The sequence below is a fragment of the Paracoccus ravus genome (assembly GCF_004522175.1).
In the GTDB taxonomy this organism is placed as follows: Bacteria; Pseudomonadota; Alphaproteobacteria; order Rhodobacterales; family Rhodobacteraceae; genus Paracoccus; species Paracoccus ravus.
In genome coordinates, this window is sequence record NZ_SDEB01000001.1 from 110328 (window position 1) to 219755 (window position 109428).

Sequence of the window (109428 nt, forward strand, 5' to 3'; positions counted from 1 at the left end):
AGTGCGCCAGCGGGTTGATGCGCAGCCGGGCCGGAGGCTCGGCCTCGAAGAATTGCAACTGCTGACGCTCGCCGCCTTGGAACCGTTTGCGACCGGTGATCCAGGCGTCGAACTTGGCCAGCTCGCGCTCGAGCGGCACGGTCTTGCGCAAGTCGCAGCAGGCATCGGTGCTGAACTGGTGCAGCGTGCCGTCGGGATCGTTCAGCGCGATCTCGCGCTCGAGCGCACGCACCACCTGCACATTGGTCAGCTTCAGCTTTTCCGAGACCTCGAGCTGGTAGTCCAGCGTCTCGGGGAAAAGCATCTGCGTGTCGATGAACAGGACCGGCGTGCCGGGTGCCACGACCGAAACCATGTGCAGCAGCACAACCGATTCCGAGCCAAAGGACGACACCAGCGTCACCCGGCCCAGATCGGGATCGTTCAGCGCACGCCGCAGCACTTCGGTCGCGGCATGGTGCCTGTAGCGGTCGTTCAGCAGGCTCGCGCGGTTATCTAGGCTGCCATCAAGCATTGACCGGATACAGCGCCGCCTTGAACGGTGCTGCCCCCACGCGACGGTAGGCGTCGATGAAGCGTTCCTCGGCCGAGTCGCGCAGGTCCAGATAGGTATTGATGATGCGGTCGATGGCGGGCACGACCTCTTCGGCCGGGAAGCCCGCGCCGGGGCGCTGGCCAATGGCCGGAATGTCATAGCCGTCGCCGCCCAAAGTGATCTGGTAGTTCTCGACGCCCGCCCGGTCGAGACCGAGGATGCCGATATGGCCCAGATGGTGATGGCCGCAGGCGTTGATGCAGCCCGAGATGCGGATGTCGATCTTGCCGATCTCATCCTCGATGTCGCGGGCGCGGAAATGGTCGGCGATCTCCTGCGCGATCGGGATCGAGCGGGCGGTGGCCAAGGCGCAGTAATCCATGCCGGGGCAGGCGACGATGTCGCTAATCAGCCCCGCATTGGCGGTGGCGAGGCCCGCCGCCTTCAGCTCGCTGTAAAGCGCGAAGAGGTCCGACTTGTGGACATGCGGCAGGACCACGTTCTGGTCATGGCTGATGCGCAGGTCGGCATGGCCGTAACGCTCGGCCAGATCCGCCAGCAGGCGCATCTGGTCGGCCGAGGCGTCGCCCGGCGTCTGGCCCGGCGCCTTGAAGGTCACCATGACGCTGGCATAGCCCGGCGCCTTGTGGGTCGACAGGTTGGTGTCGGTCCAGCTGCGGAAGCCGACGCTCGCGGCGCGGCGCGCCTCGTAATCGCCGTCTGCCTCGTTGCGGAAGGCCGGGGCGGCATAGACCTCGCGGAATTCGGCGACCAGGTCCTGATCGACGCCCGAGAAGACGGCGCGGCGGTTCAGGAACTCGGCCTCGATCTCGTCGCGCATGACGTCGAGGCCGCGCTCGGCGACGGTGATCTTGATCCGGGCCTTGTACTTGTTGTCGCGGCGACCGGCGAGGTTATAGGCCGAGATGATCGCCTCGACAAAAGGCAGCAGGTCGGCTTCGGGCAGGAATTCGCGAACGACCTGACCAAGGATCGGGGTGCGGCCCAGACCGCCACCGATCCAGACCTGGAAGCCCAGCTCGCCCTGCTCGTTGCGGCGCAGGCGCAGGCCGATGTCATGGGCGGCGATGACGGCGCGGTCCTTCTCGCCGCCGGAAATGGCGATCTTGAACTTGCGCGGCAGGAACTGGAACTCGGCATGGTCGGTCGACCAGGCGCGCAGAAGCTCTGCATAGGGGCGCGGATCCACTACCTCGTCGGCAGCGGCGCCGGCATAGGCGTCGGTCGTCACGTTGCGGATGGTGTTGCCCGAGGTCTGGATCGCGTGCAGGCCGACATCGGCCAGCGCGTCCAGCATGTCCGGGATGTCCACCAGCTTCGGCCAGTTATACTGGATGTTCTGGCGCGTGGTCCAATGGCCGTAACCCTTGTCCCATTTCTCGGCCAAGAGCGCGAGGGTGCGCATCTGGTCGGGGCTGATCGTGCCGTAAGGGATCGCCACCCGCAGCATATAGGCGTGAAGCTGCAGGTAGACGCCGTTCATCAGGCGCAGCGGGCGGAACTCTTCCTCGGTCAGGCTGCCATCCAGCCGACGCTCGACTTGGCTGCGGAACTGCTGCGCGCGGTAGCGCAGGTATTCGTTATGCTGGGGGCGGGCGTCAAACATTGCTGGCCTCGAGTTCGGCTTGAATGCCATGGAAATAGTTGGACGGGCCGCGACGGCGGAAAGCCTCGCGGAAATGGGTAGGCTCGGGGCGGCCATCCGCGCCGCGCTTGGCCTCGGCCAGATAGGGGCCGACGACGATATTTGCCTGACCGATGGCTTCGAGCATGGCGAGATCGGCAATCGCCTCGTCTTCGAAAAGCTGCGCCTCGCGCGGGTCGGCGGTCCAGTCCCCGTCACGCATCCAGACGCAATGGCCCATGCGCAGATCATTGGCGGTAATGACGGCGGGGGTTGCGATCGAGGGGGTGAAGGTCTTGGACATGGCCTTTTGCCTTTCGGAATGGGTCTATCTTATATAGAAAATTCTTCCCCTTATTGACGAGTGGGCCGAAGAAATAAGAAACAGGTTCCACATGAATGGCAGGCAGACAGGACCAAATTTCTCAATGAGCCAAGACACCCAAACGCCGGCCCGACTGGATGACGTGGATCGCAAAATCCTGTCCCTTCTGCAGCGTGACGCCACGCTGTCTTTGGACGACATCGCGGCGCAGGTCGGGGCCTCCAAGACCCCGGTCTGGAACCGAATCCGCAAGCTGCGCGAGGCGGGCGTCATTCGCGGACAGGTCGCCCTGCTCGATCCCGATTCACTAGGCTTGGATGCCTGCTTTTTCGTCTTGATCCGCACCAGCGAGCATGACCCGGATTGGGCGGCGAAATTCCTCAGTGCCGTGCGCGCGCGCCCCGAGGTGATCGAGGCGCACCGCTTGGCCGGGGATATCGACTATATCCTCAAGGTCCGGGTGCGGAATGCCCGCGCCTATGACCGCTTCTATCAGGCGCTGATCTCGGAGGTGAAAATCCACAACGTCACCGCGCTTCTGTCGATGGAAGAGTTGAAGGCGACGACCGCCCTGCCCTTGGAATAAGCCTTAGCCGCGCGCCGCGCTCAGTGCGCGCGGCAGGGCGTCGGCCAGAACGTCAAGCTCGGCATCCGGTGCGCAAGAGATCCGGATGCAGCGATCCATCGGGGCGGTGCCGGGCATTCGCGCGAAAATCCCCTCGCCCGCCAAAGCCGCCAGCACTCGACGCGCGAAATCACCGTCTTGGCCGCAGTCGACAGTGACGAAATTCGTGGCCGAGGGCAGCGCAGACAGCCCGTTCGCCGCAGCAATCTCGCCGATGCGGGCGCGGGCTGCAAAGACCTTGCGGCGGGTTTCCTCCAACCATGCAGCGTCTTGCAGCGCGGCCAAAGCGCCGATCTGCGAGGTCCTGCTGATGCCGAAATGGTTGCGGATACGGTCAAAGCCCGCGATCAGCGCGGCGGGACCAATCGCATAGCCCACACGCGCGCCCGCCATGCCATAGGCTTTCGAGAAGGTGCGGAATCGGATCACCCGGTCATCCTCGGGGTCGATCCGGGGAATGGCATCTGCGGGCGCGAATTCGGCATAGGCCTCGTCAAGCACCATGAGCGTGCCTTCCGGCATGTGCTCCAAGGCTGCCTCGATCCGGCTGCCCTTGTGCCAGCTTCCCATCGGATTATCGGGATTGGCGAAATAGACCAGCCGCGCGCCGGTCTCGGCAGCGGCGGCGATCAGCGCCTCGGGGTCCTCGGCATCGTCGCGGTAAGGGACTTTGTGCAGCACGCCACCAAAGCCCGCGACGTGATAGTTGAAGGTCGGATAGGCCCCTTCCGAGGTCACCACCACTTCGCCCGGCGCCAAGGCCAGCCGCACCAACAGGCCCAAGAGCCCGTCGATCCCTTCGCCCAGCATGATGTTCTCGGGCGCGATGCCGTGATGCGCGGCCAGGGCGTGACGCAGATCGTGATTGTCGGGATCGCCGTATTTCCAGATCTCGGCGCTGGCCTCGGCCATGGCCGCGATGGCCTTGGGCGACGGGCCGAAGCCGTTCTCATTCGCCCCAAGCCGCGCGCGGAAGGGCGCGCCCTGACGGCGCTCCAGCGTCTCGGGTCCGGTGAAGGGGACCGTGGCGGGCAGCGAGGCAGGAAGCGGGGCGAAGCGAAGACGTGTCATGGGAAGTCTTGAATTGGGCCGATCAGAACGCCTTGAAGGTCATCGTGGTCAGGGTGCGCTGGATATGGGGGATGTCGAACAATTGCTCGGCAAGGAAACGGCCGACATCCTGATCCTCGGGGATATAGATCTTGGCGATCAGGTCGTATTCGCCCGAGGTCGAGTAAAGTTCACTCGCGATCTCGCGGTCATAGATCGCGTCGGCGACCTCATAGGTCTTGCCGGGCGTGCAACGGAACTGAACGAATACCGGGCGCATGGCGAACCTCCTGAGCGTTTCGGCGTCAACCTAGACCGCGGCGGGCGCGGGGGTCCAGTCCCCGCGCGCATGGCCGCGCCAGAAGCGGCGCATCAGCAGGACCGAGGCGACCGTCAGCCCCGCGACAAGTCCCAGCCACAGCCCCTTGGGGCCAAGACCCAGCGCAAAGGCCAGACCATAGGCGACCGGGATGCCGACCAGCCAATAGCTGATCGCGGCGATGACCATCGGCACGCGGGTATCCTGCACGCCGCGCAAAAGCCCCAGCGCGATCACCTGCAGGGCATCGGTCAACTGGAACAGCGCGGCATAGAACATCAGCCCAGCGCCGATGGCGATCAGCGCAGGGGTCTCGGGATCGCCGGCATCCAGATAAAGCCCGACCAGCGTGCGTGGCAGGGCCAGAAACAGGATCACCGCCAGCACCGCCGCGCCCACCGAAACCGCCGTGACCGTCACCGCCGCGTCGCGCATCCATTGCGCGTCGCCCCAGCCCCGCGCCTGCCCGATCCGCACCGTCGCAGCGTTCGACATGCCCAGATGCAGCATGAAGGTGATCGAGGCCAGTTGCAGCGCGATGCCATGCGCGGCGAGGGCCTGCGTGCCGATCCAGCCCATCATGACGTTCGAGCCGACGAACAGCCCGCCCTCGGCCACCATGGTCAGGCCGATCGGCAGGCCCAGCAGAAAGACCTTGCGCAGATCCGCCCAGTCCGGGCGCCAAAATCGCCGGAACAGACGGTATTTCCGCGCAGCGGGCAGCCATGCCGCATAGCCGACCAGCAGCACCAGTTGCAGCACCTGCACCGAGACCGAGGCGATCGCCGCGCCGCGCACGCCCAACTCCGGCGCACCAAAATTGCCAAAGATCAGGACCCAGTTCAGCAGCACATTGACCGGCAGCCCGGCCAGCGTGATCCAAAGGACCACCTGCGGCCGCTCCATCGCGGCGAGATAGCTGTTCAGTGTCAGCCCGCACAGCACGGGCAGCAGACCGAAACCCGCGATCCGCAAATAATCCTGGGCCAGAGCCGCCACCACCGGCTCTTGCCCGATGGCGAGAAGGATCGGCTCAGAAAACCACATCAGCGGCAGGACCAGGACCGGATGGATGATCGAGAGCCAAAGCGCCATGCGGGTGGCGCGCCGCACTTCCGTTTCGTCGCCGCGTGCGATGGCCTCGGCGATGACGCCCATCACGCCGATGCCGAAGCCCATGCCCAGGAAGAACAGGATATGGAAAAACGAGGTCGCGATGACCAGCGCGGCCAGTTCCTCGACGCCATACCAGCCGACCATGACCGTGTCGGCCACGCCGATGGCCATGCGCGCGAGATGGCTGCCAACCAGCGGCAGGCCAAGCGCGAGCGTCGCGCGCAGATGCGGGGCGTAACGGTCCAAAGTCATCACGATGCCTTGTTGTTGGGCAGCGCCTGTGGCTGCCTGATCGAATTGCGGGCTAGGGGCGAATCTCGACTTCCGTCCCGATGGCCGCATGGGCGAAGATTTCCTCGACCTCGGCATTCGTCAAGGCGATGCAGCCCGCGGTCCAGTCGCCCTTGACCTTGTAGCCCTTTGCGACCTGATTGGGCTGGCCATGAATCATGATATCGCCGCCCGGATCGTAGCCGCCCTTGCGCGCCGCATCTCGGTGGCGCTTTTGCGGATAATCAAGGCCGAGAGACAGGTGATAGGCGCTTTGCCGGTTCAGCCTGTCGATGCGGAAGACCCCCTCGGGGGTGCGCCCGTCGCCTTGGCGGGACTTGTCACCCTCGGGCGAGAAGCCCAATGCGATCGCGAAATGTCTCGGCGCGCCGTTGCGCTGCCAGACGGTCATTTTGCGCGCGGCCTTCTCGATGAGGATGCGTTCGACCGGCGAGGTAATCGGCCTGGCAGGCGGTTCCGGCACGCGCAGATCTGGCCATTCAAAATCCGGCAGGTTGAGTTCCGGCAGGCGCGGCAGCGGAAAGCGCGGCAGGCCGGGAATATGCCAGCCCGTGCCGGGACGCGGGGGCGCGATCGGCTCTGCCTGACGCGGTGCCCAGAGCAGCCAAGCCGCCCAGAGCAATGCGACAAGGCAAAGCGCCGTGAAAAGCGCCCCCAGCCGTTTCATTGCAGATCGCCAAAGGCGCTTTGCAGCCGCTCGACCGCCTCGACCACGCGGGCGCGCGGCGTCGCCAGGTTGAAGCGCAGGTAATTCTCGCCGCCCAGACCGAAGCTTCCGCCATGGTTCGCGGCGATCCGCGCATCCTTCTGGACACGGGCGATATAGTCCTCGGCCAGCATGCCGGTCCCCGAGAAATCGACCCAGGCCAGATAGGTCGCCTCGAGCGGCATCGAGCGAAGGCCGGGGATCGCGTTCACCCCCTGGTCAAAGATGCGGCGGTTGCCGTCGAGATAAGCGTTCAGCGCATCGACCCATGCCGCACCCTCGGGCGAATAGGCCGCTGCGACCATACCGAGGCCGAAGAGCCCCGGCGAGATCCCCAGCGCCATCATCCGCGCCTTGATCCGCTCGCGCAGCGCCTCGTCCGACACGATCATGTTGCCGATATGTGCGCCCGCGATGTTGAAGGTCTTGGTCGCGGCGGTCAGCGTGACGAGGCGCGGCGCTATCTCGGGCGCGGCCAGCGCGGTGACGCGGTGGCGCGGCGCGCCGGGCATCACCAGGTCGGCATGGATCTCGTCCGAAATCAGAATCAGGTCATGCGCCTCACAGAACGCGGCGATCTCGCGCAGCTCGGCCCCGGTCCAGACCCGGCCACCGGGATTGTGGGGCGAGCACAGGATCAGCATCTTCTCGCGGCCGGTCATGCGTCCGGCCCAGCCCTGCCAGTCCAGACGGTATTGGCCGTCCTGAACCGCCAGCGGGAATTCCACGACCTCGCGCCCGGCGGCACGCGTGACTCGGGCAAAGGCATGATAGACCGGGGTCATCAGGATCACCCCGTCGCCAGCTTGGGTCAGCGCGTCGATGCAGATGCCCGTCGCATTCACCAACCCATGCGCGGTCAGCACCCAATCCGGCTGGACCTGCCAGCCGTGGCGGGTGTCCATCCACCAGCGGATCGATTCAAGATAGGCCGAATTCGCGCCGGGATAGCCATAGACGCCATGCGCCGCGATGCGCTCGACCGCGCGCTGGACCGAAGCGGGGGGCCGGAAATCCATATCCGCGACCCACATGGCGATACCGTCTTCGGGGGCCACCCCAAAGGCCGCCTGCATGTCGTCCCATTTGTTGCACGCAGTGCCCACACGGTCGATGATCTCGTCGAAATCGGGTGTCGTCATGGTTTTCCCTCGGATTCAGCCGCGGCCAAACATAGCGGCTTGTTGCGCAAGGCCAAGGCTTGCCCTAGATCACAGGCATGACATTGCGCAGCATCCTCCTCCACCCCGATCCGCGGCTGAAAAAGCCCTGCGAGCCCATTGCCCGCATCACGCCCGAGATCGAGACCCTTGCCGCCGACATGCTGGCGACCATGTATGATGCGCCGGGCGTCGGCCTTGCCGCGCCGCAGATCGGCGTGCTGTCGCGCCTCTTCGTCATGGATTGCGTCAAGGACCCAGAGGCCGAGCCGCAGCCCCTCGTGATGGTGAACCCCGAGATCACCTGGGGCTCGGAAGGGCTGAGCACCTATGAGGAAGGCTGCCTCTCGATCCCCGACCAATATGCCGATGTGACCCGACCCGCCGAGGTCCGCGTCAAATGGCTGGGCCTTGACGGCAAGACCCATGAGCGCGAGTTCGACGGGCTCTGGGCCACCTGCGCCCAGCACGAGATCGACCATCTCGATGGGCGGCTGTTCATCGACTATCTGAGCCCGATGAAGCGCCAGATGATCACGCGCAAGATGGTCAAGCTCAAGCGCGACCGCGCCCGCGCCTGACCCCCTGTTAACGATTACCTGAAGGCGTCGCCCATGACCGTCCGCCCGTTCATTCCCTATTCCGACCGCCGCCTGCATATCGCCGCCGAGCCGGTGCCCGCGATCACCGAGACCGTGCGGATGATCTGGGACGACATGATCGACACGATGGATGCGATGCCGGGCGTGGGCCTTGCCGCGCCGCAGATCGGGATCATGCAGCGTCTGGCCGTGGTCGATGCCTCGGACAAGCGCGGTCAGGCGGTGCGGATGGCCAATCCCGAGGTCCTGCACGCCTCGGTGCAACTGCGCGGCCATGATGAGGCCAGCCCGAACCTGCCTGGCGTCTTCGCCAAGATCGAGCGTCCCCGCGCCGTCACCGTGCGCTTCCTGAACGATCAGGGCGAGATTGAGGAACGCGATTTCGTCGGCCTCTGGGCGACCTCGGTGCAACACCAGATCGACCATCTGAACGGTAAGGTCTATGTCGATCACCTGACGCCCTTGCGCCGCAAGATGCTGGTCGCGAAATCGGCAAAGCTCAGCCGCCGCTGATCGCGGGCTTTTCTTTCGCCCGGGTCGCGTCTAACCTCGGCCGTGATCCGCCCTTTCCCGTGCCGACCCAATCCGCTCGAAGAGTTTGCCGGCCTGCATGTTCTCGATCCTACCTCTGCTCGCCGGCCTGTTGATGGCTGCGGCCTCGCTCACCCCCTCATTGATCCCGCGCGACTGGATCATGCAGGGCGTACTGGCCGGACTGTCGATGGCAGTCGGCTATCTGGTCACGGTCTTTCTGCTGGCCCTGTGGCGTGCGCTCCAGATCCCCCTGATGCCGCGGCGGATCGCCACCGTGGTCCACGCCGTTCTGGCCATCCCGGTTCTGGCCACGCTGGTGCGCTGCGTGGCGCTGAGCGACGATTGGCAGAACAGCATCCGCGAGCGCATGGAAATGCCCCTGCTCGAGGCGACCAGCACCACCAAGACGATCCTGCTTGCGGCGGTGGTCTTTCTGGGCCTCTTCGTCCTGGGACGCGGCATGCAGGGCCTTTTCAACCTGCTCAGGAACCGGCTCGCGCGCTATATCCCGGCCGCCAGCGCCAATGTTCTTGGCCTGCTTCTGGCCGCGCTGATCGTCGTCACCGTGACCCGCGACGGCGTGGTGAACTGGGCCTTGCGCGTGGCGGATCGATCCTATGCCGCCGCCCAGCATCTGACTGATCCGAATACGCCTCCACCGGACGAGCCATGGCGTGCGGGCAGCACGGCCTCGCTGATCGACTGGGATTTGATGGGCAAGCCCGGGCGCGACTTCGTCCGCAACGGACCCAGCGCCGCGGCGATTTCGGCCTTTACCGGCGCGCCGGCGAAAGAGCCGCTGCGCATCTATGTCGGCCTTGCGCAGGACAAGCGCCCCGAAATCCGGGCCCAGATCGCACTGGACGAGATGATCCGGGTGGGTGCCTTCGATCGCAAGGTGCTGGTCGTGGCCAGCCCGACCGGAACCGGCTGGATGGACGAGGCGAGCTATGACGCGTTGGAATACATGCATGGCGGCGACGTCGCGACGGTCGGGGTGCAATATTCCTATCTGCAAAGCCCGCTTGCCCTGATCTTTGAAACCGATGCCGGGCTGGTCCAGTCGAATGCCACGATGCAGGCGATCTATGACCATTGGCGGAAACTGCCCGAGACGCAGCGTCCGCGGCTCTATCTGCACGGGATCTCGCTGGGAGCCTGGTCCTCGATGTATGCGATGAACCCGTTCCAGATGATGAACCAGCCGGTTTCGGGCGCCTTCTGGGTCGGGCCGCCCTTCCCCTCCGAGCTTTGGCGTCAGGCCAATGGCGCGCGCCAGCCCAGCAGCCCGTATATCCTGCCCGAGGTCGATGAGGGCGAAGTGATCCGCTATGCCAGCCAATTCGCCGCACCCGATCGTTCCGGCGCGGCCTGGGGACGTCTGCGCATCCTGTTCCTGCAACATGCCAGCGACCCGATCGTGTTCTACAATCCGGCCTCGCTCTGGCGCGCGCCGGTCTGGATGCATGAGCCTCCTGCCCCCGATGTCTCGCCCCGGCTCAGCTTCACACCCATCGTGACCCAGCTGCAATTGGCGGTGGACATGCTGGTCTCGACCTCGACGCCGTCGGGCTATGGGCATATCTATGACGCCGAGGAATATATCGACGGCTGGATCGCCGTGAGCGCGCCCGAGGGCTGGAGCCCCGAGCATACCGCGCGGCTCAAGGCGAAATGCGGCAAGGATGGGCGTGTTGGATGCGACAACAGGGGCGGATGATGGGCGCAGGCATCGGGGCGGCGATCATTCTGGCCATTCTGGGGCTGAACACCGCACGCAATGCGGCGGGCTGGCAGCCGATCACGCATAGCCCCGCGGAACGTCAGGCAATACTCGCGCCTGCTTGGCGCATGATCACTCCGGAAACGCCCGGCCCGCATAAAGCCGCGATCCTGCTTTCGGGCTGCGACGGGATTCGGGACAATATGGATCATTGGGCCCAGGTCATGCTGAAGCAGGACCGCGCGGTCATGATCCTTGACAGCCACAGCCCGCGCAAACTGGACGTGGCGCAATCATGGCGGGCGGTCTGCGCCGGACAGATCCTGCCCGGAGCCGAGCGTGCGGGCGATCTTGCCGTCGCCCTGACGGCGCTGGCCCGGATGCCGGGGATCGACCCGACCGGGACGGCAATCCTCGGGGCGTCGCATGGCGGCTGGACCGCGATGGAATTGCTGACCGAATTGAATGACAGCGAGCCACCGCCCGGGCTTTCCGCCTGGCCCGCCAAGCCTCACCTGCTTTCCGCCATGATCGGCCCTGTCGTGCTGCTTTACCCCTATTGCGGGCTGATCAGCCGCGGCGATCAGGGACGCTGGCCCGAAAGAGCCGAAGGGCTGATGATTCTGGCCCAGAATGACAGCATCACCGATCCCGAAGCCTGTCACGACATGGCGGACCGCATCGCAGGCAAGGGGGCGGATCTGAACGTCGTCACGTTCCGGGACATGGATCACGGCTTTGACCAGCGCGATCGCTCGTCCCTCTCGCCGCTTGAGTTCAACCGCGCCGCAAGGGACAAGGCCACCGCCCTCGTCACCGATTTCCTCGAGGGTTCCGGATCCGGCCCGCCGGGGCTATGAGTGGCCGGAACTTTGGAAAGGGCCAGTCCATGCGCGTCATCTTCATGGGAACTCCGGATTTCTCGGTGCCGGCTCTGCGGGCGATCGCCGCACGGCACGAGGTCGTCGCGGTCTATTCCCAGCCGCCACGCGCCGCCGGGCGCGGCCAGAAGCCCCGCCTATCGCCCGTCCATCGTGCCGCAGAAGAGCTTGGCCTTCCGGTCCGCACCCCCGCCCGCCTGAAATCCGCCGAGGAACAGGCCGATTTCGCCGCGCTCGAGGCCGATGTCGCGGTGGTCGTGGCCTATGGGCTGATCCTGCCGCAACCCGTGCTGGACGCGCCACGACTGGGCTGCCTCAATATCCATGCCTCGCTTTTGCCGCGCTGGCGTGGCGCGGCACCGATCCATCGCGCCATCATGTCGGGCGATGCCGAAACCGGCGTCGCCATCATGCAGATGGAAGCGGGCCTCGACACCGGCCCCGTTCTGGCGGAAATCGCCACGCCGATCGGCCCCGAGGACACCACTGCGGACCTGCATGACCGCCTTTCCGACATGGGTGCGGCGCTGATCGTCGAGACGCTCGACCGCCTGCCCCTGCCCGCCACGCCCCAGCCGGCCGAGGGCGTGACCTATGCCGCCAAGATCGACAAGGCCGAGGCGAGGATCGACTGGACCCGGCCCGCCGCCGAGATCGACCGCCAAATCCGCGCCTTGTCGCCCTTTCCCGGCGCGTGGTGCATGGTCGGGGATGAACGGGTCAAGCTTCTCCGCTCGCGTCTGTCCGAGGCGGGCGGTGCGGCGGGTCAGGTGCTTGCGGGTTTTACCATCGCCTGCGGCACGGGCGCGATCGAGGTGATCGAAGCGCAGCGCGAGGGAAAACGCCCGATGCCCGCCACCGAAATTCTGCGCGGGCTGACCCTGCCCGAGCATCTGGGCTGAACCCCCACCGGACAGAAAAAAGCTGAAAAGCGCGCCGCCGTGCTATCCTTTGGCAAGAATAGCGGGGGCGAGGCGCAGAATGGACGAGCTGATCCGTGTCATGGCGGCGAATTGGTGGCTGCTCCTGCTGCGCGGCATCGCGGCAATCGTTTTCGGCATCGTCGCGCTAATCTGGCCGGGGCTGACGGTCTATGCCTTGCTGATGGTCTTTGGGGCCTTTGCGATCTTTGACGGCGTCATTGCCCTGATGACGGCCTTTCAGCGCCGTCCGCGCGACGATCGCTGGTGGGCATGGGCGGTTGAAGGGATTCTGTCCATGATGATCGGCCTCCTGGCCCTGTTCTGGACCGAGGAAACCGCCTTGGCCTTTATCATCTGGATGGCAATCTGGGGCGTCATCGCCGGCGTGTTCCGCATTCTCGCCGCGATCCGCCTGCGCGACGAGATCGCGGGCGAATGGGCGCTTGGCTTCAGCGGCCTGCTTCTGCTGATCTGGGGCATCCTGATGGCGATGTTGCCGACAGCCGGGCTGCTCAGCCTAGCCTGGCTGATCGGCATCTTCGCCGCTCTGACCGGCACCGCGCTGGTCATCCTGTCCCTGCGCCTGCGCAGGGCGGTACGATAAGACCGTTTTGCATCAGGCCAGTTGCCTATCCCCGCCCCGCCAGCTAGGCATATGCGGGTTCGGGCGTCTCGTCACCCTCATCCAAAGCCGTCAATATGTTTCGATAAGTGTTTTTATATTGCTTTTTCATTGGCGGCAGAAGCGCGACCCATTCGCTGCCTGTCATTTTGATCCGCGGAGTTGACCCAGCTTGATTTCCCACCATCACAAGACGATCTTCGTGCATATCCCAAAATGCGGCGGCCAGAGCATCGAAACACTCTTCCTGGAAGACCTGGGTCTGGATTGGAATTCGCGCGCGCCCCTCTTGCTCAGGAGCAACAAGAACCCCAAGCTTGGACCGCCGCGGCTCGCGCATCTTCTCGCCGAGGAATATCTGCGATTCAGATATGTCTCGGAAGATCAGTTCGCCGATTATTTCAAGTTTTCCTACATTCGCGACCCTTACGCGCGCGTCATCTCGCTCTTCAATTACCTCAAGTTGAAGATGAGCCTGCAGCGCTTTGTCATGGAATGGCTTCCGCAACAGTTCGCCTTGGCCGGGGAATACGGCACATATCCGCATGAGTTTTCGGGCCGCTATCATTTCGTGCGCCCGCAATCGGATTACATCTTCGACGCCAATGGCAAGCTTGTGATCGACAAGTATTACAAGCTTGAAGAAATCAAGACCAACCACAAGGATATTCTCGCCCTGCTGCGAAGCGAGGCCCAGTTGAAGCACGTGAACTCATCGGCCGATAAGACGGCCAGCGTCACGGATCTTGACGAAGAGATGCGCGGCCTCATTGCCGAACTTTACGACATCGACTTCAAGCGGCTTCCCTACGACAAGCATGGCGCAGCCAAGGCCCAAAAGCGGAGCGATCTCGTCACAGCCGAATCCGATACCCCTCGAATCGATATGGTAGAGGAACTGGCCCTCGAAACCGCCTAGACTCAGGGCGCGTCAAAGCCGTGTCGACCCTCGGCCCATTGAAATGCTTGACGAGTGAGCAGCGGCCAATCACCTTGAGCCGATCGGCCCCGATGCGATTTCGAACGGTTGCCCTAGCGGCATGTTTCAGAGGAACTGGTGATGCGGCCCAAGGTCTTTGTAATCGGCTTCAACAAATGCGGCACGTCCAGCCTTGGCTACATGTTCCGCAAGTCCGGGATGCGGGTCGCGGACAATACCTACAAGATCGGCAGCGCCAGCCGGAACATCGCCAAGAAGATGCAGGGAAATGTCGAGAACGGCAGGCCGGTGCTGGATGGCATTGATATGTTCGACGCCTATTCGGACATGGAACTCAGCCGCTTTCATATCCATATCGAAGGCATCTATTTCTTCCAGAAGTTCGACGCCGAATATCCCGGATCGAAATTCATTCTGAATGTGCGCGACAAGGACAATTGGATACGCTCGCGGTCCAATCACGGAAACGGTCGCTATATGCAGAAATATGTGGCCAGTCGCGGACTGGACTCGGCCGAGGCGGCGCAGGCCGAATGGTCGAGCGCATGGGACAGCCATATCGAAAACGTCCAGACGCATTTCGCCAGCGCACCATCCAAGCTTCTGGTCTTTGACATTGAAACGGACGCTCCGGACCGGGTGGCGGAGTTTCTGCCCGAATACGCCATCGACGTGAAGTTCTGGGAAAAGCGGAACGCCAATTATGGCTGGAGCGAAGAGGCGAAGCGGGCCGCCTCGGGACAGATACAAGGCATGGCGTGAGCCTGCGGCCTGGGCGAAGTCAACTGCCCCTGGGCTTTGCCCGCATCGTGGGATCGGCCTCCAGGGGATTTTCGGGCCAGGGATGACGCGGATAGCGTCCACGCATGTCCTTTCGCACATCGGCGTAGCCCCCACGCCAGAATCCCGGCAGGTCGGTCGTCACGGCAATGGGCTTGCCGCCCGGCGACAGCATCGAGATGCGCAGCGCCCGTCCGCCGACGGCGGGATGTTTTGCGAGGCCGAACAGTTCCTGTAGTTTCAACTCGATCGAGGGGGTCTCATGGTCATAGTCGATCGGAACCTTGCGGCCCAAAGGCGTGACGAAATGCGCAGGTGCCTCGCGGTCGAGCCGCTGCTGCCCGTCCCATCCGATCTTCGCCCTCAGCGGCTCGGTCAGATCCAGTCCCTTCAGGTCCGAGCTTGTCCGGGCCTTTCGCAACCAAGGAAGCAGCCATTCGGGATCGGCCAGTAGGCTCTGGTCATCGACCGCGCCCAGCCCCGGGACCAGCGCGATACGGGCGCGCAGCCGCGCGGCCGAGGCCGTCCAGTTCAGGCCCATGGCGCGCAGCCCCTCGAACGCGGCGCGGGCCATCATATCCGGGTCGGGATCGTCCAGGGCACGGTCGGCCAGAACCAGACGGCCCAGCCGCTCTTGCCGGCGCGCCAGAATCCGGCCCTCACGCCGCGACCATTCGACGATCTGGGTCGTCTCGATCCGGTCCGCAAACAGGGCGCGGATCTCATCCTCGGCCACGGGGACGGCCATGCGGATGCGTGCTTCCCGCATATCGCCATCGAGATCCGTCGCGACGATGAGACGGGCATTCGCCAGAGGGTCCCCCTCGGACAGGAACGCGCCCTTTCCCCCCGAAAGGACAAAGCGGGGCTCGACACCCTTGCGGCGCAGCCCGATCCGGTCCGGATAGGCCAGAGCCGCCATTGCACCCGGGCTTCCACCCTGGCCTGCCGGGGCCATGCGGCGCAGGCGCTTCACCTCGTCCCGGATACGGTGCAGGCTCGCGGCATTGACCGGCCAGGGATGGCGCGCCTCATAGGCTTTGAGGTCGCGGATCGCCGTCAGGCGCGGGCTCATATCGGCAGGCGCGCCACTCAACGGATCACGCTCGCCCATCAGGGCGGCAAGTTCGGCAGCATCGCGACCCGCGACAACCAGCATATGCGCAAGGCGCGGATGCAGCGGAAGCGCGACCAGGGCGCGGCCATGGGCGGTGATGCCGCGCCCGCCATCATCCAGCGCGCCCAGATCGCGTAGCAATGCGCGCGCCTCGGCCAGAGCCCCCTCGGGCGGCGGGGTCAGAAAGGCCAGATCGGCCCCGTCCGATCCCCAGTTCGCCAGTTCCAGTGCCAGCCCGGCCAGGTCCGCGACGGCGATTTCGGGCGGGGCAAATCCGGGCAAGGCCCCCTCTTCTGCCCGCGCCCACATGCGATAGCAGATGCCCGGCGCGACGCGGCCCGCGCGGCCACGGCGCTGTTCGGCCTCGGCGCGGCTGACCTTTTCCGTGACAAGGCGCGACATGCCGCTGCCCGGATCAAAGCGCGCCCGGCGCGCGCGCCCTGCATCCACAACCACCGTGACGCCGGGGATGGTCAGCGAAGTCTCGGCGATCGAGGTGGCCAGCACGATGCGCCGCCGCGCGCCCGGCGGCTGCATCGCGGCGCGCTGCGCCTTGAAATCCATCGCGCCGAAAAGCGGCATGATCTCGGCACTGCAGGACAGGGCCGCGGCGACGCGGCGGATCTCGCTTTCGCCGGGAAGAAAGGCGAGGATCGTGCCGCCGGTTTCACGCGTCGCGGCTTCGGCCTCGGTGATGAGGCGCGCAGCCTCGGGAACCAGCCTTGCACCCACGAGAAGCGGGCGCTCCAGCCAACGCGTCTCGACCGGGAAGGCACGGCCCTCCGAGCAGATGATGGGCGCATTTTCAAGCAAGGCCGCGACCGGCGCGGCATCGAGCGTCGCGGACATGACGAGAATCGCAAGATCGGGCCGCAGCGCCTGTCGCGCCTCCCATGTCAGCGCAAGGCCCAGATCGGCATTCAGGCTGCGTTCGTGAAATTCGTCGAAAATGACGCAGCCCACGCCCGAAAGCTCGGGGTCGGACTGGATCATGCGGGTCAGGATGCCTTCGGTCACGACCTCGATGCGGCGGCCCGCGACGGCCTCGCCCCGGATGCGATAGCCGACGGTCTGGCCGAGCGGCTCGCCCAGCGTCTCGGCCATGCGCTCGGCGGCGGCGCGGGCAGCGAGGCGGCGGGGTTCGAGCATGACGATCTTGCCGGTGATCGCAGACAGCAGAGCCAGCGGCACGCGCGTCGTCTTTCCCGCCCCCGGCGGTGCCATCAGCACGGCGCGGCCCTCACGGGTGATCGCGGCGACAAGTTCGGGCAGGACGGCATCGATGGGCAGGGTCATGGCCCGCTTATGGCAAAATCGCCACGAGGCCGGAAGAGCATGGCAGGCGCGTTGACATTTCCGTGAGGCGCTGCGCCGATGGCCGCATCTGCCAAAAATCTCGAAGCTCGGGGTCACTGATGGACAACATGCTACTTCTCCTGCTCGTGCCACTGGGCATTCTTGCCCTCTCGCAGGCCTTTGACAGCGACGACAGCCACGACGATGACGAAGAACTCGCCGATCCAGACCCCGAAACGGATACCGGCGAGGAGCCGGAGGAGCCGGAGGAGCCGGAGGAGCCGGATGAGCCGGACACCGTCACGCTCACGGGGACCGATGCCAATGACCGCCTGTCGAACGACTACTTCGATCCGACCACCGCCTATGACATTCGCGGCGGGGCGGGCGATGACACGATCCGGGGCAACGACGCCATCGGCGATTGGGCCTCGACCGCGCAGGACGGCTATAGATGGCATGTCGGTGAAACCAATGACACGCTGGACGGCGGCGAGGGCGACGACCTGATCGAATTCGACCTCGCCGACACTGTCACCGGAGGCGCGGGTGCCGATCACTTCGAGGGCTTCGCCGATCAGGGTCAGGTCTCGGTCGTGACCGATTTCACCCAAGGCGAGGACTGGCTGCGCGTCAATGTCCCGCCGAGCGAAGCCGACGAGACCGCAGGCGACTTCGCGAAGGTTTCCACCGCCGAGCTCAATGGGGACACCATCATCCGTCTGGACGGGCAGGAGGTACTGCGCATCAAAGGTGCGACTGGGCTGAAGATCGGCTTCCAGACCGACCGCTGGCTTGAGTCCAATGATCCAGACTTGGAGGTCCAGCATAAGGACGGCGATGGAGAGCCTCCCCTTGAATTCACGATCTTCACCGACCTCGCCGGGAACGCCGTCTCGGCCGATGCGCTGGACGTGGTCATCAACAACTATCTGAGCCTGAACACCTGAGACCTACACATCCGCCCTCCCGCTGCCTATCTTGAGCCTCACGAAACCGGACCGGGGACAGGATGGGCATTGCGGACGATCTGATGCAGGGGCTGGGCATCTCGGACCCCGTCATCCGGCTGGGCGTGACCGGCCTGTCGCGGGCGGGCAAGACCGTCTTTATCACCTCGCTGGTGGCGAACCTGCTGGACCGGGGCCGGATGGCGGCCCTGCGGGCGGCAGCCGACGGATCGCTGAAATCGGCATGGTTGCAGCCGCAGCCCGACGATACCGTGCCGCGCTTTGACTACGAGCGTCATCTGGCGGCGATGACCGGCCCCGACCCGCATTGGCCCGAAGGCACGCGCCATGTCAGCCAGCTGCGCCTGTCGCTCAGGACCCAGCCGCGCGGGCTGCTCGCGGGCTGGCGCGGCGAGCAGGTCGTGCATCTGGACATCGTCGATTATCCTGGCGAGTGGCTTCTGGACCTGCGGCTGATGGACAAGGATTTCGAGACCTGGTCCGGAGAGGTCTTCGAGCGCATGCAGGGCCGCCCGGGCGAGTCGGATTTCCGCGCCGCCCTCGCCGCCGTCGACCCGACCCGCTTCGATGAGACCGCCGCGCAGGGGCTTGCCGCCGCCTATACCGCGCATCTGCACGAGGCCCGCGAGGCCGGCTGGTCGGATTGCACGCCGGGCCGCTTCCTGATGCCCGGCGAACTCGAGGGTTCTCCGGCGTTGACCTTCACCCCGCTGCCGCCGGAATTTCGCGACACGGCCCTGTGGCGGGAATTCTCGCGCCGCTTCGGCGCGTATAAATCGCGGGTGGTGAAGCCGTTCTTCCGCGACCATTTCGCCCGGATCGACCGGCAGGTGGTGCTGATGGACGTGCTGGGCGCAATCCATGCCGGGCCGCAGGCGGTCGAGGACATGCGCCGCGCCATGGCCGATATCCTGACCGCCTTCCGTCCCGGCCGGGCGGGATGGCTCGCGCAGCTTCTGGGCACGCGGCGGGTCGGGCGCATCCTCTTTGCCGCGACCAAGGCCGATCACCTGCACCATATCCAGCATCCCCGTCTGACCGCGGTCACCGGCGCCATGCTGCGCGAGGCGCGCGACCGGGCCGATTTCTCGGGCGCGCGGACCGAGGCCATGTCCATCGCCAGCCTGCGCAGCACGACCGAGGAAACCATTCGCCAGGATGGCGAAGATCTGCCCGCGGTGCGCGGAACCTTGATGGATGGTCGCCGGGCGGCCTTTTATCCCGGCGATCTTCCCGCCAACCCGGCCGAGCTTCTGGCCCATGCCCGTCAGGGGGGCGAGCACTGGCTCGACGGCGATTACGCGATCATGGATTTCGCCCCCGCGCCCAACACGATGCGTCCGGGCGAGGGACCGCCGCATATCCGGCTGGACCGGGCGGCGGAATTCCTGTTCGGCGACCAGATCTGAGGAGTGACGATGGCAGAGCCTCCGAAACGCCGCGGGCCCGTCCTGATCCAGATGGACGAAGTCTCTTCCCCGAACCCGCCACCGCCCGCAGGCCAGCCCAGCGGCCCCGAGCCGGTCACCCGGATCGAAGCGCCTGCCGGTGCCGATCAGCGCTCGCGCCGCCCCCCTCGCACCGCCCCGCGCGAGGGCGAGGCGCAGCCCTCGCCGGCCGATGCGCCGATGATCGATGACGGGCTGGGCTCGGCGCTGCCGCAGCCGCGCACGATGCAGCTTGTCACGCGCCTTGTCGGTTCCGGGCCGTCTCGGCTGACGCGTTTCTTCATCAATACCGGCGTCGCGCTTTTCACCTTTCTGCTGTCGGTCGCCGCCTTGCGCTACCTGTCGGACCTGCTCCATGCCTATCCGATGCTCGGCTGGATCGGCGTTGGCCTGATGACCCTGTTCTGCATCGCGGCGCTGGGGATGGCCTGGCGGGAATATCGCGCCTGGTCGCGTTTTGCGGCGATCGACGGCATCAACCGCGAGGCCGGGCGGGCCATGGCCTCGGGCGACGTGCAGGCGGCCCAGCATGTCGTGGGACGGCTGGAGCAGCTTTACCGCAGCCGCGACGAGTTGGACTGGGGCCGCAAGCGGCTGGCCGAGCACCGCGCCGAGGCCTATGACGCAACCAGCCTGATCGCCACGGCCGAGACCGAACTGCTTGCGCCGCTGGACCAGCAGGCCCGCCGCGAGATCGAGGCCGCGGCCCGCACCGTGGCTGCCGCGACCGCGCTGATCCCGCTGGCACTGGCCGATGTGATCGCGGCGCTGGCGGCCAATCTGCGGATGATCAGGCGCATGGCCGAGATTTATGGCGGCCGCGCCGGCGCTGTGGGTGGCTGGCGGCTGGCCCGGACGGTGATGACCCATCTGGTCGCGACCGGAGCGGTGGCGGCGGGGGACGACCTGATCCATACCGTCGCGGGCGGCGGAATCCTGGCCCGGGTCTCGAAGCGCTTTGGCGAAGGCGTGGTGAATGGCGCGCTGACCGCGCGGGTGGGCATCGCCGCGATGGAGGTCTGCCGTCCCCTGCCCTTCATCCAGCAACCCCGGCCCAAGGTCGGAAACCTGATCGCGCGCGGGCTGAAGGGGCTTTTCGGCGAGGATGAGAAAAGCTGAACGCGCGGCGCAATGCGTCCTCCTTGACCCGGCGCGCGGTCGCTTGGTCCGTGAAGCGCATGGCCATATGGTCGCAGGCACGGATTTGACGCGACGATGGGAGCGCGTGCTCTTTTCATCGCGGCGGATTGCGACATATTCCCTGCATGTTGCACATCGACGATGATTTGACGATTCAGGAATGGGAACTGTCCGAACAGTTCACCCGCTCACAGGGGCCGGGCGGTCAGAACGTGAACAAGGTCGAAACTGCGGTCGAGCTTCGTTTTGAGGCAGAACGTTCGCCCAATCTTTCGGCGGCGGTGAAATCGAGGCTGCGGCGTCTTGCAGGGCGGCGCTGGACGCAGGATGGTGCTATCCTGATCCGGGCCGAGGAAACCCGAAGTCAGGCCCGTAACCGCGAAATCGCGCGAGAACGACTGGTCGAACTGATCCGGCAGGCGCTGATCGTTCCGCGCAGGCGTATCGCGACAAGGCCGACTCTGGGCAGTCAGAAAAGGAGGCTCGCGGGCAAAACACAAAGAGGGACGGTCAAGTCCCTGCGCGGCAAGGTCCGCGACAATGAGGGAAACGAATGACGAGCAGTCTGCGCGAGAGACTGGGACGGATTTTTCGGAACACGCCGCCGGACATGCAGGTCGCGGCGCTGTGCCGGAATGCCCGCGATGGCAAGATCCTTCTGGTGACCAGCCGGGGCACCGGACGCTGGATCGTGCCCAAGGGCTGGCCGATGCCGGGCAAGTCGCTGGCCGATGCCGCCGCGCAGGAAGCATGGGAAGAGGCCGGAGTCCGTGGTCGTGTCGCCCAGACCCCGATCGGCACCTATAGCTACGAAAAGCAGCAGGATCGGGGTTTCGCCATCCCGGTCGATGTCCGCCTGTTCCTGCTGGAGGTCGACGAGCTTTCCGATGACTTCCCCGAGGCCGAGCAGCGCAAGAGGCGATGGTACACGCCCGAGCGCGCCGCCGAAATGGTCGCCGAAAAGGGGCTGAGGAAATTCCTGCGCTCGATGCCCTCCGGTCCGGGGCCGCAGGTCTGACATGGCGCAAAATCCCCGCGACTACCGCACCCTCGACAAGGATCTGCGGCGCATCACGACGGCCGAGCATGCCTCGCTGGCATCGGCGCGACCGATGGTGCGCGTGGGCTTCGCTCTGGTCTTCATCGCGGCGGTTGCCGAATTTGCGGCGGCGGCGATGGCGGGACAGCCCGCGCTGGGGATCATGGCGGCCTCGGTCGCGATCGCGATCTATCTTGCGGTGTCGATCGGCTCGAACGACGTCGCCAACGCGCTTGGTCCGGCAGTGGGCGCGGGCGCGATCAGCCTGACGCTGGGCCTGTTTCTGGTCGCGATCATGGATGTGCTGGGGGCGGTGCTTGCCGGCGAAGCGGTGACGCGCACCATGACCGAGGGGCTGGTCGCCCAGACCTTGGGACACGGCCATCCGACCGCCCTGATGATGCTGGCCGCATTGGCGGCCGCCGCAACCTGCATCAGCCTGGCCACCGCCCTGAACGCCACCGTCAGCACCACCCATTCGGTGGTCGGCGCGATCGCGGGGGCCGGCATTGCGAGTTTCGGCTGGGCATCGGTCAACTGGACCAGCTTTGGCTCCATCGCGCTTGGATGGGTCATTTCGCCGATCCTGTCGGGCCTGCTTTCCGCGGCGCTTCTTGCCAGCATGCATCGTCACGTCCTGGACAAGGAGGATCCGATCCCTTCGGGCCGGTTATGGCTGACCATTCTCGTGGCCGTCGTGGTCGCTCTGGCGGTCTGCATGGGGGCCGCCGCCTTCAGGGGGGTGAGCGGTCCGATGATCGCGGCACTGGGACTGACGGGGGCGTTGCTCGGCGGGCTTTACGCGCATGTGACACTGGCGCGCCAGATCGGCTCGGGCGAAAAGGTCGCGCTGAAGCGGTTGCTCGGCCTGCCACTGATCGTGGCCGCGATGGTCATGGGATTCGGCCATGGCGCGAATGACACCTCGAATATCGCCGCGCCGCTGACGATCATCCTGATGAATATCGACGAAACTCGCGAGCAGATCCTCAACCCCACCCTCGTCCTGCTTTTGTCGGGATTGGGCATCGCGGTCGGCACATTGCTTTTCGGCGGCAAGCTGGTGAACATGGTCGGCAGCAAGATCACCCGCCTGAACCCGCCCCGCTCGCTTTGCATCGCCATCGCGACTGCCGTGACGGTGCTGGGGTTTTCTCTGGCGGGCCTGCCGGTTTCCACCACCCATGTCTCGGTCGGCGGCGTGTTCGGCGTCGGGTTCTACCGCGAATGGCGCGACCGCAACCGCCATCGCGAGAGCGCATCGATGCCGGACGAAGAACTCTATCGCCGCCACCTGGTCCGCCGATCGCATGTCCGGACCATTCTTGGGGCCTGGCTCATCACGGTTCCGGTCAATGCCGGCGTGGCGGCAGTGCTGGTGATGCTGCTGCGGCTCTAGAGCCCTTTTCAACCGACTTGCTCGGGTTGCGCAGGGCGCATGCCAGAGTGGTGAGCGGAAAACCATCAACCATCGCCAGCAGGTCACGTCCGAGCCGAACCTCATTTTCAAGGTCAGCCTGCGCCAAGGAATGGCGCCTCGCAGGACAAGCATGATCCCGGACGGGACGGCACGGTCCGAGATCCGAGGCCGCCCAACTTTCCCGGATCGGCGGATCTTGAAGCGCGCTCTCAATCCCGGCGCAGCAGCGCCTCGCCCGCCGCACGGGTCTCGGCCAGCGTCGCGCCGGTCGTCAGCGCCTGCGGATCAAGACGCAATTCGATCACCGCAAGCGTCCCCGCCGCCTGCGCGCGCACGAAGGCGGGTCCGAAATCGTCCTGCCGGGTCACCAATTCGCCATGTCCGCCATAAGCGCGGGCCAGAGCCGGGAAGTCCGGGCTTGCCAGATCGGTCCCCGAGACGCGGCCCGGATAGGTCTTTTCCTGATGCATCCTGATCGTGCCATAGCGCCCGTTATTGGCGATGATCGCAATGACCGCCGCACCATGTTGCGCCGCCGTCGAAAGCTCGTTCAGGGTCATCTGGATGCAGCCATCACCGGCCAGGCAGACCACCACCCGTTCGGGACAGGCAAGCTTGGCCGCGATGGCGGCGGGCAGGCCGTAGCCCATCGAACCCGAGGTCGGGGCCACCTGACTGCCCCAGCGGCGAAAACGGTAATAGCGATGCAGGAACGCCGCGTAATTGCCTGCCCCATTGGTCAGAACCGCATCCTCGGGCAGATTTTCCGAGAGCCAGCGGATGACCTCTTCCATGCGGACCTCGCCCGGCGTGGGCTTGGGGATTTGCCATGCCTCGTATTGCCCGCGCAGCCCCGCGGTCCAATCGTCCCAGCGGCGCGCTGCTGGCAGATCGGCCAGCCCCGCCACGACTTCGCGCGGATCGGCGACCAGCCCCGGATCGGGATGCCAGAGATGGCCCAGCTCATCGGGCGAGGGATGGACATGGATCACCCGCGCGTGCGGACGCGTGGGGTCCATCAATTCATAGCCGCGCGTCAGCGTGTCGCCCAGCCGCGAGCCCAGCGACAGGATGCAATCGGCGCCTTGCAGCGCCTGTCCCAGCGCCGGGTTCATGCCCACGCCTAGATCACCGACGTAACTCGGATGGGCATTGTCCATATGCCCCTGACGGCGGAAGGGCACGGCGACCGGCAGGCCCCAGTTTTCGGCAAACCGCGCCAGATCATCCGCCGCCTGCTGCGACCAGAGCGTGCCTCCGGGCACGATCAAAGGGCGCTCGGCCCCCGCCAAGGCCTCGGCAATCGCCGCGATGGACAAGGGCGCGACCTGCGCCAGAGGCGCGGTAAAAGGCGGCAGGTCCACAACTTCGGCATGGGCGGAAAGCACATCCTCGGGCAGCGCCAGCACGACCGGGCCGGGGCGGCCCGACATGGCGAGGCGATAGGCGCGGGCAAGATATTCCGGAATCCGCTCGATCTGGTCGATCTCGGCCACCCATTTCGCGAGCGGGCCGAACATGGCGCGGTAATCGACCTCCTGAAACGCCTCGCGGTCGCGGTCGGCGCGGGCGATCTGGCCGACGAAAAGAATCATCGGCGTTGAATCCTGCTTTGCGACATGGACGCCCGCGCTCGCATTGGTCGCCCCCGGTCCGCGGGTGACAAAGGCGATGCCGGGGCGGCCGGTGATCTTGCCATGCGCTTCGGCCATCATCGCGGCCCCACCCTCATGGCGGCAGACGATATTCTGGATCCCCGAGGCATAAAGCCCGTCCAAGGCGGCAAGAAAACTCTCGCCCGGCACGGAAAACACGCGATCTACCCCATTGGCCGCCAGCCCATCGATCAGAATCTGTCCGCCATGCCGCATTTTCGCGCCTCGCTATTTGCCTAATTGCCACTCTGGGTTAGCGTGGCCCTGCCCCCGATGGCAACGACTACAGCGCGGAGAATCGTGATGCGTCCCCCTTCGGTCCTATTCGTCTGTCTGGGCAATATCTGCCGCTCTCCCCTTGCCGAGGGCGCTTTGCGCGCCGCCGCCGACGAGGCTGGGCTTGAGTTGAGAATCGATTCAGCCGGTACCAGCGACTGGCATGTCGGGTCCGAGCCGGACCGCCGGGCGCAGGCCGTCGCCGCCGCGCATGGGATCAATATCTCGCGCCAAAGGGCCCGGCAGGTCCGGCCCGAGGACTTTCACCGCTTCGACCGGATCGTCGCCATGGACGGCACGAATCTGGAACATCTGCAAGCGATGGCGCCGCCGGATGGCACGGCGCGGCTTTCGCTGCTGCTTGACCATGTTGCGGGACGCCAGGGCCAGTCCGTGGCGGACCCCTATTTCGGAGAAAGCGACGGCTTCACCTCGACCTGGGCCGATGTGACGGCAGGTGTGTCGGCCCTGATCGCGCAAATGTCGCAAAGGGTCTGAGGCGCGAAATCTTTACTTTGGACGGTGGCGCGCCTATCTCTGCCGGATCATGGCAGCCAAATCCGATCCCAATTACAAAGTCATCGCCGAGAACCGTCGGGCGCGTTTCGATTACTTTATCGAGACCGATCTCGAGGTCGGCATCGTCCTGACCGGCTCCGAGGTGAAAAGCCTGCGCACCGGCCAGTCCAATATCGCCGAGAGCTATGCCTCGGTCGAAAACGGCGAGCTGTGGCTGATCAATGGCTATATCGCCGCCTATAAGCAGGCTGGCGTCTTTGGCCATGAGGAACGCCGTCATCGCAAGCTGCTGGTCTCGCGCAAGGAACTGTCCCGCCTCTGGCAGGCGATCGGGCGCGAGGGCATGACGCTGATCCCGCTGGTCATGTATTTCAACGATCGCGGCAAGGTGAAGCTGAAGATCGGCGTCGCCAAGGGCAAGAAGAACCATGACAAGCGCGAGACCGACGCGAAACGCGACTGGAACCGCCAAAAACAGCGCCTTCTGAAGCAGGGCTAGCGCCACCAGTCATTGCGAAGCGCCGCCCCTGCGGTTACAGGAAGGACGCTTTCGCGGCCGCTCGGGGGAAGGACCATGCCGACCGATTTCGACGATCCCAGGACGCTTGTCTCGACCGACTGGCTGGCCGCGCATCTGCATGATCCCGACCTGCGCATCATCGACGCGACGTGGTTTCTAGAACCGGGCCGCGATGCCCGCGCCGAATACGAGGCCGCCCATATCCCGGGCGCGCGCTTCTTCGACCTCGACGCCATCGTGGACAAGCGCTCGAGCCTGCCACATATGGCCCCCCTGCCCGAGATGTTCATCAGCCGGATGCGCGGCATGGGCATTGGCGACGGCCATCAGGTGGTGATCTACGACAATTCCCCGGTGCGCTCGGCCGCCCGCGTCTGGTGGACCTTCCGCCTGATGGGCAAAACCGATGTCGCCGTGCTCGATGGCGGCTTCGGCAAGTGGCGCGCCGAAGGCCGCGCCGTAGAGGACATGCTTCCGATCCTGCGCGACCGCCACATGACCGTGCAGCGCCAGGCCGCGCTGGTGCGCGACGTGACCCAGGTCGCCGCCGCCAGCAAGCTCGCCAGCCACGAGATCATCGACGCCCGCGCCGAGGCCCGCTTTCGCGGCGAGGCCGCCGAGCCGCGCCCCGGCCTGCGCTCGGGCCATATTCCCGGCTCGAAGAACCTGCCCTTCGGGCGGCTCTTCAACGGCGACGGCACGATGAAATCCAGGGACGAGATCCGCGCCGCTTTTGAAGCCGCGGGCGTCGATCTGACCAAACCCGCCATCACCACCTGCGGCTCGGGTGTGACGGCGGCGGTGCTGTTTCTTGCGCTGACGCGCATCGGACATGCCGACCATTCCCTTTACGACGGAAGCTGGGCCGAATGGGGCAGCTTCCCGGACCTGAAAATAGCAACCGGAGACGCGTGATGCTGGGCAATCTGAAACCGCAGGCCCCCGACAAGATCCTGGCCCTGATGGGCGAGTTCAAGGCCGATCCCCGTCAGGGCAAGATCGATCTTGGCGTGGGTGTCTACAAGGACGCGACCGGCCATACCCCGATCATGCGCGCCGTGCTGGAAGCCGAGAAGCGCATGCTCGAGACCGAGACCACCAAGACCTATGCCGGTCTGGCTGGTGAGCCCGATTTCCAGAAGGCCATGGGCGAGATGATCCTGGCCGAGGGCTACAAGCCCGAGACCACTGCGGCGCTTGCCACCGTCGGCGGCACCGGCGCGATCCGTCAGGCGCTGGAACTGGCGCGCATGGCCAATCCCGACCTGCGCGTCTTCGTCTCGGACCCGACCTGGCCGAACCATATCTCGATCATGAATTTCATGGGTCTGCCGGTCGTCAGCTACCGCTATTTCGACAATGCGACCCGCTCGGTCAATTTCGAGGCGATGAAAGAGGACATCTCGGCCGCCAAGAAAGGCGACGTGGTCCTGCTGCATGGCTGCTGCCACAACCCGACCGGCGCCAACCTGACCATCGAGCAATGGGCCGAGGTCGCGACGATCCTCGAGACCACCGGCGCGACGCCGCTGATCGACCTTGCCTATCAGGGCTTCGGTGACGGTCTGGAAGAGGACGCCGCGGGCACCCGCCTGATCGCCTCGCGCATCCCCGAAGTGCTGATCGCCGCCTCGTGCAGCAAGAACTTCGGCATCTATCGCGAGCGCACCGGATGCCTGCTGGCGCTGTGCACCGACAAGGCGACGAAAGACCTCGCGCAGGGCGCGATGGCCTTCCTGAACCGTCAGACCTATTCCTTCCCGCCCTTCCACGGCGCGAAGATCGTCGCGACCATCCTGAACGACGCCGCTTTGCGCGCCGACTGGATGGCGGAACTGGAGGAAGTTCGCGGCGGCATGCTGCGCCTGCGCACCCAGCTGGCGAGCGAGCTGCGCGAGCTGTCGGGTTCGGACCGCTTCGACTTCGTCGCCGAGCATCGCGGCATGTTCTCGCGCATCGGCGCCTCGCCCGAGCAGGTCGCGAAGATGAAAGAAGAGTTCGGCATCTACATGGTTGGCGATTCGCGTCTGAACATCGCCGGTCTGAACGACGCGACGATCCCGGTTCTGGCCCGCGCGATCATCGAAGCCGGCGTCTGATCGCCCCGGCTTAGCCAAAGGAAAGGCCCGGTCGCGCGACCGGGCCTTTTTCCGTTTCAGTGCCGACCCAGCTTGCGGTCGATATATTCGCGCAATTCCTCGATCTCGCGGCGGCTCTCGCGCAATTGCGCCTTGGTATTGTCACGCTCAATCCGCAGACGGCCCATTTCCGTGCGCAGCTCGTCTTCGCGCAGTTCCAGGGCAAGGATCGCCTCTTCCCGCGCCTTTTCGGATTTGTGCAATTGCTGGGCCATGTCCTCGAGTTCGCCAAGCTCGGCGCGCGTCACCCGGCTCAGCCGCCCGATCAACCAGCTTGTCAGCCAGCCCAGCAGGAAGACGGCAAAGAGGATAACCGCGGTTGCAACAACAAATTCATTGCGATTCATGAAGGGCTTTCGGGAATTTCAGATCTTGGACAGGAAAAGGGTCAGGGCGGGGTTACTCGGCGGGCTTTTCGGCAATGGCCGCTTCGACATCCGGGGGGCCAAGCAGAATCAGTTCCGGCAGATCTTCCGGCGGGATCGCCCCGCGATCAAGTGCCTCAAGCTTCTCGGGCAGCACCACTGCCAAAGCCGGTCGGGTCAGGGCCGCGATCAGCGCAATTGTCTCCGGCGCGGCGGGACCAGCCTGCGCGCCATCCGCGGGCTTCTCCGCGGCCTCTGCAGTCGCGGCGGTGACGGCTTGGGTCATGCCCGTGACCTTCTCGGCGGGGGCGGGCCGTTCCGAGATCACCGGTGCTTCTGAAAGCAAAGTGAATTCGATGCGGCGGTTCGCCTCGCGACCTTCTTCGGTGTCATTCTCGGCGACGGGCCGGGTCTCGCCGTAGCCATGCGCGGTCATGTTGGTGACATTCACCCCATGCGCGCGGATCGCCGCCCAGACTGCCTGCGCCCGCGTGCGGGACAATTCGGCATTCAACTCGTCCGAGCCCTGCGAGTCCGTGTGACCGCCAAGTTCGATGCGGTATTCGTGACATTCACCCATGATCTCGGAGATGCGGTTCAGCGCGGGTTCCGGATCGCCGGCGATGACGGATTTCGACGGCTCGAAGCCAATTTCGGATTCATGCATCACCGCATTCAAGCGATCCACGCATTCCACTCCCGAGGGCAAGGCAAGCTGCGGGTCCAGACTGCGATCATATTGGATCGACAATTCGTAATGCGCCCCCGCCCCCAGCCGACGCGACAATTGCGTCGCGGCCATGTCCGAGGCCGCCTGATTGCCCGAAATGCCGGTCAGTCGGATCATATCCGGGGTGACGGTCACATTGCCGCTTTCAAGTCCCTCAAGCGCCTCAAGCGCGGCAATGGCGCGGGTCGTCCAGCCGGGCGGCAGGGTTTCGTCCACCCGCAGGGCATTGTCCACGGGACCGAGACGCGCCTCTGCCATGGTTTCGACGACGGCGCGCATCTGCTCTCCGCCGATACGGCCACGCAGATGCACGCCCGCCGCGTCCTGAATCGCCAAGAACTCAACCGGTCCCGAGGGGGTTTCGGGCTGTTTCTCATGATCCGCCGTCAGCACAAAGGCCTCGGGCAGTTCTCCCTCCAAGTGGCCCACCGCCGCGTCAAAGACCGAGCCCGCCACGCTGGACGGGGCGAAAAGCGCGATCTCGGTATCCGAGATGGTGACCGAGCCCGCACCCAGTTCCGCGACCGCCCGGATCGAGGCAGTTGCCGCATCGACCCATTCGACCGAGGGCGAACCAAGGCCCAGTCGGCAAAGCCCCGGCCCGCTCACGCCCGCCACGGCCCCTTCCCTGAGGATTTGGTCGCGGCTCGCCTCGGTCTCGGCCGAGCAGGCATCGAAACGCGCGCCCTTCTCGTCCTTGACGAAGCGCAGGGTAAAGGGGGTGATGACCGGACGCGGCGCGCTGATCTCGGCGGCAAGCTTGACCGTGGCGGGACGGGCGCGTTCCAGCGCGGCTTCCAGTTCGGCCTTTTGTGCGGCGCTTTCGGTGATGGCGCGCAGCGTCACCAGCCCCGGCTCGATCGAGACCTTGGCGCGATCCACCATTTCGGTCGCCTTGATGCCAAAGGCAAATGCTTCGTCCCAGCCCTCGGGCGAGGGGTAATCCGCGGTTTCGACCAGATCAGAGACTTCGCCTTCGGTCAGGTCCCGGCGCAGGGCAGCGACCATCTCGGCCCGGCCCAGCGATGCCGGAACGAGCCCGACGATCGAGATGCCCTGTTCATTGCGCAGAAGTTCGATGCTGAATTCTGGAACGCCCAGGGCTTCGCGGGCCTGGACCTGCATCCGGTCGATGACCCGATCGCGATCCACGACCGTCTCGGCCAGGGATTTGGCGCGGAAGCGCTGCACCTCGTCCGGGGCCGTGCCCTCAAGATGGACGCGCAGCCCTTCGGCCTGGACCGTGACCCAGTCATGCCCTGCATCATGCATGGCTTGCGAGACGTCCGCCTCGCTTCGATGCTCGACCAGATCGGCGGCCGCTTCGGCACCAAGAAAGGCGAGCCCGCCAGCGGCGGACAGGGCAAGAAGACTGGCGACGACCGCGAGACCGCGACGTTTCCGGGGATTGGCCATCGGGAGGACCTTCGGGCTGTTTCCAACCGGGGGCATGTACTCCCCATGGCGGGGAATCGCAATCAGACCAGCCCGGCAAAGGCAAGAAACAGCGCAACGATCAGCCCCGCATCGCGGTTCGCGCGAAAGAGCCGCAGGCATCCCGCGCTGTCAGCGGGGTCGAACCGCCTGAGTTGCCACGCAAGATGCGCTGCGAATCCAAGCACCGCAAAAACGCCCGGAACCAGCGCAAGCGTCGAGGGACCAGCCGCCAGAACGGCCAGAAGCAAGATCACCGTCGCGGCCAGGCCAAAGCGGGTGATCCAGCGTTTCGAATCGCTGCCGAACAGGCGGGCGGTGGATTTCACCCCGATCAGCGCGTCGTCCTCGGCATCCTGATGGGCATAGATCGTGTCGTAAAAAATCGTCCAGGCGATGCCCGCCAGATAGGCCAAGACCGGGGCAAGCCCCAGCCCGCCCATATGCGCGGCATAGGCCAAGAGCACGCCCCAGTTGAAGGCAAGGCCCAGAAAGACCTGGGGCCACCAGGTGAAGCGTTTGGCAAAGGGATAGATCGCCACCAGCGCCAGCGAAGCCACACCCAGCCAGATCGCGGCGGGTCCCAGCGTGATCAGGATCACGAAGCCCGCAAGGCATTGCGCGACGAGCCAGAGATAAGCTCCCCGCACCGTCACCTGCCCTGAAGGAATCGGCCGCGAGCGGGTGCGGCTGACCCTGGCGTCGAAATCGCGGTCGGTGATGTCATTCCATGTGCAACCCGCGCCGCGCATCAGGATCGCCCCCAGCGCGCAGGCGATCGCGATCCACAGATCGAACCAGACGGGTCGGTCCACGATCATGGCAAGCCCGACGCCCCACCAGCAGGGAAGCAGCAAGAGCCACGTCCCGATCGGGCGGTCGGCGCGCGACAGGCGCAGCCAGGGGCGCCATGCGGGCGGCGCGTAGCGGTCCACCCAATTATCGGCTGGCGCATCCGCGACGCTGCGGTGGGCCTCTGGCGTCTGGCGGTCGGTCTGCATTATCCTGCGCCCCATCATGGCGAAAATCAGGCTGTTCATAGATCACCCGCTGGCACTGGGACAAGGCATCGCGCTGTCCTCGGATCAGGCTCACTATCTTTCCTCGGTCATGCGGCAGGGACCCGGGGACGAAATCCTGCTCTTCAACGGGCGCGACGGCGAATGGCTGGCCCGCATCGAACGGCTGGCCAAGCGCAATGGCGAGGTCGCCCCGGTCGCGCAAACCGCGCCGCAGATGAACCCGCCGGATCTGTGGCTGCTCTTCGCACCGATCAAGAAGGCGCGGACCGATTTCATCGTCGAAAAAGCGGCCGAGATGGGCGCGGCCCGCATCCTGCCGGTGCAGACCGAATTCACCAATTCCGAGCGCATCCGGCAGGACCGCTTGCAGGCCCATGCCATCGAGGCCGCCGAGCAATGCGGCGGCACCTATGTTCCCGAGGTCACCGACCTGACGCCGCTTTCGCGTCTGCTCGACCGCTGGGACGCCGGTCGCCGCATTCTTTGGGCGGATGAATCCAGGGTCGGGCCTGCCCGGACGCTGGCGGGGCTCTCCCAAGGCCCTTGGGCCGTTCTGATCGGTCCCGAAGGCGGATTTTCCGACTCGGAACGCCGGCGGCTTTCGGGGATGGATTGTGTCACGCCGATTTCCCTTGGACCGCGCATCCTGCGGGCCGATACGGCCGCCGTTGCGTCGCTTGCGCTTTGGCAATCCGAACTGGGCGATTGGCAGCGGGATTGACGCAATGTTCTGGCGCTTCTCGGTCAAGTTGCGCCAGTTTATTGCACAAAACCCGCAAAATTAGCCTCTTGTCACAAAAATTCAATGAAACCGGCTGCTTATGCATCGGCTGCATAGGTGGAATGCCGCCGCATTCGTAGAAATTCAACTCTGCCTGTCTTATATGCCTGTCATCAGATTGAACGCCCGAGTTTAGGGCACTTCCAACAACAGGTGACATCATGTCGGCGATTGACACGAACCGCGTCCATGCCGGGACGCGCTCTTTTGGCTTTGGCTCGAAACTGCTGGCGGCATTCGCTGCCTGGAACGATGCGCGCGTGACGCGCAATGAACTGAGCCGTCTGACGGACCGCGAACTGGACGATATCGGCCTGACCCGCGGCGAAATCGAACGCGTTGCGCGCGGTCTCTGATCCAGCGACCACGCCCAGAGAACGGCCCCCGGGGGATCTCCCGCAGGGGCCTTTTTCTTGCCTGAACATTCGGCATCAAACTCGCCCCAGTGACGCGTGCGCGACGGCGAAAGACCGCACTCGCCATGCGATGACAAGAACCGCCTGATTTCCGCGCGTTTATTGTTCTGTTCTCAGGAATGAAGCCAAAACTCGCCCGCGATATGCGTGGCTTTCGCATGAGGGCCTGGCTCTGCCCGACGAGACGTGCCTTAGGCGCGCGAGCGGGCGTCCATGCATGAACTCGGCATACGCGGTCACGCCGCCGTTGCCCATCAAACTGGCATACAATTCGGCTGCCTTTGGATTGGGCCGACTTCGCCCCGGTGATTGCAAGACCATGCTTCGAAAAAAAAAGACCGCCGGAATGTGCAACCAGCGGCCTTTCCTCTTCTGTCGTGCTTGCGCAGGTCTTTCCTTCAGACCTCCCATCGTCGGGAATGCCCGCCCGACGCTCGGGCCTCTTCATGTTCAGCGGGCGACGACCAGAGTGGACCATTCTCCGTAATCGTCGCGCCGTTCAAGCGCCAGCCCGCCCGCCGCATAGGCCGCGATCACCTCATCGGCCTGCGTGGTCAGAATGCCCGACAGGATCGCCTTGCCCCCCGGCGCGACATGTTTCGCCATATCCGGCACGAGATCGATGAGCGGCTGCTTCAGGATATTGGCAAAGACCAGATCGAAGGGGGCCGCGTCCTCGATCAGCGGATGATCAAAGCCGACCGCCTCGACGCATTCGACGCGACCGTCGAGCCCGTTCGCGATCACATTGGCCTTGGCCACATCCACCGCCAGCGGGTCGATATCGCCCGCCAGAACGGTCACCGGGAAGGATCGCGCCGCCGCCATGGCCAGCACCGCCGTGCCGCAGCCGACATCGACGATGCGTTCCGGTTGCGCACCCGCCGCGATCATCCGGTCCAGCGCCAGCAGGCAGCCGCGCGTGGTGGCGTGATGGCCGGTGCCGAAGGCCATCGCGGCCTCGATCAGCAGGGCCTCGGCACCTTCGGGGATCTTGTCGGCATCATGGCTGCCATGGACGAAGAACCGACCGGCCTCGACCGGCGAAAGCGTGCGCTTGACATGCGCGACCCAGTCCACCTCCGGCAGTTCCGAGACCACGAAGGGCTCGGCTCCGAAGGCCGCAGCCATCAGGGTCAAGGAAATCTCGTCCGGCGCCTCAGTGAAATAAAGACCCACCTCCCAGCGATCCGAACCGTCCTCGATCTCGAAGACGCCGCTGCCGACGGGCTCGGGGGTCAGGTCTTCGCCCATTTCGGCAAGGGCCTCGGCGGCTTCGCGTCCGGCGGTATGGGTCAGCGCGGTCCAGGTGGGCATCAGATTTCCTCGGGAATATCGGTCAGGGGGGCGCATACGCCCGTCCCGCGCAGCCCGCAATAGCCATGCGGATAGCGGTCCAGATATTGCTGATGATCCTCATGCGCCGGATAGAACGGAGCGGCCGGCAGGATCTGCGTCGTGATGCCGGGGTAGCCCTCGACCGCCAGGCGGTTGTTGTAATCGGCCTTGCTCAGCTCGGCGGCCGCCCGCTGGCTGTCGTTGAAAAACATGATCACCGAGCGATATTGCGAACCGATGTCATTGCCTTGCCGGTCACCTTGCGTCGGGTCGTGATTTTCCCAGAAGATCTGCAGCAGGCGCTCATAGCTGATGCGCGAACTGTCATAGATCACCCGGACGACCTCGGCGTGGCCGGTATCGCCGGCGCAGACCTGCTTGTAGCTCGGGTTCTCGACCGAGCCGCCGGCAAAGCCGACCTCGGTCAGCAAGACGCCCTCCTGCTTCCAAAACAGGCGCTCGACGCCCCAATAGCAGCCCATGCCGAATATGGCCTGGTCGAAACCCTTGGGAACGGCTGCGTCCAGAGGACGGTCGAAGATACGGTGGATGGGAGCGGTCATGGCGCATCCTTTCAAAAGACTTGCCGTGGATTTAAGCGCGGCAATACCTTCCTGCAACGTCAGAACGCCCCGACGGTTTCGCGGCGGGGCTGCAAAGCAAAGGTCAACCATGCGCCAAGGGACCCGAAACCTGATCACCGATGTCACCGGCCTGCGGGTCGGCAATGCCCGCGATGACGCGCTGCGCTCGGGCGTGACGGTGCTGACGGGGGAAGCACCGATGGCCTGCGGCGTGCATGTCATGGGCGGCGCGCCCGGCACGCGCGAGACCGATCTGCTCGCCCCCGACAAGCTGGTCCCGGCGGTCGATGCGCTGGTCCTCTCGGGCGGCTCGGCCTTTGGCCTCGCGGCTTGCGACGGGGTGGCCGAAGCGTTGCGCGGACAGGGCCGAGGGTTCCAGATCGGCCCGGTCCGTGTGCCGATCGTGCCGGGGGCGATCCTCTTTGACCTGCTCAATGGCGGCGACAAGGGTTGGGCGCAGAACCCCTATCCGGCGCTTGGCCGCGCGGCGCTGCTGGCGGCGGCATCGGATTTCGCCCTGGGGAGCGAGGGGGCAGGCACCGGCGCCATGACCCATTTCTGGAAAGGGGGGCTCGGCTCGGCCTCGACCGTACTGGAATGCGGATTGACGATCGGGGCACTGGTCGCGGTCAATGCGCTGGGGTCGGTGACCGTCGGAAAATCGCGCCAGTTCTGGGCCGCCCCCTGGGAGCTTGGGGCCGAGTTCGGCGGCCTCGGCCTGAGCGGCCCCTTTGACGCCACGCATGAACCCCCGCTCGTCAAACGCCTGGGCGAGGCCACGACCATCGCCATTGTCGCCACGGACGCCACGCTGGACAAGGCGGCACTGACGCGGCTGGCGACTGCGGCCCATGACGGGATGGCCCGCGCGATCCTGCCCAGCCACACGCCCTATGACGGGGATTTGGTCTTTGCGGTCTCGACCGGGGCAAAGTCGGTTTCCGATCCCATGAGCACGCCTTTCCTGCTGGGACATGCCGCGGCCCTGACACTCGCCCGGGCTATCGCGCGGGCGGTCCATGCCGCAAGCCCGCGGCCCGGAGACCTTCAGCCATGCTGGAACCAGACATAAAAAGGGGACGACAGGAGAGAGATCCGCCGCCCCCAGTCGAGAGACGCCAAGAGGGAAAAACCTGGCGCTATCCCGAAAACGCAGATGAAGCCCTTGAGTTCAAAACTTTTTCGTGAAGCGCGTGATTTTTCGGCCCCGTCTTGCCTTCAGCAACCAAAAGCGCAAGCCTTGCCCAACTTCATCAAGGAACCCTGCCATGAACAAGCATGCGACCGATCTGAAGATGCTGCTCAAGGATCCCTCGCTTCTTGAAACCCGCGCCTATGTCGCGGGCGAATGGATCGAGGCCGATGACGGGGCGCAGTTCGACGTCATCAACCCCGCTCGCGGCGATGTCATCGCCCGCGTCGCCGATCTGGGCCGGGCCGAGGTCTCCCGCGCCATCGCCGCCGCCGAGGCGGCGATGAAGCTCTGGTCCGCGCGTACGGCCAAGGACCGCGCGCAGGTCATGCGCAGATGGTTCGACCTGATGATGGAAAGCCAGGACGACCTAGGCAAGATCCTGACCGCCGAGATGGGCAAGCCGCTGGCCGAGGCCAAGGGCGAGATCGCCTATGGCGCAAGCTTCATCGAATGGTTCGGCGAAGAGGCCAAACGCATCTATGGCGAGATCATCCCCGGCCATATGCCCGACAAGCGCCTGTCGGTGATCCGTCAGCCGATCGGGGTGGTGGGCTCGATCACACCGTGGAACTTCCCCAATGCCATGATCGCGCGCAAATGCGCCCCGGCCATCGCGGCGGGCTGCGGTTTTGTCGGACGCCCGGCCTCGGAAACTCCGCTATCCGCGCTCGCCATGGCCGTGCTCGCGGAACGCGCAGGGCTGCCCAAGGGGCTCTTCAGCATCGTGCCCTCAAGCAAGTCTTCGGAGATCGGCAGGGAATTCTGCGAGAACCCGGCGATCCGCAAGCTGACCTTTACCGGCTCGACCAATACCGGGCGCATCCTCTTGCGCCAGGCAGCGGACCAGGTGTTGAAATGCTCGATGGAGCTGGGCGGCAATGCGCCCTTCATCGTCTTCGACGATGCCGATCTCGATGCCGCGGTCGAGGGGGCAATGGCCTCGAAATTCCGCAATAACGGCCAGACCTGCGTCTGCGCGAACAGGATCTATGTGCAAGCCGGGGTCTATGACACCTTTGCCGACAAGCTGGCGGCGGCGGTCGAAAAGCTTAATGTCGGCGACGGGCTGGCCGAGGGCGTGACCACCGGGCCGCTCATCAATGAAAAGGCCGTGGAAAAGGTACAGGACCATATTCAGGACGCGCTGGATGGCGGCGCGAAGGTCCTGACCGGCGGCAAGCCGATGGAGGGCCTGTTTTTCGAACCGACAGTCGTCACCGGCATCACGCAGAAAATGAAAGTGGCGACCGAGGAAACCTTCGGCCCCCTCGCCCCCCTCTTCCGCTTCGACACCGAAGCCGAGGCTATTGCCTATGCCAATGACACGATCTTCGGCCTCGCGGCCTATTTCTACGCCCGCGACATCGGCCGCGTGACCCGCGTGCAAGAGGCGCTGGAATATGGCATCGTCGGCGTCAATACCGGCATCATCTCGACCGAGGTCGCCCCCTTTGGCGGCGTCAAGCAATCCGGCCTTGGCCGCGAGGGCTCGCGTCACGGCATCGAGGATTATCTCGAGATGAAGTATATCTGCCTGTCGGTCTGAACGAAAAAACCCCGAAGCAGCGCTTCGGGGTTTTCCGGATCAGTGACCCTCTTCCTCGTCCTTGTCGTCCGAGGCGGGCAGGTTGAAGAAACTGTCCGCGTCGAGATTTTCCTCTCGGGCAGGCTTTTCCTCATCCGGGGTCAGGCTGAAATTCTCCAGCCCGGCAATCGAGGACGGCATCCGCGGCTCGTCGGTCATCGCAAGCGAGGTTTCCGTCGAAAGCAGCTTGCGGCGCTCGTCATCGGTCATCGCGCCGCCTTCGGCGGCCTTGCGCTTGGCGGCTTTCTGCACGGCAGCGTCCAGTTCCGACTGGCGGCACAGACCCAGGGCGACCGGATCGATCGGCTGGATGTTCTGGATGTTCCAATGCGTGCGCTCGCGGATCGAGGCGATGGTCGGCTTCGTGGTGCCCACCAGTTTCGCGATCTGGGCATCGGCCAGTTCCGGGTGGAACTTGACCAGCCACAGGATCGAGGCCGGGCGGTCCTGACGCTTCGACAGCGGCGTGTAGCGCGGACCTCGGCGCTTCTCCTCGCCCTCGGCGGCGGGGTTGTGCTTCAGTTTCAGCTTGTAACGCGGGTCCTTCTGACCCTTTTCGATCTCGATGGAATCAAGCTGGTTCGAGGCCACGGGATCGAAGCCCTTGACGCCGACCGCCACGTCGCCATCGGCGATGCCCTGCACCTCAAGCTCGTGCATGCCACAGAAGTCGCCGATCTGTTTGAAGCTGAGAGTCGTGTTATCGACCAGCCAGACGGCGGTGGCCTTGGCCATCAGCGGCTTGTTCATGACCTTCTCCTTAACAATATCTTCTTCGGCCGGGAAAACGGCTTCTGGCGGGCGCCATTCCATTTTCGGGGGGGGGATTGACCGTTTATATAGGGCTTCGACGGTCCGGAATAAAGCCTGAATTTCGTGGAACCTCCGCACGGGCCGGACTAGGCTCTGCGCATGAAAGCGCTTCTCGCCCTCGCCGCCACCGCCCTGCTCGCCGCGCCGCCTGCCCTGGCCGACCGACCGGGCGCGTTCGACTATTACGTCCTGTCCCTCAGCTGGTCGCCCAGCTGGTGCGACATCAAGGGCCGCCCCGAGGGATCGGAACAATGCGACCCTGGCCGCAGGCTGGGTTTCACTGTCCATGGCCTCTGGCCGCAGCATGAGAAAGGTTGGCCCGAGGATTGCAGGACCAGCGCCCGCGACCCTTCGCGCCGCGACACGCGGGCCATGACCGACCTCATGGGCAGCAGCGGACTGGCTTGGTATCAATGGAAAAAGCACGGCCGCTGCTCGGGACTTTCATCCCAGGACTATTTCGCCCTGATGCGCAAAGCCGCCGAAAGCGTGCGCCTGCCCGAGGTTCTGGACAGGCTCTCGCGCGATGTCACCCTGCCCGCGAAAGTCGTCGAGGACGCCTTCATCGAGACCAATCCCGGCATGCGCCGTGACGGCATCACCGTGACCTGCCGCGCCAAGGCCCTGCAAGAGGTCCGGATCTGCCTGACCAAAGAGCTTCAGCCGCGCGACTGCGCCCCCGACAGCCGCCGCGATTGCCAGGGCAGCTTCCTGATGCCCGCGCCGGAATGACCTGTCCCAAAGCCGCTTAACCGAATCGCAACGAATCGTCGCCAAACTGCCCGCGCGGGACAGGCGGGGACGCCGATGACCGCCAAGAGAGAAGCCACATCCCGACCATCGCCCCGGCGGGGCGGGATGTGCGCGCTTCTTTCTTGCTTAAATATCCCCGCCGGAGGCACCGGGCAGAGGCAAGCCTCCCAGCCCGCTCATTCTTCGCCCGAGACCTGCAACAGGATCTTGCCGATATGCGCGCCGCCCTCCATCCGGACATGGGCCAGGGCGGCATCGGCCAAGGGAAAGACGCTGTCGATCAGGGGCCGGACCGCGCCTGCCTCGACCAGCGGCCAAATCTCCCGCGCCAGTTGCGCCGCGATGGCGGCCTTGGCGGCATCCGATTGCGGCCGCAGCGTCGATCCCGTCACGGTCAGCCGCCGCATCATCACCTGGGCGAAATTGATCTCGGCCTTGGCACCCTCCAGAAAGGCGATCATCACCAGCCGGCCGTCATCCGCCAGGGCCTTGATATTGCGCGCGATATAGCTGCCGCCAACCATGTCGAGGATCAGATTCGCGCCGCCGGATTGCGCCATGACCCTGACGAAATCCGTCTCGCGATAATTGATCGCCGTCGCGCCCAGGCGGGCGCAGGCCGCGCATTTCTCCTCCGAGCCCGCAGTGGCCCAGACCCGTGCCCCAAGCGCATGCGCCATCTGGATCGCCATGGTCCCGATCCCGGACGAGCCGCCATGGACCAGAAAACGCTCACCGGCCTTCAGCCGTCCGCGCGAGAAAATGTTCGACCAGACCGTGAACGCCGTCTCGGGCAGGGCCGCGGCCTCGCGCAGGGTCAGGCCGGTCGGAATGGGCAGCGCGTGATCCGCCGGGCAGGTCGCGAATTCCGCATATCCACCGCCCGGCAACAAGGCGCAGACCCGGTCGCCGATCTTCCAGCGGCTCACCCCCGGACCGGTCTCGACTACGGTGCCGGCGCATTCCAGCCCCGGCAGGTCAGACGCCCCGGCCGGAGGCGCGTAAAGCCCGGCGCGCTGCAGGGCGTCCGGCCGGTTCACCCCCGCCCAAGCGACGCGAATCAGGATCTGTCCGTGCCCGGCAGCCGGAATCGGGCGCGAAACGGGTTTCAGGACTTCGGGATGGCCGGGCTCGGTGATCTCGACGGCCTGCATCAACTCGCAGATCATGCCTTTCCACCGCGCTGCGGCGGAGCCTGACGGAGATGACCCGGCGCATGCGATCCGTGGGGACGGTGAATCCAGCCCGTCGCAATCCCGGCCAGGGTCGAGACGCCCGGCACGCCGGCAAGCTGACCCTTGAATTTCTCGAACCGCATGATGCCCTCGATCCGGCGTTCCAGGAAGGCGCGCGTCTCTTCCCGTTCCGGCGTCTCGTCGCCCAGCCAGTAGAGCACGGTCGCGCCATAGACAGTCGAAAGCGTCGCGCGTTTGGAATACCAGTTCACATCCTCGGATGTGTCGCCCAGGCCCTCCCAGATCGCATCTGCCGTCTTCCAGAGCAGCTTCGCCCCCAGCGCGGCATTCTGCGGCAGGGCAAAGAGCACCGCCCCGGACCGCGCCAGGTCACGATCGCTCAGTGTCAGGCGATGCATCACGGCATCGACGACGCGGTCCCGGAACCGGCCCTGCAAACGGTTCGTCGCCAGCCAGTCGCGCAGCGCGGCATCGCCGCGCCGATGATAGGCGGCGGCCAGATCGACGCCACTGCGCGGCAGATGCACATGGGCCAGCGCGGGTGACATCCCGATATCGCGCGCCCCTGCCATAATGGCCCTATCGCTCATCCCGTCGAAAATGACGTGCTCCAACGCCGCGTCGATGAGCCGGTCCCGCTCATTGGTCATGGTCTCCTCCTGCGGATACCCGCTAATTTCTGGACAAACGCGATTCGCCCTGCTAGAAGGCCGCGTCCTGCAATTCGCTCAACTCTAACTTAGGAAGGTGGTGACAACCACATGCAGGTAAGTGTTCGCGACAATAACGTCGAACAAGCGCTTCGCGCCCTGAAGAAAAAACTTCAGCGCGAGGGGGTGTTCCGTGAAATGAAGCTCAAGCAGCATTTCGAGAAACCCTCGGTCAAGAAGGCCCGTGAAAAGGCCGAGGCCGTCCGCCGCGCCCGCAAGCTGGCGCGCAAAAAAGCGCAACGCGAAGGCGCGCTGTAAGACAAGCGACACGTTTGTTTTTGGTAACCCCCGTGGCCCCGGCCCCGGGGGTTTCCTATGTCACACGGCCCCCTCAGACGGGAAGCGCGGTGGTAAAGGCCACGGTCTTCAGCGAAAACGAGGAATGCATCTGCTGCACGCCAGGCAGCTTCGCGAGCCTCTGGCGGTGGATCCGCGCGAAATCGTCGGTATCCTGCGCCACGACCTTCAGCAGGTAATCCGCCGATCCCGCCATCAGATGGCATTCCAGCACGTCCGGGATCTTGCGGACGGCCTTCTCGAACGCCTCCAGCAACTCATCCGCCTGCCCGGACAGCGTGATCTCGACAAAGACCGTGGTCGGGCGCTCGAGCTTGCGGGCGTCGAGCAGCGCGACATAGCCGCGGATCAGCCCGGCCTCTTCCAGCCGCTGCACGCGGCGATGGCAGGCGCTGGGGGACAGGCTGACCTCGGAGGCCAGATCGGCATTGGTGATGCGCCCGTCGCGTTGCAGCACGGTCAGGATGCGGCGGTCTGTTGCGTCGATCTCGATCATTCCGGTGATCCCTGCGCGATTTCCGCCGAATGGGCGTGCTTTCCGCCAAGCTAAACCGACCGGGCGCAAAAGAAAACGGCGCGCCTTGGGGACGCGCCGTGCGGCATCAGGCGCGGGTGGCCCGCAATTCGTCGCGGATTTCGATCAGCAGCTGTTCTTGCGAGGGTCCGGCAGGAATGGCCTCGGCCTCTTTCTTGGCGACGATGCTGTGCTGCAGCTTGTTCACCGCCTTGACCAGCAGGAACACCGCCCAGGCAATGATCAGGAAGTTGATGATCGCCGAGAGGAACGCGCCATAGGCAAAGACCGAGGCCCCGGCATCGCGCGCCGCCTGCAGGCTCGCGCCATCGGGGACATTGCCCTTGAGGACAAGGTAATGGCCGCTGAAATCGGTGCCGCCCGTCATCAGGCCGATGAGCGGGTTGATCAGGTCCGTGACCAGAGAATTCACGATCGCGGTAAAGGCCGCGCCGATGATGATGCCGACGGCGAGGTCGACGACATTGCCGCGGGCAATGAACTCCTTGAACTCCTTGAGCATGTGCTTACCTTTTCTCAGACCTGTCGCGGCTGCCGGCCCCTCCGTCAGCCCATCCCTCAAAGATTGTTCAGGAACTGCCGAAAATGTCTATTCATTCCGATTTTCCGATCACGCATCGCTGGCCGCCGCTGCGCCCCGACGTGATCCAGCTTTACACGCTGAACACCCCGAACGGCATCAAGGCTTCGGTCATGCTCGAGGAATGTGGGCTGGATTATGACGCCCATCGCATCAGCATCACGGATCCCGAGGACCAGTTCACCCCGGAATTCCTGTCGCTCAACCCCAATAACAAGATCCCGGCGATGATCGACCCGAACGGGCCCGACGGCGCACCCATCGGCCTTTTCGAGACCGGCGCAATGCTGATCTATCTCGCCGACAAGACGGGCAAGTTCCTGCCCCGCGAGGGTGCTGCGCGCTATCACACGCTGCAATGGCTGATGTGGCAAATGGGGGGTGTCGGGCCGATGTTTGGACAGGTCGGTTTCTTCCATCGCTACAAGGGCAAGGAAATCGAGGATCCTCGCCCGCGCACCCGCTATTACAACGAGGCGCGCCGCCTCATGGGGGTGCTCGACCGCCAGTTGCAGGGCAGAGACTGGATCATGGGCGACTATTCCATCGCCGACATGGCCGTCGCCCCCTGGCTGCGCACGGTGCGCGTCAATTACGAGGCCGAGGACGAAACCGGCATGAGCGGCTATGCCAATGTCCTGGCCTATCTCGAACGCTTCCTCGCGCGTCCCGCGGTCCAGCGCGGCATTCTCGTCGGCGCCGCGTAAGCCGTCCGACCGGCGGCCCCGAGGGGCCGCCCTTCCCTGCTTACTACGGCTCCGAGGGGCCGCCCTTCCCTTGTGCAATGCGGCTTGCGCCAGCGCCTGCGGCGCGCGACAGTCGGTGGGATATCACCCGCCTCGCCCGAGGACATGGCCCGTCGCAAACGCATTCTTCGTCCAATCGCCTCGTCGCGCGTTCTTGTCGGGCACCGGCGAAGCGCGGGCAGCGATTTCGTTCTTGCCACCATTCTCGCCTTTGTCGCGGGCGCGGCCAATGCGGGCGGTTTCTTTGCGCTGGGGCAATATACCTCGCATATGACGGGCTATCTGTCGCAGATCCCGGATCACCTCGTCTCGGGGGACATGCCCGTCGCCGCCACGGCGGCTTTGGCGATTGCCGCCTTCATCGCGGGGGCGGGGTTCAGCAGCCTGCTGATCAATTGGGCGCGGATGTGGGTCGGACGTCGCCAATACGCCCTGCCGATCGCGATCCAGGGATTGTTCCTGCTATGCTTTGCCTGGGGCGGGATCTTTACCAGCGCCGCAGGAAGGCTTTTCGCGCTGGCCTGCCTGTGTTTCATCATGGGCATGCAGAATGCGACGATCACCAAGATCTCTTCGGCGCGCGTCCGCACCACCCATGCCACAGGGATGGCGACCGATATCGGTATCGAACTGGGCCGCCTCGCCTGCCGCATCCTCATGCCGCGCGCCGGAATCGGACCTGATCCGGCCAAGATGAAGATCCTGCTGACGCTGATCGGGGCGTTCCTGCTGGGCGGAATCACCGGCGCGCTCGGCTATGCGGCGATCGGGTTTTTCTTTTCACTGCCGCTCGCGCTGCTGCTTCTGGGCATGTCCCTGCCCGCCTTGCCCATCCGTCGCCGCCCCGGAAGGCTCTGAACGAAGACGGCCCGCATCGCGGGGATGCGGGCCGTTCTTACCAGATGTCGCGGACGGATCAGCCGCGTAGCGTGCCGCCGGTGGCCTTGGTGACCTTTTCGACGATCTTGGCACTGACCGCCTCGATCTCGGCATCGGTCAGGGTCTTGTCCTTGGGCTGCAGGCGCGCGGTGATCGCGATAGATTTCTTGCCGCCCTCAAGCCCGGTGAACTGGTCAAAGACCGAGACGCGCTCGATCAGCGCCTTGTCGGCGCCAGTCGCGGCATTGACCAGCGTCAGCGCCTCGACATTGCCATCGACGACAAAGGCGAAGTCGCGTTCCACGGCTTGCAGATCCGCGAGAGCCAGCGCCGGACGCGAGGGCGTCTTGACCTTGGGCAGCGGCACCGCGGCGATGCGGATGGTGAAGGCCACCACCGTGCCCTTGATGCCGAAATGGCGCAGAACCTTGGGATGGATTTCGCCGAAGGTGGCCAAAACATTCGGACCGAGCGCGATATTGCCCGCGCGGCCGGGATGCCACCATGCGTCCAGCTTGCGGTTGATCTGGGCCTTTGCGGGCGCGCCGATGATCTGCAGGATCGCCTCGGCATCGGCCTTGGCGTCATAGATATCGACCTTGCGACGCGAGGCGAAGGGATCGCGCGGCGCGGTCGCACCGACGAGGATGCCCGAGAGATGCAGGTCCTGCTCGCCCGGCTCGCCGCCCGAGAAGACCGGCCCGCATTCGAAGAGCGACAGGTCCATGAAACCGCGCGCCTGATTGCGCGCCGCAGCGGCCAGCAGGCCCGGCAGCAGGTCGGGGCGCATATGCGTCATCTCGCTGCTGATCGGGTTCTCGATGCGCACGGCCTCACGGCCGCCGCCGAACAGTTCCGCCGCAGCCCCATCGATGAAGCTGTAGGTCACGCATTCGTTGTAACCAAGGCTTGCGGCCATGCGGCGCGCCGCCTTCTCGCGGGTCTGCAGCGGCGTCAGCACCGGCTGCGGCACGCCCGCCCGCGGGCGCGGCAGCGGCTGGCCCTGCAGCTTGGTCAGCGAGGCGATGCGGGCGACCTCCTCGACCAGATCGGCGCTGCCCAGCACGTCGGGACGCCAACTCGGAACATGGGCCTGATCGCCTTCCAGACGGAAGCCGAGGGCCTCGAGCGTGCGGCGCTGCTCGGCCTCGGGGATCTCCATGCCGACAAGGCTGATGACGCGGGCCGGTTCCAGCTTGTAGCTGCGGCTGGTATCGGGGACGGCCCCTGCGGTGACCACATTCGAGGCCTCGCCGCCGCAAAGATCAAGGATCAGCTTCGTCGCAAGTTCCAAACCCGGCTGCGTGAAGGCCGGGTCCACGCCACGCTCGAAGCGGTAACGCGCGTCCGAATTGATTTTCAACGCACGGCCCACGGTCGCAATCGCGATCGGGTCCCAATAGGCGCTTTCAAGGAAGACATTCACGGTCTCATCCGAGCAGCCCGAATGTTCGCCGCCCATGATGCCGGCGATGCTTTCGGGGCCGTTCTCGTCGGCGATGATCATGGTGCCGGGGGCAAAGCCATAGGTCTTGCCGTCCAGCGCCAGCAGTTCCTCGCCCTCGACGGATGCGCGCACGGTCAGGTCGCCCTTGACCTTGTCCGCGTCGAAGACATGCAGCGGGCGGTTCAGGTCGAAGGTGAAAAGGTTGGTGATGTCGACCAGCGTGTTGATCGGGCGCAACCCGATCGCGGTCAGGCGTTTTTGAAGCCAGTCCGGCGAGGGGCCGTTTTTCACGCCACGGATCACCCGGCCCGAAAAGAAGGGCGCTTTTTCCGCAACTTCCGGCGCGATCACGACCTTGATCGGCGAGGCGAAGCCGCCCGCGACGGTCACGTCCTTGACCGCTTTCAGCGTGCCGAGGCCGCGCGCCGCGAGATCGCGGGCGACGCCATGGACGCCAAGCGCATCGGGACGGTTCGGGGTGATCTTGATCTCGATGACCGGATCGACCGCTTCGGGGCGGTTCGCTGCCAGCCAATCAACGAACTTGTCGCCGACCTCTCCCGAGGGCAGTTCGATGATGCCGTTATGCTCTTCCGAAAGCTCCAGCTCGCGTTCCGAGGCCATCATGCCATGCGATTCCACGCCGCGGATCTTGCCGACGCTCAGCGTCACATCGAGGCCCGGAACGTAATCGCCGGGCTTGGCGAGGACGACCGTGATGCCCTCGCGGGCGTTCGGCGCACCGCAGACGATCTGCTTCTCGCCCTCGTCGGTCATCACCTTGCAGACGCGCAGGCGGTCGGCATCGGGATGCTGCACGGCCTCGACGACCTTGGCGATGGTGAAGCTCTTCAGCTTGGATGCGGGATCGACGATGCCCTCGACCTCGAGGCCGAGATCGGTCAGCGCCTCGGCGATCTCGTCGATCGAGGCGGTGGTGTCGAGATGCTCCTTGAGCCAGGAGAGGGTGAATTTCATGGCGCGGCTCCGTCGGGTTTGGCGTCCCTTAGCGCATGGCGCGGCGGATTGGTAGGGTGGCGGACCAGAGCGACCCGGCAGGCGGTGCGAATTCCCTTAAATTGCGCGGGATCCACTTGCGCAGGGACGGCGCCATCTTATGTTAATGGCGTAAACATCATGGATGTGAGGCCAATGAACACCCAAAGAGAACTGCTGATCGAACAGAGAGTGGCGAATGATGCCAAGTCGCCGCTGGTGGCCTATCTGCTGGCGATCCTGCTCTGGGGCTTCGGCGCGCATCGCATGTATCTCGGCCGCTGGATGAGCGGCCTGGTCATGCTGGGTCTTTCCGCGATGGGCTGGCTGCTTTCGCCCGTGCTGATCGGCTGGCCGCTGGTCGGGCTGGTCTGGGTCTGGGCGGTGATCGACCTCTTCCTGATCCCCGGCATGATCCGCGAGGACAAGAACGAGATGCGGCGGCAGATGGGGTCAGGCTGGCGTTAGTACTCACTAGTTGCGGGAGCGACCTTGGTTTGCTCCCCAAGGCCTGCGGCTTTTCGAAGCGCTTGGTTCATTTTCGCTTCACCCTTAGGACCTTCGGCAGCCAACTTACCGAGTGCTTCAGCATCTAAACGAATGGAGAACTCTGGCACGTCAGCAACCACCTTTTTGAAGTCCACCCATTTGTACCGAGACTTAGTCTCCTCCAAACCGTGATCGTTCCGTACCCGATCCCTCAGGGCATTCATGAGGGCATCAGTGGACCATTGGCCAGCTTTGAAATCCTCAATAAGCTGATCGACAAGCACACACAGGGGCTCATCACCGAACAGCTTGAGTTGTGTGAAAGCAGCAGACCGCTCTTGAGTGCGTTTGAACCTTTCCTCGGGATCTAAGTCGAGAAAGTCTAGGCGCGCATCTTCCGTTCGATCGAGCGTTTGGTAAGCTTCTAAAAGCTTCGCCCGCCTTATGCTTCGCGCCGCAATCTTTGCTTCATAGTCTAACTGTCGTTGATGCGCCGATACATCCCGTCGCGCGCTCAGGTGATGCGCAAGCACAGCCGCAACGAGGCCCGACACGAGCGGACCGAAGAAGATCCAAAGCTGCTTCAAGCTTTGTCCGAAAAGAAGGGGTTCATCCAGCGAAATCAAATGCGTGCCCCTCCCAGTACATTAACGGCTTAGACCGCCCGCGACGCTGGGCACATCACCCGCCGCAAAGCCGTAATGGCGCAGCCAGCGCAGGTCGCTCTCAAAGAAGGCGCGCAGGTCGGGGATGCCGTATTTCAGCATGGCGATCCGGTCGATGCCCATGCCGAAGGCGAAGCCCTGCCATTCATTCGAGTCGATCCCGGCGGCGGCCAGCACTTTCGGATGAACCATGCCCGAGCCGAGGATCTCGAGCCACGAGTTCCCCTCGCCGATGGTCAGCTTGCCGCCCTCCCACGAGCAGCGGATATCGACCTCGGCCGAAGGCTCGGTGAAGGGGAAATGCGAGGCGCGGAAGCGCAGCTCGACATTGTCGACCTCGAAGAAGGCGCGGCAGAATTCCTCGAGCGTCCATTTCAGGTTCGCCATCGAGATGTCCTTGCCGAGGGCGAGGCCCTCGACTTGGTGGAACATCGGCGAATGGGTCTGGTCCATGTCCATGCGATAGACGCGGCCCGGCGCGATCACGCGGATCGGCGCGCCCGAGGCTTGCATGGCGCGGATCTGCACCGGCGAGGTATGGGTGCGCAGCACATGCGGCGGGCGCGGGTCATCCTCGGCGCGGGCCATGAAGAAGGTGTCATGCTCCTGCCGGGCGGGATGCTCGGGCGGGATGTTCAGCGCGTCGAAATTGAACCAGTCGCTTTCGATCTGCGGGCCTTCGGCGACGCGGAAGCCCATATCGGCGAAGATCGCGGTGACTTCCTCGGTGACCTGGCTGACCGGGTGGATGGTGCCCTGGCCGCGCGGGCGGCCCGGCAGGGTGACGTCCAGCCATTCCTCTTTCAGGCGGGCATCCAGCGCCGCGTCCTCGAGGCCCTGCTTGCGGGCGCGGAGCGCTGCGTCGATCTCGTCCTTGAGGCGGTTCAGGTCGGCACCGCGGGTCTGACGCTCTTCGGGCGTCATGCGGCCCAGTTCCTTCATCATGCCGCTGATCTCGCCCTTCTTGCCAAGCGCGCCAAGGCGCACCTGCTCCAGCGCGTCACCATCGGCAGCGCCGGAGATGCGGTCGAGATAGGACTGGCGAAGGGTGGTCAGATCGGACATGGCGGCTTTCCTTGCGGTTCCCGCGCGCCTTACCACGCGCGGGCGGAATGCGAAAGTCCGGGGGTTCAGAAGGTCTCGGAGACCAGTTCCGCCGGGCGGCAGAGCCGCGTGGCCGAGGGGCCGGCGACGATGGGGCGCTCGACCAGAGCAGGGTTTTGCAGCATGTGATCAAGGATCGTCGCGTCGCATGCGCCGACAAGGCCGCGCTCGGCGGCGTCGGTGCCCTTGACGCGCAGCGCCTGCGCGGGCGTGACATTGGCCGCGGCCAGCAATTCGGTCAGCGCGCCGCGATCCCAGCCCTGTTTGATATAGTCGATGACTTCGGGTTCATGGCCTGCATCGCGGATCATCTGCAGCACCTTGCGCGAGGTGCTGCAGGTTGGTTTGTGGTAGATGGTGATCACGTCTTACTTCCAGATCTCGTGGTTCACGCCCGGAGCGATCTCGGGATGGTCGGCCACATGGAAGGTCGGCACCCCTCCCGCCGCCCTTTGGCGCAGGTAATCGCGGGTGACATAGGCAATGGTCCCCGAAAGCGCAACGATGGCGATCAGATTGATGGTCGCCATAAGCCCCATGGATGCATCGGCAAAGTCAAAGACCGTCTGCACCTTCTGGATCGCGCCCCAGATCACCATGGCGATGACCGCGACGCGCAAGGCCACGACCCCGGTCATGTGGTTATGTCCCAAAAAGACCATGGCGTTCTCGGCATAGGCATAGTTCCCGATGATCGAGGTGAAGGCGAAGAAGAAGATCGCCACCGCCACGAAAGTCTGGCCAAAGCCGCCGAAATGCTCGGTCAGGGCGGCCTGCGTCAGCGCGACGCCGGTCAGTTCCGCGCTGGGGATCGCGCCCGAAAGCAGGATCATCACCGCCGTAGCCGAGCAGACCATCAGCGTGTCGATGAAGACGCCGAGCGCCTGCACGAAGCCCTGGCTCGAGGGATGATGCGGCGCGGGAACGGCGACGGCGGCGATGTTCGGGGCCGAGCCCATGCCGGCCTCGTTCGAAAAGAGCCCGCGCTTGACGCCGTTCAACATCGCGGCCGCAATTCCGCCCGCAGCGCCGCCCGCCGCCTCCTGCCAGCCAAAGGCCGAGGCGATGATATGAACGAAAACGCCAGGCACCTCGGTGAAATTGGTGATCATCACCCATGCGGCGGCCAAAAGATAAGCTCCCGCCATGAAGGGCACGACGAATTCCGCAACCCGCGCGATCTGCGGGATGCCGCCAAAAATGACGATGGCAGACAGGGCGGCCACGGCGATCCCGACCGCCACCTTGTTGATGCCGAAGGCCCCGGCCGCCGCCTCGGCGATCGAGTTCGACTGCACCGCATTGAAGATCAGCCCGAAGGTCACGATCAGCGTCACGGCAAAGATCGCCGCCAGCCAGCCCTGCCCCAGCCCCTTCTGGATGTAATAGGCCGGGCCGCCACGATACATGCCGCCGGGCCCGTGCTCCTTGTAGAGCTGCGCCAGCGTCGATTCCGCATAGGCCGTGGCCATTCCGACCAGCGCGACCATCCACATCCAGAAGATCGCCCCCGGACCGCCCAATGTCAGCGCCACCGCGACCCCGGCGATATTGCCTGTGCCGACGCGGCTTGCCAGGCTGACGGTCAGCGCCTGGAACGGCGAGATCCCGTCCCGGTCCCCCGAGCGCGAGCCGATCACGCAGCGAAACATCTCGCCGAAATGGCGAAATTGTATGAAGCCCAGGCGGATGGTGAAAAAGATCCCCACCGCCAAAAGGCCATAAATCAGCACATATCCCCAGAAGATCGTGTTCAGGAAGTCGATGATCGCTGTCATGGGCTTGCTCCTGTTACATGGGATAAGTCTGATATGACGGCGCGTTTCGCGCAAGAATTAGCGCGGCGAAACCCTCAGCCAGACCCCGCCATGTGGCCGAAGTGTCAGGATCATGCGCGGCGCCGGAAGGCGATCCGTCAGATCGAAGCGCAGCCGCGCAAGCAGCGTCGCCAGGATGATGACCGCTTCTTGCAGCGCGAAACTCGCGCCAATGCAGATGCGCGGCCCGGCGCCAAAGGGCAGGAAGGCAAAGCGGTCGCGCGTCACGCCGGGTCCGAAGCGCTCGGGATCGAAACGGTCGGGATCGTCCCAGAGCAGGTGGTGGCGATGCAGCGCATAGACCGGCAGCATGATCGTGTCGCCGGGCCGGATCTCGCGCCCGCATAGCCGGTCATGGATGCGCGATGTCCGCGACAGGAATGCAGCGGGCGGGTAGAGCCGAAGCGCCTCATCGACGATCTGGCGAGTATAAGTCAGCCCCGGCAGATCCTGCGCGGTGGCGGCGCGTGCGCCCAGGAGCGCGCGGGCCTCGATGGCCGCGCGCTCCTGCACCTGCGGGTCGAAGGCCACGAGATAGAGCGCCCAGGCCAGCGTCAAGGCCGTGGTCTCATGGCCCGCCACGATGAAGGTCAGCAGATTGTCGCGCAACTCCGCCCGTGACATCGCGCGTCCGGTCTCGGGATCGGCTCCCGCGCGCAGAAGGTCGAGCAGATCCGGAATGGGGCGCGGGCCCGACTGCTCGCGCGCGCGGATCGCGTCATCCGCGACAAGCTTCATCCGTTTCAGATCCCGACCCGATCCGAGCCGTCCGGGACGCGGGATCCAGCCCGGCAGGCCCAGGATATCCAGCACCGAAAGCCGCGCCGTTCCGGCGATATATGTGTCGATGGCCTGATGCACCGCATCGCGGTCAAACCCCTCGCCCCCCGAGAAGGTTACGTCCGAGATCACCTCGAAGGTTGCGGCCACCGTCTCGGCAAAGACATCGACCGGACCCGTGGCGGCGGCAAGGCGGCGGCTGCTCGCCTCGGCGGCGGCGGTCATCACCGGGGCCAGAGCCTCGACATGGCGCTGCGCGAAGGCGGGCGCGGCGGCGCGGCGCTGCCAGCGCCAATGCGCACCCTCGGCTACGAAAAGCGACTGGCCGATCGCGGGCTCCAGGATCAGCTTGGTGACCAGGGATTTCGGGTAATCCTCGACCCGGTCCTTCAGCACGACGCGCAAAGCCTCGGGGTCCATGACCATATGCCAGCGCTTGCCGGTCCTGCCCGAGACCATGGGCTGGCGTGTCGCAATCTCGGGGATCAGTTCGAGCACATTGCGCCGCGCCGTCAGCGCAGAGCCGATAACCCCAAGCGGTTTGCGCCCCAAGGGCACGCGCGCGGGATAACCGGGTCTCTGGCTGGACTGGTGGGGTGCGCTATGCCCGTCCATGAACGACAAAACCCGCACCGAAGGCGCGGGTTTCATCGTCTTTCACCTTTTTCAGGCGATCAGATCAGGCAGCAGCCTTGGCTTGCGCGACGACGGCGGCGAAAGCCTCCGGCTCGTGCACGGCCAGGTCGGCCAGAACCTTGCGGTCAACTTCGATGCCGGCTTTCGCCAGAGCAGCGATGAAGCGCGAATAGGTCATCTCGGCATCAATCGCGCGCACAGCGGCGTTGATACGCTGGATCCACAGCGCGCGGAAGTTACGCTTGCGGGCCTTGCGGTCGCGGGTCGCGTATTGGTTGGCCTTGTCGACAGCCTGGGTCGCGGTGCGGAAGTTACGCGAACGGTTGCCGTAATAGCCTTTCGCCGCGTCAAGAACCTTCTTGTGGCGGGCGTGGGTGACTTTACCCGATTTGACTCGTGCCATGTCCGGTTCTCCTTAGCGGTTGTAGGGCATGTATTTCTTGACGATTTTCGCGTCCGCATCGGACAGGATCATGGTCCCGGTCACGTCGCGGATGAATTTCGTCGAGCGCTTGATCATGCCGTGGCGCTTGCCAGCCGGGCCAGCTTTCACTTTGCCCGAGGCCGTCATCGAGAACCGCTTTTTGGCGGCCGATTTGGTCTTCATCTTCGGCATTTTACTCTCCTTGCGGTCAGAGTGAACGCACGCCTCGGCAATGCCATATTGGCCGGACGTGCGGGTGGAAGCGCGCCCTATACGGGTGCGCCGGGAAAAATGCAAGCCCTATTGGCTGGGCTGGCTGGTCGCGGGTGCCTCTGCCGACGCGCTCTCGGACGCGGCTGGGGCGGCTTCCGGGGCGGGGGCGGTCTCTGGAGCGGGCGCTTCGGTCCCGGTCACCCGCGCCCAGTACCGGGCCAGGGTCTCGAGGCTCAGCGGGCGTTCAGCGATCAGGCTTCCGGCGAAAAGCGCCCCCAGACCAAGAACCAATGCGATGGCCGCCCCGCGCGGCGCGCGGGTCTGGACGACCGCGATGATGGCCATGAGGACCGACAGGGCGCAAAGCGCCACGCCGACCAGCAGCAGGATGTCGATCATCGATGGTCCCTCATCGCCGGAATGATTGCGTTCAAAGGCTTATTCCGGATCGGTGCGATAGATCAAGCGTTCGTCGCAGGGCGCGATGCGCAGGATATTCGTCGTTCCCGACTGGTTGAAGGGCACGCCCGCGGTCACCACGATCTGGTTCGTCTCGTCGGCAAAACCGAAATCGCGCGCCGCCTTGGCCGCATTCACCACCGCCTGCTTGAAGCGTTCGAGCGAGGGCGTCAGCACGCAATGCGTGCCCCAGGTCAGGCAAAGTCTGCGCAGCGTCGGGATTTCCGAGGACATGGCGATGATCGGCACGCGCGGACGCTCGCGGGCGATCAGGCTGCCCGTGGTGCCCGATTGGGTAAAGGCGCAGATCGCGGAAATATCGGTCGTCTCGGCAATCTCGCGGGCGGCGGCGACGATGCCATCTGCGACCGTTTGACGCTTGGCCTGGCGCGAGCTTTCGATGATTTCGCGATAGGTCGGGTCCGATTCGACCGAGCGCGCGACCGCATCCATCGTGCTGACCGCCTCGACCGGATAGGCCCCGGCGGCGCTTTCCGCCGACAGCATGATCGCATCCGCGCCCTCATAGATCGCGGTCGCAACGTCTGACACTTCGGCGCGAGTCGGCATCGGGCTTTCGATCATCGATTCCAGCATCTGGGTCGCGACGATCACGGGTTTCGCCGCCGCGCGGCAGGCACGGGTCAGGCGCTTCTGGATCGGCGGGACCGAATGGACGGGCAATTCGACGCCCAGATCGCCCCGCGCCACCATGATCCCGTCCGAGACCTTGAGGATTTCCGAAAACGCACGAACGGCGGCGGGTTTCTCGATCTTCGACAGGATGGCGGCGCGGCCCTTGGCGAGCTTGCGAGCCTCGATGACGTCCTCGGGGCGCTGGACGAAGGACAAAGCCAGCCAGTCTGCGCCCAGTTCGCAGGCGAATTCCAGATCTTCACGGTCCTTGTCGGACAGCGCCGCCAGCGGCAGCACCACATCGGGCACGTTCACGCCCTTGCGGTTCGAGATCGGCCCACCTGCCGTAACCGTGCAATTGGCGAAATCCGCGCCGCAATCCTGCACCTGCAACCGGATCTTGCCGTCATTGACCAGCAGTTCCGAGCCGGCCTGAAGCGCCGCGAAAATCTCGGGATGGGGCAGTTGTACACGTTCGATCGTGCCCGGCGTCTCGTCGAGGTCAAAGCGGAAAGCCTGACCCTCGGTCAGGTCGTGCGGGCCTTCAGCAAAAGTGCCCACGCGCAGTTTCGGGCCTTGCAGGTCGGCCAGAACGGCGATCGGACGGCCCGATTCGGCCTCGACGCGGCGAATGATGTCATAGCGCGCGCGCTGCTCATCATGGGTGCCGTGACTCATATTCAGGCGGAAAACATCCGCACCCGCCTCGAACAGCGCCCGGATCGTGGCGAAATCGCTGGAGGCTGGCCCGAGGGTTGCCACAATCTTGACCTTGCGATGCCGTCTCATCCGGTTCTCCCGTCCGTGTTTGCGCTAGCACGCGCTGTATATCCCCAAGCCCAGCCTCGCGGCAACTGGCGCAGGTCCAAGGGCTTGTCTAAACCTTGCGATCAAGAAGGCCAAGGAACCATGACGGCAGCAGCTTTTACCACCATCGGATGTGACCGGGCGTCGCGCTGGCTCATCACCTGCGATCACGCCTCGAACCGCGTACCGGACTGGATCAATGGCGGCGATCTGGGCATCGCGCCCGAGGACATGGCCCGCCACATCGCCTATGACGTGGGCGCGGCGGGACTGTCGCGCATGCTGGCCGATAGGCTCGACGCCCCGGCGATCCTGTCGAATTTCTCGCGCCTCGTGATCGACCCGAATCGGGGCGAGGATGACCCGACGCTCTTGATGCGGATCTATGACGGCACGGTGATCCCCGCCAATCGCCGCATGGACGCGACCGAACGCGCACGGCGGCTGGAGCTGCTCTATCGTCCCTATCACAGCGCTTATGCCGCATTGGCGGCCGCCCATCCGCGCCGCGCGATCTGCGCCATTCACAGCTTTACACGGCAGTTGCGCGGCCGGGCGCGCCGACCTTGGGAAGTCGGCGTGCTTTATTCCCATCGCGACGAAAGGCTGGGTCCGCCCTTGATCCGCGAATGCCGCGACAAGGGCTGGGTCACCGGCGACAACGAGCCCTATTCCGGCCATCTGGACGGCGATTCGATCGACAGGCATGGTCTTGCCCATGGCCGCCCCAATGTGCTGATCGAAATCTGCAACGACCTGATCGAGGATGCCGCCGGGCAAATGCTCTGGGCCGAGCGGCTGGCGGGGGTGCTTGCGGGTTTTCTGGACCGCCACGGCCATTAGAAAAAGCTCTGCGGGTCTATATCAACGGATAGGCGGAGATTCGGCGGTGCCTTGGGCGCGATAGCCAGCCATTCCGAGATTGCCTGCTGCAAGGGGGCCTGCCGCGGCGCGCGAATCAGCATCCGCACCCGGTAACGCCCCCTGATACGGGCGATGGGCGCGGGCGCGGGGCCCCAAAGCTCGGCTCCGACCGATCGCAGCGGCCCGCCGCGGCGCGCCAGTTCGCGGGCGTAATCCTCGACCACGGGCTGATCGGGATGCGAGAGGATCACCCCCGCCAGCCGGCCGAAGGGCGGCATCCCGGCCTGCTGGCGCTGCATCGCCTCGGCATCCCAGAATTCCTCATCCTCGCCCGAGAGGATCGCGCGGATCACCGGATGCTCGGGCTGGTGGGTCTGCAAAAGCGCGAGGCCCCGCGCCTCGCCGCCTTCGCGACCGGCCCGGCCCGCGACCTGGCGCATCAGTTGGAAGCTGCGCTCGGCCGCGCGCATGTCGGCACCTTGCAGCCCGAGATCGGCGTCGATCACGCCGACCAGCGTCAGGCCGGGGAAATTGTGCCCCTTGGCGACGATCTGGGTGCCGATGATGATGTCGGTCTCACCGGCGCTGATCTCGGCAATGGCCTCTTTCAGCGCGCGGGCGGAATGGAACAGGTCCGAGGACAGCACCGTCGCCCGGGCCTCGGGGAAGCGCTCGGCGACCTCCTCGGCGAGGCGCTCGACGCCGGGGCCGATGGCGGTCATCCTGCCCTCGACGCCGCAGCTCGGGCAGGCGACGGGCACGGGCCGGGTCTCGCCGCATTGGTGGCAGACGAGGCGATTCTGGAACCGGTGCTCGACCATGCGGGCATCGCATTGCTCGCAGCCGACCTGCTGGCCGCAGGCCCGGCAGGCGGTGATCGGGGCATAGCCGCGCCGGTTCAGGAACAGAAGCGACTGCTCGCCCCTTGCCTTGCGCGCGCGGATCTCGGCGGCAAGGCGCGGGCTGATCCAGCGGCCCTTCTCCATCTCCTGCTTGCGCAGGTCGATCGCGCCCATCTCGGGCAGTTCCGCCGTGCCATAGCGCGCGCGCAGATCGATGCGGGCATATTTTCCCGCCCCCGCATTCACCCAACTTTCCAGCGAGGGCGTGGCCGAGGCCAGCACCACCTGCGCACCCGCGACCGAGGCGCGCAGCACCGCCATGTCGCGGGCGCTGTAAAAGACGACATCCTCCTGCTTGTAGGAGCTGTCATGCTCTTCATCGACGACGATCAGGCCAAGATCGGCAAAGGGCAGGAACAGCGCCGAGCGCGCGCCCACGACCATGCCGACATGGTTCGTCGCGGCCATGGTCCACAACCTGCGGCGTTCGGTGCGCGTGATGCCCGAATGCCATTCGCCGGGACGCTCGCCGAAACGCGCCTCGACGCGGTTCAGGAATTCCGAGGACAGCGCGATCTCGGGCAGCAGGACCAGCGCCTGCCGCCCCTGCCGCAGACATTCCGCGACGGCTTCCAGATAGACCTCGGTCTTGCCCGAGCCGGTGACGCCGCGCAAAAGCGTCGTGCCGTAGCGGCGGCCCTGAAGCGCCGTGCGCAATTGCTGCGCCGCCTCGGCCTGATCGGGGGCCAGCGGCTTGCCCGGCAGATCGGGATCGAGCTTGGGATAGGGCGTATCGCGCGGGGCTAAGGTCTCGGTCAGCGTGCCCGCCTTGACCAGACCTTGAACGACGCTGGAGGTGACCCCGGCCAGTTGCGCCAGTTCCGAGGGCGCGAAACCCGCCCCGCCGTGATCCTCGATCACCTGCAGGACGGCTGCGCGGGCATCTGTCATGCGCTCGGGCGGCGGACCGGCGCGATGGATCACCCGCCGGGCCGAGGGCGGCTGATCCAGATCCGGGGCCCGCGTCGCCATCCGCAGCATCGCGGGCAGCGGCGTCAGGGTATATTCCCCCATCCGGGTCAGGAACTCGATCATCTCGGGGGCAAGCGGCGGCGCATCGACCAGCCGCGCGACGGGGCGCAGTTTCGAGGCATCGAAATCCCCCATGCCCGGCCCCCAGACCGCGCCCATGACCCGGCGCGGCCCCAAAGGCACGACGACCAGCTGGCCCAGCCGCACGCCGCCCTCGGGCGCGAGATAGTCGAGGATGCCCACGACCTCTTGCGTCAGCACGGCAATGCGCGTGCCATGGGGGTAGAAAAGCGGCCGCTCCATCGGTCAGAGCATGAATCTGTTGCTTCGGGCGTTCACGCGGGTCTCCGGCAGGGCGTGGCAGGATTGTGGCACGCCGCGTCCTTCGGCCGCAAGCCGCCCGCCCGGACTTCACCCGCGAGCCATTATCGGCTAAACCCACACCAAATCCCGAAAGCAAGGCCATCTGCCATGAAATTCTTCGTCGATACCGCCGACACCGCCGCCATTCGTGAACTGAACGATCTGGGCATGGTCGATGGCGTCACTACCAACCCCTCGCTGATCCTGAAATCGGGCCGCGACATCATCGAAGTGACCAAGGAAATCTGCGACATCGTCGAAGGCCCGGTCAGCGCCGAGGTGGTCGCGAAAGACGCCGCCGAGATGATCCGCGAAGGCAAGCACCTGGCCGAGATCGCCAAGAACATCACCGTCAAGGTCCCGCTGACCTGGGACGGCCTCAAGGCCTGTAAGGCGCTGTCGTCCGAAGGCCACATGGTCAACGTGACGCTGTGCTTCTCGGCAGCGCAGGCGATCCTGGCCGCGAAAGCTGGCGCGACCTTCATCAGCCCCTTCATCGGCCGTCTGGACGACATCAACCTCGACGGGATGCAGCTGATCGAGGACATCCGCACGATCTATGACAATTACGACTTCCGCACCGAGATCCTGGCGGCCTCGATCCGCTCGGTGAACCACATCACCGACGCTGCCCGCGTCGGCGCCGATGTCATCACCGCGCCGCCGGCCGTGATCAAGTCGATGGTCAACCACGTCCTGACCGACAAGGGTCTGGCGCAGTTCGACGCCGACTGGGCCAAGACCGGCCAGAAGATCGGCTGATGAGCAAGGATCAGGCCGTCGATCTTCCCGAGGATCTGCGCGCCCGGCTCTTGGCCCGGCCCGAACTGATCCTTTCCGACCGCGACCTGATGCGCGCGCTGATCGGCGCGCGCGAAGCGGATTTCGGCGACAATGTCGTCGATATCCGCGGCCGGGCGATGGAGGCGCTGGAGACGCGCCTCGATCGTCTGGAGACCGCCCATGAATCGGTGATCTCGACCGCCTATGAAAACCAGTCGGGGATGAACACCATCCACCGCGCGGTGCTGTCGCTGCTGGAGCCGATGGATTTCGACGCCTTTCTGGAAAATCTGGAAAGCGCCGTCGCCCCCATCCTGCGGGTCGAGACCCTGCGGCTGATCATGGAAACCAACGCCCCCGAGACGCGACCGGATCTGTCCGGACCGCTGACCATCGTGGCGAGCGGGACCATCGCAGAGATGATCTCGGGCGGAAGGCGCGCGCCGCGCGGGGATGACATCATCCTGCGCCGCGTCGCCGAGCAGTCCGAGGCGCTTCACGGCAATGCCCGCGCGCCGATCCGCTCCGAGGCGCTTTTGCCCATCGATCTGGGTGTCGGCCGCTTCCCGGCTCTGCTCTTGATGGGATCGAGTGATGGCGCGCGGTTCAGCCCGGCGCATGGCACGGATCTTTTGCGCTTCTTTGGTCAGGCCTTCAGGCTTGTCCTGATCTCGTGGCTGCGGGAATGACCGCAGACCACCCGCCGCTTGCCCTAGCGCCTCTGATGGCGGACCAACTGGCGCGGTGGCTCGACAGCGAGCGGGCGACGCGCGACCGTTCGGACAATACGATTCGCGCCTATCAGGCCGATCTGCTGACTTTTCTGGCCTTTCTCGGCGGCTATCACGGCACGCCTGCCCTGCCCGGCACATTGGGCGAGTTGACCCAATCCGACATGCGCGCCTTTGCCGCCGCCGAGCGCGGTCGGGGGCTGGGCGCGCGCTCGCTGGCACGCAGGCTGTCGGCGGTGCGCAGCTTCATTCGCTGGATGTCGGATCGCCACGGCTTTGACGCCTCGAAGGCCTTGGCCTCGCGCGGGCCGAAATATGCCCGCTCGCTGCCGCGCCCGCTCGCCCCCGAGCAGGCGCAGGACCTGCTGGAGATCGCGGGCGAATCGCATTCAGAGCCTTGGATCGCGGCCCGCGATGCCGCCGTGCTGACGCTGCTTTACGGCTGCGGGCTGCGAATTTCCGAGGCCTTGCAGCTTGATGGCGCGGATTTCCCCCTGCGCGAGTCGCTGACCATTCGTGGCAAGGGGCAGAAAGAACGGCAGGTTCCGGTCCTTCCGGTCGCCCGCGACGCCGTCGAGGAGTATATCCGCCTTTGCCCCTACCCGGTCGAGCCGCGCGCGCCCCTGTTTCGCGGCGCACGCGGCGGCAGGTTAAACGCCTCGGTCCTGGGCAATGCGATGCGGCTGATGCGGCAATCGCTGGGCCTGCCGCAATCCGCGACGCCCCATGCGCTGCGCCATTCCTTTGCCACGCATCTCTTGGCCGCCGGTGGCGATCTGCGCACGATCCAGGAACTTCTGGGCCATGCCAGCCTGTCGACGACGCAGGTCTATACCGGCGTCGATGATGCCCGTTTGCTCGCCGTTTACCTGTCGGCGCATCCGCGCGGCTGAGGCGGCTTTACAAAGCCCGAACGCGGCCCCAAGACAGCCGCCATGTTCGAACTGTCCCTTGACCTCGTCCTGCTCTTGATCGGTGCCGCCTTCGCCGCCGGTTTCGTCGATTCCATCGCCGGAGGCGGAGGGCTGATCACCCTGCCTGTCCTGATGCTGGCCGGCGTGCCCCCCGCGCAGGCTCTCGCCACGAACAAGGTGCAGGGGGTGTTTGGGGCGGCAACTGCGGCCATTTCCTATGCCCGGCGCGGTCTGGTGGACCTGCGCAGCCAAAGGCTGGAAGCGGCCATCGCCCTGATCGCCGGGTTTATCGGGGCGCTTTTCGTGACCTCGATCCCGACCGACGCGCTGCGTTACGGTCTGCCCGTGGTGCTGGTCGCGATCGCGGTGTTTTTCGCATTGAAGCCGGGGATCGACGACAGCGACCGCGCAAGGCGCGTCTCTCCCTTGGTGTTCACCGCCACGGCGGTGCCGCTGATCGCCTTCTATGACGGGCTGATCGGCCCCGGAACCGGCGCGTTTTTCATGCTCAGCTTTGTCATGCTGGCCGGATATGGCGTGCTGAAGGCCACAGCCCATACCAAATTGCTGAATTTTGCCTCGAATCTCGGAAGCCTGATCGCCTTTGCCGCGATCGGCAATCCGCTCTGGGCCGTCGGCGCCGCCATGGCCGTGGCCCAGATCGCCGGGGCGAGCCTGGGCGCACGCTTGGCCATGCGCATCGGTTCCCGGGTCATCAAGCCGTTGCTGGTCGTGACCTCGGGCGCGCTTGCGCTGCGGCTGATCTGGCAGATGCTCTGAACCTCAGACGAAGTCGAACATCGACGCTTCGAGCTGGCCGAGAGGCACGCCCTGCAGCGTCAGCGTATTGCCACCGCCGAACAGGAAGACCACGTCCTTGCCCACCTGATTCGCCGTCGCATAGAGATCGGCGTAATCGTCGATCCCCTCGATATCGATGGTGATGTCTTCGGGCGGCGCACCGGTTTCGCTGCCGTCCTTGCGCAGCCCGGTCTCGAAATCGATGATCTTGTCGGTGCCACCATTATACATGAACTCGTCATGGCCCCAGCCGCCCGACAAGAGGTCATTGCCGCCTCCGCCGCTCAGCGTGTCATCCCCGAAATCGCCGCGCAGCGTATCCTTGCCGGCATTCCCCGCAAGGTAATCATTTCCGTAACCGCCATAGAGAATGTCATTGCCATCCTCTCCGATCAGGCTGTCATTGCCGAAAAAGCCATAAAGGCTGTCATTTCCGACACCGCCATAGATCGTGTCATTGGCCGTGCCGCCATCGATGAAATCATTGCCGTACTGGCCCCAGAAAATATCGTTTCCGGAATTGCCGAACAGGAAATCCTGCCCGTTGCCGCCCCAGAGGCTGTCATCGCCGGTGCCGCCAGTCAGGAAATCGACCCCGTCATAGCCGAACAGGCGATCGTTTCCGGCAAGGCCAAGGATACCGTCATCCTTGTTCGTGCCACGAAGCGTGTCATTGCCCATCGTGCCGCTAAGGACATTGAGGTCACTCAGCCGATCCAGCTGGTCGTCGAGGGTCTCGGCGATATCGGCCAGCATATCGGCATAGATCACGGCATAGTATCTGTAGGAAAGCGTCGCCATGAGGGGACTCCTTGCATGATGCAGACGTGAAGCATCTCATCTTAGCCCAGATGCCGCGACATTGTGGCGACACAGGTAGCGACATCAGACAAATTGGACAAAATCCAAGCCAACGCGCCGGGGTCTGCGCGTAATGCTGCCGGCTGCCGAAAGAAGGTCCTCGGTCTTTGCATATGTTCCGGGCAGAGCGCTCCGAAATGCCGTCGGAAAGCGATTCGCGGGCTTCGCGCACCGCGCGTAAGGAGCCGTCGGTCGCAACCACGCCGCGAGATGGACGAGTTTTCGGACTCGCTCCGGACCGACCGGAGCCTGTCTCATCAAGCCCCGGCAAGGGTGAGAGCCGGTCCCGTGGCCCTGCCCTACCGCCGGGTCGGCACCCGCGACCCTGACATTCCCGCGATTTTCCGGGAACGGGGGTTTTTCCAAGGGGCGATTTCGCATTATCCTGCGCTTAGACAGTTGAAACCACCAAATTCATCGGCAACAAGCCGGGGTAAACCGGACAATGCCAGGAGGCCAGAGCATGTTGTATTCCGTGTCGCGGGTGGCGGGGGCAGCCGCCCTTATCGCTGCCGCCCTTACCACCCCCGTTCTTGCACAGGATTCGATCGGGAATTCCGGCAGTTGGACCGCGTTCTCGGCATCCAGCCCGAAAGAATGCTGGGCGGTCTCGGCCCCGGTGGAAAGCCGGAATACCGATGCGGACGGCAATCCCAAAGAGGTGACGCGTGGCGATATCCGCCTTTACGTCACCTACCGCCCCGGCCAGGCGGGCGAGGTCTCCTTTGCCGGGGGCTACCCCTTCGCCTCCGGCTCGACCGTCGAGCTGAACGTGGGTGGCCAGGTGTTCAAGCTGTTCACCGAGGGCGAAAGCGCCTGGGCCGAATCCCCCGCTGCGGATGGAAAACTGATCTCGGCCCTGCGCGCGGGCTCGTCCGCCACGGTTTCGGGGCAGTCCGGACGCGGAACCGTGACCAAGGACAGCTTCAGCCTGTCGGGCATCACGGCAATGACCAACAAGGCCCAGAGCGCCTGCAAATAATCCACTTACAGGGCTGAATCCGGCGATTCCACGAACAGGGGCCTGCGCCCCTGTTTTCTTTTGGGCGCGATTACCCTATATAACTGCCTTCCCCAGCCGCCCGGACACCCTAGCCATGACCGCCCCGATCACTCAGGACCTGTTGACCATCCCGCGCAAATTGCCGGAATCGGCGCTGACGAATATCGTCGGCCTGACCCGCGACCAGCTGCGCGACGCCCTGATCGAGGCGGGCACGCCCGAGAAGCAAGCCAAGATGCGCGTCGGCCAGATCTGGCAATGGGTCTATCACTGGGGCGTGCGCGATTTCGCGCAGATGACCAATCTGGCCAAGGATTACCGCGCCTTTCTGGCCGAGCGTTTCGAGATCTCGCTGCCCGAGATCGTCACCCGCCAGATCTCGGCGGACGGCACGCGCAAGTACCTTTTGCGCATCGCCGGCGGCCATGAGGTCGAGACTGTCTATATCCCCGAAGAAAACCGCGGCACGCTCTGCATTTCCAGCCAAGTCGGCTGCACGCTGACCTGCTCCTTCTGTCATACCGGCACGCAAAAGCTGGTGCGCAACCTGACGGCCGGGGAAATCGTCGGGCAGGTCATGGTGGCACGTGACGATCTGGGCGAATGGCCGGTGCAGGGCGCGCCCAAGGACGAGACGCGCCTCGTCTCGAATGTCGTGCTGATGGGCATGGGCGAGCCGCTTTACAATTTCGACAATGTCCGCGACGCGATGAAGGTCGTGATGGATGGCGAGGGCATCAGCCTGTCGCGCCGCCGCATCACGCTGTCCACGTCCGGCATCGTCCCCGAGATTGCCAAGACCGCCGAAGAGATCGGCTGCCTGCTGGCCGTCAGCTTCCATGCGACCACCGACGAGACCCGCAACATGCTGGTCCCGGTGAACAAGAAATGGAACATCGAGACGCTGCTGAACGCGCTGCGCGAATATCCGCGCCTGTCGAACAGCGAGCGCATCACCTTCGAATATGTCATGCTGGACGGCGTGAACGACAGCGACGCGGATGCCCGCCGTCTGGTCAAGCTGATCCGTGGCATCCCGGCCAAGATCAACCTGATCCCGTTCAACGAATGGCCCGGCGTCGCCTATAAGCGCTCGAGCTGGGAGCGCATCGAGGCCTTTGCCGATATCGTCCACAAGGCTGGCTATGCCTCGCCGATCCGCACCCCGCGCGGCGAGGACATCATGGCCGCCTGCGGCCAGCTGAAATCGGCGACCGAGCGCGGCCGCAAGTCCCGCGCCGAGATCGCGGCAGAGGCCGCCAGCGCCTGAGATGACGTCGCCGGGCCCTGCAAGGCCCGGCATCTTCCAATCAGACCATCAGGGCCAGCACCCGATTTTCCTCGCGTCCAAAGCCCTGAATCTCGATCCGGTCTGCATGAACGGAAACGATTGCGAAGCAGGACGTATCGGGCGTGTCGACCATGCCGCAGAAATTCACGAAATGCTGGTTCCCGACCGCGCCGTAGTTCCCGGCGTGATTATGGCCGTTGAACCACGCGGCGCAATGCGGATGGCGCTTGACCAGTTCGACGATCCGTTCGCTGTCCCACAGGTTATGCTCGTTCGCAGGATAGACCGGGTAATGGCAGAGCACGATCGCGCGCTCGCCCGCCGCCTGCGCGTCCGTCAGCCTTTCGTCCAGCCAGGCGAATTGCTTGTCCGATAGCGATCCGTTCCAGCTCTGCGCATTCGCCGCGCCGCTTTCCTTCAGCTTGGCCAGACGCTCGGCCGCCAGTTCGCGGCGCGGATCACCCTTGGGCGGGCCAAAGGTCGAGACGTCATTGCCGTCCAGCGCAATGAAGCGCACGCCCTTGAACGAAAAATCATAATAGGGCGCGGGCATGCCGACGGTTCGGGCAACGGAGGGAATCCACTCAGCCGCGTAATCGTAATCGTGGTTGCCCAGCACGAAATGCTTTTTGTGCTGCAGGCGATCATAGACCGGCAGGATATGGTTATAGCTTTCCCAGTGGCGGTCGATGATGTCGCCCAAGGTCACCACGAATTCCAGATCAGCATGCTTGTTCAACTCGGCAATCGCCTCGTTCAGCTTCCACAGCGAATTGGCATAGAAGCGCGTGCCCTGTTCGTTCGGCACGACGGGCGCGAATTGAGGGTCGCTCAGTACCCCGAAGCGAAAGGGAGTGAACGCGGGGGCGGAATTGCCCCCTTGCGCCTTGGCGGCGGTCCCGGCGGCGGCGGTTGCAAGCGCCGCCGCCGGAGCGGCCGCCATGAGATTTCGACGGGTCAACATGGTTCATTCTCCGAAATGGGGATTGGGAATGATGCCGCTCTAATCGGCAAGCCTGACAAGTGCGTGACAGGGCGCGATGGCCTTCCGCATCACGATCATGCCACTTTCCACCCCGAACTTGCCCCGCGCGGCGCAGGGACGTAGAAGCGTCGGGACCGTGAAAGAGGCGCCTATGACCGTTCCCAAGCCCGTCGTCCTTTGCATCCTCGATGGATGGGGCATGTCCAACCGCCCCGAGCAAAGCGCGCCGGATCAGGCCAGCACCCCGAACTTTGATCGGCTGATGCATGACTGCCCGCATGGCAGCCTGATCACCTTTGGCCCCGATGTCGGACTGCCCAAGGGCCAGATGGGCAATTCCGAGGTCGGCCATACCAATATCGGCGCGGGCCGGGTCGTGGCGATGGATCTGGGCCAGATCGACCTCGCGATCGAGGATGGCAGCTTCTACGAAAATACCGGCCTCGATGCCTTCATCGATAGCCTCAAGGCCAGCGGCGGGACCGCGCATCTGATGGGCGTGGTCTCGGATGGTGGCGTGCATGGCCATATCCAGCATGTCCTTGCCGCCGCGCGGGCAGTCGCCGAAAAGGGCGTGCCGGTCGTGTTGCATGCAATCACCGATGGCCGCGACGTGCCGCCGAAATCGGCCATGGGCTTCGTCACCGAACTGACCGGCAACCTGCCCAAGGGCGTGCGGATTGGGACCGTGATCGGGCGCTATTTCGCCATGGACCGCGACAACCGCTGGGAGCGCGTGAGCCGCGCCTATGCCGCGATGGTCCGCGCCGAGGGCCTTGCCGCCCCGGACGCCGCCCATGCCGTCGAGGCGGCGTACCTCAAGGACGAGACCGACGAGTTCATCCAGCCCACGGTGATCGGCGATTATGCCGGCGCCAAGGATGGCGACGGCTTTTTCTGCCTGAATTTCCGCGCCGACCGCGCCCGCGAGATCCTTGCCGCCCTCGGCCAGCCGGATTTCGACGCATTCGAGACTGGCACGCGCCCGCAATGGGCCGCGCTTCTGGGCATGGTCGATTACTCGGCCAAGCATGATGAATACATGACCGCCGCCTATCCCAAGCGTCAGGTGGTCAATACGCTCGGCGCTTGGGTCGCGGCCAAGGGCCTGCGCCAGTTCCGCCTCGCCGAGACCGAGAAATACCCCCATGTCACATTCTTCCTGAACGGCGGCAAGGAGACCCCCGAGCCGGGCGAAGACCGCTTCATGCCGGCAAGCCCCAAGGTCGCGACCTATGACCTCGCGCCCGAAATGGCCGCGCCCGAGGTCAGCGCGAAACTCGTCGAGGCGATCGAGGCGGGCTATGACCTGATCGTGGTGAACTTCGCCAATCCCGACATGGTTGGCCATACCGGCAGCCTGCCCGCCGCGATCCGCGCCTGCGAAGCCGTGGACAAGGGGCTGGGCGTGATGATCGAGGCGCTGGAAAAAGCAGGAGGCGCGGCGGTGGTAATCGCCGATCACGGCAATTGCGAAACCATGATCGACCCCGAGACCGGCGGGCCCCATACCGCCCATACCGTGAACCCGGTCCCCGTCATCGTCTTTGGCGGCCCCGCGAATGCCTCGCTGCGGGCCGGGAGGCTGGCGGATGTCGCGCCGACGGTGCTGGACCTGATGGGGCTGGATCTGCCGCCCGAAATGACCGGCACATCGCTGATCCATCGCGCATGAAGCTGAAACGCGCCCGCCCTGCTTTTCTGGCCGCCCTGCTGGCCGCCAGCCTTGGCTCTGTCGCCCCGGCCCAGACCGCCGGATCGGCCTCGCCGTCTTCGCCTTTGGCCGAGGCCGCAGCCGAGGCGGGCGAAGCGGCCGAGATGCTGCGCGAGGCGACAGGCCAGCTTGACGCCGCGCTGAGCAAGGAAGATCAGGTCGCCTCGCTGACCCAGATGATCCGCGCCTATGAGCAGGGCCTTTCGGCGCTGCGCGACGGGCTGCGCCGGGCCGGTATCCGTGAACAAGAGATCCATTCTCAGTTCGAGGCCCGCCGCGAACGCCTGGGCCGGATCATCGGCGTGATGACCGCGATGCAGCGCTCGCCCGAGACATTGCTTCTGCTGCATCCTGCCGGACCCGAATCCTCGGCGCGTGCAGGCATGATCCTGTCCTCAGTCGCGCCGGGACTTCGGGCCGAGGCCGCCGAGATGCAGCAGCGGCTCGAGGAAATCCGAACCGTCCGAGCAATTCAGCTGAACTCGGCCAATACGCTCGCCCAAGGGCTGGCCCAGGTGCAGGAGGCGCGCCGCCTGCTGGCCTCGGCCGTGACCGACCGCTCGCAGATGCCGGTCCGGTTCGGCGACAACCCGGCGGAATTGACCGCGCTGGTGGAATCGACCGACACACTCGAAGCCTTTGCTTCGGGGATTGTCGGAATCGAACAGGATGTCGGCGCACCCATGGCCGATTTCGAGGGCGCGCAGGGCAACCTGCCCCTGCCCGCGATCGGCAAGGTGCTGCGCGGATACGATCAGGCCGACGAGGCCGGGGTGACGCGACCAGGCATGGTCATCGCAACCGGCCCCGCCGCGCTGGTCACCACGCCCTGGGCCGCCACCATCCGCTATCGCGGTCCGCTCCTTGATTACGGCAATGTGATGATCACCGAGCCCGCGCGGGGGTATCTGATGGTATTTGCCGGACTGGGTCAGGTCTTTGGCGAAGTCGGTGACGTGCTCGCCCCCGGTGAGCCGATTGGTCTGATGGGCGGGACGGAACCTGCGGCCGCCGAGTTCGGCGCTGAATTCGTTGCCAATGCAGCCATGGGAGGCGGCGCTGGACAGACCGAGACACTGTATGTTGAACTGCGCAAAGGCAAGGAAACTCTGGACCCGGCGGAGTGGTTCGTGATGAATCCCATCATGGGCGAGGCCAGTCAGGACACCAACAGCCACAACGAAACCGGGCAGGACGGATCGACAGAATGAAACATTACCTTCTTGCCGGCGCGATCGGCACCATGGCGGGCGCAGTTGTCGCCACGCAATTCGCGGGCCCCCTCATCGCGCAGGAGACCGGCAAGAACGCCTCGATCTATGAGCAGCTCGATCTTTTCGGTAACGTCTTCGAGCGCGTGCGCGCCGATTACGTCGAACAGGTCGACGACAAGACGCTGATCGAGGCCGCGATCAACGGGATGCTGACCTCGCTCGACCCGCATAGCTCGTTCCTTTCGGCCAAGGATTACGAGGATATGCAGACCCAGACCCGGGGCAGCTTCGGCGGGCTCGGGATCGAGGTCGGGCAAGAGGACGGGCTGGTCAAGGTCATCTCGCCCATCGACGACACCCCCGCCGCCGAGGCAGGCGTGAAGGCGGGCGATTTCATCACCCATGTGAACGGCGAATCGCTGATGGGGCTGAACCTCGACGAAGCCGTCGAAAAGATGCGCGGGCCGGTCGGTTCGGAAATCAAGATCACCATCCTGCGTCAGGGCGAACAAGAGCCCTTTGACCTGACCATCGTGCGCGACACGATCAAGCTGACCGTGGTCAAGACCCGCGTCGAAGGTCATTCGGTCGTGCTGCGCGTCTCGACCTTCAATGACGAGACGATGGACACCCTGCGTTCCGAGATGGCCAAGGCGATCAAGAATGCCGGTGGGGTGGACAAGATCACCGGCTTCGTCCTTGATCTGCGCAACAACCCCGGCGGCTTGCTCAATCAGGCGATCGAGGTGTCCGATGCCTTCCTCGACAAGGGTGAGATCGTCTCGACCCGCGGCCGCAAACCCGAGGAAAGCGAGCGCTGGAACGCCCAGACCGGCGATCTGGCCGAGGGCAAGCCGATGGTCGTTCTGATCAATGGCGGTTCGGCATCGGCCTCGGAAATCGTGACCGGCGCATTGCAGGATCATCGCCGCGCGATTGTCGTGGGCACGAAATCCTTCGGCAAGGGCTCGGTCCAGACCGTGATGCCGGTCACATCGGACAGCGCCATCCGGCTGACCACCGCACGCTATTACACGCCCTCGGGCCGCTCCATCCAGTCGCTGGGCATCCAGCCGGACATCATCGTCGAACAGCCGCAGCCCAAACCCGTGGATGAGGCCGAGGCCGGCAAGCCCAAGACCGAGTCGAGCTTCTCGAATTCCGAAGCCGACCTGCGCGGCGCGCTGAACAACGATTCCATCACCGACGAAGAACGCAAGCAGATCGAGGACGAGGCCAAGCAGGTCGAGGCCACCGCCAAGCTGCGCGAAGAGGATTACCAGCTCGCCTATGCGGTGGACATCCTCAAGGGTCTGTCGGCGGTCAGCTTCAGCGCCGGCACCGTTCCCGACAGCGCCAAGCCCGCAGTGACGGGCGAGGATGCCACCGACGAGGGCGCGGCCAATCAATGACCGAGCAGTTGCTTGGCCCGGCTGGCCTGCCCTATCGGCCCTGCGCCGGGGTCGTTCTGATCAACGCGGATGGGCTGGTCTTTGCCGGCCAGCGCATCGACAATCCGGGCCATGCCTGGCAGATGCCGCAAGGCGGGATCGACGCGGGGGAAACCCCGCGCGAGGCCGCCCTGCGGGAACTGGTCGAGGAAACCGGCGTCTCGCCCGATCTGGTCGAGATCCTGGCCGAATCGCCGGATTGGGTGACCTATGACCTGCCGCCCGAACTTCTTGGCAAGGTCTGGAAGGGGCGTTTCGGCGGACAGCAGCAGAAATGGCTGGCGCTGAGGTTTCTGGGGTCCGAGGGCGATATCCGGATCGAGACTGAGCATCCGGAATTCGACCGCTGGCAATGGATGCGTGCCGAAGATCTGGTCGCGAGCATCGTCCCCTTCAAGCGCGCGGTCTATGAGCAGGTGTTTCGGGATTTCGCGGATCTGCTAAGCTGAGCGACGCTTAAAACTGTCTATGGCTGCAACGGCGGACGAAACCCGACCGCCGTCTCTTGTTCTCTGTGATGGCCGCGGTCAATCTCCGACCGCCCCCTGTCGTCTAGGTTCGTTTGGTCAGATAATCAAACAGGCTTTCTGCCACGCCCAGTTTCAAATTGCGGGCAAGGTAGATCGTATCCTTTCCATACCGAAATCCGACGCGATACTGCCGCGCCACATTGCCGTTGGCGGCGATCGCACCTGCTGCCGCCACGCCGCTCGCGATGGCTGCCGTGCCCACTACAGCGGTCGCCGCCATCGCGCCGCCCACTCCGGTCCCACCTCCGACGATTCCTACGCCTCCGGTTACAACGGGTCCCGATTTGCTGTTCGGATTATCAAGAACGATTTCAGCAATATTGTCGAATTTGTACAGCATATCGCGAATTACGAAACCCTCAGGCTTGATCGTGAAACTGGAGTGGCTCGTCGTCGCTTTCCACAGCCCATAAAGCGCCCCTAACGATATAAGGATCCAGAAAAAAGTACCGATTACTGGGTCCCTGACCCCCAGCAGATCGATGAACGCCACAACGATGGAGGGAACAGCGATGCACAGAACTATTCGCGCAAACCAGCCTAATCCGGCACCTTTTGTCGAAATTTCGATCTGCCCATCCCCCTGATCGCGCCGTATGAAACCCTCGTCAATTTTCGCTTCGTTCATAATCCATAAACCTGTTGATGTGCGCCTTGCCACCCGCTCGATCAAACCTCGGAGGAGGCATCGTAAATCTACCTTTGGTTGATTATTAATTCCATAAATATTCTTTAGAGTGCATTGATTTTTGGAAGTTGATACCGCAGTCGGGCGCGTTGCGGGAATCGCACGATTCCTTGCTGCGGCAGTTCCGAACTGCCGTCGCACGTAAACGTACCTCTTGCGAACAGCCCTTCGAAAAACTACCGAATAGAACCGAGGACGACCTCACCCTTATGGCGATCAAGCGGGACGGCCCGATCCACATCAGGAGATCAGGCATGGCTTGGCTTTATCTGTTCATCGCGGGAATCCTCGAAGTCGTCTGGGCCTATTCGATGAAGAAATCGGACGGGTTCACCATTCTTCTTCCCAGTATTGTCACCATCGTCGCCATGATCGCGAGTTTCGGCCTGCTGGCGCTCGCGATGCGGACGCTGCCTCTGGGCACGGCCTATACGATCTGGACCGGCATCGGCGCGGTCGGAGCCTTCATCCTGGGCATTGTCCTGCTGGGTGAAGCCGTGAACGTCGCTCGCGTGGCCGCCGCTCTGCTGATCGTCAGCGGCATCCTCTTGATGAAACTCAGCTCAGCCCACTAAAGCAGCAGTGGCGCCCAGTCCGATTGCGCGCCATCAGGCCGCCGCCCCCAAGCCCGCGAGCCGCGCCTTCAGCGCCTCGCGCGGCACTTCGGCCCTTGTCCCCGCAATCACCGGCCGCCCGCGTTCCAGCATCAGGAAACGGTCGCCAAGGTCATGGGCGAAGTCAAAGAATTGCTCGACCAGCACAATGGCCATATCGCCCTTGTCGCGCAGACCTTTAATGACGCGACCGATCTGCTGGATGATATTGGGCTGAATCCCTTCGGTTGGCTCATCCAGCAGCAGCACCTTGGGCCGCATGATCAGCGCCCGCGCAATGGCCAATTGCTGTTGCTGCCCGCCCGATAGATCTCCGCCGCGACGGTGGCTCATCTCGGCCAGAACTGGGAAATGCTCGAAAATTTCATCGGGAATCCGCCGCTCGCCGCGTGGCAGGATGGCAAGGCCGGTCTCAAGATTCTCGCGCACGGTCAGCAGCGGAAAAATCATCCGCCCCTGTGGGACATAGCCCACGCCCTTCAGCGCCATGGTCTGAGCGTTCACCCGCCCCAATTCCTCGCCATTCAGGCGCAGGCTGCCGCCCGAGCGCGGATGGCTTCCCGAGAGCACCTTCAAAAGGCTGGTCTTGCCAACGCCATTATTGCCCATGACGCAGGTGACCTGCCCCGGCTCGGCCACCAGATCGACACCGTAAAGGATCTGGCTGCCGCCGTAATGCAGGGTGATATCACGTGCTTCCAGCATTTATCCGCGCCCCAGATAGACTTCGATGACTTCGGGATTGGCCGTGACATGGTCAAGGCTGCCCTCGGCCAGAACCGAGCCCTCATGCAGCACCGTCACCTTGCAATCGAGGCGGCGGACGAAATCCATGTCATGTTCAACGACAACGACCGCGTGCCTTTCCGAGAGACGGCGCAGCAGGGTCGTGGTCTGCTCACGTTCGGCCAAGGTCATGCCCGCCGCAGGCTCATCGACCAGAAGCAGGCGCGGGTCTTGGGCGAGCAACATGCCGATCTCGAGCCATTGCTTCTGCCCGTGGCTCAGTTCGCCCGCCTTCCGCGCCAGTTGATCGGCCAGTCCAACTTCTTCAGCGAGTTCCGCGACCCGCGCCACGCTATCGGCGCTTGGCCGCCAGCGCAGCACGCTGAAAGGGCCTCGCGCGGCGCTCAGCGCCATGGTCAGGTTTTCGGAGACGGTCTGATCCTCGAACACCGTCGGGCGCTGAAACTTGCGCCCGATTCCAGCCCGCGCGATCTGGGATTCGTTCATCTTGAGCAAGCTTTTCGAACCCTCGCCCCAGAGCACCTGCCCCTCATTCGGGCGGGTTTTTCCGGTGACGATATCCATGAACGTGGTCTTGCCTGCACCATTCGGACCGATGATCGCGCGTAGCTCGCATTCGCCGATCTCGAACGAGAGGTTATTGATGGCGCGGAACCCGTCGAAACTGACCGAGATCCCGCGCACCTCCAGAAGTGCGGTCATTCCACGGCCTCCTTTTCACGCAATGCGCCCATATCGGGACCAAGCGCCGCGCCGCGTCGGCGGGGCGGGCGCAGCCCTTCAAACAAATCGACCAGACCCGAAAGCCCCTTCGGCGCAAAGAGCGTGACCAAGACGAAGGAAAGGCCCAGCATCACCTGCCACCAATCGACCCATTTCACGATGTAGAAACCCAGATTGAGATCGGGCGCGCGCCCGCCGGTAAACCAGCTCGACAGCAGAGAAACGAAAACCGCACCAATCGCTGCGCCGTAAAGCCGCCCCCGCCCGCCAATGGCGACCCAGACGGCGAGATAAATCGAGGCGATGGGCGCAAGCTCGGCCGGGTTGATGATGCCCGCCTGCGGGTAATAGAGCGCGCCCGCAATGGCGGTGACGACAGCGGCGAGGACAAAGACCACCAGCTTGTAGCTTTCCACCGAATAGCCAAGGAAACGCACCCGGGCCTCATCGTCGCGGATGGCGCGGGTGACGCTGCCGAATTTGCCCGAGGCGACCCATGCGATCAGCAGATAGCCCAGTCCCAAGGCCAGGGCCGAGGCCCAGAGGAACCATACCGACAGCTTTTCCTGCCCCACAGCATCGAGGCCGGGGATGTTTTGCAGCCCCGACAACCCGTTATTCCCGCGCAGCCCGGAGTCGTTTTGGAAAAGATATAGCGCCAAAGCCAAGGTCATCGCCTGCGTCAGGATCGACAGATACACCCCGTTCACGCGGGATCGGAACGCCAGCCAACCAAAGACCAATGCCAGCAGCCCCGGCACCAGCACGACCAGCGCGAGTTGCCCCCAAAGCGAGCCGGAAAAGGCCCAGATCAGGGGGAACTTGTCAGACCCCACAACACCGAAAATCTGCGTCGCGACCGCGGCCGAGATCTCGGCATCGGTGGGCGGAATCGGCAGGTTCGCCAGCGTTCCGGTGACGATACCCTCGGTCCGGGCGACCATCAGCCACATGCCGATCATATAGCCGCCAAGCGCGAAGAAGGCCATCTGGCCAAGGCTCAGAATGCCGGCATAGCCCCAAACCAGATCCATCGCGACGGCCGCAAGGGCAAGGCAGAGCGTCTTGCCCAGCGTCTTGACCATACTGGTCGAGATCGCGCCCGTGCCATAGCCCGCCGACAGGACCGTGACGGCAACGGTAAAGACCGCCAGCACGCCAAGAAAGACGAGGATCGAGGGATGCCGCAGGACAAGTGGTTTGCGCATGTCAGGCCCCCACGGCGCGGCCCTTGGCGGCGATGATGCCGCGCGGCCGGAACTGGATGAAGATGATAATGAACAGGATCATGTAGGTCTGCGCCGCCAGCGTATTGGCCGGGTTGAACCACTCGATCCCCTTCTGCAGGAAGCCGATCAGCGCCGCGCCCGCGAGCGTGCCCCAGATATTGCCGACGCCGCCGACGACGACCGTCATGAAGCTTTGCACGATATAGTCGCTGCCGAGTTCCGAGGTGACCTTGGCGAAGAGCCCGATGGCCACGCCTGCGATCCCCGCAATCCCCGAACCAAGGCCAAAGGTCAGCATGTTGATGCGGTCGGGGCTGATCCCCATGCTGGCTGCCATGGCGGGGTTCTGGGTCACGGCGCGGACTTCCAGCCCCAGCCGCGTCCGGTTCATAATGAAGAGGTAAAGGCCCAGAAACACCAGCGCGAGGACGAAGATCGCAATCCGGATATAGCTGATCGAGACGACGTCGTTGAAGGTCAACGCCCCATCGAGCCAAGCGGGCGAAGTCAGCGGCCGGGCCTGCGTGCCGAAGATGTTCTTGGCCAATTGCTGCAAAGCGATCGAGACGCCGAAGGTCGCCAGAAGCGTCTCGAGCGGGCGCTTGTAGAGATGGCGGATCACCAGTCGCTCCAGCGCGACGCCCGCCGCGAAAGTCACGATAAAGGCCAGAGGCAGCGCGACGATCAGCGAGATGGTCCGGTCCGCGATGAATTGCTGGACCACGTAGCCGGTATAGGCCCCCATCATAATGAACTCGCCATGCGCCATGTTGATGACGCCCATCACCCCGAAGGTGACGGCCAGACCGATGGCGGCAAGGAAATAGATCGAGGCCAAGGACAGCGCATCCAGCGACAGATCGGCGGCCTGCATCATGCCGATCCGGCTTTCGGTGCCGCGCAGGGCGGCGCGGGCGGCGGTGGTCACTTCGGCCTTCGGCTCGGCATAGAGATCGACGAATTTATAGCGATCAAGCGCCGCATCGACCTCGGCCTCGCTCGCCGCGGGCTGGACCGTGCCTACGGCTTCCAGCGCGGTATAGGCGCGATCGCGGGCGGATTGTTCGTGAAGTTGCGCAAGTGGAACGCCGCCCACCTTGCCGTCAAGGATATGCTGGGCAAGCGTCTGGCGCATCGCCTCGGGCGTCAGGCGGGCGGGGGCGAGTCCCTCCGAGACCAGAAGCGCATAGGCCTCATCGCGGGGGATATCGCTACCGACCGCGAGTTCGCGGGCCGGATTGGCATCGGCCGGGATCTCTTCCATGGCGCCGCGGCGTGTCGCCAGAAGCGGGTTCAGGCTCGCGCGGAAATCCAGGCCCGTATCGCCGCCGAAGCTTTCAATGGCCGCGATGCGGGCTTTGGGATCGGTGTCATATTGAATGGTCAACAAGCGCTCGAGCCGCTGCTTGCGGGCGGCAAGGGCGGGATCGGGGTCTTCCATCGCCTCGCGCAGCAAGGCAAGCTGGCTTGCATCGGCGCGACGCGAGAGCGAATCCAGCGCCTCGCCTCGGCGCTTGGGATCGGGATCGGAAAGCGCATTCCCGGCCAACGCCGCCGAGATCACACCCCGCACCCCGGAATTCGGGCGCAGCAGCGTCACCTCGCCTTCGGGCGCGGTTCCAAGATCGGTGCCGGTCGCGGCATCGGTCAGTTTCAGATTGCCGTCTTCGGGGGAGGTGATGACCAAAAGCCCATCGCTCTTGCGCAGAGCCAGCATCCGATCCGCCCAGGCCTGCAACAGCGCCGCGCCTTGCGGGCCGGTCGCGGCAATGGCCTCGACCACCGGGCCGACAGAGCCGCGCGAGGGTTTCTCGATCTCGGCGCGATGCGCGGCGATGACCGCGCCCAGTTCGGGCGATTGCGCATGGGCGACGAAAGGCAGGGCCAGCGCAACAAAGGCCAAGGCAAGCAGGAATAGACGCATGGAGTCCTCGGGACGGGCAGAAAAGGGGCGGCGCGTCACGCCGCCCCGGTCATCAGCGGGTCAGTAGTTCGATTTTTCCTGCACGCAGCTATTGGTCTCGGTGTTCCACATGCCGCATTTCTTGCCCGGCCAATCCGAGTCGAGCTTGGCGCTTTCAGGCAGGAAATCGGTCCAGGCATCGCCGGCGACCTCGTCGGTCTGGCTCACGATGTCGAACTGGCCATCGGCGCGGATCTCGCCGATCAGGACCGGCTTGGTCAGGTGGTGGTTCGGCAGGACCTTGGCCATGCCGCCGGTCAGGTTCGGCACCTCGACGCCGACAATGGCGTCCAGAACCGGGTCGGTATCGGTGGTTCCCGCCTTCTCGACCGCCTTAACCCAGGCATTGAAGCCGATGACCGTGGCTTCCATCGGGTCATTGGTGACACGCTTGTCGTTCTCGGTGAACTTGTGCCACTCGTCGATAAAGGCCTTGTTGGTATCATTCTCGGCGGATTGGAAGTAATTCCATGCCGCGAGATGGCCCACGAGGTTGGTGGTATCCAGACCGGCCAGTTCTTCTTCGCCCACCGAAAAGGCGATGACCGGGATTTCCTCGGCCGAGATGCCCGCAGCCGCCAGTTCCTTGTAGAAGCCGATATTCGCGTCGCCATTGATGGTCGAGACGACGCCGACCTTCTTGCCATCGGCCCCCAGCGCCTTCACATCCGCGACGATCTTGGACCAGTCGGAGTGACCGAAGGGGGTGTAGTTCACGAAGATATCGCCTTCGGCCACGCCCTTGCCCTTGAGATAGGCATCAAGGATGTTGTTCGTGGTGCGCGGATAGACGTAATCCGTGCCTAGAAGCGCCCATTTCTCGACGCCCAGTTCCTCGGCCATGTAATCCACCGCCGGAATCGCCTGCTGGTTTGGCGCGGCACCGGTATAGATGACGTTCTTCGAGCTTTCCTCGCCCTCATACTGCACCGGGTAGAACAGCAACCCGTTCAGTTCTTCGATGACGGGCAGCACCGACTTGCGGCTGACCGAGGTCCAGCAACCGAAAATGGCGTCAACGCCATTGACCGAGATGAGTTCGCGCGCCTTTTCCGCGAAAAGCGGCCAGTCCGAGGCCGGATCGACCACGACCGCTTCGATTTTCTTGCCGAGCAAGCCGCCCTTGGCGTTCTGCTGCTCGACCATCATCAGCACGGTGTCTTTCAGCGTGGTCTCGGAAATCGCCATGGTTCCCGAAAGCGAGTGGAGAACCCCGATCTTGATGGTGTCCTCCTGCGCCCATGAGGCGCTCGTCAGGCCGACCGACACAAGGGCGGCGGCCAAGACGCTGCTATAATACTTCATCCCTGTTTTCCCTCTCGTTGTGTGCCGCTGGGCGGCTGTAACGATGAGGGCAATGAGTCGGGCAGAATGCCAAGTTCAAGGGCAGGCCAAGAACAGGACGTTCAGCGCTGCCCTTATTTGTGCCCGGTTTTCAGGCACTAGGTGCGATCCGGCGGCAAAGCGAAAAAGCGTTCAGCCGCGCAGCATGGCCAAGAGCGCGGCATCGGCATAGCCGTCCGGCACCATGCCGCGGCTGCGCTGGTAGCCCTTGACCGCCTCGACGGATTTCGAGCCCAGCTTGCCGTCCGCCCCGCCGGTATCAAAGCCGCGCGCCATCAGAAGGCGCTGGATCTCGGCCTTTTCACTGTTCGAGAGCGTGCGCTCACCCCGCGGCCAACTGCCCCGGATATAGGGGCGGCCAGCGATACGGTCGGCCAGATAGGACACGGCCAGCGCATAGCTGTCCGAGGTATTGTATTCGAGGATGGCACGGAAATTCTCGGTGATCAGGAAGGCCGGACCGCGCGCGCCCGCGGGCGCAAGCAGCGCGCCGGTCGGCACCGCCGCGCCATTCGCCGCGCGCACGCCCAGTGAGGACCAATATCCGCCCGGCTTGACCACCGATTTGCTCACCAGATTGTAGTCGAAGCCCTGCGGCAGGATCACCTCGGTTCCCCAGGGCTGACCCGCGCGCCAGCCGCTGGCGCGCAGATAGGCCGCGGTCGAGGCCAGCGCGTCGGTCGGGTCATTCGACCAGATGTCGCGCCGCCCGTCGCCGTTGAAATCGACGGCATGGTTCAGGAAGGTGGACGGCATGAACTGGGTATGACCCATCGCGCCGGCCCAGCTTCCGACCATATGGGCATTGTCCACGTCACCCGCCTGGATGATGCGCAGCGCCGAGACCAGCTCGCCTGAGAAGAACTCGCCGCGACGCCCGTCATAGGCCAGTGTCGCGAGCGCCGGGATGATCTGGGTGCTGCCGCGGTTCGCGCCGTAATTCGTTTCCATCCCCCAGACGGCCAGCACGATCTCGCGCGGGACGCCATAGCGGCGTTCGATCGAGGCAAGGGTGCTGGCATAATTGGTCGCCATCTCACGACCGGTCGAGACACGGCTACCACCTGTCGCCCCATCCAGATATTCCCAGATCGGCTTGGAAAACTCGCTCTGGCGGCGGTCCAGCGCGACCAGGCTGGGCTGGAAATGCGCCCCCGCCATGGCAATGTCGAAGACCTGCGGAGATACGCCAGCCGCCAGCGCACGGGGGCGGAAGCTGTTGACCCAGTTCTGGAAACCCGCCTCGGAGCCCTGCCCACCTGCCGTGGGCAGGCCCGCGAAATTGCCGCCGATGGCGCCGGGGGCACGGTTTGCCCCCCCGCAAGCTGTCAGCGCGCAGACCAGAAGGGCCGCGGTTGCCAGTCGAAGATAGCGTGCTGTCATTGGCCTGTCCCCTGCCTGCTCTTGTTCTGGTTGAAGCCAGTCTAGCGCAGCGAAACGGGGGTGAACAACAGGCTTGTCAGGCTTGCTCGTCCTCGTCGAAAATCGCCTCCATCTGAGCGACGATGACAGAGTTTTCGGCAAGCGCGCGATCCATCAGGGCGCGCTCTTCCTCGGGAATGTCATGGCCTTCGGCCAGTCGTTCGTCAATCGACCCGTGGCCCGTGACCTCGAGCGGTTTCAGTCCGGCCTGTTTCAGGATCGCGACGGTCTCGCGCACCGCCTCGTCCTCGTCCTTGCCCGAGGCATAGCAGACCAGAGCAGCGCCGGTCGCGTCCTTGGGCAGACCGTCATTCTCGGCGCGCCCGACCTCGACCAGAAGCGTATAGACCTGCTGTGCCATTTTTGTCCCCATCTGCCAATTCGGCCCTGATCCCCCAATGAGCCGGGGAAAACAAGGCCGAGATCAGGTTCTCATGAGAGGAAAGGCCTGCCTATCTGGCGACCGCCCGATAAAGCCAGATCAGGATCACCGCGCCGATCAGGCCGACGAAGCCTTGCGCGATCCAACTGCCCGCCTGCGCGTTCAACCCCAGAATACCGAGCACCGCGTTGCCGATGACCGCGCCGACAATGCCGAGGATGATGTTCAGAAACACCCCCGTATCGGCCTTCATGATATTGCTGGCGATCCAGCCCGCGAGGCCGCCCACGATAATGGCGGCGATCCAGCCCAAGCCTTCCATGCGCTTCTCCTTGAATAGGGGTGTCTGCGCGCTCAACGCGGACACCCCCGATCAGGTTCACGCCGATCGGATCAGTCGCGCAGCAACTCGTTGATCGAGGTCTTGGACCGGGTCTGCGCATCCACGCGCTTGACGATGACGGCGCAGTAAAGGTTCACGCCGTTCTTCGAGGGCAGCGAGCCGGCGACGACCACCGAGCCGGCGGGCACTTCGCCATACATGATTTCGCCGGTTTCGCGATCGACGATCTTGGTCGATTTGCCGATGAAGACGCCCATGCCAAGGACCGAGCCTTCGCGCACGATGCAGCCCTCGACGACCTCGGAACGCGCCCCGATGAAGCAGTTGTCCTCGATGATGGTCGGGCCGGCCTGCATCGGTTCCAGCACGCCGCCGATGCCGACGCCGCCCGAGAGGTGGACGTTCTTGCCGATCTGCGCGCAGGAACCGACGGTGGCCCAGGTATCGACCATGGTGCCCTCATCGACATAGGCGCCCAGGTTCACAAAGGACGGCATCAGCACGACGCCCTTGGCGATATAGGCCGACTTGCGCACGACAGCGTTCGGCACGGCGCGGAAGCCCGCCTCGCGCCAGCGGTTCTCGCCCCAGCCGGCGAATTTGCTGTCGACCTTGTCCCACCAACCGCCGTTTTGCGGACCGCCGGCATGGATCTCCATGTCCTTCAGGCGGAAGCCCAGCAGCACGGCCTTTTTCGCCCATTGGTTCACATGCCAGTCGGCACCCTGCTTTTCGGCGACGCGCAGCGTGCCCTGATCCAGAGCCTCCAGCGTGGCCTCGACGGCGTCGCGGGATTCGCCCCTGGTCGCGGGGGTGATCTGGTCGCGGATTTCCCAGGCGGATTCGATGGCGGCTTCAAGCTGGGCGTTCGACATGGCGGTACTCTCTTTGCTGGAACTCGGGTGGAAACTGGTTTGCAAGGGCTATAGACCGGGGGAATGCGGCCGCGCAATCCGCCTGCCCGCCTCTGAGGTTCCTGATGATCGAAGAAGACGAGCGCCACCACCCGATCCGCGACAGCCAGCAGGACGCCGTGGCCGAACGTCGGCATCCCGACACGCCGCAAACCCGCGCGCCCGCCTATCGACTGGCCTTTACCGACCAGGAATTCCTGCTGAGGGACGAATTGCGCCCGGTTCGGCTGCAACTGGAACTGCTGAAGCCACAGATGATCATGGATGCGCGCGGCATCCGTTCGACCATCGTGATGTTCGGCGGCGCGCGCATTCCTGCGCCCGAGCATCGCGACTCCGCCCGGACAGAGACGCTCGCCGAACTCTCGCGCTATTACGAAGAGGCCCGGCGTTTCGCCCGGATGATGACCGAACGCAGCCTTGAAAGCTATGGCGCGGAAAACGTGATCTGCACGGGCGGCGGCCCGGGCGTGATGGAGGCCGGAAATCTGGGCGCACATGAGGCCGGCGGAACTTCGATCGGGCTCTCGATCGTGCTGCCGCACGAGCAGGCGCCGAACGAATACGTGACGCCCGACCTGTGCTTCAATTTCCACTATTTCGCGATCCGGAAAATGCATTTCCTGATGCGCGCCAAGGCCGTCACCATCTTTCCCGGCGGCTTTGGCACGCTCGACGAGATGTTCGAGGCCCTGACCCTGATCCAAACCGGCCGGATGCGGCGCGTGCCCTTCATCCTTTTTGGACCCGAATTCTGGCACAAGATCATCAATTGGGACGCGCTGGCCGAGGCCGGCACGATCAGCGCAGAAGACCTTGATCTGATCAGCTTTGTCGAAACCGCCGAAGAGGCCGTCGCGATCATCGACAATTGGGTCGAACCCTGCCCCTGAGGGGATCAGACCCGATGATAGGGGCTACCTGCCAGAATGGTCGTGGCGCGGTAAATCTGCTCGGCCAGCATGACGCGGACCAACATATGCGGCCAGACCATGCGCCCGAAGCTGATCGACAGATCGGCGCGAGCGCGCAGGCTGGGATCAAGGCCATCGGCGCCGCCGATGACAAAGGCGATGTCGCGCGCCTGATCGCGGAAAGCGGCAATCTTCTGGGCAAATTCCGGCGAGGAGAGCATCTGGCCGCGCTCGTCCATGATGACCAGCGCCGCGCCATCGGGGATAGCGCGCTCAAGCAGCGGGGCCTCGGCGCTCATGCCGCCGCCGCGCTTGTCCTCGACCTCGGCGATCGACACCGGGGGCAGGCCCAAGGCGCGACCGGCCTTGGCATGACGATCAAGGTAATCGGCGATCAGCTTCGCCTCGGGGCCCTGCCGCAGCCGCCCGACCGCGGCAATGACCATCCTCATGCTTCAGTTCCGGCTCAGATCTGGGTCCGGCGGGCTTCTTCGGCCGCATGATCCGCGCGCAGCCGCTCAAGCGTGGCCGAGCGCAGCGCATCCGCCGGCATCCACATCTTTTCGAGCTGGTAGAATTCGCGCACTTCCGGGCGGAAGACATGGACGATCACGTCATCGGTGTCGATCAGCACCCAGTCGCCGGTATCCTTGCCCTCGATGCGGGCGGAACGGCCGGTCTGTTCCTTCAGGCGCTGGACCAGTTTTTCGGCGATGGCGGCCACCTGACGCGACGAGCGACCCGAGGCGATCACCATGTGATCGGCCATGGCCGAACGACCGCGCAGGTCGATGGTCACGACCTCTTCGGCCTTGTCGTCATCAAGCGAGGTGAGAATGCGGTCCAGTAGCTGATCGCTGGTCAGCTCGGACTCCGCGGTGGACGCAGCCGGCGCAGGAGCCGGCGAAGCGGTATCGGACAGGGGTTCATCCTCCGGTCATCGCGCCGACAACCCCCGGCGCCGGGCCCCTCTAATGTAGCATGATTTATCGCTTGCTCAATGAGCCGAAGGCGGTTTTATTGGTGTATTCCCCCGCGTACATCCGGAAATGGGCAGATTCCCCCAAGGTTCCGGGCATTTGACCTGACTCTGTGTCCAGGCGAGGCGATGGCCGTCAACCCGCGCCATGTGGCGCGCACGCTCGGCCGGGCCACCCGTGATCAGCACCGAAAGTGCGAAAATCGCCACCAGAAACAGCGGGATCGAGCGCAGGACCACCCGAATCATCATCGCTTCGACCTCCTTTTCGTCTTGCGGGCAGGATAACGCCGTGACGAGAAGAGGGAATTAACAGCCTCGTGCGCGCGTATTGCCTGACCGATCAAACCGGCGTATGAGTTCCGACATGCGAGGATTCGTCTATTTCGACATCCATGACCGCGCCCGGCTGCCGGGTCGGTTCTACGGCGAAAGCCTTTCCGTCACTGCGCGACTTTGACGGTGTGCGGCGCATTTCCGGCGCCCCGCCGCGCATTGCGGCCCCATTTTTCGCTATTTCCCAGCTACTCTTTCGGAAAGAGACAGCCATGACCGGCAATATCAATGCGGGCGCGCCCCGCACGCTCTATGACAAGATCTTCGACGCGCATGTGGTCGACCGTTCCGAGGACGGCACCTGCGTGCTCTATATCGACCGCCATCTGGTCCACGAGGTCACCTCGCCCCAGGCCTTCGAGGGCCTGCGCATGGCCGGGCGCAAGGTGCGCCGCCCCGACCAGACCATCGCCGTGCCAGACCATAACGTGCCGACGACTGCCGACCGCGTGCAGGGCATCGAGAATCCCGAGGGCCGCATCCAGGTCGCAGAACTGGACAAGAACGCCCGCGAATTCGGTCTGAACTACTATCCGATGTCGGATGTCCGTCAGGGCATCGTCCATATCGTCGGCCCCGAACAGGGCTGGACCCTGCCGGGCATGACCGTGGTTTGCGGCGACAGCCACACCGCGACGCATGGCGCTTTCGGCGCGCTGGCCCATGGCATCGGCACCTCGGAAGTGGAACATGTTCTGGCGACGCAGACGCTGATTCAGAAAAAATCCAAGAATATGAAGGTCGAGATCACCGGCAAGCTGCTGCCCGGCGTCACGGCGAAGGACATCACGCTGGCTGTCATCGGCAAGACCGGCACCGCTGGCGGCACGGGCTATGTCATCGAATATTGCGGCGAGGCGATCCGCGACCTCTCGATGGAAGGCCGCATGACCGTCTGCAACATGGCGATCGAAGGCGGCGCCCGTGCTGGCCTGATCGCGCCCGACGAAAAGACCTTCGACTATTGCAAAGGCCGCCCGCACGCCCCGAAGGGCGCGGCATGGGAAGCCGCCATCACCTGGTGGAAAACTCTCTTCACCGATGAAGGCGCGCATTTCGACAAGATCGTGACCATTCGCGGCGAGGATATCGCTCCGGTCGTGACCTGGGGCACCTCGCCCGAGGACGTGCTGGCGATCACCGACAAGGTCCCGGCCCCCGAGGATTTCGAAGGCGGCAAGATCGAGGCCGCGCGCCGCAGCCTCGACTACATGGGCCTGAAACCGGGCACGCCGCTGAGTGAGATCAAGATCGACGCGGTCTTCATCGGCTCCTGCACCAATGGCCGGATCGAGGATCTGCGCGCTGCCGCTGGCATTCTGAAGGGCCAGCATCTGGCTGAGGGTGTACGCGGCATGGTCGTTCCCGGCTCGGGCCTCGTACGCCTTCAGGCCGAGGAAGAGGGCCTGGACAAGATCTTCACCGATGCCGGTTTCGAATGGCGTCTGGCGGGCTGCTCGATGTGCCTGGGCATGAACCCCGACCAGCTTGCGCCGGGCGAGCGCTGCGCCGCGACCTCGAACCGCAACTTCGAGGGCCGCATGGGCCGTGGTGGCCGCACGCATCTGATGTCGCCCGTGATGGCCGCCGCCGCGGGCATCAAGGGCCACCTGACCGATGTGCGCGAGTTCATGGCCGAGACGGTCTGATTCCGGCACGGCGGGGCGCGCTTCTGCCCCGCCGCAGCAGGAAGATGGCATTCACGGCGATCAGCAGCAGCCCGGTATTCTCGAATAGGAAGTTGAACCGAATATTCGCGAAATCCATGTTGATGAGACGGTCGAAATGATGGAACCCCACGGCCCGCACCAGGACAAAGCCGCAAAGGATGGCCAGCCCCAGCAGGGCAAGGCCGTTCGACGGCAATGCGCCTTTGAGGCCGCGCAGCAGGACCATCAGGGCCAGGACCATCAGCAGGACCAGCACCAGGATGAAGGCCAGCTGCACGAGGCCGCGGCTCTCGTACCAGCCCTGTGCGCGGGCCAGGCAGCGCCCCGTCGCCGTCAGCGCGGATTGCAGGTCAAGCTGCTTGTTGATCGCGAGAAACGCCGTGATCGCGGCAATCGTGGCCCAGAGCCCGAAGGCCGCGCCCCTCGGGTGCCGTATCGACACCCGCAGGGCCAGAGCACTGCACAAAAGATAAAAGATCACCGTCAGCCAGCCGGTGATCTCGGGGTCTCCGATCCTTGGCGTCCAATCGCGAGCCACGCAGGCACGCAGGGCGGCGAAACTCGTGAACCCGGTCATCAACACATCCTTGTGGCGGCAATAGGCCCGTCACCAAAAAGCTAACGGCCACCCACGCGGCCAGTCAATTCTGCGAGGAAGCAAATGGACAAATTCACGAAGCTGACGGGAATTGCGGCACCGATGCCGCTGGTCAATATCGACACCGACATGATCATCCCCAAGCAGTTCCTCAAGACCATCCACCGCTCGGGTCTGGGCAAGAACCTGTTCGACGAGATGCGCTACAATGCCGATGGCAGCGAAGTGGCGGATTTCGTGCTGAACCAGCCAGCCTATCGCGCCAGCGAGATCATCGTCGCCGGGGACAATTTCGGCTGCGGTTCGTCGCGCGAGCACGCCCCTTGGGCGTTGCTGGATTACGGCATCCGCTGCGTGATCTCGACCAGTTTTGCAGACATCTTCTACAATAACTGCTTCAAGAACGGCATCCTGCCCATTGTCATGCCGAAAGAGGTGGTCGATGTGCTGATGGACGACGCGCGCAAGGGATCGAACGCCCGCCTGACCATCGACCTCGAGAACCAGACGGTGACGACCTCGGACGGCCAGAGCTTCGCCTTCGAGATCGATTCCTTCCGCCGTCACTGCCTGCTGAACGGGCTCGACGATATTGGCCTGACGCTGGAGAAATCCGCCGCGATCGACACGTTCGAAAGCCAGATCGCGCAGAGCCGCCCTTGGGTCTGAGACCGCTTGCCGGGGCGGCCATCCTGGCGGCCCTTGGCCTTAGCGCACAGGCCGACCCCTTGCGGATCGCCACCTTCAGCCCCGACCTGTCGCGCGACGGGCCGGGGCTATTGCTGCGCGATCTGCGGCGCGAGGACAGCCAGATAGACGCGGTGATCCGCGTGATCCTGGAATCGCGTCCAGATATCCTGCTGCTGACCGGTTTTGACTGGGACCATGACGCACTGGCGCTGACCGCGTTTCGCGACCGGCTCGCCAAATCCGGGATCGACTATGCGCATCAGTTCTCGACGCGACCCAATGCCGGGGTTCCCTCGGGGCTGGACCTGAACCAGGACGGCCGACTGGGGACGGCGAATGACCGGCAGGGCTTTGGCCGCTTTACCGGCCAGGGTGGCATGGCCATCCTGTCGCACCATCCGATCGGCCCGGTCCGGGATTACGCGACGACCCTGTGGCGCGACCTGCCCGGCAATCTGATGCCCCCCGGCCCGGCCGAGATCGCCGAAAGCCAGCGCCTTTCTTCGGTTGCGCATTGGGACGCAACCATCACGGTTGCAGGAAAGCCGCTGCATCTGCTCGCCATGTCGGCCTCGCCCCCGGTGTTCGATGGTCCCGAGGATCGGAATGGCAGGCGCAACCATGACGAGTTGGCCTTCTGGCTGAACAACCTGCCGGATGGGACCTTCGTGCTGGCGGGCAAACTGAACGTCGATCCCGCCGATGGTGACGGCCGGCCCGAGGCACTTGCGCGGATCATGCAGCATCTTCGCGATCCCGAGCCGCAAAGCGCGGGCGGCGAAAAGGCCGGGACGCTGGGGATCAACGCCAGCCACAAGGGCAATGCGGCGCTGGATACCGCGCATTGGCCGGGCGACCGCCCTCCCGGAAACCTTCGCGTGGATTATGTCCTGCCGGCTCGGGAACTGACCATCCTCGGCGCGGGCGTGTTCTGGCCCGAGGCGGGGGAACTGGCCGAAATCGCCTTGGAGGCCTCGAGCCACCGGCTGGTCTGGGTCGATATCGACTGGCCCTGAAGACAAAGAGGCCGCCGTTCCAATGTCTCGCGGAGGGAGGAGAGACGAGACAGGAACGGCGGCACTGCCATGAAGAACCCCGTGCGGCTCGGGGTGGCGGGCAAAACGGCCCGTCCATTTCAGGTTGCGCCGCAATGCAGCGTTGCTCAACTGGAAACAATTTCCCCCGCGACACGGCGCAGAATTTTGCCTAAATCTCCCTCAAGGACGCCGAGAGTGGATAAAAAACGGGATATCCGGAAATCTCCGCCTCGAATTGCGCTTCAAAATCACGCGAATGGCATCAGCGCTCGCGTTGGCAGCGCGGGCGAGCTGTGCAAATCTTGGCCCCACGACCTCGTGCAGCCCAAGCCACGCGAAAGGACCGACGATATGCGCCTGATCCTGACTGCCGCCAGTTTTGCCCTGTTGCCGCTGTTTCCCCTGACCGCAATCGCCGATGACGAGTTGGTGGAAAACGCGATCGAGGCCCGCCATGGCTATTACAAGATGCTGGCGCTGAACATGGCGACGCTGGCGGGGATGGCCAAGGGAGATGTGGCCTATGACGAGGCTGCCGCCAGCCAAGCCGCTGCGAATATCGCGGCCCTGACCCATTACGACCTGCCGAGCCTCTTTGTCGAGGGCAGCGCCTCGGGCCAGGCCGAGGACAGCGCCGCCAAGCCAGAGATCTGGACGGATATGGACGATTTCAAGGCCAAGTTCCAAGGCCTGGTCGAGGCCGCCGCTGGCGCGCCCGAGGCCGTCAAAGGCGGGCAGGATCAGCTTGGCCCCGTGGTCGGCAAGCTGGGCGGTGCCTGCAAGGCCTGTCATGACAGCTACCGCGTCAAGGGCTGATGCGCGGGCCCGAACCCCCGCGTGAAATCAGTTTGTGGGATCCGCTCCTGCGCGCCTTTCATTGGCTGCTCGCCTTTTTCGTCGTCCTTGGCTGGTGTCTGGGCCAGTTCGGCCCGTCCAAGATGACGCTGCATTTCTGGTGCGGCTATGTCGTGGCGGGCCTTCTGGTCTTTCGACTGATCTGGGGCTTTTTCGGCCCCGCCCCGGCGCGATTCTCGCATTTCCTGCGCGGCCCCGGTGCCGTGGCAGGCTATCTGCGCGGCATGATGCTGCGCGAGCCGAGCTACTGGCCGGGGCATAATCCGCTGGGGGCGCTTTCCGTCATCACGATGCTGGCATTGCTGGCGGCGCAGGTCACGACCGGGCTGATCTCGGATCCCGAGGATTACATCAATGTCGGGCCTCTTGCCGACAGGGTCGGTTCAGCCACCAGCGTCAAGGCCGTCGGCTGGCACGAATTGGGCGCCAACCTGGTGCTTATCCTTGTCCTGCTGCATCTCGCGGTGATCCTGTTTTACCGCTTCTGGAAACGCGAGGATCTGGTCCGGCCCATGCTGACCGGGCGCAAACAGATCCGTGATCGGCAGGCTGATTGAACGAATCACCCCTGCATGCAAGGCTTGAGTGGTACGGGAACATCAGAAGGACGACGAGATGGTAAAAATCATCGCTGCTACGGCCTTGCTCGTGTCGGTGGCGGCCCTTCCGGTTTCGGCCTGCCCTTACAGCAAATCGAAAGCGGATCAGTCTGCCTCTACCACGGTGCCTGCGGATGGCACGACGGTCATCCTCAAGCCAAGGGCGAACAGCTAGAGACAAGCAACGGGGCCGAGGTCATCCTCGGCCCCGCCTCTTTTCAGTTGAACTTGTTGTCGCGCGGAAAGCCGCGCGGGGCCATCACGCCCGCAGTCGCCCGCTTGCCCAGCCATTGCGCCAGATCCGGCTCGCTGCGGGTGCGCCCGCCGCTTTCCTGCCAGCGCAGCCCCTCGGCCAAGGTGATGCAGATCGCATCCGACAAGCCGCCATCCTTGTATTTCTGCAGCCGCACGCCCTTGCCCCGTCCCATTTCGGGCAGTTCGTCCAGCGCAAAGACCAGCATCTTGCGGTTCTCGCCCACAGTGACGACATGATCGCCGCTGACCGGACGGCAAAGCAGCGCCTCGCCGTTCAGGACCTGCTTGCCTGCGCGCGTCTGGGCCAGAATATCCGCCGCATTGACGATGAACCCATCCCCGGCCTTGGAGGCCACCAGATAGCGCGTGCCGTCGCGCCACGGGAAGAGGTCGATCACCGCCGCATCATTCGGCAGGTCGATCATCAGGCGCAGCGGCTCGCCCATGCCGCGCCCGCCCGGCAGGTTGTTCGCGGGCAGGGTATAGAAACGGCCATTCGCGCCATAGACCATCAGCTTGTCGGTGGTCTCGGCATGCAGCGCCATGAACGGCCCGTCGCCATCCTTGAACTTGATTTCGGCATCCAGAGGCTGGTGCCCCTTCATCGCGCGGATCCAGCCCATTTTCGACAGGATCACGGTGATCGGCTCGCGCTCGATCATCGAATCCATGTCGATCTCGGTGACCTCGCCTGCGGCGCCGATCTCGGTCCGGCGCTGCCCGCCGGGGGCCGACTTGCCGAATTTCTTGCGGGTCTCGCGCAGTTCTTCCGAGATCTTGTCCCATTGCGCGCCCTCATCCGCAACCATCGCGGCAAGGCCCTCGCGTTCCTTCGTCAGGTTCTCATGCTCGGCGCGTAGCTCCATCTCTTCGAGACGGCGCAAGGCGCGCAGACGCATGTTCAGGATCGCCTCGACCTGCGTCTCGGACAGCTTGAACTCGGCGGCAAGCACCGCCTTGGGATCGTCTTCGTAACGGATGATCTCGATCACGCGGTCAAGGTTCAGGAAGGCGATCATGTAGCCCTCCAGCACCTCCAGCCGCGCCGCGATCTTGTCCAGACGGAAATTCGCGCGCCGGACCAGCACCTCGCGGCGATGGTCGAGGAAGGCGCGCAGCACCTCCTTGAGCGAGCAGACCTTGGGCACGCGCCCGTCGATCAGCACGTTCATGTTCAGGCCGAAACGGATCTCCAGATCCGAGACGCGGAACAGCGCCCCCATCAATTGCTCGGGATCGACGGTGCGGGCGCGGGGCTCAAGGACGATGCGGACATCCTCGGCGGATTCGTCGCGCACATCGGCGAGGATCGGCACTTTTTTCAGTTGGATCAGCTCGGCCAGACGCTCGATCAGCTTGGATTTCTGCACCTGATAGGGGATCTCGGTGACGACGATCTGCCACAGACCGCGACCCAGATCCTCGACCGCCCAGCGGGCGCGCAGGCGCAGGCTGCCGCGCCCGGTGCGGTAAGCCTCGGCAATGATCTCGCGGCTTTCGACCAGCACGCCGCCGGTCGGGAAATCCGGGCCGGGCATGATATTGATCAGCGTGTCGTCGCGCGCATCGGGCGATTTGATCAGATGCAGGCAGGCGTCGATCACTTCGTGCAGGTTATGCGGCGGCACGTTCGTGGCCATGCCGACCGCGATGCCGCTCGCGCCATTGCACAAAAGGTTCGGGAAGGCGGCGGGAAGGACGATCGGTTCTTCCAGCGTGCCGTCATAATTCGGGCGGAAATCGACCGAGTTCTCGGACAGACCCTCCATCAGGGCCTCGGAGGCGGCGGTCAGCCGGGCCTCGGTATAGCGGCTGGCGGCGGGGTTATCGCCGTCGATATTGCCGAAATTCCCCTGACCATCGACCAGCGGGTAGCGCATGGCAAAGGGCTGCGCGAGGCGCGCCATCGCGTCATAGATCGCGGCATCGCCATGCGGGTGATAGTTGCCCATCACGTCGCCGGTGATCTTGGCGGATTTCCGGAACGCCCCGGTCGGAGACAGCCGCAGCTCGCGCATCGCATAAAGGATGCGGCGATGCACCGGCTTCAGCCCGTCTCGCGCATCGGGCAAGGCCCGGTGCATGATCGTGCTGAGCGCATAGGTCAGGTATCGCTCGCCAATGGCGCGCGAAAGAGGCTCGGATGTGGTCTGATCCCGTGACGGATCGGGGATGTTCGGATCGTCGGACATGTCTGGTTGAATATTCCTGAGCGCGCCTTCGGTCCAGCCGGAAATGCACGCCTTGCGCGAACAGGTCGCATCGCGCAGAACCGTGCCACATCAGGAGGCGTCGCATGAAAACCGTTTTGATTACCGGCTGTTCCTCGGGCATCGGTCTGGACGGCGCAAGGCATATGCGGTCGCGTGGCTGGCGCGTCATCACCACCTGCCGCAAGGACGAAGACCTTGAAGCCCGTCGCGCCGAGGGATTCGAGGCGATCCATCTGGAACTGGCGGATGAGAACAGCGTCGCCCGCGCCGCTGACGCCGCCCTGTCGCTGGGCCGGATCGACGCGCTGGTGAATAACGCGGCCTTCGCCATTCCCGGCGCGGCCGAGGACCTGCCGCGCGGCGCACTGCGGTCGATCTTCGAGGCCAATCTTTTCGGCACGCATGACCTGACCCGCCGCCTCTTGCCGCATTTTCGCCAGCATGGCGGACGGGTGGTGAATATCAGCTCGGTGCTTGGACTGGTGGGCATCCCGTGGCGCGGCGCTTACGTGGCGACGAAATTCGCCCTTGAGGGGCTGACCGATGTGCTGCGTGTGGAAATGGCCGATACGCCGGTCAAATTCGTGCTGATCGAGCCCGGCCCGATCGGAACGAAGATCCGCCAGAACTCGATCCCGCATTTCGAACGCTGGATCGACTGGAAGTCGAGCGCGCGCGCGGATCAATACCGCCAATCGCTGCTGAAAAGGCTCTACGAACCCGCCGCGAAAAAGGATCGTTTCGAACTGCCCCCCTCGGCGGTCAGCGCCCGGATCGCGCAGGCTTTGGAAAGCGCCAATCCCCGCCCGCGCTATTACGTCACCACGCCCACCTATATCTCGGGGATCGGGCGCAGGCTCTTTTCGACACGCGCACTGGACTGGTTCGCGCGCCGCAGCTAGGCTCCCGCCCCGAAAGGCCCCGTTGATGCATGACAAACCCCTTCTGATCCTGCTGGCGATCTGCTGCCTCGCCGTCGTGGCCATTCTTGCCACGGGCATCGGCGGCTTTGCCAAAGGGGGCGAATTCAACCGCAAGCATGGCAACCGGATGATGCGCTGGCGCCTGATCGCGCAGGCCGTCGCGATTGCCGTCTTCCTGATCTATCTCTGGGCAAGGGGGCATTGATGGTCGTCCTGAACCGCATCTATACCCGCACCGGCGACAAGGGCGAGACCGCCCTCTCGAATGGCGCGCGCGTCCCGAAACATGCACTGCGGGTCGAATCCTATGGTTCGGTCGATGAGTTGAACTCCACCTTGGGCCTTGCGCGCCTGCATGCGACGGAAGAATTGGCCGAGCGCATCGCGGTGATCCAGAACGATCTGTTCGATCTGGGTGCGGACCTCTCGCGCCCGCGCATGGAGGAGGATGCCGAGGCCCCCTATCCCGTCCTGCGCATCATCGAATCGCAGGTCACGCGGCTGGAAACTGAAATCGACGCGATGAATGCGGGGCTTGCGCCTTTGCGCAGTTTCATCCTGCCCGGAGGCACGCCCTTGGCCGCGCATCTGCATCTGTGCCGGACCGTCGCGCGCCGCGCGGAACGCGCCGCATGTGCCCTTGCGGCCAGCGAGGACGCCAATCCGGCGGCGATCAAATATCTGAACAGGCTGTCAGATTGGCTTTTCGTGGCCGGTCGTGTGGCCAATGAAATGGGCACTCAGGACATCCTCTGGGTGCCGGGTGCCAGCCGCGAGCCAAGCCAAGGCAGCGATTAGGACAAAGCGACGTAACGGCGTCGCTTTTGCCCTGTCATTGCTTGGATCAGCCCGTTAACAAATTCGCCGAACAGGTGACGCAAACCAAAGGGAGAGAGACCGATGAAGGTTCTCGTGCCAGTCAAACGCGTGATCGACTATAACGTGAAGGCCCGCGTGAAAGCGGACGGGTCCGGCGTCGATCTTGCCAACGTCAAGATGTCGATGAACCCGTTCGACGAAATCGCCGTCGAGGAAGCCATCCGCCTCAAGGAAGCTGGCAAGGCCGAAGAAGTCATCGCGGTCTCGATCGGCGTGAAGCAGGCACAAGAGACGTTGCGCACGGCACTGGCCATGGGTGCGGATCGCGCCATTCTGGTTGTCGCTGCCGATGACGTGCATCAGGACATCGAGCCGCTGGCCGTCGCCAAGATTCTCGCCGCCGTCGCCAAGGCCGAGGGCACCGAGCTGATCATCGCCGGCAAGCAGGCCATCGACAATGACATGAACGCGACCGGCCAGATGGTCTCGGCGCTGCTGGGCTGGGGCCAGGCGGCCTTCGCCTCGAAGGTCGAGATCGACGGCGGCAAGGCGAAAGTCACCCGCGAGGTCGATGGTGGCCTGCAGACGATCGAGGTCGCGCTTCCGGCTGTCGTCACCGCCGATCTGCGCCTGAACGAGCCGCGCTATGCCTCGCTTCCGAATATCATGAAGGCGAAGAAAAAGCCGCTGGATGAGAAGACCGCCGCCGATTACGGCGTCGATGTCAGCCCGCGTCTCGAGATCGTCTCGACCCGCGAGCCCGAGGGCCGCAAGGCTGGGATCAAGGTCGGCTCGGTCGATGAGCTTGTGTCGAAACTGAAAGAAGCGGGGGTGATCTGATGGCCGTTCTTCTGCTGGGTGAAGTCACCAATGGCGAATTGAACCGCGACGCGACCGCGAAAGCGGTCGGTGCCGTGAAGGCTCTGGGCGATGTGACCGTGCTCTGCGCAGGTGCTTCGGCCAAATCCGCCGCCGAAGCTGCCGCGAAAATCGCGGGCGTGAGCAAGGTTCTGGTCGCCGAGAACGCGCTTTACGGCCATCGTCTGGCCGAGCCGACCGCCGCGCTGATCGTCAGCCTCGCCGGCGATTACACCCACATCGCTGCTCCGGCGACGACCGATGCCAAGAACATCATGCCCCGGGTCGCGGCGCTGCTCGATGTCATGGTGCTCTCGGATGTCTCGGCAGTGATCGATGCCGACACGTTCGAGCGCCCGGTCTATGCCGGCAACGCGATCCAGACCGTCAAATCGCGCGACGCGAAAAAGGTCTTCACCATCCGCACCGCCAGCTTTGACGCCGCGGGCGAAGGTGGCGCTGCTTCGGTCGCGGATGCTGCGCCCGGTGCAGATCCCGCGCTGTCGGTCTGGGTCTCGGATGAGGTCGCGGCCAGCGACCGGCCCGAACTGACCTCGGCCAAGCGGGTCGTTTCGGGCGGGCGGGGCATCGGCTCGCAAGAGAATTTCGCCATCATCGAGAAGCTCGCCGACAAGCTCGGCGCGGCGGTCGGTGCTTCGCGCGCGGCGGTCGATTCGGGCTTTGCCCCGAACGATTGGCAGGTCGGCCAGACCGGCAAGGTCGTCGCCCCCGAGCTTTATGTCGCCGTCGGCATCTCGGGTGCGATCCAGCACCTTGCGGGGATGAAAGATTCGAAGGTCATCGTCGCGATCAACAAGGACGAAGAGGCCCCGATCTTCCAGATTGCCGATTACGGCCTGGTGGGCGATCTGTTCACCACCGTCCCGGAACTGACCGAGAAGCTCTGAGCTTTCGGCGGCGGCGCTTGCCGCGCCCCATCGAGGGGCACGGCAAACGCGGGGGGACATCGCCCCCCGGATACGCAACGCGAAAACCGCTCGGGCTTCCGGGCGGTTTTTGCGTTGAACGCGCCCGGTCCTTGCGCCTATCGTCCCGGCTGGGATTTCAGGGGATGTGACATGGCAATTCAATCGGTGGGCGTGATCGGTGCCGGTCAGATGGGGAACGGCATCGCGCATGTCTTTGCGCTGGCCGGTTTCGACGTGCTGATGACCGACATCTCGCGCGAGGCGCTGGAGCGCGCGGTCGGTGTCGTCGGCAAGAACCTCGACCGCCAGGTCAGCCGCGACAAGATCACCGCCGAGGCCCGTGACGCCGCCCTGCGCCGCATCAGCACCACGATGCAGCTTGCCGATCTGGGCCAATGCGACCTGGTGATCGAGGCCGCGACCGAGCGCGAGACCGTGAAACATGCGATCTTCGAGGATCTCGTGCCCCACCTGAAGCCCGAGACGATTTTGGCGTCGAACACCTCGTCGATCTCGATCACGCGCCTTGCGAGCCGCACCGACCGACCCGGCCGTTTCATGGGCGTGCATTTCATGAACCCTGTCCCGGTCATGCAGCTGGTCGAATTGATCCGCGGCATCGCCACCGACGAGCCGACCTATCGCGCTCTGGTCGAAGTGGTCCAACGCCTCGGCAAGACCGCCGCCAGCGCCGAGGACTTCCCAGCCTTCATCGTGAACCGCATCCTGATCCCGATGATCAATGAGGCGGTCTATACGCTTTACGAAGGCGTGGGCTCTGTCAAATCCATCGACGAATCGATGAAGCTCGGCGCGAACCATCCGATGGGGCCGCTGGAACTGGCGGATTTCATCGGCCTCGATACCTGCCTTGCGATCATGAACGTGCTGCATGACGGGCTGGCCGATACGAAATACCGCCCCTGCCCGCTCTTGGTGAAATATGTCGAGGCGGGCTGGCTTGGGCGCAAGACCGGGCGGGGCTTTTACGATTATTCCAGCCCCGAGCCCGTCCCGACCCGCTGAGTTACTTCCGGCCGATCCGCGGCTCGGTGCCCGCAAGAATGCGGGCCATATTGGCGCTGTGGCGGATGAAGATCAGCACCGCCATGAACGCCGTCACCGCCGCCATGGGCGCGCCATCGAGCCAAAGCGCGACCAGCGGCGTCACCGCCGCCGCGACCAGCGCCGAAAGCGACGAAATGCGCCCGAGCGCCGCGACCGCCAGCCAGATACCGCAGGCCACAAGCCCCAGCCGCCAGTCAAGCGCCAGAAGCGTGCCGAGGAAGGTCGCGACCCCCTTACCGCCCTTGAAGCCCAACCAGACCGGGAAAAGATGGCCGAGAAAGGCCGCAGCACCTGCCAGCATCGCGGCCTCGGGGCCGGCCAGCCCGCGCGCCAGCAGGACCGCGATCGCGCCCTTGCCGGAATCGAGCAGCAGGGTCGCGAGCGCCGCCGGCTTGTTGCCGGTCCGCAGCACATTGGTCGCGCCGATATTGCCCGAGCCGATCTGGCGCAGATCGCCCAGGCCCAGTGCCTGCGTGATCACGATGCCAAATGGGATCGACCCCAAGAGGTAGCCGATCAGCGACCAGAGCATCAGATTCATGCGCCCTCTCCATGCACGCGCCGTCCTGCGACCCAGGTGCCCAGAACCTTGCCTTGCATCCGCGCACCGTCAAAGGGGGTATTCTTGGATTTCGAGAGCAGCGCGAAACGATCCATCACGAAGGGTGCGTTTGGATCGAACAGGACCAGATCGGCGGGCGCACCAACCGAGACGCGCCCACCTTCAAGCCCGAGACGATGCGCCGGGTTCAGCGACATGGCACGCCAAAGCTGCGCAAGGCTCAGCCCGCCGGAATGGTAAAGCCGCATGGCCGCTGGCAGTAGGGTTTGGAGGCCCACGGCTCCAGGGGCAGCCTCGGCAAAAGGCAGGCGTTTCGATTCCTCGTCCTGCGGGGTGTGGAAGCTGGCGATCACGTCGATCAGCCCTTCGGCCACAGCCTCGATCATCGCGATCCGGTCATCCTCCGAGCGCAAGGGCGGAGTGAAGCGGAAGAAAGTCCGATAATCTCCGACATCGAATTCGTTCAGCGTCAGGTGATGGATCGAAACCCCGGCCGTCACGTCCATCCCGGCCTCACGCGCGCGACGCAATGCGGGCAGGCTGGCGGCGACGGTGATCTGGTCGGCATGGTAGCGCGCGCCGGTCATCGCGACCAGGGCGAGGTCGCGGTCGAGCCCCATGACCTCGGCCATGGGCGAGACGGCGGGCAGGCCGTAAAGCGAGGCGAACTTGCTGCTGGTCGCCGCCGCGCCCTTGGACAGCATCGGCTCTTGCGGATGGCCGATGATCAGCGCGTTCAGTCCGCGCGCATAGGTCATGCAGCGCGACATCAGGCGGGTATCCGACACGACGCGCACGCCATCGGTGAAGGCGACGGCCCCGGCATCCTGCAGGAAAGACATCTCGACCATCTCGCGGCCCTCGCGGGCGCGAGTCAGCGAGGCCATGTGGTGGATGTTCACCGGCGCATCCGCCGCCCGGCGGGTGGCGAATTCCAGCGATTCCGGCGTGTCGATCGGCGGCATCGTGTCGGGGCGCGCGACGATGGTGGTGACGCCGCCCGCCGCCGCGGCGAGGCCCGCGCTGCGGAAGCTTTCCTTGTGCCGCTCGCCCGGCTCGCCGATCTTGACGCCCCAGTCGACCAGGCCCGGGGCGAGATACTTGCCGCCGCAATCGACGATCTCGGCCCCTTCGGGGGCCTCGCCGCCGACCGCCGCGATCCGGCCGTCGCGGATGGTCAGGGTGGTCTCTTCCTCAGTCTGCGCCTCGGGGTCGATCAGGCGGAGGTTCTGGAACTGCAGGATCATGCCATCATCTCCGAGGCTTTCGCGCCGCGCTCGGCACGCAGGTTGCGCGCCAGCAGGTCCATCGCGGCCATGCGCACGGCGACGCCCATCTCGACCTGGTCTTGGATGACCGAGCGGTTGATGTCGTCGGCGATGGTGCCGTCGATCTCGACGCCCCGGTTCATCGGGCCGGGATGCATGACGATCGCATCCGGCGCGGCCAGCGCCAACTTCTCGGCGTCGAGGCCCCAGCGGTGGTAATATTCGCGTTCCGACGGGATGAAGCCGCCATCCATGCGCTCTTTCTGCAGCCGCAGCATCATCACGACATCCGCGCCCTTGAGGCCCTCGCGCATGTCCTCATAGACCTCGCAGCCCCAGTCGCGGGCGCCGGCGGGCATCAGGGTCGCCGGGCCGACGAGGCGCAGACGGTTCTCCATCTTGCCGAGCAGGAACAGGTTCGAGCGCGCGACGCGGCTATGGGCAATGTCGCCGCAGATCGCCACGGTCAGGCGGTGCAGCCGCCCCTTGGCGCGGCGGATGGTCAACCCGTCCAGCAGAGCCTGCGTCGGATGCTCGTGACGACCATCGCCCGCGTTCAGGACGGCGCAGTTCACCTTCTGCGCCAGCAGATCGACCGCGCCCGATTGCGGGTGGCGCACGACCAGCAGATCGGGATGCATGGCGTTCAGCGTCATCGCGGTGTCGATGAGCGTCTCGCCCTTTTTCACCGAGCTGTTCTGCATCGACATGTTCATCACGTCGGCCCCAAGCCGCTTGCCCGCCAGCTCGAAGCTGGACTGGGTGCGGGTCGAGTTCTCGAAGAACATGTTGATCTGCGTCATCCCCGCCAGCGCATCCGAATGTTTCACGGTGCGCCGGTTCAGGTCGACATAGGTTTCGGCAAGGTCAAGAAGCGTGGTGATCTCGGCCGGGGCGAGAGGCTCGATCCCCAGAAGATGACGGGCTCGGAACATGGATGGGATCCCCAGGGTCGCGGTTGCGCGCTATATGGCAAATGCCGCGCGATGCGGCAAGCCGCGTCTGGAAGGCATGCCACCTCTTGCCAAGCCGTGGATTTTGCCGCATCGCGGAATGATGAGCGATCAGAATGGCATGGTCAGTTTCGTTTCCTCGGGTCCGGGTGATCCCGAGCTTCTGACGCTGCGCGCCCTCCGGAGACTGGAAGCAGCGGATGTCGTGCTTTACGACGACCTCGCCTCTGGCCCGGTGCTCGAGCAGGCAGGACCTCAGGCCCTGCGCATCGCGGTCGGCAAGCGCGCCGGGCGTCCCTCGGCCAAGCAGGAGCACGTGAACGCGCTGCTCGTCGAGCACGCCCTGGCCGGGCGCCAGGTGGTGCGGCTGAAATCCGGCGATTCCGGGATCTTCGGCCGCCTCGAGGAAGAGATCACCGCCCTGCGCGCCGAGAACATCCCCTTCGAGATCGTGCCCGGCGTGCCCTCTGCCATGGCGGCGGCTGCCATGGCGGGCATTCCCTTGACCCGCCGCCTGACCGCGCGACGGCTGCAATTCGTGACCGGGGCCGATGTGACTGGGGGCTTGCCGGAGAACCAAAACTGGACGGCCTTGGCAGATGCCGGAGCCACGACCGTGGTCTTCATGGGCCAGCGGACCTTCCCGAAAATGCTCGAATCCCTTGTCGCGCATGGCCTTCCCCGCGATACGCCCGCGCTTTTGGCTGAAGCCGTGGGCCATCCGCATCAGCGCCTTTTGCGCATGAGTGTGACCGAGCTTGCCGCGCTTCTTACCGCCGAAGGGCCAAGCCAGCATCCCGCGCTGATCCTTTACGGTCCCTTGGCCGAGGGGAACTGACCCCGCCTTGCGCCCGCCCCCGGCGCGGCTATGCTCGCCCAGACTCGGGAGGCCAACAGGAGGACCGGATGCTTGGCTTCTTCACCATGGATGCCGAAGACGATGCGGCGGATCGGCTGCTTTTCGACACGGCCAATGCGCTTGGCGCGCGCGGCATGCGACTTGCCGGTGCGGTGCAAAGCAATATCGACCGTGGTGAGGGGCAGGTTTGCGACATGGATCTCGCGATCCTTGGCGATGACGGCCCCGCCATCCGTATCTCGCAATCCTTGGGCAACTGCTCTCAGGGTTGCCGCCTCGATACCGAGGCCCTGACCTTCGCCGTTGCGCGCGCCGAGGCCGTCCTGGCGCGCGGCGCCGATCTCGTCATCGTCAATAAATTCGGCAAGCTCGAGGCCGCAGGCCGGGGCTTTCGCGATTTCATCGCGGCTGCACTCGCCGAGGATGTCCCCGTGCTGCTGCATGTCCCGCCGGATCAATTGCCGGAATTCTGGGCCTTTGCCGGAACCCTCGCCGAGGAAATCGACCCCGAGGGGCTGATCGACTGGTGCAAGGGCAAGATCGGGCGCGCCGCATGAGCCAGATCGACGCCCGTGGCCTGCTTTGCCCCCTGCCCGTCCTGAAACTGCGTAAGGCGCTGATCCCGCTTGCACCGGGGGCGCAGGTCCAAATGATCGCCACCGACCGCGCCGCAAGGATCGACGTGCCGCATTTCTGCGCCGAGAGCGGCCATCACCTGCTTGCCACCCGCGACCTTGGGCCGGGCGAGACCGAATATACCGTCATTCGCGGGCCCGATGCTTGAGATCTTCCTGAAAACACTGCCCTTCTTCCTGCTGATCGCCACTGGCTACCTTGCCGGCCGCAAAGGCTTCTTCCCGCAGGAAGCCACGGCCTGGCTCACCAAATTCGTCTTTTACTTCGCCCTCTCGGCCATGCTGTTCCGCTTTGCCGCGACCGTGGATATCGAGCGGCTCTTCGACCCCGGCTTCGTCCTCGCCTATCTCGGCGGCTCGCTGCTGCTCTGGGCGGTGGCCTTCGGCGCGGCGATGTGGCGCAAGCTGCCACTCGACGAGGCCGCGATGGAGGCCCATACCGCCATGACCGGCAATACCGGCTTTCTCGGCGTGCCGATGCTGGTCGTGCTGCTGGGCGATCAGGCGATCGGCCCGGTATTGATGGTGCTGACGATCGATCTGGTGGTGTTCTCGACGCTGGTCACGCTGCTGGTGACAGCGGCGCGGCAGGGGCGGATCACGCCCGCGACAATCCTGCCCTTGGCGCGCGGGATCGCGGGCAATCCGATGATCGTCTCGATGCTGGCGGGGCTCATCTGGGCGCGGCTACATCTGCCAATGCCCGCGCCCTTGGGCGAGTTCCTGTCGCTTCTGGGCGCAGCTGCAACCCCCGGTGCCCTCTTTGCCATCGGCGCGAGCCTCGCCGGACGATCCGCCGAGCGCATCGGCCCCGCGATCTGGCTCAGTTCCGCGAAGCTTGTCCTGCACCCGCTGGCCGTGGGAATTGCCGCCCATCTCATGGGGGTCGAGCCCTTTGCCGCGGGCGTGATGATCGCGGCGGCGAGCCTGCCGGTGGCCGGGAATGTCTATATCCTTGCCCATCATTTCGGTGTGGCGCAGCATCGCGTCTCGACCGCCATTCTGCTTTCGACCGCGGCCAGCATTGCGACGGTTCCGGTCGTCATCCATTGGATCACGAAAGGCTAGACCATGCCCGGCATCTCGGAACTGCGCCTGACCAACCTGCTTTTGGGCATCGACGAGGACGGCATCGCCACGGTCACGCTGAACCGCGCTGCCAAGCGCAACGCGCTGGACATCCAGACCATCGAGGAACTGATCGGCGTCTTCACCGCCTTGCCCGCCGCCGGGGTCCGCGCCGTCGTGCTGCGCGCCGAGGGGCCGCATTTCTGCGCCGGGCTCGATCTGGTCGAGCATGGCCGCGAAAAACGCAGCCCGGCGGAATTCATGCGCATCTGCCTGCGCTGGCACGAGGCCTTCAACAAGATCGAATATTCCGGCCTGCCCGTCATCGCGGCACTCAAGGGCGCAGTGGTGGGCGGCGGGCTTGAACTGGCCTCATCGGTGCATATCCGCGTCATGGACGAGACCACCTATTTCGGCCTGCCCGAGGGGCAGCGCGGCCTCTTCACCGGCGGCGGCGCGACGATCCGCGTGCCCGCTTTGATCGGCAAGGCGCGCATGGTCGACATGATGCTGACCGGGCGTCTTTACGCGGGCGAAGAAGCCGAGGCCGTCGGCCTCGCGCAATATCGCGTCAAAGATAGCGATGCCAAGGCTTACGAACTGGCCCGGCTTGCCGCGCAGAACACGCCTTTGTCGAATTTCGCGGTCTGCTCGGCCATCTCGCATATGCAGAACATGTCGGGGCTGGATGCGGCCTATGCCGAGGCCATGGTGGCGGGGATCGTGAACACGCAGGAAGCGGCGCAAACCCGCCTCGATTCCTTCGCGCGCGGCACGGCGGTCAAGATCAAGCCGGACTGATCAATCGACCGGGCGGATCAGCTTGCGTTCGAGGACGCGCAGCACCACCGCGAGATCATGCCCGCGCTTGAGGATGCGCCCATCCATGCCGATCACCGCATATTGCCCCTGCGCCGCGCGCAGCCTGGGGCGTTTTTCGATGCTGTAGAGCGGGTTTTCCGCCGCGCGGCGAAAGACCGAAAACACCGCCACATCGCGCAGGAAAGACATCGCGTAGTCGCGCCACTCACCCGCCGCGACCATGCGGCCATAGACGGACAGGATCAGACCAAGCTCTTTGCGGTCAAAGGCGATCCGGTCGAAAGAGAGGCCATGAGGCGCATTCATCATGTCAGAATGGTGACACCGACCCATGCGCCGATCAATGAAAAAGGCGTGGAATACAACCTAAGGTGGAAAATTTGGCCTGCGGTCAGTTCGCGCCCTGCCGCGAGCGGAAGGGCAAGGGCGCGACCGGCACGCCATCCTCAAGAAGCTTCTTGGCATCTTCAAGCTTCGCCTCGCCATGGATCGCGCGGCTCGGGATATCGCCGTCATGCATCGCGCGGGCCTCAGCGGCAAAGGACATGCCGACATAATCCGAGTTTTCCTCGACATGGCGGCGCAGCTTGTCCAGCGCCTCTTCCTGCTTGTTGCGCGGGGCGGTCAGCGCAGGCTCGGCAGCCTTGAGGGCAATGCCCGGTGCCATCAGCGCCTTCTCGACCTTGGCCGAACCACAGAAGGAGCATGTCACCTGACCCGCCTTCCGCAGGGACTCGAACCCTTCGGATGAGCGAAACCAGCCATCGAAGCGATGGCCCTCTTCGCATTGCAGGTCATAGCGGATCATCTTGCGGCTCCTTTGCCTTCAAATATCGGAATCGGCCTGACCTTATACAAGCCTGCCACGGGCAAGGTCGAGGACTCGTGAGACCAGAGGTTGCGGATCCCCGGCACGGGACAACAGCATCTCGCGGGCCACAGCGCCCATGCGCCGCTGCCGCGCGGGGTCGCGGGCAAGCTCGACCAGCGCGCCCGCCAAGCTCTCGGCGCTGACCGGCATGGCCCCGCCCTCCGTATCCAGATCGGCGTAATCGCCCGCATGGTTCGACACATTCGGCCCATGCAGGATGGCGCAGCGCCAGCCTGCGGGCTCCCAGGGCGTGTGCCCGCCGCGATCGGCAAAGGAGCCGAAGGTGACGCAGATCCCGGCCCTGGCATACCACTCCGGCATCTCGCCCAGAGTATCGGCCAGCAGGACCGGGGCCTGCGCATCGCCGCCCCGACTGCGCCGGACGGGGTCCAGCCCCTTGGCCCGCAGCAGCGACGCCACGTCTTCGCCCCGCGCCGGGTGTCGCGGCGCAAGGATCAGGCGCATGTCGGGGATCTCGGCGCGCGCGGCCAGGAAGGCGTCGCAGATGATCGCGTCCTCGCCCTCATGGGTCGAGGCCGCCAGCACCGTCAGCGCCCGCTCTGGCCCATCTTCGGGCGGTTGGATCTGCGCCGGAGCCAGAAGTTTGAGATTGAGCCTCGCCCCAAGCGCCGCGCGGGGCAGGCCCAGAGCGACCAGCCTTTCCTCGCTGCCCGCATCCTGCGCGGAAAGCAGATTGATCCGTCCCAGCATAGGCCCGATCAGCCCCGGCAGCTTCGCCCAACGATCCGCCGAGCGCTGAGAAATCCGCGCGCCAACCACCACCTGCGCCACGCCTAGCGCATCGGCCTGCGCCGAGCGGTTCGGCCAAAGTTCGTTCTCGACGGTGACCAGAACCGCAGGCTCGACGCGATCCAGAAAGCGCTGCACCGCCTGCGGCACGTCCAAAGGCGCAAGGCTCGCGGCAAAGCCCATCTGCCGCGCCAATGCCCGTCCGGTCAGGCTATTCGTGGTGACGATCAATTGCGCGTGCTCGGCAAGCGCCTCGGCCATCAGCCGGACCGAGTTCAACTCACCCACGCTTGCGGCATGAAGCCAGATGCCGCCGGGCACGACATCCGGCCCGCTCAGGGCCAGACGCTCGCACCAATCCGGCCCGGCCAAGGGCGCGGCCAGACGCAGGCCCGCTCCCACAAGAGCAGTGGCGCCGCGCCAGATCATGGCCGCATGTCCAGATGCACGTTCAGGGTTCCGCCTCCGCCGGGTTCCGGGTCAGCCTAGCCGCCCGGTCCGGGAGGTTCAACGCAACGCGGCCTCGGCGGCGGCGCGGATCGCGCGGATGTTCTCGCCATAGGGATTGCTGTTCGAGACAGAACCGCCCTTGAACACCGCCGAACCCGCGACCAGCACGTCGGCACCGGCCTCGGCGACCAGCGGCGCGGTGGTCGGATCGACGCCACCGTCGATCTCGATATGCACCGGGCGGTCGCCGATCATCGCGCGCAGGGTGCGGATCTTCTCAAGCTGGCTATGGATGAACTTTTGCCCGCCGAAACCCGGATTGACGGTCATCACGCAAATCAGATCGAGATCGTCGATCAGCCCCTTGGCCGCCTCGGCAGGCGTGCCGGGGTTCAGCGCAAGGCCCGCTTTCGCGCCCGTCGCGCGGATCGCTTGCAGCGTGCGGTGGATATGCGGACCAGCCTCAAGATGAGCGGTAATGAAGTCGGCGCCCGATTCCGCGAAGGCGTCGATATATTGATCGACCGGCGAGATCATCAGGTGGACATCCATCACGCCCTTGATGTGCGGACGGATCGCCTTGCAGGTGGCGGGGCCGAAGGTGATGTTCGGGACGAAATGGCCGTCCATCACATCGACATGGACCCAGTCAGCACCCTGCGCCTCGACGGCTTGGATCTCTTGGCCGAAATTCGCGAAATCGGCGGAAAGGATCGAGGGGGCGATCTTGATGCTGCGGTTGAAGCTCATGGCACATCCTTCCTGCGGCTGCCGTCAATGTCGAGCCCTCCGGAAAAGACGCGGCTCGCACGAATATCGGCCTCCGTTAGCGTGGAAAGCGTTTTGGCGTCAACCACGGCCGCTGCGGAAAAAAGCCGGTTTGCCTGACGTAACCGCGCCCGGTCGAGGGCGTTGCGGATGCTGCGGGCATTGGCGAAATGCGGCTGCAAGCGGCGCAGGCGGATATATTCCTCCATGGCGACCCGGCCTGCTTCATCGAAGCCGTAGCCCTGCGCGCCCAGCATCGCGCCCGAGATGCGCCCCAGTTCCTCGTCCGAGTAATCGGGAAACTCGATGTGATGGGCGATGCGCGAGCGGAAGCCCGGATTGGCCGAGAAGAAGCGGTCCATCCGGTCGGCATAGCCCGCCATGATGACCACGAGATCGTCGCGGTTGTTCTCCATCACCTGCAAGAGGATCTCGATCGCCTCTTGCCCGTAATCGCGCTCATTGTCGGGCTTGTAGAGGTAATAGGCTTCGTCGATGAACAAGACGCCGCCCATCGCCTTTTTCAGCACTTCCTTTGTCTTGGGCGCGGTATGGCCGATATATTGCCCGACCAGATCGTCGCGGGTGACGCTGACCAGATGGCCCTTGCGGACATAGCCCAGACGATGCAGCAGCCCCGCCATCTTCAGCGCGACGGTGGTCTTTCCCGTCCCCGGATTGCCGGTAAAGGACATGTGCAGCGTCGGGGTCTCATGCGCCAGACCCAGTTGCCGCCGCGCCCGATCGACCAGCAACAGCGCCGCCGTTTCGCGGACACGCTCCTTGACGGGGGCCAGCCCGATCAGCTCGCGGTCCAACTCGTCCAAAATCTCGCGCACGCCCGAGGATTCGTATTCCGCCCTCAGATCCACCGTCAGCGGCACCGCATCGTCCATGGCCCATCCTTTCGTCGTTACCGTGGCACGGGGGGTGCGGGGGGCAGCGCCCCCCGCCGTCGCCGGGCGTCAGCCCGGCATTCCGCCGACCATCTCATGCGTGTAGCGCATCGCGCGGCCATCCACCTCTTGCCGCCATGTCCGGAAGCTCGGCTCTTGCGCGGGACGGTTCACGATGAAGGACATCATCACCGTCTCCCATCCGCGCGAACTGTCGAAGGCATTGATGCGGATATAGGCGTCGCCATGCGCCTTGCGGCAATCCGCCAGTTCCATCATCACGCCCTTGGCATCCTTCAGATCGAACATCGGATGGCCCCACATCTCCCAATAGGTATTGCGGGGATGGGGCTCGAAGGTCCATTCGATCCCGACGGCCCATTCGCGCGACAGGATGTATTCGATCTGGTCGCGGATCTGCTCGTCGGTCAGGTCGGGCAGGAACGAGAAGCAACCTTGGGTGATACGCATATTTCCCTCCTTAGCTGACGGATGCGGTCGGGACGAAGTCCGAGGTGTCGGTGGGCGTGTAGTTGAAGGTGATGTTCCCCCAAGTGTCCAAGGCGGCTTCCAACGGCTTGCACCACTTGGCCGCCTTGCGCAGCACTTCGAGACCTTCATTCGCGATATCGACGCCCTCATTGCGCGCCTGAACCATGACCTCCAGCGCGACGCGGTTCGCCGTCGCCCCGGCTTGGATGCCCATCGGATGGCCGATGGTGCCGCCGCCGAATTGCAGGACCACATCGTCGCCGAAGAGGTCGATCAGCTGATGCATTTGCCCGGCATGGATGCCGCCCGAGGCGACCGGCAGCACCCGTTTCAAATTCGCCCAATCCTGCTCGAAGAAGATTCCGCGCGGCAGGTCCACGGGGTTATGCATCTCGCGGCAGACGTTGTAATAGCCCTGCACGGTCATCGGATCGCCCTCCAGCTTGCCGACGGCAGTTCCGCAATGCAGGTGATCGACCCCCGCCATGCGCAGCCATTTCGCGATGACGCGGAAGCTGATGCCGTGGTTTTTCTGCCGGGTGTAAGTTCCATGCCCCGCGCGGTGCATGTGCAGGATCATGTCGTTCTGCCGCGCCCAGTTCGAGATCGACTGCGTCGCCGTCCAGCCAATGATCAGATCGACCATGATGATGACCGAGCCCAGTTCCTTGGCGAATTCGGCGCGGCGGTACATCTCTTCCATCGTGCCGGCGGTGACGTTCAGGTAATGCCCCTTGACCTCTCCGGTGACGGCAGTGGCCTTGTTCACCGCCTCCATGCAATACAGGAACCGGTCGCGCCAATGCATGAAGGGCTGGCTGTTGATGTTCTCGTCATCCTTCATGAAATCAAGGCCACCCTTCAGCCCCTCATAGACGACACGGCCATAGTTCTTGCCCGAGAGGCCCAGCTTTGGCTTGGTCGTCGCGCCCAGCAGCGGGCGGCCGAACTTGTCCAACCGCTCGCGCTCCACGACGATACCGGTGGGCGGTCCTGCGAAGGTTTTCAGATAAGCGACCGGAAAGCGCATATCCTCAAGCCGGGCGGCCTTCAGCGGCTTGAAGCTGAAAACGTTCCCGATGATCGAGGCCGTCACATTGGCAATCGAGCCTTCCTCGAACAGGATCAGGTCGTAAGCCACGTAGCAGAAATACTGGCCCGGTGTACCGGGGACCGGCTCGACCTTATAGGCCTTGGCGCGATACTGGTCGCAGGCGGTCAGCCGATCGGTCCAGACCACCGTCCATGTCGCGGTCGAGCTTTCACCAGCAACGGCAGCTGCCGCCTCGATGGGGTCCACGCCCTCCTGCGGCGTGATGCGAAAAAGCGCTAGGATATCGGTGTCTTTCGGCTGGTAGTCGCCATCCCAATAGCCCATCTGGGCGTATTTGAGGACGCCCGCCGCGTAGCGTTTCTTGGCGTCGGTGATCTGGCTCTTGGACATCTCGTTCATCAATCTACCTCCCTATGCGGCCTTGGAGCCGGTGATGGCCGGGTTCAACGCCCCCGACGCGTAGCGTTTGGCCATCTCGTCCATCGCGATGACCTTGATCTTGGGGGCCATGCCCGCCGTGCCGAAGCGTTCGAACCGGTCGCGGCACAAAGCGGTCAGTTCCTTCATGGCGGGGATCATGAATTTCCGCGGATCGAACTCATCCGGTCGGTCGCGGGCGACCTTGCGGAAATGCCCGGTCATGGCCATGCGGCAATCGGTGTCGATATTGACCTTGCGCACGCCGTGGCGGATGCCGCGCTCGATCTCCTCGACGGGGACGCCATAGGTCTGGGGCATCTCGCCGCCGGACTGGTTGATGAGATCCTGCAGATGTTGCGGCACGCTGGAAGAGCCATGCATCACCAGATGCGTGCCGGGCAGGCGCTGGTGGATCGCCTCGATGACATGCATGGCGAGGATCTCGCCATCGGGCTTGCGGCTGAACTTGTAGGCCCCGTGGCTGGTGCCGCAGGCGATGGCCAGCGCATCGCAGCCCGTTCGCAGCACGAAATCCACCGCCTGATCGGGATCGGTCAGAAGCTGGGAATGATCCAGCTTGCCCTCGGCCCCCGAGCCATCCTCGGCGGCGGCCTCACCGGTTTCCAGCGAGCCCAGAACGCCCAGTTCGCCCTCGACCGAGGCCCCGACGGCATGGGCGGCCTCGGACACCTTGGCCGTCACCGCGACATTGTAGTCGTAATCGGCGGGGGTCTTCATGTCCTCAAGAAGCGAGCCGTCCATCATCACCGAGGTGAAGCCGTGCCGGATCGCCGACATGCAGGTGGCAAGGTTGTTGCCATGGTCCTGATGCAGGCAGATCGGGATCGCCGGATTCATCTCGGCCAGCGCCTCGACCATGCGGCGCAGCATGATGTCCCCGGCATAGGAACGCGCGCCGCGCGAGGCCTGCAGGATCACCGGGGCATCGACCTGCGCGGCGGCCTGAACGATCGCGAGGCCCTGCTCCATGTTGTTGATGTTGAAGGCCGGCACGCCATAGCCATGCTCGGCGGCGTGATCGAGAAGCTGTCTCAGCGTGATGAGGGCCATCACTTTCCTCCCTGGATCAGTTGATGGGCAAGGTCCGCCGCCGCCTCGGCCGTGATGCCGAAATGGCGGTAAAGCTCGGGGGCCGGGGCCGATGCGCCAAAGCCCGTCATGCCGAGGAAGCCGTCGCCGGGGCGCAGCATCAGCCCGTCCCAGCCCTGCCGGATCAGCGCCTCGATGCCGATGCGGGGGGCCTCTCCCAGCACCGCGTCGCGCTCGGCCTCGGGGCGGGCGGCGAAAAGCTCGAATGAAGGGGCCGAGACCACGGCGGCGCGCAGGCCCTGTCCGGCCAGCAGGTCGGCGGCGGCAAGGGCGATCTCGACCTCGGAGCCGGTCGCGATCAGCGTCAGGTCGCGGGGGCCGTCGGTTTCGCGCAGGACATAGGCGCCCTGCCGGGTCAGGTTCTCACCGGCATCCGCGCGCACCGTCGGCAGGTTCTGCCGCGACAGGCACAGGACCGAAGGCGTCCGGGGCGCGGTCAGGGCGATCTCCCAGGCTTCGGCGGTCTCGATGGCGTCGGCGGGGCGGAAGACCATCAGGTTCGGGATGGCGCGCAAAGCCGCGACATGCTCGACCGGCTGGTGGGTCGGGCCGTCCTCACCGAGGCCGATGCTGTCATGGGTCATCACATGGACAACTGGCACGCCCATCAGCGCGCCCAGCCGGATCGCGGGGCGGGAATAGTCGCTGAAGGCGAGGAAGGTCCCGCCATAGGGAATCAGCCCGCCATGCAGCGCGATGCCGTTCATCGCCGCCGCCATGCCATGCTCGCGGATGCCGTAATGGATGTAGCGGCCCGCCCGATCCGTGGCGGTCACCGGGGTCATCCCCTTCGTGCGGGTGTTGTTCGAGCCTGTCAGATCGGCCGAGCCGCCCACGGTATTCGGCAGCGTGGCATTCACCACCTCCAGCGCCATCTCGCTGGATTTTCGCGTCGCGACCCTGGGGCGGTCCGCCGCCAGCCTCGTGACGTGATCGGCAATGGCGCGGCGCAGCGCCCCGGCATCCGGCGCGGCCAGCGCGGCTTCGAGATCGGCCCGGAGGGGGGAGTGGGCCAACCGTTCCTGCCATGCCGACCGCGCCGCGGCCCCTCGCGCCGAGACAGCACGCCAGGAGTCGAGGATCTCCTGCGGCAGCACGAAGGGATCGTGTGTCCAGCCCAGATGGGTCCGGGCGGCGGCGATCTCGGCCGCGCCCAGCGGCGCGCCATGCACGTCATGGCTGCCCTGCTTGTTCGGCGCGCCATAGCCGAT

General features: G+C 64.6%; 118 protein-coding genes (2 of these 118 running past the window's edge). 58 read left to right on the plus strand and 60 right to left on the minus strand.

The window, feature by feature from the left end; genetic code table 11:
* The 3 genes in view from ESZ60_RS00585 to ESZ60_RS00595 are tightly spaced (each overlapping or abutting the next) and all read right to left on the minus strand, a layout consistent with a single transcriptional unit that may run on beyond the window.
* Positions 1 to 514 carry the 5' portion of a phosphoadenylyl-sulfate reductase gene (locus ESZ60_RS00585; protein ID WP_134678461.1) on the minus strand. 218 nt of this gene lie to the left of the window's left edge, so the window shows 514 of its 732 coding nt (coding positions 1-514); it begins with the start codon at positions 512 to 514; its stop codon lies beyond the left edge, outside the window.
* Complete coding sequence (locus ESZ60_RS00590; protein ID WP_134678462.1) at positions 507 to 2162, minus strand: nitrite/sulfite reductase; 1656 nt, start codon at positions 2160 to 2162, stop codon at positions 507 to 509. The genes ESZ60_RS00585 and ESZ60_RS00590 overlap by 8 nt, the downstream gene beginning before the upstream one ends.
* Positions 2155 to 2484 (minus strand): DUF2849 domain-containing protein, encoded by a 330-nt coding sequence (locus ESZ60_RS00595; RefSeq protein ID WP_134678463.1) that lies wholly within the window; start codon positions 2482 to 2484, stop codon positions 2155 to 2157. Before ESZ60_RS00595 ends, ESZ60_RS00590 begins: the two co-directional genes overlap by 8 nt.
* Before the next feature lie 124 nt (positions 2485 to 2608).
* Here ESZ60_RS00595 and ESZ60_RS00600 point away from each other — a divergent pair, with 124 nt between their 5' ends.
* Positions 2609 to 3091, plus strand: a complete 483-nt coding sequence (locus tag ESZ60_RS00600; protein ID WP_134678464.1) for an Lrp/AsnC family transcriptional regulator — start codon at positions 2609 to 2611, stop codon at positions 3089 to 3091.
* A 3-nt stretch (positions 3092 to 3094) separates the two neighbouring features.
* On the opposite strand, the gene ESZ60_RS00605 is transcribed toward ESZ60_RS00600, so the two are convergent.
* The 5 genes from ESZ60_RS00605 to ESZ60_RS00625 are packed head-to-tail and all read right to left on the minus strand — an operon-like array spanning position 3095 to position 7754.
* Entirely contained in the window at positions 3095 to 4201 is a 1107-nt protein-coding gene (locus ESZ60_RS00605) for a pyridoxal phosphate-dependent aminotransferase (RefSeq protein ID WP_134678465.1), read from the minus strand.
* 22 nt (positions 4202 to 4223) lie between these two features.
* On the minus strand, positions 4224 to 4460 hold the full coding sequence (locus tag ESZ60_RS00610) for an Lrp/AsnC ligand binding domain-containing protein (protein WP_134678466.1): 237 nt from the start codon (positions 4458 to 4460) through the stop codon (positions 4224 to 4226).
* A 30-nt stretch (positions 4461 to 4490) separates the two neighbouring features.
* A complete protein-coding gene (locus tag ESZ60_RS00615; RefSeq protein WP_134678467.1) occupies positions 4491 to 5867 on the minus strand; it encodes an MATE family efflux transporter in 1377 nt (458 codons plus the stop codon).
* Positions 5868 to 5919: 52 nt separating this feature from the next.
* Complete coding sequence (locus ESZ60_RS00620) at positions 5920 to 6573, minus strand: L,D-transpeptidase family protein (RefSeq protein ID WP_134678468.1); 654 nt, start codon at positions 6571 to 6573, stop codon at positions 5920 to 5922.
* Positions 6570 to 7754 carry a MalY/PatB family protein gene (locus ESZ60_RS00625; RefSeq protein WP_134678469.1) on the minus strand — a complete coding sequence of 395 codons (1185 nt, stop codon included), beginning with the start codon at positions 7752 to 7754 and terminating at the stop codon, positions 6570 to 6572. Before ESZ60_RS00625 ends, ESZ60_RS00620 begins: the two co-directional genes overlap by 4 nt.
* A gap of 77 nt (positions 7755 to 7831) precedes the next feature.
* Between ESZ60_RS00625 and def (ESZ60_RS00630) the strand changes: the two genes are divergently transcribed.
* The 8 genes from def (ESZ60_RS00630) (at position 7832) to ESZ60_RS00665 (ending at position 14759) form a co-directional block, all read left to right on the plus strand.
* Complete coding sequence (def, locus tag ESZ60_RS00630) at positions 7832 to 8353, plus strand: peptide deformylase (RefSeq protein ID WP_134678470.1); 522 nt, start codon at positions 7832 to 7834, stop codon at positions 8351 to 8353.
* A gap of 33 nt (positions 8354 to 8386) precedes the next feature.
* Positions 8387 to 8887 carry a peptide deformylase gene (def, locus tag ESZ60_RS00635; RefSeq protein ID WP_134678471.1) on the plus strand — a complete coding sequence of 167 codons (501 nt, stop codon included), beginning with the start codon at positions 8387 to 8389 and terminating at the stop codon, positions 8885 to 8887.
* A 97-nt stretch (positions 8888 to 8984) separates the two neighbouring features.
* The gene (locus ESZ60_RS00640; protein WP_134678472.1) at positions 8985 to 10628 is read left to right on the plus strand and encodes an alpha/beta hydrolase; all 1644 of its coding nucleotides are present in this window, start codon (positions 8985 to 8987) and stop codon (positions 10626 to 10628) included.
* Positions 10607 to 11491, plus strand: coding sequence for an alpha/beta hydrolase family protein (locus ESZ60_RS00645; RefSeq protein WP_134678473.1), 885 nt, complete (start codon positions 10607 to 10609; stop codon positions 11489 to 11491). The genes ESZ60_RS00640 and ESZ60_RS00645 overlap by 22 nt, the downstream gene beginning before the upstream one ends.
* A 29-nt stretch (positions 11492 to 11520) precedes the next feature.
* Complete coding sequence (gene fmt / locus ESZ60_RS00650; RefSeq protein ID WP_134678474.1) at positions 11521 to 12414, plus strand: methionyl-tRNA formyltransferase; 894 nt, start codon at positions 11521 to 11523, stop codon at positions 12412 to 12414.
* A gap of 79 nt (positions 12415 to 12493) precedes the next feature.
* Positions 12494 to 13039 carry an HdeD family acid-resistance protein gene (locus ESZ60_RS00655; RefSeq protein ID WP_134678475.1) on the plus strand — a complete coding sequence of 182 codons (546 nt, stop codon included), beginning with the start codon at positions 12494 to 12496 and terminating at the stop codon, positions 13037 to 13039.
* Positions 13040 to 13259: 220 nt separating this feature from the next.
* Positions 13260 to 13976: a sulfotransferase family 2 domain-containing protein gene (locus ESZ60_RS00660; RefSeq protein WP_167620024.1), complete on the plus strand. Its 717-nt coding sequence runs from the start codon at positions 13260 to 13262 to the stop codon at positions 13974 to 13976.
* A gap of 141 nt (positions 13977 to 14117) precedes the next feature.
* A complete protein-coding gene (locus ESZ60_RS00665; RefSeq protein WP_134678477.1) occupies positions 14118 to 14759 on the plus strand; it encodes a sulfotransferase in 642 nt (213 codons plus the stop codon).
* Positions 14760 to 14778: 19 nt separating this feature from the next.
* On the opposite strand, the gene hrpB is transcribed toward ESZ60_RS00665, so the two are convergent.
* Complete coding sequence (hrpB, locus tag ESZ60_RS00670) at positions 14779 to 17190, minus strand: ATP-dependent helicase HrpB (RefSeq protein ID WP_134678478.1); 2412 nt, start codon at positions 17188 to 17190, stop codon at positions 14779 to 14781.
* A 128-nt stretch (positions 17191 to 17318) separates the two neighbouring features.
* On the opposite strand from hrpB, the gene ESZ60_RS00675 reads away from it, so the two are divergent.
* From ESZ60_RS00675 to ESZ60_RS00700, 6 genes are all read left to right on the plus strand, one after another.
* Positions 17319 to 18140 carry a calcium-binding protein gene (locus ESZ60_RS00675; protein WP_134678479.1) on the plus strand — a complete coding sequence of 274 codons (822 nt, stop codon included), beginning with the start codon at positions 17319 to 17321 and terminating at the stop codon, positions 18138 to 18140.
* Between the two features lie 62 nt (positions 18141 to 18202).
* The gene (locus ESZ60_RS00680) at positions 18203 to 19570 is read left to right on the plus strand and encodes a YcjX family GTP-binding protein (protein ID WP_134678480.1); all 1368 of its coding nucleotides are present in this window, start codon (positions 18203 to 18205) and stop codon (positions 19568 to 19570) included.
* A 9-nt stretch (positions 19571 to 19579) separates the two neighbouring features.
* Positions 19580 to 20728 carry a YcjF family protein gene (locus ESZ60_RS00685; protein WP_134678481.1) on the plus strand — a complete coding sequence of 383 codons (1149 nt, stop codon included), beginning with the start codon at positions 19580 to 19582 and terminating at the stop codon, positions 20726 to 20728.
* 146 nt (positions 20729 to 20874) lie between these two features.
* Positions 20875 to 21306, plus strand: coding sequence for an alternative ribosome rescue aminoacyl-tRNA hydrolase ArfB (gene arfB / locus ESZ60_RS00690; RefSeq protein WP_134678482.1), 432 nt, complete (start codon positions 20875 to 20877; stop codon positions 21304 to 21306).
* A complete protein-coding gene (locus ESZ60_RS00695; RefSeq protein ID WP_134678483.1) occupies positions 21303 to 21767 on the plus strand; it encodes an NUDIX hydrolase in 465 nt (154 codons plus the stop codon). Before arfB ends, ESZ60_RS00695 begins: the two co-directional genes overlap by 4 nt.
* A 1-nt stretch (position 21768) precedes the next feature.
* Entirely contained in the window at positions 21769 to 23187 is a 1419-nt protein-coding gene (locus tag ESZ60_RS00700; protein ID WP_134678484.1) for an inorganic phosphate transporter, read from the plus strand.
* Positions 23188 to 23417: 230 nt separating this feature from the next.
* Here ESZ60_RS00700 and ESZ60_RS00710 read toward each other — a convergent pair whose 3' ends face one another.
* On the minus strand, positions 23418 to 25079 hold the full coding sequence (locus ESZ60_RS00710) for a thiamine pyrophosphate-binding protein (protein ID WP_134678485.1): 1662 nt from the start codon (positions 25077 to 25079) through the stop codon (positions 23418 to 23420).
* Between the two features lie 87 nt (positions 25080 to 25166).
* On the opposite strand from ESZ60_RS00710, the gene ESZ60_RS00715 reads away from it, so the two are divergent.
* The 4 genes from ESZ60_RS00715 (at position 25167) to ESZ60_RS00730 (ending at position 28277) form a co-directional block, all read left to right on the plus strand.
* Positions 25167 to 25637: an arsenate reductase/protein-tyrosine-phosphatase family protein gene (locus tag ESZ60_RS00715; protein WP_134678486.1), complete on the plus strand. Its 471-nt coding sequence runs from the start codon at positions 25167 to 25169 to the stop codon at positions 25635 to 25637.
* A 49-nt stretch (positions 25638 to 25686) separates the two neighbouring features.
* A complete protein-coding gene (smpB, locus tag ESZ60_RS00720; protein WP_134678487.1) occupies positions 25687 to 26157 on the plus strand; it encodes an SsrA-binding protein SmpB in 471 nt (156 codons plus the stop codon).
* A 75-nt stretch (positions 26158 to 26232) separates the two neighbouring features.
* On the plus strand, positions 26233 to 27093 hold the full coding sequence (gene sseA / locus ESZ60_RS00725) for a 3-mercaptopyruvate sulfurtransferase (protein ID WP_134678488.1): 861 nt from the start codon (positions 26233 to 26235) through the stop codon (positions 27091 to 27093).
* Positions 27093 to 28277 carry an amino acid aminotransferase gene (locus tag ESZ60_RS00730; protein WP_134678489.1) on the plus strand — a complete coding sequence of 395 codons (1185 nt, stop codon included), beginning with the start codon at positions 27093 to 27095 and terminating at the stop codon, positions 28275 to 28277. Before sseA ends, ESZ60_RS00730 begins: the two co-directional genes overlap by 1 nt.
* A gap of 56 nt (positions 28278 to 28333) precedes the next feature.
* Here the strand turns inward: ESZ60_RS00730 and ESZ60_RS00735 are convergent, their stop codons facing one another.
* From ESZ60_RS00735 to ubiA, 3 genes are all read right to left on the minus strand, one after another.
* A complete protein-coding gene (locus ESZ60_RS00735; protein WP_134678490.1) occupies positions 28334 to 28663 on the minus strand; it encodes a hypothetical protein in 330 nt (109 codons plus the stop codon).
* Between the two features lie 52 nt (positions 28664 to 28715).
* Complete coding sequence (locus tag ESZ60_RS00740; protein ID WP_245155539.1) at positions 28716 to 30827, minus strand: OmpA family protein; 2112 nt, start codon at positions 30825 to 30827, stop codon at positions 28716 to 28718.
* A gap of 62 nt (positions 30828 to 30889) precedes the next feature.
* The gene (gene ubiA, locus ESZ60_RS00745; protein ID WP_134678492.1) at positions 30890 to 31846 is read right to left on the minus strand and encodes a 4-hydroxybenzoate octaprenyltransferase; all 957 of its coding nucleotides are present in this window, start codon (positions 31844 to 31846) and stop codon (positions 30890 to 30892) included.
* Positions 31847 to 31862: 16 nt separating this feature from the next.
* On the opposite strand from ubiA, the gene ESZ60_RS00750 reads away from it, so the two are divergent.
* Positions 31863 to 32588 (plus strand): 16S rRNA (uracil(1498)-N(3))-methyltransferase, encoded by a 726-nt coding sequence (locus ESZ60_RS00750; RefSeq protein ID WP_134678493.1) that lies wholly within the window; start codon positions 31863 to 31865, stop codon positions 32586 to 32588.
* A 221-nt stretch (positions 32589 to 32809) separates the two neighbouring features.
* Complete coding sequence (locus ESZ60_RS00755; RefSeq protein WP_134678494.1) at positions 32810 to 33004, plus strand: DUF1127 domain-containing protein; 195 nt, start codon at positions 32810 to 32812, stop codon at positions 33002 to 33004.
* A gap of 510 nt (positions 33005 to 33514) precedes the next feature.
* Here ESZ60_RS00755 and ESZ60_RS00760 read toward each other — a convergent pair.
* Together ESZ60_RS00760 and msrA are read right to left on the minus strand one after the other, a co-directional pair.
* On the minus strand, positions 33515 to 34381 hold the full coding sequence (locus tag ESZ60_RS00760; RefSeq protein WP_134678495.1) for a 50S ribosomal protein L11 methyltransferase: 867 nt from the start codon (positions 34379 to 34381) through the stop codon (positions 33515 to 33517).
* The gene (msrA, locus tag ESZ60_RS00765; RefSeq protein WP_134678496.1) at positions 34381 to 34965 is read right to left on the minus strand and encodes a peptide-methionine (S)-S-oxide reductase MsrA; all 585 of its coding nucleotides are present in this window, start codon (positions 34963 to 34965) and stop codon (positions 34381 to 34383) included. Before msrA ends, ESZ60_RS00760 begins: the two co-directional genes overlap by 1 nt.
* Before the next feature lie 109 nt (positions 34966 to 35074).
* On the opposite strand from msrA, the gene ESZ60_RS00770 reads away from it, so the two are divergent.
* Positions 35075 to 36058 (plus strand): P1 family peptidase, encoded by a 984-nt coding sequence (locus ESZ60_RS00770; RefSeq protein ID WP_134678497.1) that lies wholly within the window; start codon positions 35075 to 35077, stop codon positions 36056 to 36058.
* 196 nt (positions 36059 to 36254) lie between these two features.
* Positions 36255 to 37727: an NAD-dependent succinate-semialdehyde dehydrogenase gene (locus tag ESZ60_RS00775; protein ID WP_134678498.1), complete on the plus strand. Its 1473-nt coding sequence runs from the start codon at positions 36255 to 36257 to the stop codon at positions 37725 to 37727.
* Positions 37728 to 37766: 39 nt separating this feature from the next.
* Here the strand turns inward: ESZ60_RS00775 and ESZ60_RS00780 are convergent, their stop codons facing one another.
* The gene (locus ESZ60_RS00780; protein WP_134678499.1) at positions 37767 to 38516 is read right to left on the minus strand and encodes a DUF1013 domain-containing protein; all 750 of its coding nucleotides are present in this window, start codon (positions 38514 to 38516) and stop codon (positions 37767 to 37769) included.
* Positions 38517 to 38678: 162 nt separating this feature from the next.
* Between ESZ60_RS00780 and ESZ60_RS00785 the strand changes: the two genes are divergently transcribed.
* The gene (locus ESZ60_RS00785) at positions 38679 to 39311 is read left to right on the plus strand and encodes a ribonuclease T2 family protein (RefSeq protein ID WP_134678500.1); all 633 of its coding nucleotides are present in this window, start codon (positions 38679 to 38681) and stop codon (positions 39309 to 39311) included.
* Positions 39312 to 39508: 197 nt separating this feature from the next.
* Here the strand turns inward: ESZ60_RS00785 and ESZ60_RS00790 are convergent, their stop codons facing one another.
* Together ESZ60_RS00790 and ESZ60_RS00795 are read right to left on the minus strand one after the other, a co-directional pair.
* Positions 39509 to 40501, minus strand: a complete 993-nt coding sequence (locus ESZ60_RS00790; protein WP_134678501.1) for an NAD(P)H-quinone oxidoreductase — start codon at positions 40499 to 40501, stop codon at positions 39509 to 39511.
* Positions 40498 to 41178 (minus strand): COQ9 family protein, encoded by a 681-nt coding sequence (locus tag ESZ60_RS00795; protein WP_134678502.1) that lies wholly within the window; start codon positions 41176 to 41178, stop codon positions 40498 to 40500. Before ESZ60_RS00795 ends, ESZ60_RS00790 begins: the two co-directional genes overlap by 4 nt.
* A 111-nt stretch (positions 41179 to 41289) precedes the next feature.
* Between ESZ60_RS00795 and rpsU the strand changes: the two genes are divergently transcribed.
* The gene (gene rpsU, locus ESZ60_RS00800; protein WP_011748553.1) at positions 41290 to 41496 is read left to right on the plus strand and encodes a 30S ribosomal protein S21; all 207 of its coding nucleotides are present in this window, start codon (positions 41290 to 41292) and stop codon (positions 41494 to 41496) included.
* Positions 41497 to 41569: 73 nt separating this feature from the next.
* Here rpsU and ESZ60_RS00805 read toward each other — a convergent pair whose 3' ends face one another.
* Together ESZ60_RS00805 and mscL are read right to left on the minus strand one after the other, a co-directional pair.
* The gene (locus tag ESZ60_RS00805; RefSeq protein WP_209021220.1) at positions 41570 to 42028 is read right to left on the minus strand and encodes an Lrp/AsnC family transcriptional regulator; all 459 of its coding nucleotides are present in this window, start codon (positions 42026 to 42028) and stop codon (positions 41570 to 41572) included.
* Positions 42029 to 42137: 109 nt separating this feature from the next.
* Positions 42138 to 42572, minus strand: coding sequence for a large conductance mechanosensitive channel protein MscL (mscL, locus tag ESZ60_RS00810; RefSeq protein WP_134678504.1), 435 nt, complete (start codon positions 42570 to 42572; stop codon positions 42138 to 42140).
* An 83-nt stretch (positions 42573 to 42655) separates the two neighbouring features.
* Here mscL and ESZ60_RS00815 point away from each other — a divergent pair, with 83 nt between their 5' ends.
* Complete coding sequence (locus ESZ60_RS00815; protein WP_134678505.1) at positions 42656 to 43357, plus strand: glutathione S-transferase C-terminal domain-containing protein; 702 nt, start codon at positions 42656 to 42658, stop codon at positions 43355 to 43357.
* Between the two features lie 144 nt (positions 43358 to 43501).
* Positions 43502 to 44254, plus strand: coding sequence for a YoaK family protein (locus ESZ60_RS00820; RefSeq protein WP_134678506.1), 753 nt, complete (start codon positions 43502 to 43504; stop codon positions 44252 to 44254).
* Between the two features lie 58 nt (positions 44255 to 44312).
* Here the strand turns inward: ESZ60_RS00820 and pheT are convergent, their stop codons facing one another.
* Positions 44313 to 46700, minus strand: a complete 2388-nt coding sequence (gene pheT / locus ESZ60_RS00825) for a phenylalanine--tRNA ligase subunit beta (protein WP_134678507.1) — start codon at positions 46698 to 46700, stop codon at positions 44313 to 44315.
* 174 nt (positions 46701 to 46874) lie between these two features.
* Here pheT and ESZ60_RS00830 point away from each other — a divergent pair, with 174 nt between their 5' ends.
* Positions 46875 to 47186 carry a TM2 domain-containing protein gene (locus ESZ60_RS00830; protein ID WP_134678508.1) on the plus strand — a complete coding sequence of 104 codons (312 nt, stop codon included), beginning with the start codon at positions 46875 to 46877 and terminating at the stop codon, positions 47184 to 47186.
* On the opposite strand, the gene ESZ60_RS00835 is transcribed toward ESZ60_RS00830, so the two are convergent.
* The 9 genes from ESZ60_RS00835 to pyk all read right to left on the minus strand — a co-directional run bounded on the left by ESZ60_RS00835 (position 47183) and on the right by pyk (position 54730).
* Positions 47183 to 47833, minus strand: a complete 651-nt coding sequence (locus ESZ60_RS00835) for a hypothetical protein (RefSeq protein ID WP_134678509.1) — start codon at positions 47831 to 47833, stop codon at positions 47183 to 47185. The genes ESZ60_RS00830 and ESZ60_RS00835 overlap by 4 nt on opposite strands.
* 21 nt (positions 47834 to 47854) lie before the next feature.
* Complete coding sequence (gene pheS / locus ESZ60_RS00840; RefSeq protein WP_134678510.1) at positions 47855 to 48937, minus strand: phenylalanine--tRNA ligase subunit alpha; 1083 nt, start codon at positions 48935 to 48937, stop codon at positions 47855 to 47857.
* A 65-nt stretch (positions 48938 to 49002) separates the two neighbouring features.
* Positions 49003 to 49341 (minus strand): arsenate reductase family protein, encoded by a 339-nt coding sequence (locus ESZ60_RS00845; protein ID WP_134678511.1) that lies wholly within the window; start codon positions 49339 to 49341, stop codon positions 49003 to 49005.
* Positions 49342 to 49344: 3 nt separating this feature from the next.
* Positions 49345 to 50754 (minus strand): alanine/glycine:cation symporter family protein, encoded by a 1410-nt coding sequence (locus tag ESZ60_RS00850; RefSeq protein WP_134678512.1) that lies wholly within the window; start codon positions 50752 to 50754, stop codon positions 49345 to 49347.
* Between the two features lie 57 nt (positions 50755 to 50811).
* Positions 50812 to 52188 carry a cytochrome P450 gene (locus tag ESZ60_RS00855; RefSeq protein WP_134678695.1) on the minus strand — a complete coding sequence of 459 codons (1377 nt, stop codon included), beginning with the start codon at positions 52186 to 52188 and terminating at the stop codon, positions 50812 to 50814.
* A gap of 64 nt (positions 52189 to 52252) precedes the next feature.
* Complete coding sequence (rplT, locus tag ESZ60_RS00860; RefSeq protein WP_134678513.1) at positions 52253 to 52612, minus strand: 50S ribosomal protein L20; 360 nt, start codon at positions 52610 to 52612, stop codon at positions 52253 to 52255.
* A gap of 12 nt (positions 52613 to 52624) precedes the next feature.
* On the minus strand, positions 52625 to 52825 hold the full coding sequence (gene rpmI / locus ESZ60_RS00865) for a 50S ribosomal protein L35 (protein WP_024843601.1): 201 nt from the start codon (positions 52823 to 52825) through the stop codon (positions 52625 to 52627).
* A 108-nt stretch (positions 52826 to 52933) separates the two neighbouring features.
* Complete coding sequence (locus ESZ60_RS00870; RefSeq protein ID WP_134678514.1) at positions 52934 to 53245, minus strand: hypothetical protein; 312 nt, start codon at positions 53243 to 53245, stop codon at positions 52934 to 52936.
* Between the two features lie 39 nt (positions 53246 to 53284).
* Positions 53285 to 54730 (minus strand): pyruvate kinase, encoded by a 1446-nt coding sequence (gene pyk, locus ESZ60_RS00875; RefSeq protein WP_134678515.1) that lies wholly within the window; start codon positions 54728 to 54730, stop codon positions 53285 to 53287.
* A 120-nt stretch (positions 54731 to 54850) separates the two neighbouring features.
* Between pyk and ESZ60_RS00880 the strand changes: the two genes are divergently transcribed.
* The gene (locus tag ESZ60_RS00880; RefSeq protein ID WP_134678516.1) at positions 54851 to 55591 is read left to right on the plus strand and encodes an N-formylglutamate amidohydrolase; all 741 of its coding nucleotides are present in this window, start codon (positions 54851 to 54853) and stop codon (positions 55589 to 55591) included.
* Here ESZ60_RS00880 and ESZ60_RS00885 read toward each other — a convergent pair.
* The gene (locus ESZ60_RS00885) at positions 55588 to 57789 is read right to left on the minus strand and encodes a primosomal protein N' (protein ID WP_134678517.1); all 2202 of its coding nucleotides are present in this window, start codon (positions 57787 to 57789) and stop codon (positions 55588 to 55590) included. The two genes, ESZ60_RS00880 and ESZ60_RS00885, sit on opposite strands and share 4 nt — an antisense overlap.
* A 168-nt stretch (positions 57790 to 57957) precedes the next feature.
* Here ESZ60_RS00885 and fsa point away from each other — a divergent pair, with 168 nt between their 5' ends.
* Genes fsa through ESZ60_RS00905 form a run of 4 tightly spaced genes read left to right on the plus strand, consistent with a single transcriptional unit; the run spans position 57958 to position 61057 of the window.
* The gene (fsa, locus tag ESZ60_RS00890; RefSeq protein ID WP_134678518.1) at positions 57958 to 58611 is read left to right on the plus strand and encodes a fructose-6-phosphate aldolase; all 654 of its coding nucleotides are present in this window, start codon (positions 57958 to 57960) and stop codon (positions 58609 to 58611) included.
* Positions 58611 to 59321, plus strand: coding sequence for a DUF484 family protein (locus tag ESZ60_RS00895; RefSeq protein WP_134678519.1), 711 nt, complete (start codon positions 58611 to 58613; stop codon positions 59319 to 59321). Before fsa ends, ESZ60_RS00895 begins: the two co-directional genes overlap by 1 nt.
* Positions 59318 to 60256 carry a tyrosine recombinase XerC gene (locus tag ESZ60_RS00900; protein WP_134678520.1) on the plus strand — a complete coding sequence of 313 codons (939 nt, stop codon included), beginning with the start codon at positions 59318 to 59320 and terminating at the stop codon, positions 60254 to 60256. The genes ESZ60_RS00895 and ESZ60_RS00900 overlap by 4 nt, the downstream gene beginning before the upstream one ends.
* Before the next feature lie 42 nt (positions 60257 to 60298).
* Positions 60299 to 61057, plus strand: a complete 759-nt coding sequence (locus ESZ60_RS00905; RefSeq protein ID WP_134678521.1) for a TSUP family transporter — start codon at positions 60299 to 60301, stop codon at positions 61055 to 61057.
* A 3-nt stretch (positions 61058 to 61060) separates the two neighbouring features.
* Here the strand turns inward: ESZ60_RS00905 and ESZ60_RS00910 are convergent, their stop codons facing one another.
* Positions 61061 to 61879 carry a calcium-binding protein gene (locus tag ESZ60_RS00910; protein WP_134678522.1) on the minus strand — a complete coding sequence of 273 codons (819 nt, stop codon included), beginning with the start codon at positions 61877 to 61879 and terminating at the stop codon, positions 61061 to 61063.
* A gap of 523 nt (positions 61880 to 62402) precedes the next feature.
* Between ESZ60_RS00910 and ESZ60_RS00915 the strand changes: the two genes are divergently transcribed.
* Together ESZ60_RS00915 and rlmN are read left to right on the plus strand one after the other, a co-directional pair.
* A complete protein-coding gene (locus ESZ60_RS00915; RefSeq protein ID WP_134678523.1) occupies positions 62403 to 62921 on the plus strand; it encodes an invasion associated locus B family protein in 519 nt (172 codons plus the stop codon).
* Between the two features lie 115 nt (positions 62922 to 63036).
* Positions 63037 to 64212 carry a dual-specificity RNA methyltransferase RlmN gene (gene rlmN / locus ESZ60_RS00920; protein ID WP_134678524.1) on the plus strand — a complete coding sequence of 392 codons (1176 nt, stop codon included), beginning with the start codon at positions 63037 to 63039 and terminating at the stop codon, positions 64210 to 64212.
* Between the two features lie 40 nt (positions 64213 to 64252).
* On the opposite strand, the gene ESZ60_RS00925 is transcribed toward rlmN, so the two are convergent.
* Positions 64253 to 65197, minus strand: coding sequence for a metallophosphoesterase (locus ESZ60_RS00925; protein WP_134678525.1), 945 nt, complete (start codon positions 65195 to 65197; stop codon positions 64253 to 64255).
* A 172-nt stretch (positions 65198 to 65369) separates the two neighbouring features.
* Between ESZ60_RS00925 and gpmI the strand changes: the two genes are divergently transcribed.
* Genes gpmI through ESZ60_RS00945 form a run of 4 tightly spaced genes read left to right on the plus strand, consistent with a single transcriptional unit; the run spans position 65370 to position 70046 of the window.
* Positions 65370 to 66893 (plus strand): 2,3-bisphosphoglycerate-independent phosphoglycerate mutase, encoded by a 1524-nt coding sequence (gene gpmI / locus ESZ60_RS00930; protein WP_134678526.1) that lies wholly within the window; start codon positions 65370 to 65372, stop codon positions 66891 to 66893.
* On the plus strand, positions 66890 to 68143 hold the full coding sequence (locus tag ESZ60_RS00935; RefSeq protein ID WP_134678527.1) for a murein hydrolase activator EnvC family protein: 1254 nt from the start codon (positions 66890 to 66892) through the stop codon (positions 68141 to 68143). The genes gpmI and ESZ60_RS00935 overlap by 4 nt, the downstream gene beginning before the upstream one ends.
* Complete coding sequence (locus ESZ60_RS00940; protein WP_134678528.1) at positions 68140 to 69558, plus strand: S41 family peptidase; 1419 nt, start codon at positions 68140 to 68142, stop codon at positions 69556 to 69558. Before ESZ60_RS00935 ends, ESZ60_RS00940 begins: the two co-directional genes overlap by 4 nt.
* A complete protein-coding gene (locus tag ESZ60_RS00945; protein ID WP_134678529.1) occupies positions 69555 to 70046 on the plus strand; it encodes an RNA pyrophosphohydrolase in 492 nt (163 codons plus the stop codon). The genes ESZ60_RS00940 and ESZ60_RS00945 overlap by 4 nt, the downstream gene beginning before the upstream one ends.
* A 103-nt stretch (positions 70047 to 70149) precedes the next feature.
* Here ESZ60_RS00945 and ESZ60_RS20655 read toward each other — a convergent pair whose 3' ends face one another.
* Positions 70150 to 70755: a hypothetical protein gene (locus ESZ60_RS20655; RefSeq protein ID WP_167620025.1), complete on the minus strand. Its 606-nt coding sequence runs from the start codon at positions 70753 to 70755 to the stop codon at positions 70150 to 70152.
* Between the two features lie 314 nt (positions 70756 to 71069).
* On the opposite strand from ESZ60_RS20655, the gene ESZ60_RS00960 reads away from it, so the two are divergent.
* Positions 71070 to 71390 carry a DMT family transporter gene (locus ESZ60_RS00960; protein WP_134678532.1) on the plus strand — a complete coding sequence of 107 codons (321 nt, stop codon included), beginning with the start codon at positions 71070 to 71072 and terminating at the stop codon, positions 71388 to 71390.
* Between the two features lie 33 nt (positions 71391 to 71423).
* On the opposite strand, the gene urtE is transcribed toward ESZ60_RS00960, so the two are convergent.
* The 9 genes from urtE to dapD form a co-directional block, all read right to left on the minus strand.
* A complete protein-coding gene (gene urtE / locus ESZ60_RS00965; RefSeq protein WP_134678533.1) occupies positions 71424 to 72134 on the minus strand; it encodes an urea ABC transporter ATP-binding subunit UrtE in 711 nt (236 codons plus the stop codon).
* Entirely contained in the window at positions 72135 to 72878 is a 744-nt protein-coding gene (urtD, locus tag ESZ60_RS00970) for an urea ABC transporter ATP-binding protein UrtD (protein WP_134678534.1), read from the minus strand.
* Positions 72875 to 74107 carry an urea ABC transporter permease subunit UrtC gene (gene urtC / locus ESZ60_RS00975; protein WP_134678535.1) on the minus strand — a complete coding sequence of 411 codons (1233 nt, stop codon included), beginning with the start codon at positions 74105 to 74107 and terminating at the stop codon, positions 72875 to 72877. Before urtC ends, urtD begins: the two co-directional genes overlap by 4 nt.
* 1 nt (position 74108) lies before the next feature.
* Positions 74109 to 76052, minus strand: a complete 1944-nt coding sequence (gene urtB / locus ESZ60_RS00980) for an urea ABC transporter permease subunit UrtB (RefSeq protein WP_134678536.1) — start codon at positions 76050 to 76052, stop codon at positions 74109 to 74111.
* 60 nt (positions 76053 to 76112) lie between these two features.
* The gene (gene urtA / locus ESZ60_RS00985; RefSeq protein ID WP_134678537.1) at positions 76113 to 77396 is read right to left on the minus strand and encodes an urea ABC transporter substrate-binding protein; all 1284 of its coding nucleotides are present in this window, start codon (positions 77394 to 77396) and stop codon (positions 76113 to 76115) included.
* Between the two features lie 171 nt (positions 77397 to 77567).
* Positions 77568 to 78818, minus strand: coding sequence for a lytic murein transglycosylase (locus ESZ60_RS00990; protein WP_134678538.1), 1251 nt, complete (start codon positions 78816 to 78818; stop codon positions 77568 to 77570).
* 76 nt (positions 78819 to 78894) lie between these two features.
* A complete protein-coding gene (locus tag ESZ60_RS00995) occupies positions 78895 to 79218 on the minus strand; it encodes a hypothetical protein (protein WP_134678539.1) in 324 nt (107 codons plus the stop codon).
* A 91-nt stretch (positions 79219 to 79309) separates the two neighbouring features.
* Entirely contained in the window at positions 79310 to 79561 is a 252-nt protein-coding gene (locus tag ESZ60_RS01000; protein ID WP_134678540.1) for a GlsB/YeaQ/YmgE family stress response membrane protein, read from the minus strand.
* 71 nt (positions 79562 to 79632) lie between these two features.
* Complete coding sequence (dapD, locus tag ESZ60_RS01005) at positions 79633 to 80457, minus strand: 2,3,4,5-tetrahydropyridine-2,6-dicarboxylate N-succinyltransferase (RefSeq protein WP_134678541.1); 825 nt, start codon at positions 80455 to 80457, stop codon at positions 79633 to 79635.
* A gap of 104 nt (positions 80458 to 80561) precedes the next feature.
* Between dapD and ESZ60_RS01010 the strand changes: the two genes are divergently transcribed.
* Positions 80562 to 81389: an LOG family protein gene (locus ESZ60_RS01010; RefSeq protein WP_134678542.1), complete on the plus strand. Its 828-nt coding sequence runs from the start codon at positions 80562 to 80564 to the stop codon at positions 81387 to 81389.
* 5 nt (positions 81390 to 81394) lie between these two features.
* Here the strand turns inward: ESZ60_RS01010 and rlmH are convergent, their stop codons facing one another.
* The 3 genes from rlmH to ESZ60_RS01025 all read right to left on the minus strand — a co-directional run bounded on the left by rlmH (position 81395) and on the right by ESZ60_RS01025 (position 82641).
* Positions 81395 to 81862 (minus strand): 23S rRNA (pseudouridine(1915)-N(3))-methyltransferase RlmH, encoded by a 468-nt coding sequence (gene rlmH / locus ESZ60_RS01015; protein ID WP_134678543.1) that lies wholly within the window; start codon positions 81860 to 81862, stop codon positions 81395 to 81397.
* 14 nt (positions 81863 to 81876) lie between these two features.
* A complete protein-coding gene (gene rsfS / locus ESZ60_RS01020; protein WP_134678544.1) occupies positions 81877 to 82332 on the minus strand; it encodes a ribosome silencing factor in 456 nt (151 codons plus the stop codon).
* A 75-nt stretch (positions 82333 to 82407) separates the two neighbouring features.
* Positions 82408 to 82641, minus strand: coding sequence for a hypothetical protein (locus ESZ60_RS01025; protein ID WP_134678545.1), 234 nt, complete (start codon positions 82639 to 82641; stop codon positions 82408 to 82410).
* A 296-nt stretch (positions 82642 to 82937) separates the two neighbouring features.
* Here ESZ60_RS01025 and leuC point away from each other — a divergent pair, with 296 nt between their 5' ends.
* On the plus strand, positions 82938 to 84374 hold the full coding sequence (gene leuC, locus ESZ60_RS01035) for a 3-isopropylmalate dehydratase large subunit (RefSeq protein WP_134678546.1): 1437 nt from the start codon (positions 82938 to 82940) through the stop codon (positions 84372 to 84374).
* Here the strand turns inward: leuC and ESZ60_RS01040 are convergent.
* Positions 84355 to 84972: a hypothetical protein gene (locus ESZ60_RS01040; RefSeq protein ID WP_245155540.1), complete on the minus strand. Its 618-nt coding sequence runs from the start codon at positions 84970 to 84972 to the stop codon at positions 84355 to 84357. The two genes, leuC and ESZ60_RS01040, sit on opposite strands and share 20 nt — an antisense overlap.
* A gap of 84 nt (positions 84973 to 85056) precedes the next feature.
* On the opposite strand from ESZ60_RS01040, the gene leuD reads away from it, so the two are divergent.
* From leuD to ESZ60_RS20660, 5 genes are all read left to right on the plus strand, one after another.
* Positions 85057 to 85662, plus strand: a complete 606-nt coding sequence (gene leuD, locus ESZ60_RS01045) for a 3-isopropylmalate dehydratase small subunit (protein ID WP_134678548.1) — start codon at positions 85057 to 85059, stop codon at positions 85660 to 85662.
* Positions 85653 to 86699 carry an endonuclease/exonuclease/phosphatase family protein gene (locus ESZ60_RS01050; RefSeq protein ID WP_134678549.1) on the plus strand — a complete coding sequence of 349 codons (1047 nt, stop codon included), beginning with the start codon at positions 85653 to 85655 and terminating at the stop codon, positions 86697 to 86699. Before leuD ends, ESZ60_RS01050 begins: the two co-directional genes overlap by 10 nt.
* Positions 86700 to 87071: 372 nt before the next feature.
* Complete coding sequence (locus tag ESZ60_RS01055) at positions 87072 to 87536, plus strand: c-type cytochrome (protein WP_134678550.1); 465 nt, start codon at positions 87072 to 87074, stop codon at positions 87534 to 87536.
* On the plus strand, positions 87536 to 88132 hold the full coding sequence (locus ESZ60_RS01060) for a cytochrome b/b6 domain-containing protein (RefSeq protein ID WP_134678551.1): 597 nt from the start codon (positions 87536 to 87538) through the stop codon (positions 88130 to 88132). The genes ESZ60_RS01055 and ESZ60_RS01060 overlap by 1 nt, the downstream gene beginning before the upstream one ends.
* 58 nt (positions 88133 to 88190) lie before the next feature.
* Positions 88191 to 88349 carry a hypothetical protein gene (locus tag ESZ60_RS20660; protein WP_167620026.1) on the plus strand — a complete coding sequence of 53 codons (159 nt, stop codon included), beginning with the start codon at positions 88191 to 88193 and terminating at the stop codon, positions 88347 to 88349.
* Between the two features lie 43 nt (positions 88350 to 88392).
* Here the strand turns inward: ESZ60_RS20660 and parC are convergent, their stop codons facing one another.
* A complete protein-coding gene (gene parC, locus ESZ60_RS01065; protein WP_134678552.1) occupies positions 88393 to 90621 on the minus strand; it encodes a DNA topoisomerase IV subunit A in 2229 nt (742 codons plus the stop codon).
* 104 nt (positions 90622 to 90725) lie between these two features.
* Here parC and ESZ60_RS01070 point away from each other — a divergent pair, with 104 nt between their 5' ends.
* The 6 genes from ESZ60_RS01070 to ESZ60_RS01095 all read left to right on the plus strand — a co-directional run bounded on the left by ESZ60_RS01070 (position 90726) and on the right by ESZ60_RS01095 (position 95197).
* Entirely contained in the window at positions 90726 to 91544 is an 819-nt protein-coding gene (locus tag ESZ60_RS01070; protein ID WP_134678553.1) for an SDR family NAD(P)-dependent oxidoreductase, read from the plus strand.
* A gap of 25 nt (positions 91545 to 91569) precedes the next feature.
* The gene (locus ESZ60_RS01075) at positions 91570 to 91770 is read left to right on the plus strand and encodes a twin transmembrane helix small protein (protein WP_134678554.1); all 201 of its coding nucleotides are present in this window, start codon (positions 91570 to 91572) and stop codon (positions 91768 to 91770) included.
* Positions 91770 to 92363, plus strand: a complete 594-nt coding sequence (locus tag ESZ60_RS01080; protein ID WP_134678555.1) for a cob(I)yrinic acid a,c-diamide adenosyltransferase — start codon at positions 91770 to 91772, stop codon at positions 92361 to 92363. Before ESZ60_RS01075 ends, ESZ60_RS01080 begins: the two co-directional genes overlap by 1 nt.
* A gap of 102 nt (positions 92364 to 92465) precedes the next feature.
* Positions 92466 to 93224 carry an electron transfer flavoprotein subunit beta/FixA family protein gene (locus tag ESZ60_RS01085; RefSeq protein WP_134678556.1) on the plus strand — a complete coding sequence of 253 codons (759 nt, stop codon included), beginning with the start codon at positions 92466 to 92468 and terminating at the stop codon, positions 93222 to 93224.
* Entirely contained in the window at positions 93224 to 94150 is a 927-nt protein-coding gene (locus tag ESZ60_RS01090; RefSeq protein ID WP_134678557.1) for an electron transfer flavoprotein subunit alpha/FixB family protein, read from the plus strand. The genes ESZ60_RS01085 and ESZ60_RS01090 overlap by 1 nt, the downstream gene beginning before the upstream one ends.
* A 171-nt stretch (positions 94151 to 94321) precedes the next feature.
* Positions 94322 to 95197 (plus strand): 3-hydroxybutyryl-CoA dehydrogenase, encoded by an 876-nt coding sequence (locus ESZ60_RS01095; protein WP_134678558.1) that lies wholly within the window; start codon positions 94322 to 94324, stop codon positions 95195 to 95197.
* A gap of 1 nt (position 95198) precedes the next feature.
* On the opposite strand, the gene plsY is transcribed toward ESZ60_RS01095, so the two are convergent.
* From plsY to ESZ60_RS01110, 3 genes are read right to left on the minus strand one after another with little or no spacing between them, the layout of a single operon-like run.
* Entirely contained in the window at positions 95199 to 95780 is a 582-nt protein-coding gene (gene plsY, locus ESZ60_RS01100; RefSeq protein ID WP_134678559.1) for a glycerol-3-phosphate 1-O-acyltransferase PlsY, read from the minus strand.
* Positions 95777 to 97048: a dihydroorotase gene (gene pyrC / locus ESZ60_RS01105; RefSeq protein WP_134678560.1), complete on the minus strand. Its 1272-nt coding sequence runs from the start codon at positions 97046 to 97048 to the stop codon at positions 95777 to 95779. Before pyrC ends, plsY begins: the two co-directional genes overlap by 4 nt.
* Entirely contained in the window at positions 97045 to 98004 is a 960-nt protein-coding gene (locus tag ESZ60_RS01110) for an aspartate carbamoyltransferase catalytic subunit (protein WP_134678561.1), read from the minus strand. Before ESZ60_RS01110 ends, pyrC begins: the two co-directional genes overlap by 4 nt.
* 121 nt (positions 98005 to 98125) lie before the next feature.
* On the opposite strand from ESZ60_RS01110, the gene cobA reads away from it, so the two are divergent.
* The 5 genes from cobA (at position 98126) to ESZ60_RS01135 (ending at position 101385) form a co-directional block, all read left to right on the plus strand.
* Positions 98126 to 98860, plus strand: coding sequence for a uroporphyrinogen-III C-methyltransferase (gene cobA, locus ESZ60_RS01115; protein WP_134678696.1), 735 nt, complete (start codon positions 98126 to 98128; stop codon positions 98858 to 98860).
* Between the two features lie 68 nt (positions 98861 to 98928).
* Positions 98929 to 99438, plus strand: coding sequence for a DUF2478 domain-containing protein (locus ESZ60_RS01120; protein ID WP_134678562.1), 510 nt, complete (start codon positions 98929 to 98931; stop codon positions 99436 to 99438).
* On the plus strand, positions 99435 to 99665 hold the full coding sequence (locus tag ESZ60_RS01125) for a sulfurtransferase TusA family protein (protein ID WP_134678563.1): 231 nt from the start codon (positions 99435 to 99437) through the stop codon (positions 99663 to 99665). Before ESZ60_RS01120 ends, ESZ60_RS01125 begins: the two co-directional genes overlap by 4 nt.
* On the plus strand, positions 99658 to 100584 hold the full coding sequence (locus tag ESZ60_RS01130) for an AEC family transporter (protein ID WP_134678564.1): 927 nt from the start codon (positions 99658 to 99660) through the stop codon (positions 100582 to 100584). The genes ESZ60_RS01125 and ESZ60_RS01130 overlap by 8 nt, the downstream gene beginning before the upstream one ends.
* A gap of 3 nt (positions 100585 to 100587) precedes the next feature.
* The gene (locus tag ESZ60_RS01135) at positions 100588 to 101385 is read left to right on the plus strand and encodes a crotonase/enoyl-CoA hydratase family protein (RefSeq protein WP_134678565.1); all 798 of its coding nucleotides are present in this window, start codon (positions 100588 to 100590) and stop codon (positions 101383 to 101385) included.
* Here the strand turns inward: ESZ60_RS01135 and ESZ60_RS01140 are convergent, their stop codons facing one another.
* The 9 genes from ESZ60_RS01140 to tkt all read right to left on the minus strand — a co-directional run.
* Positions 101386 to 101715, minus strand: a complete 330-nt coding sequence (locus ESZ60_RS01140) for a DUF2794 domain-containing protein (RefSeq protein ID WP_134678566.1) — start codon at positions 101713 to 101715, stop codon at positions 101386 to 101388.
* A gap of 82 nt (positions 101716 to 101797) precedes the next feature.
* Positions 101798 to 102214 (minus strand): DUF1178 family protein, encoded by a 417-nt coding sequence (locus ESZ60_RS01145; RefSeq protein ID WP_134678567.1) that lies wholly within the window; start codon positions 102212 to 102214, stop codon positions 101798 to 101800.
* Positions 102215 to 102256: 42 nt separating this feature from the next.
* Positions 102257 to 103456, minus strand: a complete 1200-nt coding sequence (locus ESZ60_RS01150) for a 3-deoxy-D-manno-octulosonic acid transferase (RefSeq protein ID WP_134678568.1) — start codon at positions 103454 to 103456, stop codon at positions 102257 to 102259.
* A 78-nt stretch (positions 103457 to 103534) separates the two neighbouring features.
* Positions 103535 to 104227 carry a ribulose-phosphate 3-epimerase gene (rpe, locus tag ESZ60_RS01155; protein ID WP_134678569.1) on the minus strand — a complete coding sequence of 231 codons (693 nt, stop codon included), beginning with the start codon at positions 104225 to 104227 and terminating at the stop codon, positions 103535 to 103537.
* Entirely contained in the window at positions 104224 to 105141 is a 918-nt protein-coding gene (cbbX, locus tag ESZ60_RS01160; RefSeq protein ID WP_134678570.1) for a CbbX protein, read from the minus strand. The genes rpe and cbbX overlap by 4 nt, the downstream gene beginning before the upstream one ends.
* 69 nt (positions 105142 to 105210) lie before the next feature.
* The gene (locus ESZ60_RS01165) at positions 105211 to 105612 is read right to left on the minus strand and encodes a ribulose bisphosphate carboxylase small subunit (RefSeq protein ID WP_134678571.1); all 402 of its coding nucleotides are present in this window, start codon (positions 105610 to 105612) and stop codon (positions 105211 to 105213) included.
* A gap of 10 nt (positions 105613 to 105622) precedes the next feature.
* A complete protein-coding gene (locus tag ESZ60_RS01170; protein ID WP_134678572.1) occupies positions 105623 to 107086 on the minus strand; it encodes a form I ribulose bisphosphate carboxylase large subunit in 1464 nt (487 codons plus the stop codon).
* Positions 107087 to 107098: 12 nt separating this feature from the next.
* A complete protein-coding gene (gene fba / locus ESZ60_RS01175; RefSeq protein ID WP_134678573.1) occupies positions 107099 to 108178 on the minus strand; it encodes a class II fructose-bisphosphate aldolase in 1080 nt (359 codons plus the stop codon).
* Positions 108178 to 109428 carry the 3' portion of a transketolase gene (gene tkt, locus ESZ60_RS01180; RefSeq protein ID WP_167620028.1) on the minus strand. It continues 750 nt past the right edge of the window, so 1251 of the gene's 2001 nt are visible here — the last part of the coding sequence; its start codon lies beyond the right edge, outside the window — the gene reads right to left on this strand; it ends in the stop codon at positions 108178 to 108180. Before tkt ends, fba begins: the two co-directional genes overlap by 1 nt.

Bases quoted from the DNA above. Each gene is read 5' to 3' on its own strand.
- urtB (WP_134678536.1), bottom strand. From the start codon at position 76,052: ATGCGTCTATTCCTGCTTGCCTTGGCCTTTGTTGCGCTGGCCCTGCCT.
- ESZ60_RS00620 (WP_134678468.1), bottom strand. From the start codon at position 6,573: ATGAAACGGCTGGGGGCGCTTTTCACGGCGCTTTGCCTTGTCGCATTG.
- leuC (WP_134678546.1), top strand. From the start codon at position 82,938: ATGACCGGCAATATCAATGCGGGCGCGCCCCGCACGCTCTATGACAAG.
- ESZ60_RS01060 (WP_134678551.1), top strand. From the start codon at position 87,536: ATGCGCGGGCCCGAACCCCCGCGTGAAATCAGTTTGTGGGATCCGCTC.
- ESZ60_RS01145 (WP_134678567.1), bottom strand. From the start codon at position 102,214: ATGATCCGCTATGACCTGCAATGCGAAGAGGGCCATCGCTTCGATGGC.
- ESZ60_RS00855 (WP_134678695.1), bottom strand. From the start codon at position 52,188: ATGGACGGGCATAGCGCACCCCACCAGTCCAGCCAGAGACCCGGTTAT.
- ESZ60_RS00885 (WP_134678517.1), bottom strand. From the start codon at position 57,789: ATGGAGCGGCCGCTTTTCTACCCCCATGGCACGCGCATTGCCGTGCTG.
- ESZ60_RS00625 (WP_134678469.1), bottom strand. From the start codon at position 7,754: ATGACGACACCCGATTTCGACGAGATCATCGACCGTGTGGGCACTGCG.
- pheT (WP_134678507.1), bottom strand. From the start codon at position 46,700: ATGAAATTCACCCTCTCCTGGCTCAAGGAGCATCTCGACACCACCGCC.
- ESZ60_RS00780 (WP_134678499.1), bottom strand. From the start codon at position 38,516: ATGAACAAGCCGCTGATGGCCAAGGCCACCGCCGTCTGGCTGGTCGAT.
- urtE (WP_134678533.1), bottom strand. From the start codon at position 72,134: ATGCTGGAAGCACGTGATATCACCCTGCATTACGGCGGCAGCCAGATC.
- ESZ60_RS00820 (WP_134678506.1), top strand. From the start codon at position 43,502: ATGGCCCGTCGCAAACGCATTCTTCGTCCAATCGCCTCGTCGCGCGTT.
- plsY (WP_134678559.1), bottom strand. From the start codon at position 95,780: ATGAATCTGATGCTCTGGTCGCTGATCGGCTACCTCTTGGGGTCGATC.
- cobA (WP_134678696.1), top strand. From the start codon at position 98,126: ATGAGCGATCAGAATGGCATGGTCAGTTTCGTTTCCTCGGGTCCGGGT.
- dapD (WP_134678541.1), bottom strand. From the start codon at position 80,457: ATGTCGAACGCCCAGCTTGAAGCCGCCATCGAATCCGCCTGGGAAATC.
- ESZ60_RS00925 (WP_134678525.1), bottom strand. From the start codon at position 65,197: ATGTTGACCCGTCGAAATCTCATGGCGGCCGCTCCGGCGGCGGCGCTT.
- ESZ60_RS20655 (WP_167620025.1), bottom strand. From the start codon at position 70,755: ATGAACGAAGCGAAAATTGACGAGGGTTTCATACGGCGCGATCAGGGG.
- ESZ60_RS01095 (WP_134678558.1), top strand. From the start codon at position 94,322: ATGGCAATTCAATCGGTGGGCGTGATCGGTGCCGGTCAGATGGGGAAC.
- ESZ60_RS01120 (WP_134678562.1), top strand. From the start codon at position 98,929: ATGCTTGGCTTCTTCACCATGGATGCCGAAGACGATGCGGCGGATCGG.
- ESZ60_RS01040 (WP_245155540.1), bottom strand. From the start codon at position 84,972: ATGACCGGGTTCACGAGTTTCGCCGCCCTGCGTGCCTGCGTGGCTCGC.
- ESZ60_RS00655 (WP_134678475.1), top strand. From the start codon at position 12,494: ATGGACGAGCTGATCCGTGTCATGGCGGCGAATTGGTGGCTGCTCCTG.
- ESZ60_RS00715 (WP_134678486.1), top strand. From the start codon at position 25,167: ATGCGTCCCCCTTCGGTCCTATTCGTCTGTCTGGGCAATATCTGCCGC.
- ESZ60_RS01165 (WP_134678571.1), bottom strand. From the start codon at position 105,612: ATGCGTATCACCCAAGGTTGCTTCTCGTTCCTGCCCGACCTGACCGAC.
- ESZ60_RS00945 (WP_134678529.1), top strand. From the start codon at position 69,555: ATGACCGAGCAGTTGCTTGGCCCGGCTGGCCTGCCCTATCGGCCCTGC.
- ESZ60_RS00740 (WP_245155539.1), bottom strand. From the start codon at position 30,827: ATGGCCAATCCCCGGAAACGTCGCGGTCTCGCGGTCGTCGCCAGTCTT.
- ESZ60_RS00675 (WP_134678479.1), top strand. From the start codon at position 17,319: ATGCTACTTCTCCTGCTCGTGCCACTGGGCATTCTTGCCCTCTCGCAG.
- ESZ60_RS01070 (WP_134678553.1), top strand. From the start codon at position 90,726: ATGAAAACCGTTTTGATTACCGGCTGTTCCTCGGGCATCGGTCTGGAC.
- ESZ60_RS01075 (WP_134678554.1), top strand. From the start codon at position 91,570: ATGCATGACAAACCCCTTCTGATCCTGCTGGCGATCTGCTGCCTCGCC.
- def (WP_134678471.1), top strand. From the start codon at position 8,387: ATGACCGTCCGCCCGTTCATTCCCTATTCCGACCGCCGCCTGCATATC.
- ESZ60_RS00680 (WP_134678480.1), top strand. From the start codon at position 18,203: ATGGGCATTGCGGACGATCTGATGCAGGGGCTGGGCATCTCGGACCCC.
- sseA (WP_134678488.1), top strand. From the start codon at position 26,233: ATGCCGACCGATTTCGACGATCCCAGGACGCTTGTCTCGACCGACTGG.
- ESZ60_RS00880 (WP_134678516.1), top strand. From the start codon at position 54,851: ATGACGGCAGCAGCTTTTACCACCATCGGATGTGACCGGGCGTCGCGC.
- ESZ60_RS01125 (WP_134678563.1), top strand. From the start codon at position 99,435: ATGAGCCAGATCGACGCCCGTGGCCTGCTTTGCCCCCTGCCCGTCCTG.
- ESZ60_RS01080 (WP_134678555.1), top strand. From the start codon at position 91,770: ATGGTCGTCCTGAACCGCATCTATACCCGCACCGGCGACAAGGGCGAG.
- parC (WP_134678552.1), bottom strand. From the start codon at position 90,621: ATGTCCGACGATCCGAACATCCCCGATCCGTCACGGGATCAGACCACA.
- ESZ60_RS00830 (WP_134678508.1), top strand. From the start codon at position 46,875: ATGAACACCCAAAGAGAACTGCTGATCGAACAGAGAGTGGCGAATGAT.
- ESZ60_RS00710 (WP_134678485.1), bottom strand. From the start codon at position 25,079: ATGCGGCATGGCGGACAGATTCTGATCGATGGGCTGGCGGCCAATGGG.
- ESZ60_RS00915 (WP_134678523.1), top strand. From the start codon at position 62,403: ATGTTGTATTCCGTGTCGCGGGTGGCGGGGGCAGCCGCCCTTATCGCT.
- ESZ60_RS00735 (WP_134678490.1), bottom strand. From the start codon at position 28,663: ATGAATCGCAATGAATTTGTTGTTGCAACCGCGGTTATCCTCTTTGCC.
- fsa (WP_134678518.1), top strand. From the start codon at position 57,958: ATGAAATTCTTCGTCGATACCGCCGACACCGCCGCCATTCGTGAACTG.
- ESZ60_RS00990 (WP_134678538.1), bottom strand. From the start codon at position 78,818: ATGACAGCACGCTATCTTCGACTGGCAACCGCGGCCCTTCTGGTCTGC.
- arfB (WP_134678482.1), top strand. From the start codon at position 20,875: ATGTTGCACATCGACGATGATTTGACGATTCAGGAATGGGAACTGTCC.
- cbbX (WP_134678570.1), bottom strand. From the start codon at position 105,141: ATGGACGATGCGGTGCCGCTGACGGTGGATCTGAGGGCGGAATACGAA.
- ESZ60_RS00815 (WP_134678505.1), top strand. From the start codon at position 42,656: ATGTCTATTCATTCCGATTTTCCGATCACGCATCGCTGGCCGCCGCTG.
- ESZ60_RS00940 (WP_134678528.1), top strand. From the start codon at position 68,140: ATGAAACATTACCTTCTTGCCGGCGCGATCGGCACCATGGCGGGCGCA.
- ESZ60_RS01055 (WP_134678550.1), top strand. From the start codon at position 87,072: ATGCGCCTGATCCTGACTGCCGCCAGTTTTGCCCTGTTGCCGCTGTTT.
- smpB (WP_134678487.1), top strand. From the start codon at position 25,687: ATGGCAGCCAAATCCGATCCCAATTACAAAGTCATCGCCGAGAACCGT.
- ESZ60_RS00755 (WP_134678494.1), top strand. From the start codon at position 32,810: ATGTCGGCGATTGACACGAACCGCGTCCATGCCGGGACGCGCTCTTTT.
- urtC (WP_134678535.1), bottom strand. From the start codon at position 74,107: ATGCGCAAACCACTTGTCCTGCGGCATCCCTCGATCCTCGTCTTTCTT.
- ESZ60_RS01090 (WP_134678557.1), top strand. From the start codon at position 93,224: ATGGCCGTTCTTCTGCTGGGTGAAGTCACCAATGGCGAATTGAACCGC.
- rlmH (WP_134678543.1), bottom strand. From the start codon at position 81,862: ATGAGGATGGTCATTGCCGCGGTCGGGCGGCTGCGGCAGGGCCCCGAG.
- ESZ60_RS00785 (WP_134678500.1), top strand. From the start codon at position 38,679: ATGAAAGCGCTTCTCGCCCTCGCCGCCACCGCCCTGCTCGCCGCGCCG.
- ESZ60_RS01010 (WP_134678542.1), top strand. From the start codon at position 80,562: ATGATCGAAGAAGACGAGCGCCACCACCCGATCCGCGACAGCCAGCAG.
- ESZ60_RS00605 (WP_134678465.1), bottom strand. From the start codon at position 4,201: ATGACACGTCTTCGCTTCGCCCCGCTTCCTGCCTCGCTGCCCGCCACG.
- msrA (WP_134678496.1), bottom strand. From the start codon at position 34,965: ATGACCGCTCCCATCCACCGTATCTTCGACCGTCCTCTGGACGCAGCC.
- ESZ60_RS01085 (WP_134678556.1), top strand. From the start codon at position 92,466: ATGAAGGTTCTCGTGCCAGTCAAACGCGTGATCGACTATAACGTGAAG.
- ESZ60_RS00685 (WP_134678481.1), top strand. From the start codon at position 19,580: ATGGCAGAGCCTCCGAAACGCCGCGGGCCCGTCCTGATCCAGATGGAC.
- urtA (WP_134678537.1), bottom strand. From the start codon at position 77,396: ATGAAGTATTATAGCAGCGTCTTGGCCGCCGCCCTTGTGTCGGTCGGC.
- pyrC (WP_134678560.1), bottom strand. From the start codon at position 97,048: ATGATCCTGCAGTTCCAGAACCTCCGCCTGATCGACCCCGAGGCGCAG.
- ESZ60_RS01150 (WP_134678568.1), bottom strand. From the start codon at position 103,456: ATGATCTGGCGCGGCGCCACTGCTCTTGTGGGAGCGGGCCTGCGTCTG.
- ESZ60_RS01000 (WP_134678540.1), bottom strand. From the start codon at position 79,561: ATGGAAGGCTTGGGCTGGATCGCCGCCATTATCGTGGGCGGCCTCGCG.
- pyk (WP_134678515.1), bottom strand. From the start codon at position 54,730: ATGAGACGGCATCGCAAGGTCAAGATTGTGGCAACCCTCGGGCCAGCC.
- def (WP_134678470.1), top strand. From the start codon at position 7,832: ATGACATTGCGCAGCATCCTCCTCCACCCCGATCCGCGGCTGAAAAAG.
- ESZ60_RS00700 (WP_134678484.1), top strand. From the start codon at position 21,769: ATGGCGCAAAATCCCCGCGACTACCGCACCCTCGACAAGGATCTGCGG.
- ESZ60_RS00730 (WP_134678489.1), top strand. From the start codon at position 27,093: ATGCTGGGCAATCTGAAACCGCAGGCCCCCGACAAGATCCTGGCCCTG.
- ESZ60_RS00795 (WP_134678502.1), bottom strand. From the start codon at position 41,178: ATGACCAATGAGCGGGACCGGCTCATCGACGCGGCGTTGGAGCACGTC.
- rpmI (WP_024843601.1), bottom strand. From the start codon at position 52,825: ATGCCGAAGATGAAGACCAAATCGGCCGCCAAAAAGCGGTTCTCGATG.
- ESZ60_RS00960 (WP_134678532.1), top strand. From the start codon at position 71,070: ATGGCTTGGCTTTATCTGTTCATCGCGGGAATCCTCGAAGTCGTCTGG.
- leuD (WP_134678548.1), top strand. From the start codon at position 85,057: ATGGACAAATTCACGAAGCTGACGGGAATTGCGGCACCGATGCCGCTG.
- ESZ60_RS01135 (WP_134678565.1), top strand. From the start codon at position 100,588: ATGCCCGGCATCTCGGAACTGCGCCTGACCAACCTGCTTTTGGGCATC.
- ESZ60_RS00895 (WP_134678519.1), top strand. From the start codon at position 58,611: ATGAGCAAGGATCAGGCCGTCGATCTTCCCGAGGATCTGCGCGCCCGG.
- ESZ60_RS00760 (WP_134678495.1), bottom strand. From the start codon at position 34,381: ATGCCCACCTGGACCGCGCTGACCCATACCGCCGGACGCGAAGCCGCC.
- rlmN (WP_134678524.1), top strand. From the start codon at position 63,037: ATGACCGCCCCGATCACTCAGGACCTGTTGACCATCCCGCGCAAATTG.
- ESZ60_RS01025 (WP_134678545.1), bottom strand. From the start codon at position 82,641: ATGATGATTCGGGTGGTCCTGCGCTCGATCCCGCTGTTTCTGGTGGCG.
- mscL (WP_134678504.1), bottom strand. From the start codon at position 42,572: ATGCTCAAGGAGTTCAAGGAGTTCATTGCCCGCGGCAATGTCGTCGAC.
- ubiA (WP_134678492.1), bottom strand. From the start codon at position 31,846: ATGCAGACCGACCGCCAGACGCCAGAGGCCCACCGCAGCGTCGCGGAT.
- ESZ60_RS20660 (WP_167620026.1), top strand. From the start codon at position 88,191: ATGGTAAAAATCATCGCTGCTACGGCCTTGCTCGTGTCGGTGGCGGCC.
- ESZ60_RS00935 (WP_134678527.1), top strand. From the start codon at position 66,890: ATGAAGCTGAAACGCGCCCGCCCTGCTTTTCTGGCCGCCCTGCTGGCC.
- ESZ60_RS00750 (WP_134678493.1), top strand. From the start codon at position 31,863: ATGGCGAAAATCAGGCTGTTCATAGATCACCCGCTGGCACTGGGACAA.
- hrpB (WP_134678478.1), bottom strand. From the start codon at position 17,190: ATGACCCTGCCCATCGATGCCGTCCTGCCCGAACTTGTCGCCGCGATC.
- ESZ60_RS00645 (WP_134678473.1), top strand. From the start codon at position 10,607: ATGCGACAACAGGGGCGGATGATGGGCGCAGGCATCGGGGCGGCGATC.
- ESZ60_RS00640 (WP_134678472.1), top strand. From the start codon at position 8,985: ATGTTCTCGATCCTACCTCTGCTCGCCGGCCTGTTGATGGCTGCGGCC.
- ESZ60_RS00770 (WP_134678497.1), top strand. From the start codon at position 35,075: ATGCGCCAAGGGACCCGAAACCTGATCACCGATGTCACCGGCCTGCGG.
- ESZ60_RS00870 (WP_134678514.1), bottom strand. From the start codon at position 53,245: ATGATCGACATCCTGCTGCTGGTCGGCGTGGCGCTTTGCGCCCTGTCG.
- ESZ60_RS00595 (WP_134678463.1), bottom strand. From the start codon at position 2,484: ATGTCCAAGACCTTCACCCCCTCGATCGCAACCCCCGCCGTCATTACC.
- ESZ60_RS00905 (WP_134678521.1), top strand. From the start codon at position 60,299: ATGTTCGAACTGTCCCTTGACCTCGTCCTGCTCTTGATCGGTGCCGCC.
- ESZ60_RS00600 (WP_134678464.1), top strand. From the start codon at position 2,609: ATGAGCCAAGACACCCAAACGCCGGCCCGACTGGATGACGTGGATCGC.
- ESZ60_RS01130 (WP_134678564.1), top strand. From the start codon at position 99,658: ATGCTTGAGATCTTCCTGAAAACACTGCCCTTCTTCCTGCTGATCGCC.
- ESZ60_RS00590 (WP_134678462.1), bottom strand. From the start codon at position 2,162: ATGTTTGACGCCCGCCCCCAGCATAACGAATACCTGCGCTACCGCGCG.
- rpsU (WP_011748553.1), top strand. From the start codon at position 41,290: ATGCAGGTAAGTGTTCGCGACAATAACGTCGAACAAGCGCTTCGCGCC.
- ESZ60_RS00850 (WP_134678512.1), bottom strand. From the start codon at position 50,754: ATGACAGCGATCATCGACTTCCTGAACACGATCTTCTGGGGATATGTG.
- ESZ60_RS00615 (WP_134678467.1), bottom strand. From the start codon at position 5,867: ATGACTTTGGACCGTTACGCCCCGCATCTGCGCGCGACGCTCGCGCTT.
- ESZ60_RS00995 (WP_134678539.1), bottom strand. From the start codon at position 79,218: ATGGCACAGCAGGTCTATACGCTTCTGGTCGAGGTCGGGCGCGCCGAG.
- urtD (WP_134678534.1), bottom strand. From the start codon at position 72,878: ATGACCGCACTTCTGGAGGTGCGCGGGATCTCGGTCAGTTTCGACGGG.
- ESZ60_RS00910 (WP_134678522.1), bottom strand. From the start codon at position 61,879: ATGGCGACGCTTTCCTACAGATACTATGCCGTGATCTATGCCGATATG.
- gpmI (WP_134678526.1), top strand. From the start codon at position 65,370: ATGACCGTTCCCAAGCCCGTCGTCCTTTGCATCCTCGATGGATGGGGC.
- rplT (WP_134678513.1), bottom strand. From the start codon at position 52,612: ATGGCACGAGTCAAATCGGGTAAAGTCACCCACGCCCGCCACAAGAAG.
- ESZ60_RS01140 (WP_134678566.1), bottom strand. From the start codon at position 101,715: ATGATGAATGCGCCTCATGGCCTCTCTTTCGACCGGATCGCCTTTGAC.
- rpe (WP_134678569.1), bottom strand. From the start codon at position 104,227: ATGAGCTTCAACCGCAGCATCAAGATCGCCCCCTCGATCCTTTCCGCC.
- ESZ60_RS00775 (WP_134678498.1), top strand. From the start codon at position 36,255: ATGAACAAGCATGCGACCGATCTGAAGATGCTGCTCAAGGATCCCTCG.
- ESZ60_RS00790 (WP_134678501.1), bottom strand. From the start codon at position 40,501: ATGATCTGCGAGTTGATGCAGGCCGTCGAGATCACCGAGCCCGGCCAT.
- ESZ60_RS00695 (WP_134678483.1), top strand. From the start codon at position 21,303: ATGACGAGCAGTCTGCGCGAGAGACTGGGACGGATTTTTCGGAACACG.
- fba (WP_134678573.1), bottom strand. From the start codon at position 108,178: ATGGCCCTCATCACGCTGAGACAGCTTCTCGATCACGCCGCCGAGCAT.
- ESZ60_RS00665 (WP_134678477.1), top strand. From the start codon at position 14,118: ATGCGGCCCAAGGTCTTTGTAATCGGCTTCAACAAATGCGGCACGTCC.
- ESZ60_RS00900 (WP_134678520.1), top strand. From the start codon at position 59,318: ATGACCGCAGACCACCCGCCGCTTGCCCTAGCGCCTCTGATGGCGGAC.
- ESZ60_RS00610 (WP_134678466.1), bottom strand. From the start codon at position 4,460: ATGCGCCCGGTATTCGTTCAGTTCCGTTGCACGCCCGGCAAGACCTAT.
- fmt (WP_134678474.1), top strand. From the start codon at position 11,521: ATGCGCGTCATCTTCATGGGAACTCCGGATTTCTCGGTGCCGGCTCTG.
- pheS (WP_134678510.1), bottom strand. From the start codon at position 48,937: ATGTCCGATCTGACCACCCTTCGCCAGTCCTATCTCGACCGCATCTCC.
- ESZ60_RS01170 (WP_134678572.1), bottom strand. From the start codon at position 107,086: ATGAACGAGATGTCCAAGAGCCAGATCACCGACGCCAAGAAACGCTAC.
- ESZ60_RS01110 (WP_134678561.1), bottom strand. From the start codon at position 98,004: ATGTTCCGAGCCCGTCATCTTCTGGGGATCGAGCCTCTCGCCCCGGCC.